The organism is Diplocloster hominis, from assembly GCF_032380655.1.
Classification (GTDB): Bacteria; Bacillota; Clostridia; order Lachnospirales; family Lachnospiraceae; genus Diplocloster; species Diplocloster hominis.
Window position 1 is genome coordinate 1 of record NZ_JAWDIY010000017.1, and the last position, 115,343, is coordinate 115,343.

At 47.7% G+C, this 115,343-nt stretch carries 111 protein-coding genes, 3 tRNA genes, 1 other RNA gene, 1 pseudogene, 1 riboswitch and 2 other annotated features (1 of these 119 running past the window's edge); of the genes and pseudogenes, 26 read left to right on the forward strand and 90 right to left on the reverse strand.

Annotation, left to right across the window (positions count from 1 at the left end; translation table 11 throughout):
• Positions 1–174: 174 nt before the first annotated feature.
• From pheT to recA, 10 genes are all read right to left on the reverse strand, one after another.
• Positions 175–2,595, reverse strand: a complete 2,421-nt coding sequence (pheT, locus tag ABC831_RS15655) for a phenylalanine--tRNA ligase subunit beta (RefSeq protein WP_343249043.1) — start codon at positions 2,593–2,595, stop codon at positions 175–177.
• Positions 2,596–2,608: 13 nt separating this feature from the next.
• Entirely contained in the window at positions 2,609–3,628 is a 1,020-nt protein-coding gene (pheS, locus tag ABC831_RS15660; protein ID WP_343249044.1) for a phenylalanine--tRNA ligase subunit alpha, read from the reverse strand.
• A 69-nt stretch (positions 3,629–3,697) separates the two neighbouring features.
• Positions 3,698–3,923, reverse strand: a binding site (T-box leader).
• Between the two features lie 346 nt (positions 3,924–4,269).
• A complete protein-coding gene (locus ABC831_RS15665; protein WP_343249045.1) occupies positions 4,270–5,124 on the reverse strand; it encodes a YihY/virulence factor BrkB family protein in 855 nt (284 codons plus the stop codon).
• A 146-nt stretch (positions 5,125–5,270) separates the two neighbouring features.
• Positions 5,271–7,199: a SpoIID/LytB domain-containing protein gene (locus ABC831_RS15670; protein WP_343249046.1), complete on the reverse strand. Its 1,929-nt coding sequence runs from the start codon at positions 7,197–7,199 to the stop codon at positions 5,271–5,273.
• Between the two features lie 246 nt (positions 7,200–7,445).
• Positions 7,446–7,628, reverse strand: a non-coding RNA gene (gene ssrS, locus ABC831_RS15675) — 6S RNA.
• A 101-nt stretch (positions 7,629–7,729) separates the two neighbouring features.
• On the reverse strand, positions 7,730–9,166 hold the full coding sequence (gene pyk, locus ABC831_RS15680) for a pyruvate kinase (protein WP_343249047.1): 1,437 nt from the start codon (positions 9,164–9,166) through the stop codon (positions 7,730–7,732).
• Between the two features lie 18 nt (positions 9,167–9,184).
• Positions 9,185–10,012, reverse strand: a complete 828-nt coding sequence (locus ABC831_RS15685; RefSeq protein ID WP_343249048.1) for a rhomboid family intramembrane serine protease — start codon at positions 10,010–10,012, stop codon at positions 9,185–9,187.
• Between the two features lie 68 nt (positions 10,013–10,080).
• Positions 10,081–11,022 (reverse strand): magnesium transporter CorA family protein, encoded by a 942-nt coding sequence (locus tag ABC831_RS15690; RefSeq protein ID WP_158353896.1) that lies wholly within the window; start codon positions 11,020–11,022, stop codon positions 10,081–10,083.
• A gap of 261 nt (positions 11,023–11,283) precedes the next feature.
• Positions 11,284–11,757: a regulatory protein RecX gene (locus ABC831_RS15695; RefSeq protein WP_343249049.1), complete on the reverse strand. Its 474-nt coding sequence runs from the start codon at positions 11,755–11,757 to the stop codon at positions 11,284–11,286.
• Entirely contained in the window at positions 11,757–12,806 is a 1,050-nt protein-coding gene (gene recA, locus ABC831_RS15700) for a recombinase RecA (RefSeq protein ID WP_343249050.1), read from the reverse strand. The genes ABC831_RS15695 and recA overlap by 1 nt, the downstream gene beginning before the upstream one ends.
• A 747-nt stretch (positions 12,807–13,553) precedes the next feature.
• Between recA and ABC831_RS15705 the strand changes: the two genes are divergently transcribed.
• A complete protein-coding gene (locus tag ABC831_RS15705) occupies positions 13,554–13,676 on the forward strand; it encodes a hypothetical protein (protein ID WP_343249051.1) in 123 nt (40 codons plus the stop codon).
• Positions 13,677–13,924: 248 nt separating this feature from the next.
• Here the strand turns inward: ABC831_RS15705 and ABC831_RS15710 are convergent, their stop codons facing one another.
• Positions 13,925–14,563 carry an epoxyqueuosine reductase QueH gene (locus ABC831_RS15710; protein WP_343249052.1) on the reverse strand — a complete coding sequence of 213 codons (639 nt, stop codon included), beginning with the start codon at positions 14,561–14,563 and terminating at the stop codon, positions 13,925–13,927.
• Between the two features lie 196 nt (positions 14,564–14,759).
• On the opposite strand from ABC831_RS15710, the gene ABC831_RS15715 reads away from it, so the two are divergent.
• A complete protein-coding gene (locus ABC831_RS15715) occupies positions 14,760–15,527 on the forward strand; it encodes an ABC transporter ATP-binding protein (protein ID WP_158353889.1) in 768 nt (255 codons plus the stop codon).
• Positions 15,520–16,317: an ABC transporter permease gene (locus ABC831_RS15720; protein ID WP_343249155.1), complete on the forward strand. Its 798-nt coding sequence runs from the start codon at positions 15,520–15,522 to the stop codon at positions 16,315–16,317. Before ABC831_RS15715 ends, ABC831_RS15720 begins: the two co-directional genes overlap by 8 nt.
• Positions 16,318–16,521: 204 nt before the next feature.
• Here ABC831_RS15720 and mce read toward each other — a convergent pair whose 3' ends face one another.
• The 9 genes from mce to ABC831_RS15765 all read right to left on the reverse strand — a co-directional run bounded on the left by mce (position 16,522) and on the right by ABC831_RS15765 (position 25,351).
• On the reverse strand, positions 16,522–16,932 hold the full coding sequence (mce, locus tag ABC831_RS15725; RefSeq protein ID WP_343249053.1) for a methylmalonyl-CoA epimerase: 411 nt from the start codon (positions 16,930–16,932) through the stop codon (positions 16,522–16,524).
• Positions 16,933–17,023: 91 nt separating this feature from the next.
• Entirely contained in the window at positions 17,024–18,406 is a 1,383-nt protein-coding gene (locus tag ABC831_RS15730; protein WP_343249054.1) for an MATE family efflux transporter, read from the reverse strand.
• A gap of 16 nt (positions 18,407–18,422) precedes the next feature.
• Positions 18,423–18,773 carry a MarR family winged helix-turn-helix transcriptional regulator gene (locus ABC831_RS15735; RefSeq protein ID WP_343249055.1) on the reverse strand — a complete coding sequence of 117 codons (351 nt, stop codon included), beginning with the start codon at positions 18,771–18,773 and terminating at the stop codon, positions 18,423–18,425.
• A gap of 440 nt (positions 18,774–19,213) precedes the next feature.
• Positions 19,214–19,834, reverse strand: coding sequence for a carbohydrate-binding family 9-like protein (locus ABC831_RS15740; RefSeq protein WP_343249056.1), 621 nt, complete (start codon positions 19,832–19,834; stop codon positions 19,214–19,216).
• Positions 19,835–19,861: 27 nt separating this feature from the next.
• Positions 19,862–20,887, reverse strand: a complete 1,026-nt coding sequence (locus ABC831_RS15745; protein WP_343249057.1) for an aldose 1-epimerase family protein — start codon at positions 20,885–20,887, stop codon at positions 19,862–19,864.
• A 36-nt stretch (positions 20,888–20,923) separates the two neighbouring features.
• Positions 20,924–21,103 carry a DUF6440 family protein gene (locus ABC831_RS15750; RefSeq protein WP_343249058.1) on the reverse strand — a complete coding sequence of 60 codons (180 nt, stop codon included), beginning with the start codon at positions 21,101–21,103 and terminating at the stop codon, positions 20,924–20,926.
• A 257-nt stretch (positions 21,104–21,360) separates the two neighbouring features.
• The gene (locus ABC831_RS15755) at positions 21,361–22,737 is read right to left on the reverse strand and encodes an amidohydrolase (protein WP_343249059.1); all 1,377 of its coding nucleotides are present in this window, start codon (positions 22,735–22,737) and stop codon (positions 21,361–21,363) included.
• Positions 22,738–22,766: 29 nt separating this feature from the next.
• Positions 22,767–24,530 carry an adenine deaminase gene (locus ABC831_RS15760; protein ID WP_343249060.1) on the reverse strand — a complete coding sequence of 588 codons (1,764 nt, stop codon included), beginning with the start codon at positions 24,528–24,530 and terminating at the stop codon, positions 22,767–22,769.
• Between the two features lie 230 nt (positions 24,531–24,760).
• Positions 24,761–25,351 carry a hypothetical protein gene (locus tag ABC831_RS15765; RefSeq protein ID WP_343249061.1) on the reverse strand — a complete coding sequence of 197 codons (591 nt, stop codon included), beginning with the start codon at positions 25,349–25,351 and terminating at the stop codon, positions 24,761–24,763.
• A gap of 270 nt (positions 25,352–25,621) precedes the next feature.
• Here ABC831_RS15765 and ABC831_RS15770 point away from each other — a divergent pair, with 270 nt between their 5' ends.
• The 3 genes from ABC831_RS15770 to ABC831_RS15780 are packed head-to-tail and all read left to right on the forward strand — an operon-like array spanning position 25,622 to position 26,670.
• Entirely contained in the window at positions 25,622–25,987 is a 366-nt protein-coding gene (locus ABC831_RS15770) for a DUF2089 domain-containing protein (RefSeq protein ID WP_343249156.1), read from the forward strand.
• Between the two features lie 16 nt (positions 25,988–26,003).
• Positions 26,004–26,393 (forward strand): SHOCT-like domain-containing protein, encoded by a 390-nt coding sequence (locus tag ABC831_RS15775; protein WP_343249062.1) that lies wholly within the window; start codon positions 26,004–26,006, stop codon positions 26,391–26,393.
• 13 nt (positions 26,394–26,406) lie between these two features.
• Entirely contained in the window at positions 26,407–26,670 is a 264-nt protein-coding gene (locus tag ABC831_RS15780) for a hypothetical protein (protein ID WP_343249063.1), read from the forward strand.
• A gap of 84 nt (positions 26,671–26,754) precedes the next feature.
• Here the strand turns inward: ABC831_RS15780 and ABC831_RS15785 are convergent, their stop codons facing one another.
• The 8 genes from ABC831_RS15785 to ABC831_RS15820 form a co-directional block, all read right to left on the reverse strand.
• Positions 26,755–28,107: a sensor histidine kinase gene (locus ABC831_RS15785; RefSeq protein ID WP_343249064.1), complete on the reverse strand. Its 1,353-nt coding sequence runs from the start codon at positions 28,105–28,107 to the stop codon at positions 26,755–26,757.
• On the reverse strand, positions 28,100–28,795 hold the full coding sequence (locus ABC831_RS15790) for a response regulator transcription factor (protein ID WP_343249065.1): 696 nt from the start codon (positions 28,793–28,795) through the stop codon (positions 28,100–28,102). Before ABC831_RS15790 ends, ABC831_RS15785 begins: the two co-directional genes overlap by 8 nt.
• A gap of 37 nt (positions 28,796–28,832) precedes the next feature.
• On the reverse strand, positions 28,833–30,044 hold the full coding sequence (locus ABC831_RS15795) for an ABC transporter permease (protein ID WP_425524598.1): 1,212 nt from the start codon (positions 30,042–30,044) through the stop codon (positions 28,833–28,835).
• A 1-nt stretch (position 30,045) separates the two neighbouring features.
• A complete protein-coding gene (locus tag ABC831_RS15800) occupies positions 30,046–30,774 on the reverse strand; it encodes an ABC transporter ATP-binding protein (RefSeq protein WP_343249067.1) in 729 nt (242 codons plus the stop codon).
• Between the two features lie 25 nt (positions 30,775–30,799).
• Entirely contained in the window at positions 30,800–32,353 is a 1,554-nt protein-coding gene (locus ABC831_RS15805; protein ID WP_343249068.1) for an efflux RND transporter periplasmic adaptor subunit, read from the reverse strand.
• A gap of 256 nt (positions 32,354–32,609) precedes the next feature.
• Positions 32,610–34,787 (reverse strand): DNA topoisomerase III, encoded by a 2,178-nt coding sequence (locus ABC831_RS15810; protein ID WP_343249069.1) that lies wholly within the window; start codon positions 34,785–34,787, stop codon positions 32,610–32,612.
• Positions 34,788–34,911: 124 nt separating this feature from the next.
• Positions 34,912–36,132 carry an MFS transporter gene (locus ABC831_RS15815; protein WP_343249070.1) on the reverse strand — a complete coding sequence of 407 codons (1,221 nt, stop codon included), beginning with the start codon at positions 36,130–36,132 and terminating at the stop codon, positions 34,912–34,914.
• Between the two features lie 436 nt (positions 36,133–36,568).
• The gene (locus tag ABC831_RS15820) at positions 36,569–37,390 is read right to left on the reverse strand and encodes a hypothetical protein (protein WP_343249071.1); all 822 of its coding nucleotides are present in this window, start codon (positions 37,388–37,390) and stop codon (positions 36,569–36,571) included.
• A gap of 244 nt (positions 37,391–37,634) precedes the next feature.
• Here ABC831_RS15820 and ABC831_RS15825 point away from each other — a divergent pair, with 244 nt between their 5' ends.
• From ABC831_RS15825 to ABC831_RS15835, 3 genes are all read left to right on the forward strand, one after another.
• A complete protein-coding gene (locus tag ABC831_RS15825) occupies positions 37,635–37,820 on the forward strand; it encodes a YlcI/YnfO family protein (RefSeq protein ID WP_343249072.1) in 186 nt (61 codons plus the stop codon).
• 349 nt (positions 37,821–38,169) lie between these two features.
• Positions 38,170–38,242, forward strand: a tRNA-Thr gene (locus tag ABC831_RS15830).
• Positions 38,243–39,132: 890 nt separating this feature from the next.
• Complete coding sequence (locus ABC831_RS15835) at positions 39,133–40,359, forward strand: hypothetical protein (RefSeq protein WP_343249073.1); 1,227 nt, start codon at positions 39,133–39,135, stop codon at positions 40,357–40,359.
• A 195-nt stretch (positions 40,360–40,554) separates the two neighbouring features.
• On the opposite strand, the gene ABC831_RS15840 is transcribed toward ABC831_RS15835, so the two are convergent.
• The 3 genes from ABC831_RS15840 to ABC831_RS15850 are packed head-to-tail and all read right to left on the reverse strand — an operon-like array spanning position 40,555 to position 42,045.
• Positions 40,555–41,505 carry a GH25 family lysozyme gene (locus ABC831_RS15840; protein ID WP_343249074.1) on the reverse strand — a complete coding sequence of 317 codons (951 nt, stop codon included), beginning with the start codon at positions 41,503–41,505 and terminating at the stop codon, positions 40,555–40,557.
• Between the two features lies 1 nt (position 41,506).
• Positions 41,507–41,722 (reverse strand): holin, encoded by a 216-nt coding sequence (locus ABC831_RS15845; protein ID WP_343249075.1) that lies wholly within the window; start codon positions 41,720–41,722, stop codon positions 41,507–41,509.
• Positions 41,723–41,736: 14 nt separating this feature from the next.
• Complete coding sequence (locus tag ABC831_RS15850) at positions 41,737–42,045, reverse strand: hypothetical protein (RefSeq protein WP_343249076.1); 309 nt, start codon at positions 42,043–42,045, stop codon at positions 41,737–41,739.
• Positions 42,046–42,226: 181 nt separating this feature from the next.
• On the opposite strand from ABC831_RS15850, the gene ABC831_RS15855 reads away from it, so the two are divergent.
• Positions 42,227–42,499, forward strand: a complete 273-nt coding sequence (locus ABC831_RS15855) for a hypothetical protein (protein ID WP_343249077.1) — start codon at positions 42,227–42,229, stop codon at positions 42,497–42,499.
• A 5-nt stretch (positions 42,500–42,504) separates the two neighbouring features.
• On the opposite strand, the gene ABC831_RS15860 is transcribed toward ABC831_RS15855, so the two are convergent.
• From ABC831_RS15860 to ABC831_RS15870, 3 genes are read right to left on the reverse strand one after another with little or no spacing between them, the layout of a single operon-like run.
• Positions 42,505–43,059 (reverse strand): hypothetical protein, encoded by a 555-nt coding sequence (locus ABC831_RS15860; RefSeq protein ID WP_343249078.1) that lies wholly within the window; start codon positions 43,057–43,059, stop codon positions 42,505–42,507.
• A 12-nt stretch (positions 43,060–43,071) separates the two neighbouring features.
• Positions 43,072–43,533 (reverse strand): hypothetical protein, encoded by a 462-nt coding sequence (locus tag ABC831_RS15865; protein WP_343249079.1) that lies wholly within the window; start codon positions 43,531–43,533, stop codon positions 43,072–43,074.
• 14 nt (positions 43,534–43,547) lie between these two features.
• The gene (locus ABC831_RS15870; RefSeq protein WP_343249157.1) at positions 43,548–44,210 is read right to left on the reverse strand and encodes a BppU family phage baseplate upper protein; all 663 of its coding nucleotides are present in this window, start codon (positions 44,208–44,210) and stop codon (positions 43,548–43,550) included.
• Positions 44,211–44,498: 288 nt separating this feature from the next.
• On the opposite strand from ABC831_RS15870, the gene ABC831_RS15875 reads away from it, so the two are divergent.
• Together ABC831_RS15875 and ABC831_RS15880 are read left to right on the forward strand one after the other, a co-directional pair.
• A complete protein-coding gene (locus ABC831_RS15875; RefSeq protein ID WP_343249080.1) occupies positions 44,499–45,308 on the forward strand; it encodes a hypothetical protein in 810 nt (269 codons plus the stop codon).
• A 294-nt stretch (positions 45,309–45,602) separates the two neighbouring features.
• On the forward strand, positions 45,603–45,959 hold the full coding sequence (locus ABC831_RS15880) for a molecular chaperone Hsp90 (RefSeq protein ID WP_343249081.1): 357 nt from the start codon (positions 45,603–45,605) through the stop codon (positions 45,957–45,959).
• 389 nt (positions 45,960–46,348) lie between these two features.
• Here the strand turns inward: ABC831_RS15880 and ABC831_RS15885 are convergent, their stop codons facing one another.
• Positions 46,349–47,680 carry a collagen-like domain-containing protein gene (locus ABC831_RS15885; RefSeq protein WP_343249082.1) on the reverse strand — a complete coding sequence of 444 codons (1,332 nt, stop codon included), beginning with the start codon at positions 47,678–47,680 and terminating at the stop codon, positions 46,349–46,351.
• 255 nt (positions 47,681–47,935) lie between these two features.
• Here ABC831_RS15885 and ABC831_RS15890 point away from each other — a divergent pair, with 255 nt between their 5' ends.
• The gene (locus tag ABC831_RS15890; RefSeq protein ID WP_343249083.1) at positions 47,936–48,919 is read left to right on the forward strand and encodes a DUF3658 domain-containing protein; all 984 of its coding nucleotides are present in this window, start codon (positions 47,936–47,938) and stop codon (positions 48,917–48,919) included.
• A gap of 128 nt (positions 48,920–49,047) precedes the next feature.
• On the opposite strand, the gene ABC831_RS15895 is transcribed toward ABC831_RS15890, so the two are convergent.
• The 14 genes and pseudogenes from ABC831_RS15895 to ABC831_RS15960 form a co-directional block, all read right to left on the reverse strand.
• Positions 49,048–49,698 carry an ECF transporter S component gene (locus ABC831_RS15895; protein WP_343249084.1) on the reverse strand — a complete coding sequence of 217 codons (651 nt, stop codon included), beginning with the start codon at positions 49,696–49,698 and terminating at the stop codon, positions 49,048–49,050.
• 269 nt (positions 49,699–49,967) lie between these two features.
• Positions 49,968–50,123, reverse strand: a riboswitch (FMN riboswitch).
• Positions 50,124–50,285: 162 nt separating this feature from the next.
• On the reverse strand, positions 50,286–52,073 hold the full coding sequence (locus ABC831_RS15900) for an ABC transporter ATP-binding protein (protein ID WP_343249085.1): 1,788 nt from the start codon (positions 52,071–52,073) through the stop codon (positions 50,286–50,288).
• Positions 52,066–53,835 carry an ABC transporter ATP-binding protein gene (locus tag ABC831_RS15905; protein WP_343249086.1) on the reverse strand — a complete coding sequence of 590 codons (1,770 nt, stop codon included), beginning with the start codon at positions 53,833–53,835 and terminating at the stop codon, positions 52,066–52,068. Before ABC831_RS15905 ends, ABC831_RS15900 begins: the two co-directional genes overlap by 8 nt.
• Positions 53,836–54,173: 338 nt before the next feature.
• Positions 54,174–55,331, reverse strand: a complete 1,158-nt coding sequence (locus tag ABC831_RS15910) for a cell wall hydrolase (protein WP_343249087.1) — start codon at positions 55,329–55,331, stop codon at positions 54,174–54,176.
• A 149-nt stretch (positions 55,332–55,480) separates the two neighbouring features.
• Positions 55,481–56,428: an RluA family pseudouridine synthase gene (locus tag ABC831_RS15915; RefSeq protein WP_343249088.1), complete on the reverse strand. Its 948-nt coding sequence runs from the start codon at positions 56,426–56,428 to the stop codon at positions 55,481–55,483.
• A gap of 15 nt (positions 56,429–56,443) precedes the next feature.
• Positions 56,444–57,001, reverse strand: a complete 558-nt coding sequence (locus ABC831_RS15920) for a hypothetical protein (protein WP_343249089.1) — start codon at positions 56,999–57,001, stop codon at positions 56,444–56,446.
• A gap of 53 nt (positions 57,002–57,054) precedes the next feature.
• Positions 57,055–57,816: an SDR family NAD(P)-dependent oxidoreductase gene (locus ABC831_RS15925; protein WP_343249090.1), complete on the reverse strand. Its 762-nt coding sequence runs from the start codon at positions 57,814–57,816 to the stop codon at positions 57,055–57,057.
• A 139-nt stretch (positions 57,817–57,955) separates the two neighbouring features.
• Positions 57,956–59,887, reverse strand: a complete 1,932-nt coding sequence (locus ABC831_RS15930; RefSeq protein WP_343249091.1) for a YgiQ family radical SAM protein — start codon at positions 59,885–59,887, stop codon at positions 57,956–57,958.
• Positions 59,877–60,554 (reverse strand): HAD family hydrolase, encoded by a 678-nt coding sequence (locus tag ABC831_RS15935; protein ID WP_343249092.1) that lies wholly within the window; start codon positions 60,552–60,554, stop codon positions 59,877–59,879. The genes ABC831_RS15930 and ABC831_RS15935 overlap by 11 nt, the downstream gene beginning before the upstream one ends.
• On the reverse strand, positions 60,539–61,264 hold the full coding sequence (locus ABC831_RS15940) for a pseudouridine synthase (RefSeq protein ID WP_343249158.1): 726 nt from the start codon (positions 61,262–61,264) through the stop codon (positions 60,539–60,541). The genes ABC831_RS15935 and ABC831_RS15940 overlap by 16 nt, the downstream gene beginning before the upstream one ends.
• Positions 61,261–62,643 (reverse strand): RsmF rRNA methyltransferase first C-terminal domain-containing protein, encoded by a 1,383-nt coding sequence (locus ABC831_RS15945; RefSeq protein WP_343249093.1) that lies wholly within the window; start codon positions 62,641–62,643, stop codon positions 61,261–61,263. The genes ABC831_RS15940 and ABC831_RS15945 overlap by 4 nt, the downstream gene beginning before the upstream one ends.
• A gap of 16 nt (positions 62,644–62,659) precedes the next feature.
• Positions 62,660–63,472 (reverse strand): GTP pyrophosphokinase, encoded by an 813-nt coding sequence (locus tag ABC831_RS15950; protein ID WP_343249094.1) that lies wholly within the window; start codon positions 63,470–63,472, stop codon positions 62,660–62,662.
• 81 nt (positions 63,473–63,553) lie between these two features.
• Positions 63,554–64,402 (reverse strand): M23 family metallopeptidase, encoded by an 849-nt coding sequence (locus ABC831_RS15955; RefSeq protein WP_343249095.1) that lies wholly within the window; start codon positions 64,400–64,402, stop codon positions 63,554–63,556.
• Positions 64,403–64,592: 190 nt separating this feature from the next.
• Positions 64,593–64,823, reverse strand: a pseudogene (locus ABC831_RS15960) (helix-turn-helix transcriptional regulator); the annotation flags it as partial.
• Positions 64,824–65,155: 332 nt separating this feature from the next.
• Here ABC831_RS15960 and ABC831_RS15965 point away from each other — a divergent pair.
• Positions 65,156–65,584 (forward strand): PPC domain-containing protein, encoded by a 429-nt coding sequence (locus ABC831_RS15965; protein WP_343249096.1) that lies wholly within the window; start codon positions 65,156–65,158, stop codon positions 65,582–65,584.
• A 131-nt stretch (positions 65,585–65,715) separates the two neighbouring features.
• Here ABC831_RS15965 and ABC831_RS15970 read toward each other — a convergent pair whose 3' ends face one another.
• Positions 65,716–67,164 (reverse strand): aminoacyl-histidine dipeptidase, encoded by a 1,449-nt coding sequence (locus ABC831_RS15970; protein WP_343249097.1) that lies wholly within the window; start codon positions 67,162–67,164, stop codon positions 65,716–65,718.
• Between the two features lie 128 nt (positions 67,165–67,292).
• On the opposite strand from ABC831_RS15970, the gene ABC831_RS15975 reads away from it, so the two are divergent.
• Positions 67,293–68,255, forward strand: coding sequence for a transporter (locus ABC831_RS15975; protein ID WP_343249098.1), 963 nt, complete (start codon positions 67,293–67,295; stop codon positions 68,253–68,255).
• On the opposite strand, the gene ABC831_RS15980 is transcribed toward ABC831_RS15975, so the two are convergent.
• The 8 genes from ABC831_RS15980 to abc-f form a co-directional block, all read right to left on the reverse strand.
• Entirely contained in the window at positions 68,188–68,760 is a 573-nt protein-coding gene (locus ABC831_RS15980; protein ID WP_158343099.1) for an ATP synthase subunit B family protein, read from the reverse strand. The genes ABC831_RS15975 and ABC831_RS15980 overlap by 68 nt on opposite strands.
• A complete protein-coding gene (gene coaD / locus ABC831_RS15985) occupies positions 68,757–69,257 on the reverse strand; it encodes a pantetheine-phosphate adenylyltransferase (RefSeq protein WP_343249099.1) in 501 nt (166 codons plus the stop codon). The genes ABC831_RS15980 and coaD overlap by 4 nt, the downstream gene beginning before the upstream one ends.
• 12 nt (positions 69,258–69,269) lie before the next feature.
• On the reverse strand, positions 69,270–69,821 hold the full coding sequence (gene rsmD, locus ABC831_RS15990; RefSeq protein WP_343249100.1) for a 16S rRNA (guanine(966)-N(2))-methyltransferase RsmD: 552 nt from the start codon (positions 69,819–69,821) through the stop codon (positions 69,270–69,272).
• A gap of 106 nt (positions 69,822–69,927) precedes the next feature.
• Positions 69,928–71,364: a tRNA (N6-isopentenyl adenosine(37)-C2)-methylthiotransferase MiaB gene (miaB, locus tag ABC831_RS15995; protein WP_343249159.1), complete on the reverse strand. Its 1,437-nt coding sequence runs from the start codon at positions 71,362–71,364 to the stop codon at positions 69,928–69,930.
• A gap of 66 nt (positions 71,365–71,430) precedes the next feature.
• The gene (locus ABC831_RS16000; RefSeq protein WP_343249101.1) at positions 71,431–72,270 is read right to left on the reverse strand and encodes an amidohydrolase family protein; all 840 of its coding nucleotides are present in this window, start codon (positions 72,268–72,270) and stop codon (positions 71,431–71,433) included.
• Positions 72,271–72,319: 49 nt separating this feature from the next.
• On the reverse strand, positions 72,320–74,020 hold the full coding sequence (locus tag ABC831_RS16005) for a GGDEF domain-containing protein (RefSeq protein WP_343249102.1): 1,701 nt from the start codon (positions 74,018–74,020) through the stop codon (positions 72,320–72,322).
• A 31-nt stretch (positions 74,021–74,051) separates the two neighbouring features.
• On the reverse strand, positions 74,052–74,981 hold the full coding sequence (locus tag ABC831_RS16010) for a magnesium transporter CorA family protein (RefSeq protein WP_343249103.1): 930 nt from the start codon (positions 74,979–74,981) through the stop codon (positions 74,052–74,054).
• Between the two features lie 77 nt (positions 74,982–75,058).
• Complete coding sequence (gene abc-f, locus ABC831_RS16015; RefSeq protein ID WP_343249104.1) at positions 75,059–76,585, reverse strand: ribosomal protection-like ABC-F family protein; 1,527 nt, start codon at positions 76,583–76,585, stop codon at positions 75,059–75,061.
• 1,058 nt (positions 76,586–77,643) lie between these two features.
• Here abc-f and ABC831_RS16020 point away from each other — a divergent pair.
• Positions 77,644–78,144: a YbaK/EbsC family protein gene (locus tag ABC831_RS16020; protein WP_343249105.1), complete on the forward strand. Its 501-nt coding sequence runs from the start codon at positions 77,644–77,646 to the stop codon at positions 78,142–78,144.
• On the opposite strand, the gene ABC831_RS16025 is transcribed toward ABC831_RS16020, so the two are convergent.
• The 6 genes from ABC831_RS16025 to ABC831_RS16050 all read right to left on the reverse strand — a co-directional run bounded on the left by ABC831_RS16025 (position 78,080) and on the right by ABC831_RS16050 (position 82,958).
• Positions 78,080–78,784 (reverse strand): Crp/Fnr family transcriptional regulator, encoded by a 705-nt coding sequence (locus tag ABC831_RS16025; protein WP_343249106.1) that lies wholly within the window; start codon positions 78,782–78,784, stop codon positions 78,080–78,082. The two genes, ABC831_RS16020 and ABC831_RS16025, sit on opposite strands and share 65 nt — an antisense overlap.
• Positions 78,785–78,883: 99 nt before the next feature.
• A complete protein-coding gene (trxA, locus tag ABC831_RS16030) occupies positions 78,884–79,195 on the reverse strand; it encodes a thioredoxin (RefSeq protein ID WP_343249107.1) in 312 nt (103 codons plus the stop codon).
• 79 nt (positions 79,196–79,274) lie between these two features.
• Complete coding sequence (locus ABC831_RS16035; RefSeq protein ID WP_343249108.1) at positions 79,275–80,543, reverse strand: hypothetical protein; 1,269 nt, start codon at positions 80,541–80,543, stop codon at positions 79,275–79,277.
• A 163-nt stretch (positions 80,544–80,706) separates the two neighbouring features.
• Positions 80,707–80,961: a hypothetical protein gene (locus ABC831_RS16040; protein WP_158353788.1), complete on the reverse strand. Its 255-nt coding sequence runs from the start codon at positions 80,959–80,961 to the stop codon at positions 80,707–80,709.
• Positions 80,958–82,223, reverse strand: coding sequence for a DNA polymerase Y family protein (locus ABC831_RS16045; protein ID WP_343249109.1), 1,266 nt, complete (start codon positions 82,221–82,223; stop codon positions 80,958–80,960). The genes ABC831_RS16040 and ABC831_RS16045 overlap by 4 nt, the downstream gene beginning before the upstream one ends.
• Before the next feature lie 141 nt (positions 82,224–82,364).
• Positions 82,365–82,958, reverse strand: coding sequence for an SOS response-associated peptidase (locus tag ABC831_RS16050; RefSeq protein WP_343249110.1), 594 nt, complete (start codon positions 82,956–82,958; stop codon positions 82,365–82,367).
• Between the two features lie 117 nt (positions 82,959–83,075).
• Here ABC831_RS16050 and ABC831_RS16055 point away from each other — a divergent pair, with 117 nt between their 5' ends.
• Positions 83,076–83,459 (forward strand): zinc ribbon domain-containing protein, encoded by a 384-nt coding sequence (locus ABC831_RS16055; protein ID WP_238726945.1) that lies wholly within the window; start codon positions 83,076–83,078, stop codon positions 83,457–83,459.
• 253 nt (positions 83,460–83,712) lie between these two features.
• On the opposite strand, the gene ABC831_RS16060 is transcribed toward ABC831_RS16055, so the two are convergent.
• Together ABC831_RS16060 and ABC831_RS16065 are read right to left on the reverse strand one after the other, a co-directional pair.
• A complete protein-coding gene (locus tag ABC831_RS16060) occupies positions 83,713–84,243 on the reverse strand; it encodes a GNAT family N-acetyltransferase (protein ID WP_343249111.1) in 531 nt (176 codons plus the stop codon).
• 191 nt (positions 84,244–84,434) lie between these two features.
• The gene (locus tag ABC831_RS16065; protein ID WP_343249112.1) at positions 84,435–85,193 is read right to left on the reverse strand and encodes a MerR family transcriptional regulator; all 759 of its coding nucleotides are present in this window, start codon (positions 85,191–85,193) and stop codon (positions 84,435–84,437) included.
• Between the two features lie 172 nt (positions 85,194–85,365).
• Between ABC831_RS16065 and ABC831_RS16070 the strand changes: the two genes are divergently transcribed.
• Positions 85,366–86,418 carry a GH25 family lysozyme gene (locus ABC831_RS16070; protein ID WP_343249113.1) on the forward strand — a complete coding sequence of 351 codons (1,053 nt, stop codon included), beginning with the start codon at positions 85,366–85,368 and terminating at the stop codon, positions 86,416–86,418.
• 232 nt (positions 86,419–86,650) lie between these two features.
• Here ABC831_RS16070 and ABC831_RS16075 read toward each other — a convergent pair whose 3' ends face one another.
• Entirely contained in the window at positions 86,651–86,878 is a 228-nt protein-coding gene (locus tag ABC831_RS16075) for a biotin-dependent carboxyltransferase family protein (protein ID WP_158353774.1), read from the reverse strand.
• A gap of 128 nt (positions 86,879–87,006) precedes the next feature.
• Complete coding sequence (locus ABC831_RS16080) at positions 87,007–88,122, reverse strand: GNAT family N-acetyltransferase (protein ID WP_343249114.1); 1,116 nt, start codon at positions 88,120–88,122, stop codon at positions 87,007–87,009.
• Positions 88,123–88,427: 305 nt separating this feature from the next.
• Between ABC831_RS16080 and ABC831_RS16085 the strand changes: the two genes are divergently transcribed.
• On the forward strand, positions 88,428–89,375 hold the full coding sequence (locus ABC831_RS16085; RefSeq protein ID WP_343249115.1) for an RluA family pseudouridine synthase: 948 nt from the start codon (positions 88,428–88,430) through the stop codon (positions 89,373–89,375).
• Between the two features lies 1 nt (position 89,376).
• On the opposite strand, the gene ABC831_RS16090 is transcribed toward ABC831_RS16085, so the two are convergent.
• From ABC831_RS16090 to ABC831_RS16140, 11 genes are all read right to left on the reverse strand, one after another.
• Positions 89,377–89,799 (reverse strand): hypothetical protein, encoded by a 423-nt coding sequence (locus ABC831_RS16090; RefSeq protein ID WP_343249116.1) that lies wholly within the window; start codon positions 89,797–89,799, stop codon positions 89,377–89,379.
• Between the two features lie 14 nt (positions 89,800–89,813).
• Positions 89,814–90,242, reverse strand: a complete 429-nt coding sequence (locus ABC831_RS16095; RefSeq protein ID WP_343249117.1) for a DUF3887 domain-containing protein — start codon at positions 90,240–90,242, stop codon at positions 89,814–89,816.
• Positions 90,243–90,314: 72 nt separating this feature from the next.
• Complete coding sequence (locus ABC831_RS16100) at positions 90,315–91,682, reverse strand: sensor histidine kinase (protein ID WP_343249118.1); 1,368 nt, start codon at positions 91,680–91,682, stop codon at positions 90,315–90,317.
• Between the two features lie 11 nt (positions 91,683–91,693).
• A complete protein-coding gene (locus tag ABC831_RS16105; RefSeq protein ID WP_343249119.1) occupies positions 91,694–92,395 on the reverse strand; it encodes a LytR/AlgR family response regulator transcription factor in 702 nt (233 codons plus the stop codon).
• 33 nt (positions 92,396–92,428) lie between these two features.
• Complete coding sequence (locus tag ABC831_RS16110) at positions 92,429–92,812, reverse strand: SdpI family protein (protein ID WP_343249120.1); 384 nt, start codon at positions 92,810–92,812, stop codon at positions 92,429–92,431.
• Between the two features lie 838 nt (positions 92,813–93,650).
• Positions 93,651–94,313 carry a hypothetical protein gene (locus ABC831_RS16115; protein ID WP_343249121.1) on the reverse strand — a complete coding sequence of 221 codons (663 nt, stop codon included), beginning with the start codon at positions 94,311–94,313 and terminating at the stop codon, positions 93,651–93,653.
• Between the two features lie 28 nt (positions 94,314–94,341).
• A complete protein-coding gene (locus ABC831_RS16120; protein ID WP_343249122.1) occupies positions 94,342–95,223 on the reverse strand; it encodes an RsiV family protein in 882 nt (293 codons plus the stop codon).
• On the reverse strand, positions 95,220–95,723 hold the full coding sequence (locus ABC831_RS16125; RefSeq protein ID WP_343249123.1) for an RNA polymerase sigma factor: 504 nt from the start codon (positions 95,721–95,723) through the stop codon (positions 95,220–95,222). The genes ABC831_RS16120 and ABC831_RS16125 overlap by 4 nt, the downstream gene beginning before the upstream one ends.
• A gap of 30 nt (positions 95,724–95,753) precedes the next feature.
• Positions 95,754–96,086, reverse strand: a complete 333-nt coding sequence (locus ABC831_RS16130; protein WP_343249124.1) for a hypothetical protein — start codon at positions 96,084–96,086, stop codon at positions 95,754–95,756.
• 115 nt (positions 96,087–96,201) lie between these two features.
• Positions 96,202–97,854, reverse strand: a complete 1,653-nt coding sequence (locus tag ABC831_RS16135; protein ID WP_343249125.1) for a 2-isopropylmalate synthase — start codon at positions 97,852–97,854, stop codon at positions 96,202–96,204.
• A 154-nt stretch (positions 97,855–98,008) separates the two neighbouring features.
• Positions 98,009–98,268, reverse strand: a binding site (T-box leader).
• Between the two features lie 87 nt (positions 98,269–98,355).
• On the reverse strand, positions 98,356–99,378 hold the full coding sequence (locus ABC831_RS16140) for a DUF2804 domain-containing protein (RefSeq protein WP_343249126.1): 1,023 nt from the start codon (positions 99,376–99,378) through the stop codon (positions 98,356–98,358).
• 315 nt (positions 99,379–99,693) lie between these two features.
• Here ABC831_RS16140 and ABC831_RS16145 point away from each other — a divergent pair.
• From ABC831_RS16145 to ABC831_RS16170, 6 genes are all read left to right on the forward strand, one after another.
• A tRNA-Val gene (locus ABC831_RS16145) sits at positions 99,694–99,766 on the forward strand.
• Between the two features lie 17 nt (positions 99,767–99,783).
• Positions 99,784–99,856 (forward strand) — tRNA-Ala (locus ABC831_RS16150).
• Positions 99,857–99,997: 141 nt separating this feature from the next.
• On the forward strand, positions 99,998–100,345 hold the full coding sequence (locus ABC831_RS16155; RefSeq protein ID WP_343249127.1) for a hypothetical protein: 348 nt from the start codon (positions 99,998–100,000) through the stop codon (positions 100,343–100,345).
• Complete coding sequence (locus ABC831_RS16160; RefSeq protein ID WP_343249128.1) at positions 100,342–101,883, forward strand: LTA synthase family protein; 1,542 nt, start codon at positions 100,342–100,344, stop codon at positions 101,881–101,883. The genes ABC831_RS16155 and ABC831_RS16160 overlap by 4 nt, the downstream gene beginning before the upstream one ends.
• A 318-nt stretch (positions 101,884–102,201) precedes the next feature.
• A complete protein-coding gene (locus ABC831_RS16165; RefSeq protein WP_343249129.1) occupies positions 102,202–102,768 on the forward strand; it encodes a hypothetical protein in 567 nt (188 codons plus the stop codon).
• Between the two features lie 90 nt (positions 102,769–102,858).
• Positions 102,859–103,599: a tyrosine-protein phosphatase gene (locus ABC831_RS16170; protein ID WP_343249130.1), complete on the forward strand. Its 741-nt coding sequence runs from the start codon at positions 102,859–102,861 to the stop codon at positions 103,597–103,599.
• A 38-nt stretch (positions 103,600–103,637) separates the two neighbouring features.
• Here the strand turns inward: ABC831_RS16170 and ABC831_RS16175 are convergent, their stop codons facing one another.
• The 3 genes from ABC831_RS16175 to leuC form a co-directional block, all read right to left on the reverse strand.
• A complete protein-coding gene (locus ABC831_RS16175) occupies positions 103,638–104,177 on the reverse strand; it encodes a DUF6323 family protein (RefSeq protein WP_343249131.1) in 540 nt (179 codons plus the stop codon).
• A 254-nt stretch (positions 104,178–104,431) separates the two neighbouring features.
• Positions 104,432–104,920, reverse strand: coding sequence for a 3-isopropylmalate dehydratase small subunit (leuD, locus tag ABC831_RS16180; RefSeq protein WP_343249132.1), 489 nt, complete (start codon positions 104,918–104,920; stop codon positions 104,432–104,434).
• Positions 104,921–104,934: 14 nt separating this feature from the next.
• The gene (leuC, locus tag ABC831_RS16185) at positions 104,935–106,197 is read right to left on the reverse strand and encodes a 3-isopropylmalate dehydratase large subunit (RefSeq protein ID WP_343249133.1); all 1,263 of its coding nucleotides are present in this window, start codon (positions 106,195–106,197) and stop codon (positions 104,935–104,937) included.
• 137 nt (positions 106,198–106,334) lie between these two features.
• Here leuC and ABC831_RS16190 point away from each other — a divergent pair, with 137 nt between their 5' ends.
• Positions 106,335–107,255, forward strand: a complete 921-nt coding sequence (locus ABC831_RS16190) for a LysR family transcriptional regulator (RefSeq protein ID WP_343249134.1) — start codon at positions 106,335–106,337, stop codon at positions 107,253–107,255.
• Here the strand turns inward: ABC831_RS16190 and ABC831_RS16195 are convergent.
• The 8 genes from ABC831_RS16195 to ABC831_RS16230 form a co-directional block, all read right to left on the reverse strand.
• Positions 107,203–108,564 carry an MATE family efflux transporter gene (locus tag ABC831_RS16195; RefSeq protein WP_343249135.1) on the reverse strand — a complete coding sequence of 454 codons (1,362 nt, stop codon included), beginning with the start codon at positions 108,562–108,564 and terminating at the stop codon, positions 107,203–107,205. The two genes, ABC831_RS16190 and ABC831_RS16195, sit on opposite strands and share 53 nt — an antisense overlap.
• The gene (locus tag ABC831_RS16200) at positions 108,551–109,003 is read right to left on the reverse strand and encodes a MarR family winged helix-turn-helix transcriptional regulator (RefSeq protein ID WP_343249136.1); all 453 of its coding nucleotides are present in this window, start codon (positions 109,001–109,003) and stop codon (positions 108,551–108,553) included. Before ABC831_RS16200 ends, ABC831_RS16195 begins: the two co-directional genes overlap by 14 nt.
• Before the next feature lie 1,162 nt (positions 109,004–110,165).
• Positions 110,166–111,110 carry an anti-sigma-V factor RsiV gene (rsiV, locus tag ABC831_RS16205; protein WP_343249137.1) on the reverse strand — a complete coding sequence of 315 codons (945 nt, stop codon included), beginning with the start codon at positions 111,108–111,110 and terminating at the stop codon, positions 110,166–110,168.
• A 16-nt stretch (positions 111,111–111,126) separates the two neighbouring features.
• Positions 111,127–111,600, reverse strand: a complete 474-nt coding sequence (locus ABC831_RS16210; protein ID WP_343249138.1) for a sigma-70 family RNA polymerase sigma factor — start codon at positions 111,598–111,600, stop codon at positions 111,127–111,129.
• A gap of 297 nt (positions 111,601–111,897) precedes the next feature.
• Entirely contained in the window at positions 111,898–112,551 is a 654-nt protein-coding gene (locus tag ABC831_RS16215) for a DUF3298 and DUF4163 domain-containing protein (RefSeq protein WP_343249139.1), read from the reverse strand.
• Positions 112,552–112,672: 121 nt separating this feature from the next.
• Positions 112,673–112,882: a zinc ribbon domain-containing protein gene (locus tag ABC831_RS16220; protein WP_343249140.1), complete on the reverse strand. Its 210-nt coding sequence runs from the start codon at positions 112,880–112,882 to the stop codon at positions 112,673–112,675.
• Positions 112,883–113,090: 208 nt separating this feature from the next.
• Positions 113,091–115,079, reverse strand: coding sequence for an FtsX-like permease family protein (locus ABC831_RS16225; RefSeq protein ID WP_343249141.1), 1,989 nt, complete (start codon positions 115,077–115,079; stop codon positions 113,091–113,093).
• On the reverse strand, positions 115,072–115,343 hold the end of the coding sequence (locus ABC831_RS16230) for an ABC transporter ATP-binding protein (RefSeq protein ID WP_343249142.1). It continues 496 nt past the right edge of the window; the window shows 272 of its 768 coding nt (coding positions 497–768); the start codon falls outside the window, past its right edge — the gene reads right to left on this strand; the stop codon is at positions 115,072–115,074. Before ABC831_RS16230 ends, ABC831_RS16225 begins: the two co-directional genes overlap by 8 nt.

Consider the following 115,343-nt stretch of genomic DNA (forward strand, 5'->3'; position numbering starts at 1 on the left):
CCGGCTTCCTTCAGATTCCATTTCGCAATGGACACCCTTGCCTTCGGCTATATCCTTCCCACTACCGGGCGGATTCCGGACTTGCACCGGTTAGAAACGTGCGCCGCCAGGCGCACCAAGGAAAGGGGACATGTCCATTTCGATTTTTTATCGAAATGGACATGTCCCCTTTTACTATTTCCTCAGCTCGATTCCCATAGCTTCCAGAGCTTTTAAAATCCGCTCCATAGCCGCCGTCACATCTGCCTCTTCCAGGGTCTTATCTTTGGCCCGGAACACGATGGAATAGGCCATAGATTTATAACCGGCACGGATCTGCGCGCCTTCATAGATATCGAACAGCTGATAGTTCTCCAGGTACTGTCCTCCATTTTTTTCAATGACTTCTTCCACCTGACCTGCCAGGATCTCCTTGGGCATCACCATACTGATATCGCGGGTAACAGCCGGATATTTCGCGATTCCCTCGTATTTCCGTTCGAACGTCGCCCGGCTTACGATCTCCGGCATATCCAGCACAGCCACATAGGTGCGCTCTCCGATGTCATAGTTTTCTGCTACGGTGGGATGAACTTCTCCTATATAGCCCACGACCGTATCCTGATAGATGATGTTTGCCTGCCTGCCGGGATGCAGGAAAGGTTTTTGGGCCTTGGGATCATATACCGTTTTCTGATGCATTCCCACTTTGTCGAGGAATTCCTCCACAACCCCTTTTAAGGTAAAGAAATCTCCTTCTCCGTACATACCCATGGTAAACTGCATCCGTTCTTCCGGAAGCTCCGTGAGAGGTACCTGCTTGGGCAGATAGATACTGGCCAGTTCATAGAGTCGTACGTTCTTATTCCTTCTATTATAATTGGTGGCCAGAGAGGTCAGCATTCCATTTAACGGCAGTGTCCGCATAATGCTGTAATCCTCCCCCAAAGGATTAGAAATCACAACGTTCTGACGCAGTTTGGAATCCTGCGGGATCAGAAGCTTATCGTATACCTTCGGGCTCTCAAAGGAATAGGTCATCCCCTCGGAGAAACCGCAGAATTCCGCGATATCTCTTGCCACTGACTCCACACGCAGTTTGAAGGATAATTTTCCGGTGGAGGCTTCTCCGCTGGGCAGAGTGGTGGCTATATTTTCATAACCATAGAATCTGGCCACCTCTTCCGCCAGATCCGCCATACATTCCAGATCCTGTCTCCAGGAAGGGACCGTTACCTCCTGTGCAGCCGGATCGTATTTTAATTCAAGCGCTTCAAAGTACTGAATCATGTCCTCCAGGGAAATATCCGTTCCCAGCAGCTTATTGATTTTATCAGTGTCAAACGGGATCGTGCGGCCTTCTTTTTTCTTATTATATACGTCTACGACTCCGCCCACCACTTCTCCGCACTTTAACTCTTCCACCAGCTGGCAGGCACGGTTTATAGCCTCTATAGCAGTGTTGGGGTCCAGGCCCTTTTCAAATTTTCCGGAGGCGTCCGTGCGAAGTCCGATCTTCTTGCTGGATAGACGGATATTGGTTCCGTCAAAGCAGGCGGCTTCAAATAACATGGTCTGCACATGATCGGTAATCATGGAGTTTTCACCGCCCATAATACCGGCGACGCCCACAGGCTTCTCCACGTCACAGATCATCAGGACAGATTCGTCCATGGTCCGCTCCTGTCCGTCCAGGGTGACGAACGTCTCATCCTTCGACGCCCGCCGGACGATGATTTCACGGCCCGCGATGGTGTCCAGATCATAGGCGTGCATCGGCTGGCCATATTCTTCCATCACATAGTTGGTGATATCCACGATATTATTAATCGGCCGGATCCCATGGGCAGCCAGACGCCGCTGCATCCATTTGGGGGAGGGACCGATCGTTATATTTTTTACCACCCTCGCACAGTAGCGGGGACAAAGGTCCTTGTCCTTTACGGTCACCTTGATATAATCATTGACATCTTCCTGATTTCCGGTTTCTTTCACAACCGGAGGTTTATAATCCTGACGGAAGGTAGCCGCTGCTTCCCTGGCCAGTCCCAGCACGGAGTAACAGTCCACCCGGTTAGAGGTTATCTCATATTCGAATACCACATCGTGAAGTCCCAGCGCTTCGACCGCATCCATCCCCACCTGTACCGGGTCCTGAAAAATATAGATTCCATCTTCCGGAGCTTCCGGATACATATCACGGCTGCTTCCCAGTTCTTCGATGGAACAGAGCATCCCATTGGATTCTATGCCGCGCAGCTTTCCTTTTTTGATTTTAATGCCGCCCGGCGTCTTCTTGCCGTCGTGTCCGCCGGCTACTCTTCCGCCATCCAACACTACGGGGATCTTGTCATTTACCTTGATATTCGACGCTCCTGTAACGATCTGAACCGGCTGTTCCTGACCGATATCCACCTGGCAGATAACCAGCTTATCCGCGTCCGGATGCCTTTCTATGGAAAGAATCTGACCGACTATGATTTTCTCCAGATCTGCGTCCATCGCCTCATATCCCTCCACTTTCGATCCGGAAAGGGTCATGGCATCCGTAAATTCCTGGGCCGATACATTAAGTCCCGGCACATATGCTTTCATCCATGCGTATGATGTATTCATCTTATTCTTCCTCCTAGAATTGTTTTAAGAAACGGTCGTCATTTTCATACAACAGCCGCATATCGTCAATCTCATATTTCAGCAGAGCGATGCGCTCCAGTCCGACTCCAAACGCGAAACCGGAGTATTCCTCGGGATCAATTCCGCTCATTTTAAGAACGTTGGGATGAACCATACCGCAGCCCAGGATCTCGATCCAGCCTGAACCTTTGCAGAACCGGCAGCCTTTTCCTCCGCATTTGAAACAGGTGACATCCACCTCCGCGCTGGGTTCAGTAAACGGGAAATGATGAGGTCGGAATTTTACTTTTGTCTCCGGCCCGAACAGCTGTCTCGCGAATTCCGCCAGCGTTCCTTTCAAGTCGGCAAATGTGATATTCTTATCAATGACCAGTCCCTCGATCTGATGGAAGGAAGGGGAATGTGTGGCATCCACTTCGTCCGAACGGAATACTCTCCCCGGGGCAAGCACACGGATCGGCAGTTTCCCTTTTTCCATCGTGCGGACCTGTACCGGGGAGGTCTGGGTACGCAGCACGATATCGCTGGTGATATAGAACGTATCCTGTTCATCCTTGGCGGGATGATTCGCCGGTATATTCAGTGCCTCGAAATTATAGTAATCGTATTCCACTTCCGGTCCTTCCACCACCTCGTAGCCCATACCCACGAAGATTCTCTCGACCTCTTCCAGGGCAATCGTGTTGGGATGCCGGTGTCCTACATTATTCTTTTTTGCCGGAAGGGTGACATCGATGACTTCTCTTTTCAACTGTTCTTCCCGTGCAATCTTTTCCATTTTATCCCTGGATTCTTCCAGAAATCCTTCAATCGCCGCGCGGGTCTCATTCACCAGCTGACCAACCAGAGGACGTTCCTCTGCCGGCACGTCCTTCATCCCTTTCAGAACAGCGGTTAATTTCCCTTTCTTGCCAAGGAAAGCCACGCGCACATCATTTAATTTGTCCAGTGCGTCTGAATCTGCGATCTGTTTCAACGCTTCCTGCCTGATTTGATCCAATTTTTCTTTCATTGTCTTTCTCCTTTACTTTTGTTAAGCTATAGGCTGTTTTCCCATTGCATAAAAAAAAGCCCCATCCTGCAAAGGGACGAAGCGATATCCGTGGTACCACCCTAATTCCCGGAATACGATCCGGGCACTTGTCATCTGTTTAACGCACAGGTTACGGCATTTCTTACTAAAACTTTCGGAAATGCAGCTCCAGTGGGAAATTCGTCGCTCATCTGAACCTGAGGAAGCTTACAGCCGGTGACTCCCTCTCTCTGCAGGAAAATGAGTTTCTACTAAACACCTTCACAGCCTTTTCTTATCTTCTATATTCTATACATGCAGCCTGGAAATGTCAAGTTTATTTTTTATAGCTATGAGCACTTAGCGGCTGCTTTTTAGCCGCTTACGGAGCGCGACTATTTTTTAGTGTACATCCGGGCGCTTAGAGAGGGGACTGGCATCTTTCGGCAGTAAAGTCAACCTGAACGGTAACTACGCGGAGAAAGGGGCCTGTCCCCGGAAGCCGGCCTGCTCTGGAAAAAAAGAGCCTTCTTCCCCGGATAGTGAACTACTCCAGCCAACATCCGGGGACAGGCCCCTTTCTCCACGTAGTTACCGTTCAGGTTGACTTTACTGCCGAAAGATGCCAGTCCCCTCCCTACTTATTGTGGATTTTTTCCCGATTTTTTGTGCCTTCTCGTCTGGAATAACCGGATTTCTGTGGCAAAATATGAGTTGACTTCCGCTCCAATCAGCAGAATATACATACTGATATACAGCCACAGCATGACCACTATAATCGTCGTCAGGTTTCCATAGATCTTGGAGAAATCACTGAAGTAATTAATATAAATAGAAAAGCAGTACGAAAATGCCATCCAGCCGATAGCGGTAAAAAGAGCACCGGGGAATTGGGCAAACATTCCCGCCTTACGGTTCGGCAGAAATTTGTACATCAGGGTAAAGAAGAACATCAGCACCAGCACCATAATCAGTGACCGAAACTGGATCAGAAAAGAAAAAGTCCCCTGAATCCCCGGAATATGCTCCTCTATAAATCCCAGAATCCAGTTGCCGAAAATCAGCAGGCCAAAAGTCAGCAGCAGGGTGATAATAAACAATACCGTATAAAAAGCCGCACGAATGCGGATAAAAAAATAATTTCTGGTTTCACTTACCCCATTGACGGAGTTCAGCCCTCCCGCAATGGACATGATCCCTCTCGCCGATGACCAGATCGCCACCACCGCGGACAGCGACACCACCGTAATGGTCTTGTCATACAATTCATCCACAATCATAATAACCGTAGATTTAAAAGAAAGCGGAGTCACACTTTTAATCACATTAAAGATATCCTGCTTACCGATGGGCAAATACTGAACCAGCGACAGCAACAGCATCATAAAAGGAAAGAAAGACAACATGATAAAAAAGGCCGCCTGCGCGGAATAAGCACTCACATGGTCTTTCGATAACCTTTTACTAAAATCCCGAATAATATAAATAAGGTACATACATTTTTCCTTCCTCTGAACTGCTGTTAAAAAATCATATCATGATTTCAATAAAACTGCAAGGAAGGACATGGGGTTAGTTTTTAATTATTTTTGAGGGACAGATGGATAGGCGGGGGCTGTATAAGGCCCCCGCCCCGGATTTCCTAATACAATTGCTTAAAACTAATCCCGCTATAGTAAAACTGCAGAATATCCTGATAAGATTTACCCTGGGAGGCCATGAACTTAGCCCCGTTCTGGCTCATTCCGGCTCCGTGGCCGTATCCTCCCCCGATGATATCATAGGCAGTTAACTGATCCTGCTCCATAACAGGGCTTAGGATAATATAAGCGCTTGGCAAAAGCGACGTGCCTTCCACTTCTGAACCGTCCATCCGGGTAACCGTGCAGCCTTTTGGAGAAAGTGCTCCGCGGATATCATACTCTGAAGTGACTACAGCGTTCCCCTCAGTCCCCTGTACGCTTAGTTCCGCGGCGACACCGCCGGCGCCTCGTTTGGTAATGGTCATACTTTTTACATTTCCAATAGTACCGAAGGCTTTCATGTTCTCAGTCAGGCTGGCTGCGGGAATCCGTACCTTCCACCGGTACCAGCTCTCCTGGCTGTCATAGGAGGCGTAGTCGGTATTTTGTATGAAGGCCTGGAAAGCATCTTCCTGTGTGAGATCCTGTTCCGGCTGTTCATCGCCGGAAAATTTCCCCTGCAGGTACGGTGTGGAGTCGTTGCCCTCCGGGTTCCATATACAGCCATCGGTAGTATGGCCGCAGGAGGTGGAAAAATAGTAGGCGGTAATGACCGTGTCGTCATAAGCGGCCACAACTCCCCGTGTTTCGTCAACAGCCTGCACGACCTCAGGGGTTTGAGGCAGGTTGTTGTATACCTGGAATTTGACACTGTCGTCGGCGTGGGCTCCGTACTGGGGATAGCCGCTGTTCAGGATCTGATTATATGCATAGCTTCTGGCACAGACTGCCTGGGCCTTCAGGGCCTCCAGTCCGTAGCTGGAAGGCATCTCACTTGGAAGCACTCCATAGAGGTATTCTTCCAATGGAATATCGTTGACAATAACAAGGCCGCCGTCCTCTTTGCGGATTTCCAGTGTTCCTGCGTAGCTGGGATTTCCCTGGTTTCTGGTTATGGATTCCAGGGTCAGCGTACCGCCCTCGGCAGGGGTTAACAGAATTCTGTTTTCTTCCCAGTAGGGACTATCCGCCGCGATGGTGACACTCTCCTGCGCCGCGTGCTCTTCTGTGTTTTGGCCGTATTGAATTGTAAACCCGTTGTTCCCGGACAATTGTACCTGACTGTGGAAGATATCCGCGTAATCGTTGGTTTTGATCAGGACACGGATGTGATCCATGGTCAACGGTTTGTTTACCAGGCCGGCACATAGCTTTCCTTCGGCCACCACGAATTCGGTTATATCGTATCCGACAACCAGATTGACCAGTTCTTTCTGGGCCAGTTGTCCATAGATCTGATACAGTCGGAACTGATCCGAAAAGGGTACCAGGCCGTAACCTTCGATCTCCACACCGTCCAGCTGGACGGACAGGATGCGCCCGGATATGGTGTCCTGTTTGATCCGCAGCTGGGTTACTTTTTCATAGGCGACAACCACATCACCGAGGACCCCGTTGACGTCCTGTGTGGGTTTATCTCCTTCAAAATTTATGTAATATCCGTCTACAAATATCCGGAATCCATTTTCCGTAGGTCCGGTAATCCATACGTTCACTAATGTGGTCTCTTTTTCAAGTGTCCCGCAGACAGCCTCGATGGTGCCGTCTTTTAACACAACCTGGATATTCTGCATCCGGTACTGTTCCAGATTCTCACCTGTCTGATTGAGAAAAAGTCCCTGATCGGTATAGACCTGGTTTTCTTCCAGGCCTTCTATAGACGCAGAGGTCCCTAAAATGAACAGCTCCGCGTTGGCCAGCGGCTTTTCGGGTTCTTCCGGCTTCGGTACCGCCTCTTTTTTGGGTATCAGCTGACTGATCAGGAGGAACAGTATAACCAGGATTCCAATTATGATCAGCATCAGTTTATATTTCACCTTGTTGTTCATAAGATACCTGTCCTTTTTTTGTTGTTATGAGCACTTAATGCCCGTACTTTGGGTGCTTATGTGCGATACATAAAAAATAGTCAGCGAGGTATTTTCGAGCGCTACTATTTTTGATGATATTTAAAATATATTATACAGTCCGGGGTTTTATGCAAACTATTGGACGGGCCCATCAAACTTCTGCCCGTTTATTTCTATGGAATACAAAAAAAGAGCAGCTGTCCGAAAACAGCTGCTTTCTTCTTTTGTTACCCCAAAATGCCGTTTCCTGCTATTTTGACTCCTAGCCACAGCTAGGTGGGCGACCGCAACCCGTCATCTGCCTTCCGCTGCGTAATGACGGCCTGACATCAGAACGGGCAATATAGGAATCCCATAAAAGAAAATGTAGGTTCAAAATTGCAGGATTGTCGAACATTTCAGGAATTACTCGAACTATTTTATTCTATCTATTTGCTCTAAAATTATTATACTCTAGTATGTGCGCATTTTCAAGAAAAAATCCAATTGGGACATGTCAGTATTTGGTATCAGTCGATAATTACCACTCGCATGGTGTTGCTCATGCTGCCTTTTCCCGCCTGCACATTGGTGGACGGGATGCCCGCTGTCAGGACCACGATGTCCCCTTTTTCGACAAATTGCTGGTCTTTTGCCAGCGCTACCGCCCGGTCCATGATCTCCTCTGTCGTATCTTCCTCTACGGAAAGGAGCGGATATACCCCCCAGTAAATCTGCATTTTACGAAGCGTGGCCTCATTGGGCGATACACCGATAATGTTCACCTTTGGACGGAACTTGGACATCATCCTGGCTGTCGCACCGGATACCGTCGGGGTAATGATGCATTTGGCTCCCAGATTGGCCGCAGTGGCAACAGATGAGTAGGCTACCGCACTGGAAATATTATTCTTGCGGTGCATTTTTTTGTGTTCCATCAGCTGTTCATAATCCACATTGGATTCGGTGAATTCCGCGATCTTGGACATCATCCGCAGCGCTTCCACGGGATATTTGCCCATAGCCGTTTCACCGGAGAGCATGACCGCATCGGTGCCGTCGTAGATCGCGTTGGCCACATCCGTGACTTCCGCTCTGGTAGGGCGCGGGTTGCGGATCATGGAGTCCAGCATCTGTGTGGCGGTTATAACCGGCTTATAGTTATCATTACACTTTTTGATAATCTGTTTTTGCAGGTAGGGAACCTCCTCCGCAGGAATCTCTACCCCCAGATCCCCCCGGGCTACCATGATTCCATCGCTGCAGTACATGATTTCATCGAAATTCTGAATTCCTTCTGCATTCTCTATCTTCGATATGACGGGAACATATCCGGCCCCGTGTTCTTTTAACAGCTCTTTGATTTCTTTCACACAATCCGCAGACCGCACAAAGGACGCCGCGATAAAATCAAACCCCTGTTCTATTCCGAATAAGATGTCATCTTTATCTTTTTGGGTAAGTGCAGGCAGTTTTACGCTGACATTGGGTACATTGATCCCTTTTTTCTGTCCCAGCTCGCCGCCGTTGATCACAGTACAGATAATATCCTTCTGCGTCAGTTCCTGAACCTGAAGCTCAATCAGGCCGTCGTCAATCAGAATCCGGTTGCCGACGCTTAGATCTTCCACAAGCCCCGGATAGGTCACGGAACAGCGGTGGCTGCCGCCTTCCACTTTATCTGTCGTCAGTGTGTAGGTGTCCCCTTCTTTCAGACGCACTTTCCGGTCGCCGGCCATAATGCCGGTGCGGATCTCCGGTCCTTTGGTGTCCAGCAGCATGGCGATGGGCCGGCCGATCTCTTCCCTGACACTCTTTAACAGATTGATCCGGTGTAATTGTTCTTCGTAATCCCCATGAGAAAAGTTAAACCTGGCAATGTCCATTCCATTCAGGGCCAATTTCTTCAACAGCTCCCTGTCATTGGTATTTGGTCCCATCGTACAGATAATTTTCGTTTTTTTCATAAACTCCTCCAAACTATATCAATGTTTTTTGATATGCTCATGAGTAAACAGGTGGTCCTGGCAGTACTCATAGCTTCCATCACATTTGGTACAGAAACGGAATTCCAGATTCTCTCCGTCCAGCTCCGTACGCCCGCAGACCGCGCATTTGTGCTTGGGGCCGCTGGTGGACGCATGGATTTCTCGTTTATATTTTTTCTTTCTCTGAATTTCCCTGGGGGAAACCCTCTGATAGTTTCTGGTCGCAAAATAGAACATCAGGAAATTCCCCAGTGATATAATCGCCGCGATACTGCTGGCCGGTGACCCTCCGATGAAACCGCCTACGATCGACACGGCAAAAAATACAGCGTCCAGTATCGCCAGCCACTTCACCTTGATGGGCAGGATAAAAAACAGCATAAATTCCATATTGGGGAACAGCGCTGCAAACGCAAAGAACAAAGACATATTAATATAGGAAGTTCCCAGCAGATAAACACGCCCGGTAAACAGGTAAAGCAATATTGCCACAATGACATGTAATATAACACCAGTGAAGAAATACAGATTAAACCGGAAAGCTCCCCAGGTATTTTCCAGAGAACTGCCGATCATATAATACAAATACAGGGCAAAAATCACAAACACCAGACTGGTACTGGGGGGCTGGATTAAAAACGTAACTATCCTCCAGACCTGACCCTGAAGGATCTTCGAAGCGTCCAGGCTTAAATACTGATAATAAAAGTCTCCGCCAAACCAAGCCAGTAAAAAACCAAAGCCGTATAGAATAATAATGTAATACATCAGGTTATGAATTGCGTATTTGCCAAATTTCCGTTCCAGTTTATTCATAAATCTCATAGGCACACCTCTTTATGTTTGTCAGAACATGCATTTGTCGGAACTATGGTTGTAAGAACATATGTTAATCAAAACAAATCCTTTTTAGCCAGAATAAATGCGGCGATCAGGGTAACAACAAGGGAAAAAATAATTACATAAGCAAAACCATAAGGGCTGGACGCGCCGGGCATACCGGCTGAATTGACATTCATTCCGTAAAAACTGGCGATCATCGTAGGAATGGACATGACGATGGTAATGGTTGCCAGGACCTTCATAACGATATTCAGGTTATTGGAAATAACCGAGGCAAACGCATCCATCATTCCGCTTAAGATACCGCTGTAAATATTCGCCATCTCGATCGCCTGCTTATTCTCGATAATAACATCCTCCAGCAGTTCCGTGTCCTCCGGATAATGCTTGATACTCTCCACTTTCAGCAGCTTCTCTAACACCACCTCATTGGAACGAAGGGACGTGGTAAAGTACACCAGGCTCTTCTCCAACTCCAGAAGCTCGATCAGTTCCCGATTCTTAGTGGAAACATGAAGTTTATGCTCGATGACCTCACTCTTCTTATCTATAATTCTCAGATAGTGCAGGAACATCGTGGCATTTTTGTACAGAATCTGCAAGATAAATCTGGTTTTCTTATAGGTGTAGAAATTTCTCACCCGGCCGTCCATGAAAGCGCCCAGAATCGGGGTGTCCTCCAGGCAGACAGTGAAGATCATTTCATCGGTAACGATAATACCCATAGGAATGGTCACATACCAGTCTTTTTCGTTGCGCTCCTCAATAACAGGAATATCCACTAAAATCAGGGTGTAGTTATCCTCCACTTCAATACGGGAACGCTCTTCTTCATCAAGAGGTGCCCGAAGGTCGTCGACCTCGATCTCATATTGCTCGGATATCTCCAGTAATTCTGTCGCCGTGGGATTCACCAATGCCACCCAGCATCCTTCCTGTGCCTCGTTTACCTGATGAATTCCTCCGTCGATGGTTCTGAAAATCTTTATCATGATCCGTAACTCCTTCCCATTGTCTTATTTTTTTCGTTCGCGGAAACAGACTAAAATAAGACAATGTAAGCAAAGGCCCATCTTATCTTAGCTATTTCACAGTATGGTTTAACTTATGCACGCTACAACTTCGATAGGGCCCACTTTCCATGGAATTACACATCCTTTCGGGATTCTCTTTATGAGGATTTTACATTCTTTACGTTTTCTTCATTCAATTCTTTACATTTTAAAAGCTTTCACTTTATGCGAAAGCTTTTATCATTCTTCATTATAGTGACTCCGTCTGTATTTGTCAATGACGCTTCGGATATCCCGGCTGGAAAATCCCCGCCGCATCAACGCCTGGTACAGTTTTGAAATTTCTTTTTCATCGGCTTCCTGCCAGTTTACCCGCTTTTTCCGAAGGAAGGCTTCAATCTGCGGTGTCTCGTCAATTTTCCCATGCGACTCAAAGGCCTCTGCTATGACCTGCCGGTCCACTCCTCTGGTCATCAGGGCCTGCTCAATCTGCCTCCGGCTCTTGTACTCCGCCTTCAATTCAATATAGTTGGCGGCATATCGGGCATCGTCTATATAATGATAACTTTCCACATAACGGACCGCCTCATCGATCTCCTGCTCACTAAAATCCTGTTCTTTTAACTTAACCCGGAGCTGATGTTCTGTTCTGTCCATATGTTCTAACAGGCGAAGGGCTTTCGCCTTCGCCTGTTTCAGCTTTAACTCGTCCATCAGGATTTCTCTTCCTCTGCGGCGGCAGCCTTAGGCGCCTCTGCCAGCGGAACATCCTGCAGATCGTAGTGTTCTCTTACCTTGCGCTCCACTTCCGCCATGATCTCGGGATGTTCACGCAGAAAGATCTTGGCATTTTCCCTACCCTGCCCGATCTTCTCATCATTATAAGCATACCAGGCACCGCTTTTATTAATAATCCCTACTTCCGCAGCCAGATCCAGGACATCTCCCTCTCTGGAAATCCCCTGTCCAAACATAATATCGAACTCAGCCTCTTTAAACGGAGGCGCTATCTTATTCTTCACCACTTTAATCCGGACACGGTTTCCGATCATCTCTCCGCCCTGCTTAAGAGTCTCAATCCTTCTCACGTCCAGACGGACGGAAGAATAGAACTTCAAAGCACGTCCACCCGTCGTGGTCTCCGGATTACCGAACATCACGCCGACCTTCTCACGGAGCTGATTAATAAAGATAACGATGCAGTTGGATTTACCGATCACCGCGGTCAGCTTCCGCAGCGCCTGGGACATCAGCCTCGCCTGAAGGCCCACGTGGGAATCCCCCATGTCGCCGTCAATCTCCGCTCTGGGCACCAGTGCGGCTACCGAGTCCACGATAATAATATCCACCGCCCCGGAACGGACCATAGTTTCCGTAATCTCCAGCGCCTGCTCCCCATTATCCGGCTGAGAAATATATAAATTATCAATATCGACCCCGATATTCTTCGCGTACACAGGATCTAACGCATGCTCCGCATCAATAAATCCTGCGATCCCGCCCCTCTTCTGCACTTCCGCTACCATATGTAAAGCAACCGTAGTCTTACCGCTGGACTCCGGCCCATAAACTTCGATCACCCGGCCTCTGGGCACACCGCCCAGCCCCAGCGCAATATCCAGACTCAAAGCTCCGGTGGGAACCGTCTCCACCTGCATATGCGCGGAGGTATCTCCCAGTTTCATCACAGAGCCTTTGCCGTATTGTTTCTCGATCTGCGTCAACGCCGCATCCAATGCTTTTAATTTATCTGCTTTTACCATCTGTGCTCTCCTTCTTCAAGATGCGAACTTATGTTCGTTTCACTAGTAACATATTATACTATACCATCCCAAATGTCAACCTCTTTTTTCCCTCAATAGGCATCCCTCCTACCCTATCCACACTACTTTTTCCAATCACGTTTTCCGGGAATTCGCCTCAAAAGGCCAGATAAAAAGATACTCCGCACCGAACGGTGCTCTAGAACTTACCTGCTTATTATAACCAATTCCGGTTCCTTAGGCAAGGGGTTTTGGGGAAGTTATGGTTATGGTTATGGTTTTTGTGTAAAGGGGCCGGGGAGAAGCCTGGGCGGGGGGATGGGATGGCCTGGGCGGCTGGGGTATGGGCCTTCTTCGGGACGGGAGCAAAATCCGCGGCGGGGAAACGCATCGGGAGAACCTAAGCAGATCTAGCTCCGAAGGGCGCAAAACCCCTTATTCGTGGGTCCGGGGCAAACTCGCCAAAAAAACGGCTCAGACAGTGCCCCGGACCCACAGGGTTTTGTGCCCTTCTCCGCAAGATCTGCTAAGGTCCTCCCTCAAGCGTTTCCCCGCCGCGGATTTTGCTCCCGTCCCGAAGAAGGCCCATACCCCAGCCGCCCAGGCCATCCCATCCCCCCGCCCAGGCTTCTCCCCTACATTGGTAAAAACATGAGTGATATGTTCGGATAGTCTATGAATTCTTTTTAGGTGAGAATGGGTACTCTTAAACCGCACTATTATTAAGCTATCGCCTAAGTCTGTTACTTGAAAGTAAAGCAGGGAAGCCGGATGGGCGGAGGCGACCGGGCGGACGGGCTGCGGACAGAGGACGGGGGACTGGAGAAGAAAACAGACCGGTGCTGCAATACGCTTGAGGACAGACCTTAGCGGATCTTGCGGAGAAGGGCACAAAACCCTGTGGGTCCGGGGCACTGTCTGAGCCGTTTTTTTGGCGAGTTTGCCCCGGACCTGCGAATAAAGGGTTCTGATTCCTTCGTAACTAGATCCGCTTAGGTCTGTCCGATGCGTATTGCAGCACCGGTCTGTTTCCTTCTCCAGTCCCCCGTCCACTGTCCGCAGCCCGTCCGCCCGGTCGCCTCCGCCCATCCGGCTTCCCGGACCCCCTCCTAACAAACCTAGCCTTCAGTAAACTCCGCATCCCTCCTGGAAAATACGCAGCCGCAGTAGTTTTGACGGTAGAGTCCGTATTCGGCGGAGAGTTCGATGGAACGTTTGTAGCCGTTTCTTTTTTTGAAGTCGGAAGGCAGGTAGGATATGCCATATTCGGAGCCGATTTTTTGGCCCAGTTCGTTTAGTTTGGCGGCATTTTTTAAGGGGCTGATCGTCAGTGTGGTGGTGAAATAATCGAAGTTGCTCTGTTTGGCTATGCGGGCGGCTTCCCGAAGGCGGAGTTCGTAGCAGAGGAAGCAGCGCTCTCCTCCCTCGGGAAGGTGCTCCAGGCCTTTGACAGCCTCGTAGAAAGTTTGGGGGATATAGGGGCCTTCTTGGAATTTGATGGGGTGACGCGCCGGCAGATTGGCGATGAAACGTTTCTGCTCCTGTACCCGTTTTTGGTATTCGGCTTCGGGACTGATGTTGGGATTATAATAGAACAGGGTTATGTGGAAATATTCGGACAGGTATTCCAGGACGTAGCTGCTGCAGGGAGCACAGCAGCTGTGCAGGAAAAGAGAGGGGACACGCTGTTCTTTTTGAAGGGCGGCCAGCAGTTTGTCCAGTTCTTTTTGATAATTTATGTTTGAGTTTGGCTTCATGTTTTCCTCCGTGGGTTGTTACCGGCATGTATTGGTATCCCTTTTGGATACTCTCAATGTATGCTTTTCTTTCACAGAAATCATACCGTAAAGCGGGGATTTGCGCAACCGGTATATCTTGCGAAAAACGAAAGATTTCACTCACAAAATGGTTTTGGGGTCATATGATAAATTATAACGCGATTGGAGGAATATTATGAATCCATTACTGGAATTAAACCATGTCAGCTACGCGTATCACAGTATGAGCGGTGAAACGCAGGCATTGTCCAATATATCTTTTCAAGTGGAAGACGGCGAGTTTATTTCGATCGTCGGTCCCAGCGGCTGCGGTAAATCCACACTTCTTTCCCTGATCTCCGGACTGATTGAGCCGGAAACCGGGAGCATTAAATTAAACGGTACCAACATTCACGATTCCAGCACGAATATCGGTTATATGCTGCAAAAAGACCATCTGTTTGAATGGCGTACTGTTTATAGTAACGTATTGCTTGGGCTTGAGATTCAGAAAAAGCTCACCTCCCGGAATAAGGACAACGTGGATCACATGTTGGAAACGTATGGTCTCCAGAAATTCCGGGATTCAAAACCATCGGAGCTATCCGGCGGTATGCGCCAGCGGGCGGCTCTGATCCGTACATTGGCCTTGGAACCGGATCTGTTATTGCTTGACGAGCCCTTTTCGGCACTGGATTATCAGACCCGCCTCTCCGTTGGGGATGATATCGGTTCGATTATCAAGCATGAAAAAAAGACGGCGATTCTGGTTACCCATGATCTCTCTGAGGCGATCAGCCTTGGCGACCGGGTGATCATTTTATCAAAGCGTCCCGGTTCCATACGCAAAATCGTGCCGATCCATATCGACATGGAGGACCGTACCGCTTTGAAAAGCAGGAATGCCCCGGAGTTTAAGGATTATTTTAACCTCATCTGGAAGGAGCTGAATGACGATGAATGATCTTTCCATTTCACAGGCCAAATACCTGGCGGAACATATCCGGCACAAGCGGATCGTATCATTGGCCAGAATTATGGTGTTTGTCATATTTATGCTGCTGTGGGAAGTCACGACCCGTTTGCAAATTATAGATTCATTCATCTTTAGCAGTCCGAGCAGGATTGCTACTACTTTTATTTCTATGACTAAGGATGGATCTATATTTACCCACATTGGAATTACGCTGGCTGAGACGCTGCTGAGCTTTATGCTGGTGAATGTGATCGGGGTGGCCGTGGCGGTCCTGCTGTGGCTGAGTAAAAAAACCTCAGAGATAATGGAGCCTTATCTGGTGGTGCTTAACAGCCTGCCGAAGTCGGCGCTGGCTCCGCTTCTGATCGTCTGGCTGGGCGCCAACACGAAAACTATTATCGTAGCCGGAATTTCAGTGGCTATTTTCGGGACTATCATCAGTATGTACGCGGGATTTGTGGAAGTGAATCCTGAGAAAATAAAATTAATTTATACACTGGGCGGCAGGAAACGGCATGCCCTGTTTAAAGTCGTCCTGCCCAGTAATATCCCGAATCTGATCAGTAATATGAAGGTCAATATCGGCCTTTCTTTGGTTGGCGTGATCATCGGGGAATTCCTGGCCGCCAGAAGGGGGCTTGGTTACCTGATTATCTATGGCAGCCAGGTATTTAAACTGGATTGGGTGATGATGTCCATCGTGATTCTGTGTATCATCGCGATGGTGCTCTATAAGCTTATTAACCTGCTGGAGAAATGTTATCTGAAACGCATATGACAAAAAACAGAACCGTAGAATTTTATTTCTAACGGTTCTGCACGACTACATATATCTTTCTAAATCACAACTTCTCAAATGATCTCTCTTTCTGGTGGATTCCTGCCCTTCTTTTATACCGCTTATCTTCATCCTTTTGTATAGCTATGATCTGTGCCAGTCCGATAAAGACTTCGGGTCATTTGGCACCTTTATGTATATAACCTAATTTTTCGGTTTCTCGCACAGTTCCAGAGAAATGCCTCCCGCATCTTCCGGACTGATGAAAGCGATCATGGAACCGCCCGCTCCCGGACGGGGAACCTGATCCACCATCTTCACTCCCTTAGCCTTCAGATATTCTACCGCCTCATTGATATCATCCACCTCAAGAGCGAAATGATCGATGCCAGGACCTTTGGCCTTAAAATACTGGGCAGTCGGGCTGTCCGGGCTGGTCGCCGCTAAAAGCTCCAACTCCACATCTCCGCAGGGAATGAATACGGTTTTTGCCTCCCCTCCAGGCAAAATTTCCTCCCCATGGCACTCAAGGCCCAGCAGCTCGGTATATACCGGAAGAACTTCCTCCAGCGCTGTAGTAATGATACCGATGTGGTCTAACTTTTTTACCTTCATGTAAAAACCTCCCTTTATTTAATTATTTATATCTATTGTAGTCTTTAAATTCGGACAAGTCAATAAAGACCTAAAGCTCTCTGTTATTCACTTAAACCTTCTTATAATCCGCCATTTGTTTTTTTAATTTGCTGAACATGCGAAGGAAGAGAATTCCTGTCGTCAACACGGCGATTCCATCCGCGATCGGTTCGGCCAGGAATACGCCCATCGCCTTATCGCCGACGAAATTCGGTACAATGTAGATCAGGGGGATCAGCAGGATGATTTTACGCAGGACTGCCAGGAACAAGGATGTCTTCGCGTTTCCCAGGGCGATGAACGACTGCTGGCAGGCGATCTGAATACCAAACAGCAGGGATACAGCCATGTAGATCCGAAGCGCCCATTCCCCATAGGCCATAAGCTCCGCCTCGTTTGTAAACATCCCCACCAGAAGCTGCGGAGTGAGCATGGACAGCAGCCAAAGCGTACAGGAGTATCCCACGCACACGATTACCAACAGGCGGAACGTTTTTGCCACACGTTCAAAATTACCGGCGCCGTAATTGAAGCTGATGATCGGCTGCGCTCCCTGTGTCATTCCCTGCAGGGGAAGCATGGAAAACTGCATCACACTGCTCAGGATAGCCATAGCGCCCACAGCGATATCCCCGCCGTATTTTAAAAGTGAGGTATTAAAGCAGACGGACAGGACACTTTCCGTAAACTGCATTACAAACGGGGATAAGCCCAGGGCCAGGCACGGCAGGATAATTTTGGTTTCCAGCCGGAAATTCTTTTTTCTTATTCTCAGATAACTCTTTTTGGTACACAGGAAACGGACGACCCAGACTGCGGAAACCGCCTGGGAAATGATTGTCGCAAGGGCGGCACCCTTGACTCCCATGCCAAATCCGAATATAAAAATAGGATCGAGAATAATATTGCAGACCGCGCCGATCGCTATGGTAATCATACCGGTTTTCGCGTACCCCTGGGTATTGATGAACGCATTCAGCCCCAGTGCCAGCTGTACGAAGATCGTGCCCATAGTATAGATCTGCATGTAATCCCACGCGTATCCAATCGTATTGTCACTGGCCCCGAAAACCATCAATACATCCTTGCCAAAAATCTGGAATACCACGGTCAGAAGAACCGCTACAAATACCAGGGAAACCGTACAGTTGCCGAGAATCTTTTCCGCGTCCTCCTTATTATCCCTCCCCAGCATGATGGCCGCGCGGGGAGCCCCTCCCATACTGACCAGGGCGGCAAAGGCGGATATCGCCATGATCACCGGCATCGTAACGCCGACTCCGGTCAGCGCCAGACTTCCCTGGCCCGGGATGTGGCCTATGTAGATTCGATCCACGATGTTGTAAAGTACATTGATAATCTGGGCAATGATCGTCGGCAGAGCCAGACGCAGCAGAAGCCTGCCTACACTGCCGCTGCCCAGGTCGACTTTGGTTTGTTGTTCCTGTTCCATAATAACCTCCATTGTTTTATTTATTCTGTATGCCTTCCTGATAGGCTGCATCCAAATTCGCTGATATTTTTTGCAGATATTTTCCAAACCTTTCTCTGTCTTCCTCAGAAAAACCCGCAAACATAACATGAAAGAAGCGCTGCTGCATGGCCAGCCCTTCTTGAATCACTTCATCCGCCCGGCTTAACAGCTCTAAATACACCGTGCGCCCATGCCCGCTCGGAATGCGTGCCAGGTATTTTTTCTTTGCCAGACTGGCAATGGAAATAGAGACATGAGACTTTGTCAGCATTCTCACCTTTACGATATCACTGGCATTGTTCCGGTCCGGATTGTTGTAAAGAAACATAAGGATATCCAGCTCCATCTTTGTCAGTGTGTATTTTTCACAGATTGATTCCTGAAACTTTTCGTAGACTTTTATACCATATTGGTTTGATAACAGGATATCTGACGGACTAGGGACCAAGATAGACTACCACCTCTCTTTGCGTACTGTATGCCTCATATGTTCTAAATAGAACTTATATTAATATACGTTGTTTTCTTGTATTTGTCAATCGTTCACAGGAATCTTATGTTCTTATGTTCACGGTAACCTTAAGTCCATAGTAAATTTATGTTCACAATAATCTTATTTTTGTACCACTCTTCCTTATTGCCGCGGAAGCGGTATCTTCCTTTCCGCCGTAGTGCGATCCCCGCGGAGCGTTTTTGATTTCATAGGAGCACATACCTGTGAAATCAAAAAATCCCTGATACGTCAGGAACATCCATTGCGGAGCCTGCATATCAGGGATAATTCACTTAGATCGTTTCCACCACTTCCGCGTTTCCAAAGAACTGCGGCAGATGAAAATCCGGGGTGGGATGATCGATGGGAAAACAGCTGGCAAAGTGCATATGATCCGTGTTTTCTCTGATTTTATAAAAATTACAGCGAAACCGGCTGCCTGCCGTAAGCCCCGCCATGCCCTGTACCGACCGCGTCAGGGAAAACGGAATCAATAAATCTATCTGCCAGGAATCCTCACGTATATCCACCTGGCAATCACACAATGCCAGAAGTTCTCCGCTTAAAAATTCCCGGTGCGCCCGGTCCGGTCCGTACTGGGCCAGTACCGCTCCGGCAGAATTAATTTCGAAATTAAAGTAATCCGGTTTGCAGGTATCCAGGCAAAAGAAAAATTCCATTGCACTGTCCTGATAAACCGGCCCGTTATTGGTATGGCATAGAGCCTGCGGGGGCCTTTCTTCACAGGTCATCCGGATCACCAGTCCCTTATCCCTGAGGACTCCCAGGCGCCCGTAAGCGCGGGGCCGGTAGTCTCCTCCCCAGTTATAATGCCGGATATGAAATTCCCGCGCTTTTCCGATGTCTGATAAGCTGTCTAAAATTAAGACCGGGTAAAATATGGTGTCACACATTGGTCCATCCTTCTGTTTCCGAACCTTCTATTGCTGCTGAAGCTTCTCAAATTCGTCCATGCCTTCCAGAATCTCAACCTCGATCCGGTAACGGACCGACTCCTGGGGTTCCAGATATTTCATAGATCCGTTTGCTATGGCGTCTTCTATCCCGTCAATCGTCGCATTGCAGGGTTCCAGACCCATCACATAGTCACCGGCCCCCATCATCTTCCACTGGACAAAATGATCCAGCGCTGAGTGTTTGTATGCAATGGAAACGCCGATTCCCAGTTCCGGATTGAAAATCGCCGCTTTCGGCATCGGGGATGTCATTTCGTGATAGTAACACATCTCTTCATAGTTCGGGTCCGGCTCCTGCACCACGTTCCAGCGGTCCAGCCCTTCAGCGGAATGCGGGGTTCTGGGTATGACTTTGTTTGAGGGTATGTAGACCAGGGACTCCGGCGCCAGCAGGGGATAACCGATATTCATATGATAGAGAATCATATGGCGCGCTCTTTTATAGCCTTCGTTCGTGACAGTATCGTTAATCGTAAATTTCTTTTCTTTGTAACAGCACTTGATCTGCCGGGTCAGGGACAGCTTATCTCCAAAGAGGACCGCTTCCTGAAGTTTTCCTCCGGCGACCAGACATGCGTTGCCGTCCTCCTCCTGGATTTCGTAATGGAAAGTATCCGCAGGCGTATTGGCCACATTTCCATGCAGTCCATATGCTTTTCCCTCGTATTCACAGGGCCCCCCGATATAAGACAGACCGCCGGTTGTCAGAAATCCGGCTGTAAAACTCTTTAAAAATCCCAGTTCTTTGTCATCAAAATACTCGGGCGCCACTACTCCGCAGGGAGATACGAAACTGATATTGCATCCTTTATAGCTCAGGTATGGAATATCCATGCCCCGGCTTGTATTAATGGAAAAATTCATTCCGGAACCATTCTGAACATCCAGCAGTTTAGCCCCTTCGGCACGGCCATCTAACATCTCTACCCGGTTGACTTTGAATAGCTGGTCAATGTGGCCGGCATATCTTTTATCTTCTTTAAATCCCATGGCATATCCTTCTCTCTTTTGTTATTTGATTTTATTTTAGTATTCCAGTGGAGATATCACAGGTTTTCCCTCTCTGTCCAACAGCGGTGTCAGTCCGCCCGAATATCCGTCTACATGGTACAGATAATTCACGCCGGTTTTCTTATCCACCCATATCTCCGTAACAGTGGCGATACCCTGTTTGTAAACTCTCTCAAATCTGTCTGATGATCCCATCGTATCCCTCCATTTTTATCTGATTTTTCAATCTGCCCTGGAATGAAGTGCTCCCCTGCAGATCGTGTTCGAATATCTATCAGTTTAAGTTGTAATCCAGCGCTTGTCAATCAAAAATGGGTTTTGCAGGCCGATTCCCGCATACTTTGCTGTATGCGGCAAAACCATGACCTGCAAAACCCATGGGAACACCCAAAGCCTTATGTTACTGCCTGCAAGAGCTCTGGGAATCAGCCCTTCACTGAATCCGGCCCTGCTCAGAATCCATTCTCTATTTTCGTCACCGGGAACCGGTCGGGCAGATGAATTCCAGCCCTGTCATATATGGCGGCTCCTCTGGCACTGGCCTCTTTCAGGATCGCTTCTTCATCCAGAGACAGGATCTTGCGGTCACGCATCAGCCATTTCCCATCACACATAGTACTTTCGATATTCGTAGAATGCATGGCGGTAACCAGAGCGGCTATCTTGTCATTCACCGGCATCATGGAAGGTCCGTGAGGGTTGATTACGATTAAGTCCGCTTTCTTCCCCGGTGTCAGGCTTCCGTAGAGCTGGTCATCCAGCAGAGCCCTGGCACCGTTGACCGTCGCCATCCGCAGTACGTCCTCGGAGGGGACTACCGTGGAATCCAGCCTCCAGCCTTTGTGAATCAGGGAAGTCAGCCACATCTCATCGACCATATCCATCCGGTTGCTGGAGGACGCGCCGTCCGTACCGATGGAGACACAGACGCCTTCCCGCAGCATTCTGGGTATCTTGGCAAAGCCCAATACCCGCATGGCGGAAGCCGGGTTATGGGACACTTTGACGTCATGCTCCCGGAACAAACGGATCTCCTCATTGGTCAGCCATACCGTATGAACAGCCAGCAGATTTTTATCCAGAACCCCCAGCCGGTTCAAGTGGGTGACGGTAGGCTCCCCGTAAACCTCCTGGGTATATTCCACTTCACTTTTGGCCTCCGCTACATGCATGTGTACCCCGACACCATACCGGTCGGCCAGCTCCTTGGTACGAACGATCAGATCATCCGTGTTGTTGAAAATCGTACGCAGGCCGAACCAGATCTGGACCCGTCCGTCCGCGCTGTTGTGATAACGCTTCAGATCTTCCTCCTGCTGTTCCAGTTCCTGATCCGTGGTCCGCTGCCAGATCTTTGGCAGGCCCTCCCCGCAGTCCATGACGGATTTGGCCAGTTTTGCGCGAAGCCCCGCCTCGGCAACTCCTTTGACCATGCCGCTTACGAACTGTCCTCCTGGTTCTGCGAAGGATGTAACACCGGAGCGGATCAGCTCCAGGCAGCACATCAGGGTAGAATAATAGGAATCCTCTTCTGTCATATTGCTCTCATAAGGCCACATACGCTTGTGCAGCCATGTGATGAAATCCACATCGTCTCCGACCCCGCGGCTGATCTGCTGGGAAGTATGGACATGGGTATTGACAAAACCGGGCAGCACATAGCGGCCGTTCAGCTCGATGACTTCCGCATCCGGTGCCACAAGCTTTGGATCGACCTTCCCCGCCGCCAGGATTTTATCATCCTGCACCAGGACGCTTCCACCGTCATAGACCTGTTCCGTCTCGTTCATCGTGACGATATATCCATTTTTTAATAAAGTCTGTCCCATGAATTCGGCTCCTTTCACATCCCGGCTTATTAAAGCACTTCCAACACCGGATCAATGATCTTCTGGGTCAGGACATCGATAAATCCATGATCCGTAATCGCATACATCGGCAGCGCCGCCAGACAGATAAAGGACAGGAACATAAACGGAATCGGGATGTTGGAACCCATCTCATGAATCTTCGCGATCAGCGTCTTTTTCTCTTCCGCCAGCTCTTCCGCCGACAGATCCGAAAGCAGGCCGCAAACCGGATAAGCCACTTCCGCAACCACCTGTCCGCCATCGACTGCCACCTGTCCGCCGGTCAGCTCAACGACCCGGTTTACAGCAACAGCCATGTCTTCAAGATTCGTTCCCAGCACGATGATATTGTGGTTATCATGCCCTACAGAGGATGCGATCGCTCCTCTCTTCAGGTTAAAGCCTCCCATGAAGGCCTTTCCGATATTACCGTTTATCCCGTACCGTTCCACCTGGGCGATATAGAGCACGTCCTGATCGATATCGCACTGAATCACACCATCCACAACCGGCAATTCCACTTCCCGCCCCTGGGTGATGGGAATCCAGGGCAGCGTGTCCATTACCTGAACCTTAACCCGCTTCGCACCTTCGGGCGCATAATACTTGAAGCTGTCCGCGGTGATGGGATTCTTAAGCTTCATGGTGTTCAGCAGACAAGGCTTATGATCCGCCGCCGGATAAGAAACCAAAAGCTTCTCCTCCTCCGTCACCAGCTTCCCGCCTGCGATCACGGTCTTGACCTTAAAATCTTCCGGCCCTGTCGTGATATTGATATCCGCTCTCTTACCGGGAGCCAGGCCGCCGATCTCCTGATCCAGTTCAAAAGCCCTGGCCGCATTCAAGGATACCATCTGGATCGCCTTGATAAAGTCCAGGCCTGCCTTTAACGCCACACGTACCGCATCGTCCAGGTGTCCCCTGTCCACAGCGTCTATAGTATGTAAATCGTCAGTCACGATACTGACTCTGGAAGTATCCAGCTTCTGTTCAATAATCGGTTTGATACAGTCCGCCAGTCCTCTGGCTGCGGAGCCCTCCCGGATCATCAGATTACAGCCCCCGCGCAGACGCTCCAGCGCGTCCTTGGCGGATAATGACTCGTGATCCGTACTGACCCCGGCCGCCAGACATTCATTCATGGCAGGTCCGCTCATATCGGGCAGATGGCCCTGCAGGGTCTTACCTGGCATGGCCGCCGCCACGTCCATGGACTGCAGCAGGTCAGGGAAACCGGCCAGCACATAGGGTCCGACGATCTCAGAGAGTCCCACGGCATCCGGACGCTGCAGAGCCTTTTCTATAATCTGCGTATTAAATTTCCCGCCGCTGGTCTCCAGGAATGGAGAAAACGGCACATGGGAGGGTACAACAAAATATAGCTTAAGATCAGTCATTGCCGCTTCATCCAGAACCGCCTCGATAGCTTCCAGTCCGCCTACCACACCCACTTCATGCAGGTCGGTCATGATCACGGTAGTCCCGTGCTTCAGCATGATCTCCGCGAAGGGACGGATCGAAAGGCTGGAGCTCTCCGGATGGATATGCCCATCGATAAACCCAGGCGTAATGTAGTTCCCTCCGGCGTCGATGATCCGGGTATCCGGGCCGACCGTGTATGCCACATCGCCGACCGCCGCGATCTGCCCGCCGGATACCGCCACACCGCCGTCATAAATCTCACCGGAATAGACATTCACGATCTTACCATTCCGGACTACAAGATCCGCCGGTTTCCGTCCGCCTGCCACTGCTAGTAAATCTTTGTTCATGATTTCCCAACTCCTTTTTTGTTTGTTGTTTGAATCTGCTGCATCAGCTTCATTCTGTGGAGCTACAGCTGGTTCCAAAACTGTACTGAAAAACAGACAGCATGGAAACCGGCTGCTTATTACCATGACATCAAAAATTTCTGACAATCCCATTATAGACGAATCCGCACCCAATCTCAATCCTTTTTAAAGCCCATTTTGTACCCTTACTGCCCCCGGATGTTTACTCTCTAGTCCGGCATGACCCACACTACTACCGTGTCGGCATAGAAGGTACCCTGATCTGAGGTTCCCCACAGATCTATCTTACTTCCTTTTTTTACATCCTCTTTGGTTCCCGGAGCCATGGTGGATGTCATACGGTCGCTGTTGATCTTCCGAACCTGATATTGGGTCTGGTCTGTGACCATAACTGTAATCGTGTTGTCACTGTTTTCAGGCTCTGAGACTGCGATGCTGCTTTCCCCGTCATCCGATACGTCGACGAATATTTCTGAAATTTCGAACCGGTCATCCTGTATATTCAGGACATCGCCTTCCAGGTCCGGATGATCGTATTCTGAAGGCTCATCCTGCTTATCACCGCTTTCTCCTTTCGCTTCTGTACCGGTATCGGCGGGCTCCTGCGAGGGCGGTAAGGCGTCCTGGCTGCCCTTGTCCGGGGCAGCGGCAGCAGGACTATCCTGCGCGTCAGCTGCCGGAGCAGACGGAGTATCCGGACTCTCCTCTTCTTTCTGTCCGGTGCAGCCTGCCGCGAATAATGCGGCGCTTAGAACCACTGCCATCAAAAACATGCTTTTCTTTGTAAATTCTTTTTTCATTATTATCTGTTCTCCTTTCCTATTCTTACCGGGCCAGTATAGCAGTTGAATTCTATAAAAATCTTTTAATTCCGGATTTTTTACTGTTAACATATCCTTTCATACGAAGGACTGATTGCAATAAGTTTAAATTTTTAATTTATTTTATTTAATTTGGTCTGTCATTTGTTAATATATTCAATATTAATATTAATTTATTTAATTTATATATTGACATTTTCAAATTCAAGGAATATAGTGATAGCAGAACGAAGGAAGGTGAACAAACAAATGTACAATGTCATCAGTCAATGTCCCGTATGCAATGGAAAGCTGAAGGTCGTCAAGTTACAATGCGAAAAATGTGATACTGTGATAGAAAATGATTTTTATCTCAATAAGTTTGACTATCTGTCATCAGACGACCTTAATTTTGTGGAAACCTTTCTAAAATGCAGGGGTAACATCAAAGAGGTGGAAAAAGAGCTGGGTATCTCCTATCCTACCGTCCGATCCAAGCTCGACGGCGTGATCGGGAAACTCGGATATAAAACATTGCCGGCTCCGTCCGCAGACCGGAAAAAAGAAATACTGGATGCTTTGGAAAAAGGGGAAATCACCCCGGAAGAAGCGCTGACCCAATTGAACGAAAAATAATGCAAGGAGAATAAAAATGGAAGAAAAATTGAGAATTTTAAAAATGCTGGAAGAAGGAAAAATTACGGCTGAGCAGGCCGCCGGTCTGATAGAAGCCATAGGGCCTGAAAAAGAAGAGGCTGCTTATGATATCGAACCAACGGCCAACTCCTATGATAAGAAAATGTTCCGGATACAGGTGGACAGCACCGATGGAGATAAAGTAAATATTCAGCTGCCGGTCATCGCTATCCGCAAATTGTTACATGCCACCGGCAAGCTTCCGATCCCTGATGAGTCCCTGCAGGGTGTGGATCTGAAGGAAATCACAAGCGCCGTAATGGATTGTCTGGAGACGCAGACAGACGGTAACATTGTGGATGTCAACGCGGCAGACGGCAGTATCGTCAAGATTTTCATCAGCTAGGAGGGGATGTCCTATGCGTATTATCGTCCGATCCAGGGATGTGAATCTCTGGCTTCCGGTTCCGCTTCGGATGGCCGGCGCCGCCGTCTCGCTGATCCCGGAGTCCGTTTTTCTGCAGATGCAGAAAAGTGTTCCGGCCCCCTACGGGGAATTCGTCACCAAACAGATCCTAAGGGACCTGGTCCGGGAATGCATATCTGTTCTGCTGGATTACCGGGGACTGGAGATTGTCCATATAGAAGCAAGCGACGGAACCTTCGTATCCATAAAATTATAAATGAATTTCATAGGATACTTTTCTTTGAAATTAAGAAAGGGGCTGTGGTGTGCAAATTTTATTTGCTGACAGCCCCTTTTACATTTATCGTGCTGTTGAGTTTTTAAAATGCCCTGATGAGATTTCCATTTTCAGCAGGAAGATATCCGCCTCCATAGTTATCTGCAGGGTGCCGCCGATGTGTTCCAGAAGGCGCTCTACACTCTTAAGCCCGATTCTGGTACTCTCCGGCTGTGTTTTTTTCCTGAGAACGTGATTGGTAAACGTGAGCGTGATGTGATCTTCGTGTATTTCATTCCAGATCTCCACCAGCTCTTTTGGGTCAGCATATTTTCGTATGTTGGAAAAAATGTTGTCAAAGATCCTGTATAACTCATCCGCATTGATTTCCAGCGGAAATTCATCCTCAAACTGGGTAAAGAGCACGTGATAACCGGCACTTCTCAAATCCAGCACTTGTTCCGAGATCATCTGGTTCAAGACCTCACGGCCATCCAGAAGTTCTAACGTTGTCTCTTCTTCCTCCATATCAAAGGCCAGGAAATATTGGAAGAGTTTATCCGACATGGTTTTGATCTGGTAAGCTTTCTCTCTGGCTTTCCCGATATATTCGAACAGCTGCTCTTCGCTTTGATATTTCTTATAATAAATAATATCCAGAAAGCCGATCTGCTTCGTGAGCGGTGTGCGCAGATCGTGGGACATAGCGGTAATCAGCGCGTTATTTGCCTGTTTGGCCCGGTCTTCATTATCGATCCGTTCGATGACGGAGACTCTCATATCTTCGATGCTCTGGGCCAAATCCGCCAGCTCATCATCTCCGAGGATCGTGACCGGCTGGTTCAGATCACCGCTTTCCAGCACCTGCATTTCCTGTTCCAGCCTGCCGATATACCAGATCCTGCCCTTGATCATCCATAAGAACAGGGCCAGGAAGAATAGAAATGCTACGAGAAAGCAGCCAATCAGAAGAGTCACATAATAGACTGTACCGCCGAAATAAAAGAGCAGGATCTCCACCGTTCCCTCCGGAAAATCAAGCTTCACATATCCGTCTGAAATATCGGATATATCCTGTACGGTCAATGGCTCCGAATCCTCGTAATCGAACGCGGCAGAACCTGCATTGAGTACCGGTGAACCATCCAGAAACAGATAGATCACCATGTCCTGGTACTGGCCGATCCATTTCAGCAAGGCCTCCCTGTCACGCACGGAAATATGGTTCTCCGCTAAATATTCCTGAAAATCTTCCCCCAGTTTATAGGCCTGCTTCTGTAAATGGGCCGGACTGTAGATAAAAGTAGTCATCATCTGGTAACCCGGAACCGCCAGTACCGCAAACAGAAGGATCGAGATAATCAGTGAGATGCTGACACGTCCCAGCAGCTTCGTGCCGAGCTTTGTGCGCCATGCCACGCGTTTTTCCTTATTCAATCCGATACCCCTTTCCCCAGATGGTTTTGATGTATTTCGGGTGCTGCGGGTCATCCTCGATCTTTTCCCGAATCTTCCGGATATGTACCGTAATCGTATTATTGGACGTGCTCAGGTATGGTTCATCCCAGACGCTTTCGTACAGATAGCGGGCGGAAAACAGCTTCCTCCGGTTCGCCGCCATCAACCGCAGAATCCGGTATTCCAGATCCGTCAGCAGGATTTCTTTTCCATTTTTTTGAACTTCATTGACCTCCCGGTTAATGGCTAATTCTCCGATCTGGATATAGCTGCTGCGTTCCAGCGTATCTTTTCCTTTATATACATAATAACGGCGTAACAGCCCTTTTACCCTTGCGACCAGTTCCGTGTAGGAAAAAGGCTTTGCCAGATAATCGTCCCCTCCGGAGGAGAATCCCATCGTCAGATCCGACTCCCTGGTTTTGGCAGTCAGAAATAAAATCGGCGCGATGGTCTTTTCACGCAGCAACTGGCAGGCCTTATAACCCGTGATTCCGGGCATCATCACATCCAGAATGATCAGGTCGGTCTGGGGACTCACCATCTGAAGCGCCTCCTCTCCGTCTCTGGCCTCACGGATCTCAAAGCCCTCACTCTCCAGCAATATCCGGATCACCTCCCGGATTTCATCTTCATCATCGACTACTAAAATCTGCCGCTTATCCATTTTTTCAGTCCCCCTTTGTAGATAGTATAAAGTGTTTCTATTCATAACGCAAGGCGTCGATAGGATCCATCTTCGCGGCCTTATTGGCAGGATAATAGCCGAAGAAAATCCCGATCGCCATGGAAAACAAGACGGCTGCCAGCATAGCGCCGACGGAAGGGGCAGCCGGATACCCCAGCGCCTTTGCACCCAGCGCGCCTCCGCCCAGTCCCAGCAGGATACCGATCCCGCCTCCGATCAGGCAGATGAAAATCGATTCGACGATAAATTGAAGCCGGATCGCCCAGTTTTGGGCTCCCAACGCTTTCCTGGTACCGATTTCCCGTGTTCGCTCCGTGATACTGACCAGCATGATATTCATCACCCCGATCCCGCCAACCAGGAGGGATATACCCGCGATGGCTGAGATCGCCAGGGTCATGGTTTTATTCATATTGTTCATTTCCTTGATAAAGGACTGCATGTTTTCTACTTGAACCTCAAAATTCTCATTTTTAGCATAGTAAGGCCGGAAAAAGCTTTTTGTCTTTTCCGTAAAGTCATTCTGATTCGTCCCTGCCCTGGTTACGATGGAAAAGCTCAGATATCCGCCTTGTTTCTGTTTGAGCTGCTGCGCCACGGACAAAGGGATAAAAAAGTCAGTGGAGGCGTCCTTTCCTGATACATAGGTATCTGCATAACCACCCATGGATGCGTCCTTTTTATAGACACCCGCGATGGTAAAAGCGATCACATCTTCGTTCACTTTAACAAAAACCTCTTCCCCAATCGGTGATTTTCCGCGGAACAGTTCCGCCGCCAGAGACTCGGACACAATCGCCAGGTGCTTTTTCCCTTCTATATCTCGGGGAGTGATAAATCTTCCGTACAAAAGCTCCTTATTCTCCGCTTTGGCGTAATCCGCGTTCACCCCTTTGATGTCCACATTCGCTGTTTTACTCCCCAGCTGCGCCTTTCCGCTGCCAACAGACTCCATGAGGGATACGCTTTCCAGCGTATCCGCGTAGCGGGCGGAAAACTGACGGATCATTTCATCCGTCACCAGATCCTCAGCATGTGGTTCCTGGAATATCCCGTTTCCTTCTTCATAATTCGAATTCTTTTCCTGGACCGACACCATGATCTTATTCGTGCCCATCTCCTTCATGGACTCGGCAAAGGCGATCGTCATGGAATTCCCTACCGTAACAATCGCTATGACGGAACCGATGCCGATGATGATTCCAAGCATCGTCAGGACGGCTCTCATCTTATTGGCCAGAAGCCCATTCACAGCCAGTGCGATATTCTCCCAAAGATCCAAGGCCATCCCTCCTTTCTTCCTGGATAATCTGACCGTCCTTGATCGTTACGGTCCGCTGCGTCTCTTCCGCCAGTTCCCGGCTGTGCGTGATAAATACAATGGTCTTTTTCTGTTCTTCATGCAGCGAGTGAAACAGGTCCATAACCATACGGCCGCTTTTGGAATCCAGCGCTCCGGTGGGCTCATCCGCCAGTAAGATATCCGGCTGATTTGCCATAGCCCTGGCGATCGCCACCCGCTGTTTCTGGCCGCCGGAAAGCTCATTGGGATGGTGATCCGCCCGGTCTTGCATTTTCACCATCCGAAGCAGCTCCATCGCCCGTTCCCTGCGTTCCTTTCTGCCGATCCCCTGGTACAGCATAGGCAGTTCCACATTTTTTAACGCCGTAGTCTTGGCGATCAGGTTAAAGGTCTGAAAGATAAATCCAATCTTTTGATTGCGTATTCTGCTCAGATCTTTATCGCTCAGAGAACGGATATCACATCCATCCAGTTGATATTCCCCTTCTGTGGGTCTGTCAAGCGCTCCGATTATATTCATCAACGTACTTTTTCCCGATCCGGAAGCCCCCACAACCGCCAGAAATTCCCCGCCTTTTATATTCAGGTCAATTCCTTTTAATATCTCCAGTTCATTTGGTTTTCCTATATAATAGAGTTTCCTGATATGTTTCATTGAGATTACATTATTTTCCATATGGTTATTCCTTTCCAGCGGCAGCGCCGTCGGCCTGTATGCCCATGTTCGAAGCCCCTGCCGTATCATCCGAAGCCGCGGACTCAGTCTGTCCCCCGGATCCCGCCCCCTGCGGGATTCCGGCCAACGTATCCACCGGCTGTATCTGCACTTTCATTCCCTCCGACACCGTCTCAGGAGAGTTGACGATCTGCATATCCTCCGTCAGCTGGTCGGAGTGAACTTCTACGTAGTAATCATTTTCCAGCCCCTTGGTCACAAGAATCTTCCGGACCTGGTACAGATCCCCCTCGGACGGCACCGCCGCATACAGATAGGAATTTCCATCCTCACCTTCCGTCACCGCGCTATAAGGCACCGTATACCCGCCTTGTCCTTCTTCCAGAATGATCTTTACTTTTGTGTTCATGCCGATCAGAACATTTGGATTCTTCTGGTCCAGGATGATCTCGATCTCGTATTCGGCGGCGCTGCCCTGACCGGAATTATTTGCCCCATCCCCGCTCTTGATCGGTGTCATATAGATTTTCCCCACCTTACCAGTCATCTCATCACTGCTTAAGGCATCCAGGATGACTTTTGCCTTCATACCCTCTTTTATCTTTAGTATGTCGAATTCCTTGATCCTGGCCGAAATATGTATGGCTTCGGTATCCTCGATTACCATCACCGTATTACCCGTAACCGGAGAACCGGCTTCTGCGCTGATCGATGTTACGGTCCCGTCAAAGGGCGCCAGGATTGTCGTGTTTTTCAAATTAGCCTCCAGCTTCTTTACCTCCGTCTCCTGGGTATCCGTGTTCTTCTCAAGCTTTGCGGTATTTATCGTATCCTGGGCTGCCTCTATCTGCTGCCTCGTGGAAGCTTTTGTGCTTTCCCTGCTGTCTTCCAGATCCCTGATCTGCTTTTTTGCCGCATTCGCCTCATTATTTGCCGATTCGATCTCCGTCTGCAGGGCTTGTATTTTTCCCTCCATCGCCGTGATCCTGGCATCGCTCTCCGCTTTCAACGATTCATCCGTTATACCAGCCTGCGCGGTTTTCTCCGCTTCCAGTGCTTTCCTCTGCTCTTCCATCTGATCCTTTAACTGATCCGACCGGACCCTGGCATTATTCTGCGCATCCTGGGCATCCCGTATATCCGAATCCGCCTTATTCATCTGACGTTCCTGTTCCTGTTTCGCGTTTTCCAAAGCCCTTCGGTGCACTGCGCTCTGATTCTCATTCAAAGCCTGAACGTTTTTTAGATTCTTACGCGCCGCTTCCAGATCGGTTTTGATCATAGAATCGTCAAAATTGCAAAGCGGATCTCCTTTTTTCACCTTATCCCCAGGCTTCACAAAGATCTCTTTTACATTGGACGTCAGTGCAGTCGTGATCTTAGCTGAGTGCTCGCTTCTGACCGTCCCGCTCGTATTAACAGCCGTCTCCACCTGTTTTTTACTCACCCCGGATGTCTCCACTGTGGGAACCTGTGTTCCCCCGCTCCCCGCCAGATAATATTTTTCGGCTGCCACAGACGCCGTCAACAGTACAACAGCAACGATTCCTGTAATCATCAAAATTTTTTTCCGCATGCATCGTTTCCTTTCTATGTATCTAACACTCCTATGTAGTTATCACTCAACCGTCAATCCCGGTTTCTGTAAAAAGTATAAAAAAAGAATCTTATCAGAAAGCAACAACATTTCTTAAAGATTCTTAAACAGGAAAGATATGAATCTCACTTATCGCCGAAGCAGAATCAGGGCAGGTGCAGGGAGCGGCGCCGCTCCTTACACCTGCCCAATACGGTCCCATAGACAAGTTAAATTTTTACAACTGATCCTTAATCTTAGCCAGCGCAGCCGCCAGGGAATTATTTAACGGTTCGCCGGCTTCCTTCTGTTGCTTCTTCATATAGTTCTGTACGTCACGTTTGGAGACACCTGCGCCCTCTTTTTCGCGCCGGGCTTTAAAGGCACTCATCTTTTCTTTATAGCCGCACGCACAGATAAAAGTCTCGTTTTCTCCTTTTCCTACCAGCTCCATCTTTTTATGGCATTTGGGGCAGCGGGCGTTGGAAGTCCGGGATATGGTTTCCCGGTGGCCGCATTCCCGATCCTGGCAGACCAGCATTTTGCTGTTTTTTCCATTGACGCAGAGCATCCGCTTTCCGCAGACCGGACATTTGGTGTTCGTCAGGTTATCATGACGGAAGGTTCCGTCCCCGGTTTTTATTTCCGATATCAGCGTCTGGGTGTAAGTATGGATCTCGTTTAGAAACTGCTCTTTTTTCAGCTTTCCCTTGGAGATATCAGATAGCTTCATTTCCCAGGCGGCGGTCAGTTCCGGCTTTCTCAAATCGTCCGGTACCAGCTCCAGGAGCTGCTTTGCCTTGGAGGTCAGGTAGATTTCTTTTCCTCTTTTTTCCATCAGGAACGAATGGAATAATTTCTCAATAATATCCGCCCGGGTGGCAACGGTTCCTAATCCTCCGGTTTCTCCGATGGTCTTAACCGCTTCCCGGTCTTTGGTTTCCATGTATTTTACAGGATTTTCCATGGCGGTCAACAGCGCTGCCTCATCGAATCTGGACGGTGGTGCCGTCTTCCCCGTCGTGATACGTACGTCCTCTACCGGGAACATGGCGCCTTTTAGCAGATCCGGCAAAGAGCCCACAGCGTCATCGTCTTCTTCCAGTTCCATGGTTTCATATACGGTTTTCCAGCCGGCTTTTTTTACTACTTTGCCTTTGGCCTGAAACAGGTTTCCCCGAATCTCAGCCTTCATTACGGTCTGTTCATATTCAAAAGGCGGGTATAGAACGGCCAGGAAACGCCGCACTACCAGATCGTAGATTTTCTTTTCTTCATTCGACATATGTTCCATCTGTACGAATTGCTCGGTCGGAATGATGGCATGGTGATCACTGACCTTGGTATTGTCCACAAAGGACTTGTTTCCTTTTACCGGCCTGGTCAGCAGCGGTCCGGCCAGTTTCTTGTAGGGGCCAAAAGAGCAGGCGCGGATTCGTTCCGGCAGGGTATCTACCACATCCGTACTGATATAGCGGGAATCTGTCCTGGGGTAGGTCAGAACCTTATGATTCTCATATAAACGCTGCATAATATTCAGGGTTTCTTTCGCCGAAAATCCAAAACGTTTGCTGGCGTCCCTCTGAAGCTCCGTCAAATCATAAAGTCCGGGCGCGTTGGTCTTCCTGGCTGTCTTTTCAACCGCAGTCACGGTCAGCTTCTGATTCTGAACCAGTTCAGCTGCTTTCTCGATCCGCTCTTTCTGAAAGGTCCGCATGGAACCGTTCGCTGCCTCCTGCCAGTGCCAGAGCACTTTCCCGGCCGTCACGGTCATTCCATAGTATTCCTGGGGTTTAAAGTTCCGGATCTCTTCCTCTCTTTTGGCAATCATAGCCAGTGTCGGAGTCTGAACCCTTCCGCAGGACAGCTGGGCGTTATATTTGCAGGTCAGCGCCCGGGTAGCGTTAATTCCCACCAGCCAGTCGGCTTCTGCCCGGGATTGGGCAGCAGCATATAAGTTCAGATATTCCTTTCCGTCGTGCAGATGCGCGAATCCCTCCCGGATCGCCTTATCGGTGACAGACGAAATCCAGAGACGTTTCACCGGTTTTTGATTTCTGGCTTTTTCCAGAATCCAGCGCGCTACCAGTTCCCCCTCTCTGCCGGCATCTGTGGCAATAATGATTTCCTGGATGTCCTTGCGGTTGATCTGGCTTTTAACCGTCTGATACTGTTTGGCAGTCTGCTTGATAACGACCAGCTCCATGCGCTTTGGAAGCATAGGCAGGTCTTCTAATTTCCATTCCTTATATTTGCCATCATAAGCTTCCGGATCGGCCAGGGTGACCAGATGTCCCAAAGCCCAGGTCACCACATAGCGGCTCCCCTCCAACACACCCTGATTCGGCCCGCATTTTAATACACGCGCGATATCCCTGGCAACAGATGGCTTTTCAGCGATTATTAATGATTTCATAATATACTCCTTTGTCTGCATTCTCACTGTGTTCCAGTATCGCATTCCCCATCATTAGAAGTCAATACTTTCCAGCTAATTTTCTCCGGCATTTTCCCAGACTATTGCGGATTCAGTGCTGCTTTTACCTATTTGTCTCCCGCAGAGCTTTTTGGGCGCGGTTTCGAAAAAGCATTCCTACAGCGATCAGCAGCAAACCGCAGATAATGATAATGTACTGAATCGGCACCCGGTCGCTGAGAGGGCCGAATCCCAGAATAGCCACGGGCATCACGCCCTGGGAAACGAATTGGAGCAACGAAAAGACACGTCCCATGTAGGCCGGGTCAGTATTGGTCTGGATCAGCACGGTCTGGGCGGTGATCATAAACGGCAGAAATATTCCGCACACACAGTCCAGCAGCAAGTACAGCCAGAAGGCACGGCTTAACCCCATCAGGCTGAAAATACCGCCGAATCCCAGCAGGGATACCGCGATGGCCGTAATTTTATTTTTAAAGTCTCCCTTCCAGGCAATGAGAACTCCGCCGATCAGCGATCCAACTGTCCAGAACATTTCGTTGGCTGTGAGTTTCCACACCTCATCTCCAAAGGTTCTGGCCACCATGAGCGGCGATAAATAAGAGGCAGGAGTAATCAAGATGAAAGTGAAAGCATAGCAGATCATTATAGTTTTCAAAAGCGGATGGTTCCAGGTATAGCGTACTCCGCTTTTCAGCTCCGCTCCGATACTGCTCTGTTCCTTCTTTTCAAATGCTTTCTTTTTTATCTTCATGCCGGACATAATCCCGATAGCGACGGTGGCCGTTATGACATCAATACAGAATGCCCATTTTATTCCCAGGGTCCCAAGGATTACGCCTCCTGCCGCGGGAGAGATCAGCAACAGGATATTATTTAATGTCTGGTTGATCCCGTTCATCCGCACCAGCTGATTCTCCGGAACAATAACCGGATACAGCGCATTGACGGCAGGACTCTGGAAACCCTGCCCCATGGAACGCAGAAAAGATATAATCATCAAAAGCGGCAGGCTTTCATGACCGGCCTGGAAAGCCAGAAATGCGGCGAATGTGGCCAGAGCCGTAAATGCGTCCGCCAGCATGATAATCATTTTCCGGTTGTATCGGTCCGCGATCACCCCTGCCCACAGAGAGACCAATACCTGAGGGATCAGGGAAGCTATCGTTGACAGTGTAATCCAAAAGCCTGAGGTGGTCTTTAAAGTCACATACCATATGATAGAGAATCCTACCACTGATGATCCAAAGATGGAAAGATTCTGACTGATCAGAAACATTAGAATCTGCTTCTTCCAATTGTGTTGTTCTTGTTTTTTTTGCATTGTTTCCTCCATGCGTGCATTTCCCAGCACATTATAGGTATACTTTTCCTCGTGTCTTAAGTTCACAGTCATAATAGGTACAAAAAATGCAGGCAACCCTGTAAAGGAATTGTCTGCATAAAATAGACGTGTCAAGAATACCGTACCTGAAAAAAGCCGTACCGCACATGATCCCTCATCCATCCGAAAATAAGCATAACAAAAAAATCCTTTATAGCAGAGCTGCTGCTGATTTTTTGTTGTTATCTTAAACGGATAGTAAACAACATGCCGGTTTATGCCTCCTTATTGTTTCAATAGACTTTAAATTCATACTTTTGTTTGCTTTTCTATTTCTCTATCATATCTGGCGATATTATATCATCTTTCTTTTTATTATGCAATTGGAAATAGCTCAGGTCTGATCCGTTCTCAAGCAGTCGTTCTCAAGCAGTTTTCAAGCATTGTCTATTAATTTACATTTTTTCAGGTATTGGAGCACCGAACAGTTATAAAAGTCCGTTTGGATGGAACTTCGTTCTTTACCATCCGGCTTCGCTTTTGGCGCTGTGTCCTTCCACTCATCCATAAGTTTTTGGTATGCACGGTCCAGTTCTTTCGGGTTATATTGGAACTTACTGCTCTGAAATTGGGCCAGGACTTCTCTCCATTTTGTCCCGTTATGTTTACGGAACCAAAGATAAAGCTGACATACGTTCTGGACATTCTGGTATTTTGATTCCATTGGTCCCAAAGCATAGATCTTTTTTAATAATATTTCACCTGACCGGATTCGCAGTTGTGTAATCCCATAGGTTTTCCAGACGTAACAGCATACACCCGACAGATAGAGAATCACCCAAAAGAGGGATGACATCAGCAACGGATATAATAAAAAAATACGTGTAAATCCCAGAAGAGAAAGATAGTTATTAAGGGAAATGGTTTCCTGATGAAACCATGCATAAAGTCTGATCGGCAGCCATTCCAGGCTGTATATTCCTTTTGTAATCGCAATTCCGGTATCCTCTCCCATAAAGGACGCTATGATTCCCATTGCAAAAACAAATAGGAGCAGGAACGCGCTGACCGTTCCCCATCCCGCTATGAACAGCAGGAAGCCAGGTTTATCAGGTTCTTTTTTCCAACATTTATCACTCTTCTGCTGATTTTTATCATGATGTATCCGGCTATAGGGGATCTCTTTTCGCAGTTCCCGAAGGACAAGCTCCATCGTGCATGCGTTCCGAAAAAATAATATATTTTCTTTTGTATCCAAATACTGCTTACCTCCTGGCACTAAGTTGAAACAGCCGGTATAGTCCCCGGTATTACAGGAGAACATAAAGTTAATTTCTATCCTATATCGTATATTCTGTTTGTTGTTGAAATATAAGCTACTAAAAGTATAAACTTTTTCGGAATTATATGCAATATTATTTTACTTGCATATTTGATTGTGATATTGCTTGTATTTATAAATGTTTATTTCCCTATAAAATTACCCTAATGGAGGTGATGATGTGTTTGAAATAAAAAAAATTAAATCATCGAACAAAACAATCCGAATGCCGAATGATCTGATAGAAAATCTGGAGAGACTTGCATTTGAAAATGATATCAGTTTTAACCAGCTGGTGGTTCAATGCTGCGAGTACGCGCTGGACAATATGGAACCGAATCACATGGATGACTCTTCAGGGATATAGGGGCTTATGGCAGGGGACTGGCATCTTTCGGCAGTTACGCCAAATCTACAAGCAACTGCGTGGAGAAAGAGGCCTGTCCCCGGATGTTGAATGGAATAGCCCTGCATCCGGGGGAAGCAGGCTCTTTATTTTTTCGAATAGACCTGCATCCGGGGACAGGCCCCTTTCTCCATGCAGTTGCTGAAAGATTTGGCGTAACTGCCGAAAGATGCCAGTCCCCTTTCAGCCGGCTGTGATAAGTAATGATCGGTGAGAAATTTAGGTATTTTTGTAAAAAAAGTCTTGCATATTTTTCTAAAATGAGTATAATAATGGATGTGGCTGTTTTCAGCCAGGAAAAATAGAATATGCTGGAATAGCTCAGTCGGTAGAGCGACGCACTCGTAATGCGTAGGTCGTCAGTTCAAATCTGATTTCCAGCTGCTTGGAAACCTCTGATTTTATCAGGGGTTTTTTTGATATTTAAGGCTAATATGTGATTTAAAAAATAGTTACTTTTTAAGGATTGGTCAACATTTGGTCAACACTCTTTCTTCATATAATAGGACTTAATAAATATGGATGACAATGTCTTCTGCCCGCTTAGCTTCGGTTCCGGATCAACGAATTTCGTCTGTCCGGGTTTCGCTATCCTATCTGGCGCCTTCGTATGTTTTTCGGACGAACGAATTTCGTACGCCTGAGCTGCAGGTGGGTAATGAAGCGATATGTACCCTGCCTAGAATCTAAGAAGAGGCATTCATTTAGGACAACTTCGATATTTTTCTATATTCAAGATCTTTAGCTCTCAGAATGTTTATAGGGATACGGTATGCGGCCATATCCCTAATTTTAATTTGTCGTGATATACCAAAGTTTATATACCTTTGTCTCCACAAAGTGGATGAATTTGAACTTATCATTATAAAAATAAAATTGTCCTATATGTCCCACATGTCCTACCGTGAAATGATATTATAGAGAAAAGATTTGATAGCAACAAAAACTAACTTTGATAATAGGCCCGGCAACTGTCGGTCTTTATTATAAAAATTCGCCTGGACGCGGGCAAAATGGGCGCAGGAACTCGGAGACGAAACCCGGATAAAAAAGAGAAGTGTTGTATAGAAAAACTGCGCAATCATATTTCATAAACACTAGTGAATAATAATGAGAAAGGATGATATAACATGGCTTAAAGAAAGAATATCAAGTAAAACATAAAGAGAACTACTATCGACTACAATTTGGACATGATGATACTTAATTATCAATTAAACACCTGTATTTAACCTTACACGATAAATACAATTAAATGAACGGAGGTTTATATATGGCTTTTACAGAACAAGATCTTATTGAAGCTTTTAAAAAATGTATGCGTGCAGTCCTTCCTAATTTAGGAGCACTTATACAAGGAGACCCCCTTCCTATGATATTCGATTACTATGATTATGCTGAATGGGCTGCAGAAAAATTTAAGGGGCAGAGTATTATTGGCGGCGATTTTCATTGGTCATGGAATGAGAATCCAGAAGAAGACTCTGAAAAATTCGGTGCGCCTATTGACAATGGTGATGGTACAATAACATTAAACAACGCTACTATCAGTATATTATATCAATACGTAAATGATAAAATTAAAGAGCAGTTAGGTTACTTTGTATATAACCCTTTGCCACTAACAAGCGTTGTCGATATGCAATATTGGGAACCGGATCGAGTAAAATCCTTTCAATATTTAATGGATAATGGACCGATGGCAATAAGAATGGAAGTAATGAGAATTTTCAAGAACAAAATCATAGCTCCGAACTTAATTTACAATGTAGCTTTTCCTGGAGAACTTATGTGCAAAGGTGGCACAGGAGTGTACGCATGTTATAATAATGATGGTAATTTAAATATTTATAACTATGATGGAACCTTAAATTCTCCACAATATATATTAACCTATTTGTCACCAGATTCATACAAAGATGATAATTTTTATCATATTGGAATCAAAACAGACGCTTATGGAAATCCCACTCTTATTTCTAATACCTTGAAGATAGAACCTCATGAAATACTAGGGCCACCAATTAAGATATTTAATAATCGCACATCGCTTAATGTTTATTTGTCTGAGACTGAGAAAAAAATATATACTGGAAGTAATTTTAACAGTTTCGATTTATCGAAAGATAATAAAATTACCCTAAATAAAGATTTGTATTATAATACTGACTGGTCGGCTATAAATGATACAGCAGTAAATAATATTAATAAAGGGATTACCGATTTAACAACCATCTTCGATAGAACTCCAAATGAAACAGAGTTTCAGGCTATCATAAACGATAATGTTAAATCCATAACTGATGCAATATTAAAGGGAGATGGAAAAATAACAGATTTAATAAATTCAACAACCGCCGAGCAACTCACATGGTTGAAAAATATCTATACTCACCAAGAGGATTTAAGCGATGATTTGGCTGTCGGTTTAGATAGTATAGGTGCTACCCTAGCAACGGTCATTAATAAATGTGATGAGATTATAAGTAAAATGCCCTAGTCCAAAATCTTTATAAGGAAGGCGGTGGTCGTCGTAGAATCGCATACCGATAATATTTTACAGGTAGGTCACGCATTCTGCAGGGACTTTACCTCCATACGGCCAGTAGTATAAGGTGTTACGGATCAGTTTATAAAATTTAGATCTTATGGTTTCCCCCGGTCAGTAACTAATCTGGCCGGGGGATTTATATGCTTATAAAAGGTTCGTGATTGTCTTCGGCCCACAAAGACCATCTGCTTTCAATCCTGCCGTCCTCTGGCGCTTCTTCACCTCATTTTCGGTGGCTGGGCCATATTCACCATCTTCTTCAAGTCCGGCGCCTGACAGCTCGTTTAAGCGCTTCTGCGCCCAATCCACCATAACGCCGGAACTGCCACGCCGCAGTACAACCTTTCTGAGCGCCGCCCTGGTCTTGGGTCCTACCTTTCCATCCTCTTCCAGCGGCTTCCCGTCGTCGTCCCGGTATCCATCAAGGTTCAAAGCATTCTGCAACGCCTTGACCTCTGGCCGGCCAGACTGCGTGGGTTCAGGATTTTCGACCATGAACTCAAAATCCACATAGAATTCATTAATATCAACTCTGCCGCTGATACCGGGAACCTTTCCGGAAGAAGATTTCTGCCAGATGGCGCAGGAACGTTTCTCCGAATCACTTAACCTAGAGGTGTACCGAGCATACCACAGATAGGCATCGATCCGCTCGAGGTCGAAATAGTTTTTCAGATAATCTTTATTGGAGTATAGAACGGGGATGTAGCCGGCGGATGCTACTTCTTCGCAGAATACCCGGGCCATTTCCGTTGCCTTCCCGCGATCGATCCGGACGCCTTTCTTCGCTGCATACTGTACGGAGTCATATTCCAGGTCATAGGCAATCGGGCAACAGGACCGGTATTTCCCGACAGCCTCTATGGCGCAGCGTGCCTCCTGGCGGGCCATTTCGATATCAAGTGGATATCCGAACCAGTACGCACCGAATTGAATACCGTGGTCGATACATGCCTGCGCGTATCGATCGAAAGCCTTGTCAATGTTGTTCTGACCGTATCCCGCCCGCAGGATGACATATTCGATTCCCGCCTCCTTTAACTGGGAGAAATCCACATATCTATTGTGATAGCTTAAATCAACTCCTAAGTACATATTATTTCCCCTCCTGCTCTTTAATTTCTGGCAGACCGGCCACAGATGTCAGCAGGGATAAGATCCCGGCCAGCGCCGCGGCACTTCCCACAAATGCCCAGTTAACATCTCCAATCACTGCAGATGTTCCGATCGTGGCTGCTGCGGTCTGCGCAACAGTCTTAATCGCTCGTATTCCTGCGGCTTTAATCCATTTTAACATTTCTTCTTTCTTCATAATCCATATCCTCCTTAAAATAGTGTGATTACTGCGGTTATAATCGCTCCTACAACTCCCCCGGCCAGCGCGGTAATAACCGAGTTGCGGATGAGCCGGCAAGTATTTGCTGGAGCACTCTCAAGGGTCAATAGACGTTCCCCTTGCTGGCGCTGCTCTGTGAGCATATGCTCCATATTAATGGCCAGCTCCCGGACAGACAAAACAAGCTCCTGTAAAGATTTGCTATCCGCCTCAAGCTCTTTGACCCGATGTTTGAGCGACCCAATCTCATGATCATGACCCTCAAATTTAACAGCGGTTTCTGCATCTATGGCGATCATCTCCTTTCTGTGCAATTTAAAACCGGCCCCCGCAGGGACCGGCTGAAACGGTATCTCATTTTTTGTCTATCACCCTCTTTGCGTTTTTCCAGACGTTTGTTCTCTAAATAATAATTTATCATCGCACAAAACTTCGGCAGATCACGATGGCCGGTATTACACCGAGGCGGAAGTTAATGCATTGATCAATAACGTTAATGCAAAAACACAATTTCCTCTACAGCCAGTATCAGGCAGTATTAAAACATTTGCTAAAAATGCGCCACAAGGAATCACACATATATTAACAGGTAAAAGTACAACAGATTTACCATATGAGTATTGTGCTGGTTTTGTGATCAGACGCGCGACGGATGAATCCACAGTCGTACTTTTTTCTGTTCATACGTTAAAAATATATGTGGGTGGTTATTCAGGTGATACGTGGATGGGGTGGGCGACAATCCCAAATTAAAATGATCATTTGACAAACGGAATAAATTTACATGATACTTCTGCCAAATTTGCAATACTAAACGTAAGCTTCTCTCCTTGATTCACAATGATCTCGCGTGAATCATAGCAATCTGGAGCGACATTACACATTATCCTCCAGTCACTTTTTTTGTCTGACTTTGCAAAAAAATAAGAGGCAGATATAAGATTTGATGACATGTTGCGGACAAAAACGCTAAATACTCCATTTGCGCCAAATGTATATGCCCCGCCGTTAACAGCGGTTATATTTACAACAGATCCATAATTTAAACGATATAAATTATTATTTATCTCATTAATCGCGGACACAGCGCTCGTTTTCGAGGTTGTGGTCAGTGTGGTAAGATCACCGATCTTGTCTACCAGTACAGATAGTCGCTTTTTGATCTTGCCAAACAGGGTGTTGATCGGATCGCCGCTGGCCATATCGGCATCTGTGGACGGCGTTGTAAATGGTATCGGTGTTGTCGGATCGACCGCGCCAGCCGGTCCCTGCGGTCCGATGACAGGACCTAAATCAACAGTTGTTGTTGCCATATTACATTCCTCCTATTCATATGTGGCTATCAGGTGCCCTGACGCATTGACTGAAAATGTCGGTGTTGGTCCAGCCGGTCCCTGCGGGCCAGTTGCTCCTGTTGAACCTTTTGCTCCAGTATCGCCTTTATCTCCTTTTGGCCCCTGTGCCCCTGCGGCCCCTGTGTCACCTTTTGCACCTTTTATATTTCCGGTATAAACCCACTTCGCCGTACTGGCATTACCAGACACCGTACATCGGTATGTATTGCCAGTAGATGTATTAAGATAATTGTCATTAATCAGGGCGTCCGTTATACCAGATCCACTAAACGCCGTAGCCGTAGTGGAAGTACCCGTAATAGAGGTCCCCTGGTTCCAACGACTACCGCGTGTACCTGTATCTCCTTTTGCTCCCGCTGCTCCGGTATCCCCTTTATCACCCTTTATTCCCTGCGGACCCATTACATTACCTAAATCCAATACTTGTGCCATACTTTTTTCCTCCTCTATTCTCTAACTGTATACACCAGGCGACCTTCCTGAATTTCCAGGGGCGGTACCGGCTCATTATCGTTATGCGTCACTATCAAATGGCCGTTGCTGTCTACGGCTACTGCAAATAGGCCTGGATTCAACTGCGTGATTACCGCAACACCGTCTGGACCTTGTGGGCCTACTGGCCCTTGTTCCCCTTGTATTCCAGGGGGTCCAATGAAATCACCATTATCAAGTTTATTTTGCACTTCATTTTTGATTTGAATGGTTTCTTGTGTGGCTGTTGTAGCATTTACAATACATTCTTCTCCGCGCTGTATTACATCATTTAAGGCGACAAATTCATTTGAACTCTCTACCGCCTGATCACTAATATTGCTAGGAAGAACATCAAACATAACTATGGGAGTTGAAATAACATCGTCTCCGTTGATTATCTCTATTTCCACCAATAATTTCCCCGTAGCTGCAGTCATTTGGCTCGTTATACAAAAAATAGCCTCGTTGTCTGAGACTACCTCCGCATTATTATATACTAATTTCCCATCTGCCTTTTTACAAAAAATTCGTAGTGTCGATCCCGATATATCAAATACTTTCCCGTTGTCTGTCATTCTGACTCCGATCCGGCGCCCCGTGTCAAACTGTTTGCATTTTATAACCGGTACGATCAGTTATAAGAAATGAATTAAAAATACAAAAGTTACGAAATGTGTATATCTCGTGAATCCGCTGTTTTCGGGTCTTCTCGGCATTTATACTTAATGCCGTTGAGGGTTTCGAGCTTCTCGTAATGCGTAGGTCGTCAGTTCAAATCTGATTTCCAGCTGCTTGGAAACCTCTGATTTTATCAGGGGTTTTTTGATATTTAACAAATGACAAGTTTATGTCCTTTGAATATTATTGTATAATATTAAATAATGATTTAATATGATTATATTGAGGGTAATGAGGTGAATATTTTGAAAAAGCTTATATATTTACTAATCTTCAGCTTTATTATCATATATAATAAGTTAGAAACCAAAGCAGATACATTAGTTAATTATGATACTCATTTGGAAGATCTTGAGACACCGCCGGATATTATAAGTAAACTAAATGATTATCAAAAACAATTAATATATAAAAAAATTAACAGCAATAAAATTTACGATTCATCACAATTTTTAAATATTAAGTTTGGAAAAAAAGGGAATGTTACAGTTGACGACATTGATCCGGATTTGAGACTCATTTATTTAACCTATAAGAATACAGATAATCATGAGACTACTATGGTTTTCTTTTACAATTGGTGCAAAAGCAATAGTCTTATTAATATCTTAAATGAAGATTTTCTTGTATGTAATTATAATGCTGGAAATACGAATTATTTTGAAATAATTGAATTTTACGGCGCTATTTATTCCAAAACAGATGATCATGTAAAAGAATTGCTTGAGACCTCAGCTCCTACGCAGGTAGATTTTGGCAGCATTAGCCTTAGCTCACCCTCAAAATACGGATTGATGCCTAACTCATTGATTTTTGGGAGTTTTCTTACAACTTATAATGTAATGGATGATTCTGTAGCTGATGGAACATTCCTTTATTATCATAACTATAACCCTGCTGCAGAATACAAAGATTTGAGTGTAAATAATATTACTGTTAAAAATAATATAAATATTACTCAAAATCTCAGATATACGATTCCATACATAGCATTTATTGCATTAATAGGTCTTTTTATTTATTTATCTTTAACCGCTAAGGCACATAAAAAATGAGTCGGCAATGAGCCGGCAAAATGATTATCTTATACATAGTCATTTTTAGGATGAAAATGATCTGCCATTCCAGACAAATTATACTATAAGATTTTAGAAAACATTAAACCAATAGACGAATATTTCATTACGATTTATGCAGGGGTACGCACGAGTATGTACATATTAAGTACATATTTATAATAAGCTGATATCCGTATAATCGGCCGCCATCATATATCATAACCGGTTGCTAAAATTTATATAAATATGATAAAATAAAGTAAATTCCACAAAGAAAGAGAGGTATCTATAATGAAACAGGATATCCTAAATTTTACCATTGAAAAGACACATGAATTAATCAATGCCTTTTCATGCAGTGCTGAAACTAAGGCAGCAGCTCAGGCGTGGTTAAATTCAATCGGAACTGCAAATGAAGCCTCCGAAACCAAAAACTACCTAGATGAGCTGGAAGCTGATATTATGCCAATTGATACTTTAATCAGCTTTGCCGAATCTGATGCTGGGACCCAAGTCTTTGGCGAGAATGCCTCCAAGGTTGCTTCCCATGCGAAAGAAATAAAAGCTGCTGGAGCCAAGTACTGTGACTGTCCGGCTTGCGCAGCTGTGGAAGCGATTTTAGAAAATAAAGAGGAATTACTCAAATAATATTATTCTTGAAGGGGCTGTCGGGAAATATAATTTGCACACCAGATGTTGATGCGAAACTTGCAATCATGTTTCATATTTGGTATGACGGATTTATTTCCCGACAGCCCCTTTTTTGTATTCTGTAATTAGTAATAAGTTTAACAAAGGAGGTATACTATGATTTATCTTACAATTGCATTTCGAGTTTTAGAAATTATTCTGATATTCTTAGGTATACTGGCGTTGATCAAATATTTAAGAAAAAATTAATTGCTAATTTTTAGCAGAATCACGAATGTTTACTGGAAGTTTTAAAAAAAGCGGATGCGATTTAAAAAAATAACCTTTACATCCGCTTTCCCTATTCATTTAATAGGTAAAAGAATAATATCCTGTTTAACTATCAGTTATTTTTCCTGCCAGGATTGCCAATTCCCAGCCCATTTCACACGAATATATAAGGTCGGAACAGGTGAAGAACCGAATCCACGCATGATATATAACTGGGCTATAAAATCAGGGTAATTTAGAAGTTGTATGTTAATAAGGAATCCTCCGACCGTATTAGCATCTCTGGGAGATTTGGTTACAGTACCCGCCATCGCATCAGACACATAAATATAAGGATGGTTTATCATACTATTAAAGCTCCCATATTCCTCAGATGTAGCCTCATAGGCTGAAAAATTATCTTTCAGTGTATTTAAAGACTGTTCCACTGTAGCTTTACCATCTGACATGAATATTAAGTTAGCAGCATTGGGGCCTTGCGGACCAATGGGTCCCTGATCTCCTTTATCCCCTTTGGGACCTTGCGGTCCTATCGGACCAACTGGCCCCTGATTTCCTTTATCCCCTTTAGCGCCTTCTGGTCCTTGTGGACCAATACGGCCTGGATCTCCTTTATCACCTTTGGCACCTTCTGGCCCTTGTGGACCAACTGGCCCCTGATCCCCTTTATCCCCTTTGGAGCCTTCTGGTCCCTTTGGACCAATTGGGCCTGGATCTCCTTTATCACCTTTGGCACCCTGCGGACCTACTGGTCCCTGGTCCCCTTTAGGCCCAACATCTCCCTTAGGGCCGGTTGCGCCGGTAGGACCCTGTGGTCCTTCTGGACCAGTCAATCCTCTCGGACCGGTTGCGCCCTGTGGTCCTTCTGGACCAGTCAATCCTCTCGGACCATTCTCACCCTGTGGGCCTTCCGGACCAGTCAGACCTCGTAGCCCTTGTGCTCCGGCCTCTCCCTGTGGTCCTTGCGCACCTGTATCGCCTTTAGAACCTTGGATTCCCTGTGGACCAGCTGGTCCTGCTTCTCCTGTATCACCCTTTAATCCCTGCGGTCCTCTTGGTCCTATCGGCCCCTGCTCACCAGGATCTCCTTTATCACCTTTCAATCCCTGCTCTCCAGTGTCACCCTTCGGTCCTGCAGGGCCATCAGCACCTGCCTCACCGGCCGGTCCCTGCTCGCCGGGATCTCCTTTTTCCCCTTTCAGGTTGTTCAACCAATCAATCATGGTACCCTGGAACCCATAATCCACCGCAATCTCATAGGCCGATTTACCCTTCGCATATACGGTTGTATTTTCATCACCGATATACCAAAAGCCGTCCTCTCCAATATGAGGTGTAACACCGTTCTCTCCTTGTGATGGTTTGCCGGTATCAATACCGTTGATGTACCAGTTTCCATTTACCCCGATTTCGGGAAGAAACAGTGTATAAGTACTTTGATCAGACATATGTGTGTCCTCCTTAAAATTAATATCAGAACATTTGTTCTTCTATTATTATAGAACATTTGTTCGATTTCAAACAGTCCCAGAATTTGTATATCCAACAAGCAGACACATATAGTGTCATTATTTTGTATTTGCATACTGTCCCTCCGCACTTCTAACTTGACGAAACCAGTATAAAATAATAGACTTATCTTAAGTGATCCTTATAGCCAATCCAACATGATTACAAAAACAGAATTTCCAACATTCGTTTACATGAAAGGCAGGTCAACACATATGCTTCAGGTCTGTTACAGCAATTCCATAAAAGGTTCCCTGCGCTATGCACAGAGCATTCATTCCAATTTAATAAGAAACGATTCCAGCATCCGTTCCGCTGTATCGGCCTCAAATACCACAGAAAATACAACGTCAGTTCTCCCCGCAGCCACTTCCTCCCAGAAGCCGGCTGTTAAAAGTACCCTAACCCCTTTAGAGGGAAAATCCACAGATCTGGCCGCCTTATCCTTTGTCCTGTCTATCGGAGACATAATAACTCCCATTCTGTCTGATCATTGTCCCCGTAAAGCACTGATCCAACACATGTATTCAGACTACGATTATAGTACCGATCCTGAATCTGTTCAGGAAGCAACCATCCAAACAGAAACATATTGGCAAAACTGTATAAATGACCTCGAAATTCTCAAAACCCGCGCGTCTAATGGCGAACCAGTAAGGATCTGGTATGACAATACCCCTGACAGCATGTGTGGGCTTCTGTATACTTCAGATCTTCTCTGTTCCTTAGACTGTCATGTGACAGCCGTACCGCTCTCTCCCTGGTGTCCGAATGGAACCAGCTCCATAATCATCAATTCAGGCTGGGGCGAGGTCCCTCCAGAAGAATATGCAGGCTGCCTGTCCCGCGAAATCGAACTGCCCAAAGCTCTTCTGCTTTCATACTCCATGGAATGGCAGCGCCTGCAAAAAGAAAACAGCCCGTTGCGGGCTGTCGTTAGCGGACATGTAGTCAGTGTAGCGGAAACTTTTTATGATCCATTTATCCTCCGTGAAATTCCGGACGGGGAATTCAGCATCGCACAGCTAATCGCTAACGTGCTGACGAATGAAAATCTCGGGATCGGAGACTGGCAGATCGCACAGCGGATCATCTGCCTGATTGAAAGCGGCAGACTTCATACTGTGAAATCAGACAGCAGCCGCTATTATAACACCATTCTCCAATCCTCTAAATAAGCAGATTCTATTTCTTATTTAGCAGATCCTATCTCTGATTAAGCAGATCCTATTTCCGATTTAGCACCTCTTATTTTCGATTTACCATCTCCTATTTCCAATAAAGCATGCCCCGATATAAACAGAAACTATAAAATACCTTTCATCACCAGAACAAGCAGTATGCAGCTGACCAATACCAGTCCCGAGACAAGCACGATTCCGATTTTCCCTGACCGCTTACTGGAATGCCCGGTGGATTCCGGAATCAGCCTTGCTTTTCTCAGCGCTGTAACTAACGGTTTATAGATCAGCATCGTGATAGCAGCATTTAAACCACCTTTCAGCAGATTAAACGGTAAAAAAGCCGGAAGCAGTAATTCTGCCACCGCTTCCCTGGGATATCCCATATAAATCGGCGTGACAAAATAATTCCATAGAAGCATAATTCCCGTCATCAAAATAAGTCCTACGGCCAGGCCTCCTACCGCTCCGCCCACCGTATGCTTTTTCTTATAGATCACGGCTGCCGTACACGCAAAGGAACAGGATGACAGGATATTCATAATACATCCGATCACTCCCGTGTCACTAACCGTGAACATCTCTACCAGAGATACGATCACCGAGATTGCCAGTGAGGCGATTGGTCCGAACATAAACCCACCCATGGTTATAATAACATCCTTGGGATCATATTTCAGGAACAGTACGACCGGAATTCTCCCGATCACCATCACCAGATAGGCGATCGCGCACAGCATCGCCACCGTTGTCAGTTTCTTTGTTCTCGCATTCATACTTTTGCCCTCCTCTTAAAAAGTTTAAATTACAGGAGCTTATCCTGTTAAATAATAAAGAATCTCGCTTGTGAAACTCTCCGCCTGCAACGGGACGCCGAAAACGTCATCTTCCTTTTAGCCTCCGCTCGATCCCCGCGAAGCGTTTTATATCTATAGGAGATTCCTATGAAATATAAAAACACCTGAAAGATATGTCCTCCAGGTGTTAAAATTCCAGCTTGCGAAAACTCCGGCTCTTATACCAGCCGGTTTTTCTTAATATTTCAACACGCCTTCTTTCATCCAGACTATACTGTCGGTTTTGGAATTTCACCAAATCCTGTGCCCGAAAGCACCTGCGCTTACACGCTCGCGGACTATACCGCCGATCGGGAATTCTAAAAGTGCGAAGCACTTTCAGTCACCCTGCCCTGAAGACATCCAATATTCAAATGTTTGTTATAATTATAAGTCTCAACATACCTCCTGTCAATCCCTCAATGTCCATTCCGTTCCCCCAGCACCAATCCATTCCGTTTCCCCAGGTCCGCCACATTCCATCCAGGGCCATCCTTCATCCCACAATGCCGGCCCACGCACGGCCCCTACTCCTGCGCCGCCGCGAACTGTGAATTATACAGCTGCTCGTAATATCCCCGCTTTTTCATCAGCGTTTCGTGTGTCCCCACTTCTTCGATATTTCCGTCATGCAGCACCATAATCATATCCGCATTTTTGATCGTAGACAGACGATGGGCGATGACAAAGCTGGTGCGCCCTTCCAGCACCTTATGCATCGCATTCTGAAGCATTTTCTCCAGCCGGGTATCCACAGAAGAGGTGGCCTCGTCCAGGATCAGGATTTTCGGATCCTTCAGAATCGCCCTGGCGATGGTCAGCAGCTGTTTTTCACCCTGAGAAATATTATTCCCTTCCTCGTTGATCATCATATCATACCCTCTTGGCAGGGTTCGGATAAAATGATGGACATTCGCAAGCTTGGCGGCATTGATCACCTGATCCTTCCGGGCATCCAGCCGGCCGTAGCGGATATTGTCATAGATCGTTCCAGAGAACAGCCAGGTATCCTGCAGCACCATGCCAAAGAGCGCTCTTAAATCCTCCCGTCTCATATCCCGGATATCCACTCCGTCGATCTGTATACTTCCACTTTCCACATCATAAAACCGAAGCAGCAGGTTGATCAGCGTCGTTTTTCCGGCTCCGGTCGGGCCGACGATGGCAACCATCTGCCCTGCTTTTATCTGCGCATTCAGATTCTGCACCACCGGCGTGTCCCCATAGCCAAAGGTCACATGATCGAAGGTTACATTTCCTTTCACCTGGCTTAGCTGAACCGGCGGATCCGCTTCCGCCACTTCCTCTTCCTCCTCCAGTACCTCATAGATCCGGTTCAGGGCAGCAAACGCCGCCTGGAGCTGTGTCGATAACTGGGACACCTGGGACAGCGGATCGTTGATCTGCCAGATATAACGGATAAACGCCTGGAGATTGCCAACGGTAATATTTCCGGATATCACCTGAAAGCATCCCAGTACCGCGATACTTCCGATACACAGATAAGTGGTCAGGGAAATCAGCGGATTCATCAAAGAAGACACAAACTGGGCTTTAAACGCGTGCTTCTGCAGTTCATCATTGACCTCTTCAAACTGCCGGATCGAATCTTCCTGTCTTCCGAAAAGCAGGATTTCGTTATAGCCTCCATAAAGCTCCGTAATGGTTCCGTTTAACGCTCCCATGGAATCCTGCTGTGCTTTAAACTGTTTCTGGCTGCGTCTGACCACACCCCGGGTTATGATCAGGCTGATCGGGATAATCAGAATCGAGATACAGGCCATCAGCGGCTGAATGGTAAACATCATGGTAATGGCCAGGGCCAGTGTCAGAATTCCTGTAACAATCTGTATAAAGCTCTGCTGAAGTGCGTTCGATACCGTTTCCACATCGTTTGTGACGCGGCTTAGGATATCTCCGAATTTATGGTTGTCAAAATAGCGTACCGGAAGCCGGCGTACCTTATTCTGAACCTCATTTCTTAGATCATGCATGGCATTCTGTATCGAATTAGTCAACCAGAAAGTGCCGACGATCTGGGCCAGTGTCTTGATCAGATAGATCACCAGCAATACTGCCAGGATTCTAAGAATCACATCAAACTGTACCCCTGCACCCGGTTCCCCTTTTAATATATGCGAGGTATCCTTCGCCAGCTGAGTCGTAATCATACCTTCCACCGTAGGTGCCAGTGTCATAGCGCCCACGCCGAATACCGCCATGAACATAGCCCCCAGGAAGCTCCATTTATACGGCGCTATAAAGGGTTTGAGCTTCAGGACAGTCTCAGCCATATGTCTGAATTTTTTAAGCATTGGCTAATTCCTCCTCACTTAACTGAGATAATGCAATTTCCCGATAAATCTGACAATTCTTCAAAAGTTCCTGATGCGTTCCGATTCCCACCACACTGCCCTCATTTAACACCACAATCCTGTCAGCATCCACGATACTGGAAATACGCTGGGCCACGATCATAACGATCGCTTCTTTCGTTTCCTTCCTAAGCTCCCTGCGAAGCTTAGCGTCTGTCTTAAAATCCAGTGCGGAAAATGAGTCGTCGAATATGTAGACATCCGGACGCCTTACAAGCGCCCGGGCGATGGACAATCTCTGCCTCTGTCCCCCGGACACATTCGTGGCATTCTCCGTAATCAATTCCTCAAATCCACCTTTTTCCATGATAAAATCATAGGCCTGGGCAACTTTCGCCGCATGGGCCACTTCTTCCATGGACGCGTCTTTTTTTCCGTAACGGATATTCTCCGCTATGGTGCCGCCGAACAGCATGGCCTTCTGGGGAATAAAACCGATCGATTGCCGCAGTTCCTGGCTGGGCAGCTTACGGATATCCTCCCCGTTAATCAATACGCTGCCTTCCGTGACATCATATGCCCGCGGTACCAGATTGATCAATGTACTCTTTCCCGATCCGGTGCTCCCTATAAAAGCAATCGTTTCTCCCCTTTTCACAGCGAAAGACACATCCTTGAGCACCGCTTCTTCCCCATCCGGATAGACGAATGTAACATGGTCAAACCGAACCTCTCTTATGTCTATTTTGTCCAGATCAGCGGAAACGGCATCCCCGCTTTTTGTCCCATCTCTCTGACCTGGAATCCGTGTGGGGATGGACGGCGTGGTCTTAAGAACCTTCGTGATCCGCCGGGCACTGACCTGAGCCTTTGGATACATCATAAACACCAGGCAGAACAGCATAATCGAAAACATCACATGGAACAGATAATCCATAAAAGCGACCAGCTGACCGACCTGAAGTGAATTCTGGTTAATCAGGATACTGGAAATCCAGTAGATCAGCATACCGGCCAGATTCATCAGCAGGAAAAAGATCGGCTGCGTAACCGACATCAGTTTGAAAAGCCGTTTCGAAAATTTCATATAAGACAAATTCGCTTCATCAAACCTCTTTTTTTCATAATTATCATTTGTAAAAGCACGGATCACCCGGATTCCGCTCAGATTCTCCCTTGAAATACGGTTGATCCACTCCAGGGAATTCTGCTGGTTTTCACTGATCGATTCTGATATTTTAGCCACTATGATTACCCCCAGTATAATAAGAGGTATCGTAGCCAGAATTACCATAGACAGACGCAGGGAAGCTTTCAATACCAGAACGATACTGCTCGCGATCATCACAGGCGTCATCAAAGCAGTCCGCAGCAGGATATTCATAAACATCTGAATCTGGAACGCATCATTATTGGTCCTGGTGATCAGCGACGAGGTTCCGAACCGGTTAAACTCACTGTGCGAAAATGTCTGGGTCTTTCGGAAAATATCATTTCGCAGGTCTCTTACCACCGAGGTAGACAAATAGGCACAACAATATCCCAACAGGATCGTCCCTGCCACACCAACCAGAGATATCACCAAAATCAATCCGCCCATCTTCCAGATATAAGCGGTGTCCTGGTTCGATATCCCCCGGTCGATCATCTGAGCCACTATGGTCGGAATTCCCAGTTCCACCAAAGCAAATCCAAATACTGAAATCACATTTAATACAAATATTTTCTTATAATTCTTCAAGTAATTCAAAATCAGCTTCATGTCATCGTACTCCCGTATCTATTGCAAATTTTACATGTATCTTATAGCATACACTATCGGGTTGGGCGATAGTCAAGTTGTTTTTTCTTAACCGTTATCATTCACGGCCGCTTAGGAGGGGACTGGCATCTTTCGGCTGTAAAGCCAAACCGAACAGCAACTGGGTGGAGAAAGGGGCCTGTCCCCGGATGCCGAATGAACTCCAGTCAACATCCTGGGACAGGCCCCTTTCTCTGCGCAGTTACTATAAAGGTTTGGCTTTACAGCCGAAAGAAGCCAGTCCCCTCCCAAGCGGCCGAGAATGGTAACTCCTTTCGTGGCTAACAACATAAAATGTATCAGTAGAAAATATGATTTCCAATAATCTGCCCATCGATACCGGGGATGACTGTTCTAAAGTAGAGGGCATCCCCTACGGTGTTAGTCCCATTCAGTGCATCCTGGGCTGCCTGTACACAGCTTCCAGAAGCTCCCCGCTCCAGTACCATGTAGAAACGGCCGCTGGAAACCGGAGTGAACTGACGGGGCTGGGTGATCACCGCCATGACGGTGTTAGGGTAAGAACCACTGCGGACACGGTTTAAAACAACGTTGGCGACTCCGATTTTTCCCTCGTAGCTCTCTCCTCCGGCTTCGCATTCAATGATGGCAGCCAGGGCAGCCAGGTCGCTTCCCGGATCGATCACGTAGTCGTTGTTCGGATTGTTTTTGTCCTGCTCCCTGGCCCGACGGGCCATTTCCAGCTCCTGCTCGTATTTTTGGCGAAGTTCGTCCAGGGTTCCTTCTTGCTGCTGGATCTGCTGCTCATACTCTTCGGCTTTTTGCTCCGCGTCTGATATCATGCCCTTATATTGGGAGATCTTATTTGAGGTGCTGTCCACCAGTGTCTGGATTTTTTTCTGCTGCTGATCGGCTTCTTCTTTCAGACTTTCCAGATCTGCCTGTTCCTGCGTCAGATCGACTTCTTTTTGGGCGATGTCCGCCTTGGTCTGCTGGAATTTTTCCAGCATAGCCCGGTCGTAGGCAGCCATCTGCGTGTAATAATCCGCACGGTTCAGAAGATCAGCCACGCCGTCCGCCTCTACGAGAATCTCCAGCATACTGGTATTCCGATGCTCGTACATATACTGGATTCTCTTTTTCATGGCCTCGTACTGCTCTTCTTCCGTCTGCCTGGCAGCTTCCAGCTCTTCCTGGGTAATACGGATTTCCTCTTCCTTGGCCGTTATCTGCGCGCTTAACTCTTCGATCTTATCGTTTACCTTGGACAGTTCGCTGTTTAGATTATTCAGGTCCGTTTCCAGTCCGCCCTTCTGGTTTTTCAGATCGTCGATCTGGTCCTTTGTATCCTGCAGATCCGATTCCGTATCTTTCTTTTCCTGTTCTTTTTGTTTTATCATATCGGATGTACTGCTGGTCGCATATACCGTCAGGGAGCTTATGATAAATAAAACGAATACGAGCAGCAAAGTCACTGCTCTTTTCCATTTTTTCATACTTTACCTCCATTGGAGCATTTACCGCGGTGTGGGCGGTATGTTTTGTTCCATCCCTATACTACTATAAAACAAGCGTTCTGACAAGTTTTCTGCTGAATTCTGCTTTTTTACGTACAATCCTGTAATAATACTGCTGCAAATTTTTTTCAGGAAAAATATTGGAATTCTTTCGGCTCCGGCGCTTCAAACACTTTACCGGAAAGATAGGACAGTTCTCCTGTGAATTGCGGGAATTCCATCCGAATGGAATGTAATAGCTGATGCACAATCTTGTATTTCTTTTTATAAATTAGATTGATTCTGTCATCCCCGTATTTGCTGTCCCCTATGATCGGATGCCCGATAGAGGCCAGATGGGCACGGATCTGATGGGAACGTCCGGTGATCAGCTTTACTTCCAGCCTGGTCCAGTCCTTTGTATGAAGCAGGGGCCTGTACTCCGTCTGTATATAGGCGGCCTGCGGCGTCTCCTGCCGCGTGATTATGACCTGATTCGTCTGATTGTCTTTTCGCAGGTATCCTTCCAGCCTGCTGGATTCCGACAGTTCACCAACAGTGATGCAGTGATAGTATTTGTGCAGGCTTCGGTCTTTTAATGCTGCGGACATGGCCTGCAGTCCCGGAATAGTTTTTCCAGCCACAATAAGGCCGCTGGTATTTCGGTCCAAACGGTTACAGACGGAAGGGCGGACATGGCGCAGGCTTTCTTTTGTGCACTGTCCGGTATCCATCAGATAAGATAAGATATGCTCATTCAAAGATATATCCTGTGGTTCTGCCTTCTGTGACAGCATTCCGGCCGGTTTATTCAGTATCAGGATATGCTCATCCTCATAAATGATGGAAAGCTTCGGTTTGACATATATCAGATCTGACTTTGAAAACTTTTCCAGCGTTTCTTCGGAAAGGAAAAGTTTTATTTGGTCCCCTTCGGCCAGCCGTTCGCTGCCGTCGGCTTTTTTCCCGTTCAGGGTAATATTTTTCTTGCGGAGCATTTTGTAGAAAAAGCTTTTCGGTGCCTGGTTCATATATTTAGCCAGCCATTTGTCCAACCGTTGTCCGGCCTCGTTGGATTTTATTTTCACTTCTCTCATAGTTTCTTATATTCCTTATAAGGAGACAGCCTTCATGGTGTTCAAAACCGTATTCTGAAGCTCAGAAGGCTCACCCTTGTCTTCCAACTGCGCCAGCCGGTCCAGAAAAGCGTCCAGATCCTTGAATATTTTAATCGTCACTTTATATTTATTGCCGTTGCAGATATCCCGGATATGTTTTTCCAGGAGGGAGACGTCTGCTTTCTCACTGCCGGCATAACCGATCATGGTATTTCCCAGGATCGCCAGGCAGTCCAAAGGCATGGTTTTCTCATAAGATGTCATTACCATTTCATATGCAACGGAGGACTTTTCCACCGCAGGACTTATCTTCTCATATAGTCCGGGCTCAAGGCTTTTCCTGGGCAGGATCATGATCAGGGATACCAGCTCCTTGCTGGCCGGCAGACAGCCCAGCACAGCGACCAGTGTAAACAGGTTGAGCCTTGACTTGGTTGTAACATAGCCGGCGGTAAAAATGATTATGACCAGGGCGAACATGATAGATGTCTTTAGTATCTCTATCTTCTTTTGATGTTTCAAATAACCGTAATCACCTTTTTGAATTTTCAATTGGAACTCCTCTTTCGTCTCTGAATTTCTGTTATTATTCTGTGTGGAGGCGGTTAAAATAGAATGCCCATCAGGGATAAAAGTACCCTGTGCGGCAGGATTTTCGCCGCCAGATGCGTGCCTTTCATCAAGGCTCCGTAGACGGACACCTCTTTTCCACAGGCGGCGTCTTTTAATGCTTTGGCAACCACCTGGGGTGCCTTTGCCATCGCCAGTTTTTTTACATAAGCCGTCTGCCCTTTCTGCTCCGCCACATCAAAAAATTCTGTATCCACCGGCCCTGGGCATACCGCAGTGACTGTAATCTTTTTGTCTCTTAGTTCTCTCCCCAGTGCCCTGGAAAAGCTGAGCACATAGGATTTGCTGGCTGCGTAGACCGCAAAATTCGGCTGGGGCAAAAACGCCGCGGAGGAAGCCAGCTGGATGATCCTGCCGTTAGGGAGCATGTAAGGCAGGCAGGCGTAGGTGACAGCCGTGAGCCCCCGGCAGTTTAACTCGATCATCCCCGCATTGTCCTGATAGGTGAGCTCCTGAAAATGCCCGATTTTTCCATAACCGGCCGCATTGACCAGCAGTTTGATCTTCGGCTTTTTTTCATATAAAGTTCTCTCCAAATCCCAAATCGAACGCTCTTTCGTTAAATCATAGTCCAAAATACGCAGCCGGACCGGTATTTGAGATCTTAACTCTTCCAGACGCTCTTTTCTTCTGGCAATAACCCATATTTCCTGAAGCTTCGGATATTTTTCAGCGATCTGCCGTACGAATTCCCGTCCCATACCGGAAGACGCACCCGTAATTACCGCTATCACCATGTTAACACCTCCTGCATACAATATTAATCTTATATACAAATTATCTTATATACAAATTATCCTACATATAAATCTGCGTCTTGAAAACTTGAAAGCCAACAGGTTGTCATAATAATTTTATGTCAATCTATTTGCGCATTCAGGATTTCTTTTTATGAACATTGCGTATCGTTTTCCTTTTCTGATTTTTCACTCCCTGCGTCCTGACGCTTTGATAACCATCCTTCTGTGCTATGCTTCCCGCAGGTTTTCTCCCCTGCTGCGCGTTCCTGCGGGGCCGGATCAGGCATCTGCTCTCATATCCGATTAAATCGTTTCTGCCGGCGATTGTCAAGGCCTCTTCCACAAGATCATAATTTTTCGGGTTCCGGTATTGGATCAAAGCTCTCTGCAGTGCCTTTTCATGGGGATTAACCGGCACATACACCGGTTCCCCCGTCCTTGGATCGATCCCTGTATAGTACATGCAGGTGGACAAAGTGGACGGAGTCGGATAGAAATCCTGGACCTGTTCCGGCATATAGCCCAGATCCCGCAGGAATTCCGCCAGTTTTACCGCTTCCCTCATCGTACAGCCCGGATGGGAAGACATCAGATAGGGAACCAGATACTGCTTTTTCCCAAGCTTCTCATTGATCCGGCGGTACCGGTCGGCAAAACGGACATAGACTTCATGGGACGGTTTTCCCATTTTCGCCAGCACTGCGTCTGATACGTGCTCAGGAGCCACCTTCAGCTGGCCGCTGACATGATATTCACACAGCTCCTTTAAAAAGCCCTCATCCCGGTCCGCCAGCACATAGTCAAAACGGATTCCCGAGCGGATGAACACCTTTTTCACACCTGGTATCTCACGAAGCCTGCGCAGGAGCGTCCGGTAATCCGAATGATCCGCTTTCAGATTCGGGCAGGGCTTCGGGAACAGGCACTGCCTCTCCTTACAGACCCCTTTGGTCAGCTGTTTTTCACAGGAGGGCTGTCTGAAATCAGCGGTGGGGCCGCCCACATCATGGATATAACCTTTAAAATCCGGTTCCTGCACAAGCTTCTGCGCTTCCTTAAGAATAGATTCGTGGCTTCTGGTCTGCACGATCCGCCCCTGGTGAAAGGTCAGCGCGCAGAAATTACAGCCCCCGAAACAGCCTCTGTTGCTGATCAGGCTGAACTTTACTTCCGCGATCGCCGGCACACCGCCGTCTTGTTCGTAGGAAGGATGATAAGATCTCATGTAAGGCAGCGCGTAGATATCGTCCATCTCTGTCTGGGACAGGGGTTTGGAAGGCGGATTCTGTACCACGTACAGATGCCCGGAATATGGTTCCGCCAGTCTCTTTCCGGTAAAAGGATCTGTATTGCAATATTGTGTATAAAAGCTCTCTGCATATTTCCTCTTATCCGCGGCCAGCTCCTCAAAGGAAGGCAGGACCTGGCAGTCATATACAGAATCCAGATCTTTGGCCCTGTAGACCGTCCCGTCGATATAAGTGATATCCTTCACCGGGATCCCCGCGTTCAGGGCATCTGCGATTTCTACGATCGAACGCTCGCCCATACCATAGGAGATGAGATCTGCGCCGGAGTCCAGCAGTATAGAGCGCTTTATCCTATTGGACCAGTAATCATAATGTGCCAGTCTTCGAAGGCTGGCTTCGATCCCGCCGATGATCACCGGCGTTTTCTTATAGACCTGGCGGATCAGATTACAGTAGACCACCGCGGCATAGTCCGGCCTTTTGCCCATGATGCCGCCCGGCGTGTAGGAGTCCGTGCTCCGCCGTTTCTTAGACACCGTGTAATGGTTTACCATGGAATCCATATTGCCGCCCGACACCAGAAAGGCCAGCCTTGGCTCCCCGTAAACAGTGATGCTCTCCTTTTCTTTCCAGTCGGGCTGGGAAATGATACCCACACGGTAGCCATGGGCTTCCAGTATCCGGCTGATAATCGCCGAACCGAAGGAGGGATGATCGATATAGGCATCCCCGATGATATAGACAAAATCGAACTGCCGGATTCCTCTAGCCTCCATCTCGGCTCTGGAAACCGGCAGGTAGTTATTTTCATTTATCATGCGCCAGTACCTCATAGGTTTGATCAAAGATATCGTCATAGGTCCGGATATAGTAGTCGGCCAGCTGCTTTTTCTGCGTTCTCAAATGCGCGCTGAAGTCATCTTCCACCGCACATACCCGCATACCCGCATTTTTCCCGGCCAGAATCCCTTTGGGTACATCCTCGAATACCAGGCAGTTCTTTGCCTCTACCTGAAGCTCATCCGCCACTTTCAGGTAGATATCGGGAGCCGGTTTCCCGCGGGCCACGCTGCATCCGGTCAGAATCACGTCGAAGAAATCCCCCATCCGGTTCCCTTTCATCGCCGCATCTACCAGATCCATGGAATTACTGGTGGCGATGCCTGTCCTGATCCTGTGCTCCTTCAGATACTTCAGGAAGCGGACAGCACCGTCCTTGGGCGGCACCTGGCTTTCATACTTATCCATGGCCATCCTGATCCAGTCCGACTTGATCTCATCAAGAGGCAGCGGAATCCCGATTACCTCCTTAAAGTATCCGGCGGTTTCCGTAAAACTCATACCTTCAATATCGTCCTGAAGCCCTTGGGGCAGCGGGATGCCGAAACGTTCCAGGTATTCTATATCAATTTCCTTCCACATCCACATGGAATCGATCAGGGTTCCGTCCAGATCGAAAATAACCGCATTTATTTCTTGTAACAAAGTAATCTGTTCCTTTCCTCTTCCGTTAAATTCCGGTACTCGCCCGGCTTCAGGTCCTGATCCAGCAGCAGGCTCCCCATCGAAAGTCTCTTTAAATATACCACAGTTCTTCCCACTGCTTCAAACATTCTTTTCACCTGGTGGAATTTACCTTCACAGATCGAAAGTTCCACCAAAGCGCCCTGCTCATCCGACTTAAGAATCCGAAGCTCCGCCGGAAGCGTCGGGCGTTCTTCTCCAATATCAACGCCCTCCTGAAACAGCCGGATATGATCCTGCGTCACCGGTCCATCGATCCTGGCCAGATAAGTTTTCGGAACATTGTGTTTTGGTGACAGCAGGCGGTGGGCCAGTTCTCCGTCATTGGTGATCAGCAGCAGTCCTTCCGTATCCTTGTCCAGCCTGCCCACGGGAAAGAGATCCCGGCGGCTGGAACCGGTAATCAGCCCGACAACCGTGGGATCTTTCGGATCTTCTGTGGCCGAAACACAACCGGTTGGTTTATTCAGCATATAATATTCGAATTCTTCATAGGCCATTGGTATGCCATCCAAAGCCACCTCATCGGTTCCCGGCATCACTTTCCGGTCCGCGCCTTTTTCCACGGTCCCGTTCACCGTCACACGCCCCTGACGTATGGAGTTCTTTACCTGTGAGCGGGTCCCGCAGCCTAAGTCGGCCAGATATTTGTCTAACCGGAGCGCCTTCATGACTGCCATCTCCATCCGGGATGATATTTGTTCTTCAGGTTTGCGTTCGCCAGTTTTCCCCATCCCAGCGGATAGCCATCCACACAGACCAGCTGCCAGGAACCGGAGGGATCATACGGCAGGCCGGACACATCGATGGTCTCCCCCTTCAGATACTTCCGGACCCGGATGTCGTCCGCAGGAAACGATATCGTGGCAGGGCAGGCTTCCTTCTCAAGCGCCATGGCTAACGCCTGGCTGGGTTCAAAGCGTTTCTTTTTTAATTCCCCCAGATAAAGTCCCGTTCTCAGATAGTGAAGCCCTTTTAAATCTCCCATTTCTGCAGGGAGGGCGGATACCTTATCCTGGCGCACCTCCAAACGGGACAGGTTAAGGCCGGTCTGTATTGGTCTTAAGAAGTCCGACAGATCCGGAAATTCGGAAATCCTGTGAACGGCCGAATTTCCCTTAGAGGCCTTTTGCATACCTGACTCGTCCTTTTGCAGCAGCGCCACAAAATGGCCTTCCCCGTTCATCCGGTGAGGCCAGATCCGCACACAGCCCCGGATCTCTTCCCTTCCGCCGACCAGCTCCGGTTTCGCGGGCGAGAATCCTTCGTACCGGCCGGTGACGGGTATCACGTGAAAGGAAGGATCTTCGGACAACAGATACTCGATGGTCCCCTCGTCTTCCTCCGCCGAAAAAGTACAGGTGGAGTACAGCATCTGTCCGCCTGGCTTTAACATGGAAGCCGCCTGCAGGATAATTTCCCGCTGGATCTTGGCGTAGAATTCCGGACCGTTTTTCTCCCAGCTTTTGACCATGGATGGGTCCTTCCGGAACATTCCTTCCCCGGAACAGGGCGCGTCGATCAATATTTTGTCAAAATAAGCGCCGAAATAACGCATCAGATTCACCGGCGGCTCGCTGGTGATCAATGCGTTCGGTATTCCGAATAATTCTATATTTTTAAGCAGGGCTTTTGCTCTGGATGCGCTGATATCATTGGCCACCAGGAGCCCCCGGCCTTCCAGCTTCACTCCCAGCTCCGTTGACTTCCCGCCGGGCGCGGCGCACAGATCCAGAACCCGTTCCCCGGGATTCACCGGCAGAATATTGGCCGGTGTCATGGCGCTGGGCTCCTGAAGATAATACAGGCCCGCAGAATAATAAGGATGTTTCCCCGGCTGGTCCCCCTCCTCATAATAAAACCCGTTTTCGATCCAGGGAACCCTGGTCAGATGAAACGGAGCAATTTTCAAAAACTGCTCCGTGCTGATCTTTCGGTTATTCACTCTTAAACCATACAGACGCTTCTGTTCGTAACTTTTCATAAATTCATCGAATTCCGCCCCCAGGATCTTCTCCATGCGCCCGGTAAACGTACTTGGTAACTGCATTCGTTTCGCTCCTATCTTATCGTAATCCCGATAATGCCTGTGCCCGGTAGCCTTCCGCCACCTGGTCCAGCTGTTTGTCAAAACGCTCCAGCTGGTTTATGTCATTCATCGTGTAAATCTGGTAAAATTCATCCTGTATCTTTTTGATTTCCCGTTTATTCAATACCTTATATAAGTTTTCAATGTTATTCAGGATATCCGCCACAATATTCGCCTGTATCTGAAAGGAATTCTGGGCGTCCATAATCTCACTTCGCACACTGGACATCTCGTTGTCCAGCATATCCACCGCATCCGCTGCCGCGCTTAAACGCCTGCGGATGTGTTCCGGTATGTTTTTCTCATATTTATACTGAAGGGAATGCTCAATAATGGCCCAGAAATTCATGGCCAGGGTCCGGATCTGGATCTCTACCTGCAGTTTCTTCGGCCCGTTTATGGTCTCCACCTGATAGTACACGATGACATGATAACTTCTGTAACCACTCTCTTTGCTGTGAGCCAGATAATTTTTTTCACTTTTTATTTCCATATCGCCGCGGCCCCGGATCAGCTCCACCACCCGGTCGATGTCTTCCACGAACTGGCAGATAATCCGGATTCCCGCGATATCTTCGATCTTCTCTTCGATATCCTCCAGCGGAATTCCCTTTTTTAATGATTTTTCCAGAATACTGGATATGGTTTTCACCCGGCCCTCCACCTGTTCGATGGGGGAATACCGGTTATTGTCTCTGTGTTCCTTAATCAGGTGCTGAAACTTAATCACCAGCTCTTTTACCGCCAGTTCATAAGGATCTAATATTTCTCTCCATAATTGTATTTCCATACTACCCTCTCCTTCAGCCTATAGTATAACATGGTTGCTTCACTCCCGCCACTATTGACGAAAATTTTGCATAAATAAGCATTAAAATGCATAGGAAAGCTTATGACTTTCCAGGTACTTCAAAATCCAATAGGGATTCACACTCATCTCTGGTGAGTCTTTCGTTCGTATGTAAATTCCCACGTGCAGATGGACATCAAAATTACCGGTGGTACCTTCGATTTCGCTGTATCCGGTGTCTCCCATGTAGCCGATCAGCTCACCGGCCCGCACCTGAGTCCCTTTGGGGAAATCCCTGGCGAATTCCGCCAGATGGGCGTAATAATAGTAAGCGCCGTGAGGCCCCCTGATTCCGATCCGATAACCGCCCTGCGTCAGCCAGCCAATATTTTCGATCACGCCGTCTGTCATGCTGATCACCGGATAATAGCCCCTCTGATTCACACCGGCCATCACATCCGTTCCCTCATGTCCCCGCTTCCCGCCGAAAGTCCGTTCAAACATCCAGGAATTATCAAATGCTACCGTCGCCTCATCGTTCACCGTCGATTCCGGTACCGGAAAATATACCAGGTCATCCCAGATCGCCTCATAGCTTTCCCGTAGTGCCTGCAAAGCCTCCGGTTTTCGGCCCCATTGATTGTGCAGGCTGTCGGAATACTGTTCTATTCCATAGTTTTTAAGCTCCACGCCTGTCAGGTCAAACCGGTGATCAAGCATGAGAATTGTCAGCAGATCCCCTCTGGATATCCCCGATTCCCCGCAAAACGTGTCCAATTCCCCGCTTACTTCCTCGCTCAGCCATTGTTTGCGGAACCCTTCGCTTTCATTTACCGCATCATTCAGGAGGGAAAGGGCCGCATAATCATGGAGGGAATTCGTGCCCAGCACGATCAAAATGCCCAAAAATAAGATTCCAATTATGTACAATAGGAAAGAACGCTTCATACATTTCCCTGATTTCGAAGTACGTCCTTATTATTATATGATCGGGCCTGTCCTGGTAGAACTATAGCGGAGGGATTATTTTGCCGCTATACAGAAAAAAAAGAGCGGGCCAGGAGCGCAGACGCTGCGGTTTTCCTGCTCATAATCGAACGGTCCATGCTCAAAAACGAAAACTTTTTTCCCGATCCCGCACCTCTTTTAGGGCGAAGGCTAACTTTCTATGCCGCAGATAATCCCTGAACTGCATTCCCGATATTTCTTTGAATTTTCTCGTTGTATAATATTCGGAATAACCCAGGCTGCGGGAAAGTTCGCTCAGTGTCAGGGCTTCGTCATTATAGTTCTTAATACATCTGTCAATTTCATCAACGATTATTTGAATTTGCTTCTGCCATTCATACATTCGTTTGTTTCCCTCGTTTCGACCACTCTGTAATTTATTATAAAGAAACAGAGAGCGTATTTCTTGATTTTACTTGCTGTATTATATCTTGGTTCTTATTCAAAAATTTACACATTATGTCAACAATCCAATATTTATGGTATATCATTAAAGAATATTTATACACGTTTATGGTGACTTATCATAGGGCTATCAGCGGATTGTCAGAGAATCCTTTGACACTGCGGATGGATCATACTACAATTGATATTATAACATATGTATACATACAAATTGATTATCCATAACCGGTATTCCTCTTAATTGGAATTATGTAAACAGGAGGTATTTTTATGTTAATGAAAAAGTTGTTGTTGATTATTGTATTTACAGGTTGTTTCTTGTGTACCGCATGCGGCAGCAGCGCGGGTAAAAGTGCGGATACGGCTGACGGCATAGGTAAAACCGCGGATGAAAAAACACCTTATACGGAAGGTAAAGGCAGCTCCTGTCATTTGAAATTGGAGCAGGAAGGGGAAGAAACTATCTTTTTTAAAATGCAGGAAGGGGATGTGTTTGTGATCGATCTGTCCGATGTACAGGGAATCGTGGATATCAATCTATATGGCGGGGACGAGGAATCCTTATATGCTTCCGAAAACAGGAGCGCAGGTGCAGCGGAAGAAAATACGATCAAGATTCCCGTCGAAAAGGGCGGCACCTATACCGTGGAACTGGCAGTCAGCAGAACCGGAGGGACCATATCTTTAGCGATCGAATAACCTTGTAGAAATAACCTGATTTATTCGTACAATAAAAAAGGAACAAGAATCTTTCCATCATCCCCGCCAACCACCAAATGAACAGTTGAGACAGGTTGTCCGGAACAGATCCTTTGTTCCTTTTCGTCAGATTATCGGCAGTTTTTCAGTACGGCAACCAGGAAATCCCACATTCTCTTAGTGGAAGAAATGCTCAGTTTTTCCTGCGGGCTGTGTACATGGAGCATATCCGGTCCCAGGGAAACGCAGTCCATGTCCGGTATTTTCCCGATAAACACTCCGCATTCCAGACCGGCATGCACCGCCTCAACCGCCGGTTTCTTTCCGAAGAGATCTTCATAGGTCTGTACCATCATATCCCGAAGAGGGGATTCTTTGCGGAACTCCCATCCCGGATAATCTCCGGATTCCTCGTAGATTCCACCCAGGAACTCCGTCAGATACCGGAGCTTTTGTGCCAGAAATATTTTTTCCGTCTCTACGGAACTGCGGACCGCGAAACTTAAGCTGCAGCACTCATCGGTCAGTTCCATGATCCCCAGGTTCAGGGATGTCTGTACCAGCCCCTCGATGTCCATGCTCCAGCGGATCACGCCGTCCGGCGCGTGCATCAGGAAGAATACGATACATTCCTGGCTCTTTACATTCAGGACTTTTTTCGTTTCGCTTCCGATACGTCCGATCTCTATTTTGATATCAGGATCACTGGATTTATATTCGTGCTGTACGATTTTCTCCAATCTGGTGACGACACTTTCCAGATGTTCTGCTTCCCCTTCTTCTATTACGAGGGTTGCACAGGCTTGGGAAGGAATCGCGTTGTCTTTTACCCCACCGTTTAAGGCTGCCAGCGAAAATTCCATCTCATCCCCGATGGTATAAAGGAGCCGTCCCATCAGCTTGTTCGCATTCAACCGTTCCTTGTGGATTTCGATTCCGGAATGGCCGCCCAGAAGCCCTTTGATCTTCAACTCATAGACCAGACCCGTCTGCTGTGTATATTGGGCTGGAAGGCTGCAGGTCGCAGTCAGGCCTCCCGCGCAGCTGGTCAGGAAAATACCCTCTTCCTCCGAATCCAGGTTTATTAATTTTCTGCCCTGCAAAACTCTGGCATCCAGATCTGCCGCGCCCAGAAGCCCGATCTCTTCATCTGTGGTAAACACCGCCTCGATGGGCGGATGCGCCAGCGTGCCGTCGGCCAATACCGCCAGGCAGTAAGCTACGGCGATACCGTCATCTCCGCCTAAGGTCGTCCCTTTTGCGCAGACATAATCACCGTCGATCTGAAGATCCAGCCCTTCCTTTTCCATATCAATCATGGCGTCGGCATCCTTTACGCATACCATATCCAGATGCCCCTGCAGAACCACCGGCTCCGCTTTTTCATATCCTGGTGACGCCTCTTTGAAAATAATCACATTGTTACTTTCATCCTGTATATAGCGCAGGTTGTGTTCCTTTGCGAATTCCACACAGTAATCGCTGATGGCTTTGGTGTTTCTCGAACCATGCGGAATCCCCGCGATTTTTTCGAAATAGTAAAAAACGGATTGTGGTTCTAACTGACTTAGCTTACTCATATGTTTCCCTCCAATTTCATTTATTTATTCCACTTCTGCTTATAAAACCATATCAAGAACAAAGGCATAATACCTGGATGCCGTCCATAAAATGATAGTAATCAACACCGCAAAATCATGGGGTTTTTATGAAAAAAGCTTGCTATACCATACTCGTACTGTTACTGGTCCTATTCTTGTTCTTCCGCCCCATACAGGCTGTGGAGGCTTCCACCACCGGCCTGCTGCTCTGGTTTCATACCATTATTCCCACGCTGCTGCCCTTTATCATCCTGTCTAACATCATTATCCGGCTGGATGCCATGTCCTATCTGACCTGGTTTCTCTCACCCATCCTGACCAGGCTACTGGGCATCAGCAAAAATGGATGTTATGCCGTAATCACCGGATTTCTCTGCGGTTATCCCATGGGCAGTAAGGTCACAGCGGACCTGGTCATGGAGCGGCAGATCTCTCCTGTGGAAGGACAATATCTTTTGAGCTTCTGCAACAATGTAAGCCCTATGTTTATCATCAGCTTCATCGTTACGGTCACGCTGAAAGATCCCAGCCTTATTATCCCGTTTCTGGTCATATTATATGCGGCGCCGCTTTTTACCGCCTTTGTCCTGAACCCTTTTTACCGCCGCAAAATGCGGGCCGCCGGACAGCCGGATCAAAAGAAAAAGGCATCAAGACTTCAAATCAATTTCAAAATCATTGACACCTCTATTATGAATGGTTTCGAAACGGTCACCAAGCTGGGCGGCTATATTATATTATTTGCGATCATCGCCGGCATGGTATCCTCCCTGCCGCTCTCATCCGCCTGGATGAAATCCCTTTTTACGGGGATATTTGAAATAACCAACGGGATTCAGGCCATCGCGCTTACAGAGCTTTCTTTTCCGCTGCGCTGCCTGATGATCCTGTGTGTGACCTCATTCGGCGGACTGTCCAGTATCGCCCAGACCGAAAGCATGATCAAAGACTCCGGGCTCTCCATCCTGCGCTATATCGGCGCGAAGCTTATGTCCACGGGGATTACTCTTCTTCTGGCTGTTCTGTTTCTTCTTCCTCAGATGGGTGCAGTTCTACCCGGTTGGCATTGATAATATCGTAATTGTCCTTCAGCGAATTGATAAAATTCTCGTATTTTGCTCCTGAGGTGTCCAGGGTATGGGCGATAATCTTCTGAAGGTTCGCTAACATCTCATCCGTATACTGGATCGCTCCCAGACGGATGTTGTTGGCGTCCACCGTCGCATTATCCAACAGCGCCTGTGCCTGATTGGTGGCATTCGCGATAATCTCATTCGCCTGGGTATAGGCCTGCTGCATAATCTCATGTTCATTGATCAGCTCGTTGGTATGTACGGTGGCCTCCGCGATGATCGCATTGGCTTTCTCCTGGGCATCTGCGATAATCGCATCCCGGTTGCTGATAATTTTCTGGTACTTTTTGATCTCATCCGGCGTCTTCATCCGCAGCTCCCGAAGCAACTCTTCGATCTCGTCTTTGTTCACGATGATCTTGCTGTTGGACAACGCCTGGTATTTACAGCTGTCGATGTATTCTTCTATTTCTTCTATAATCTGTTCGATTCTGCTGCTCATATCGCATTCTCCTTTTCCAATTTCCGCATTTTCGTCTTTACTTTCTCTACTACGACCGACGGCACAAAGCGGGTGATATCACCGCCGTAGGCGGCCACTTCGCGCACCGTGGTAGAGCTTAAATAGGCATATTCCAGACTGGTCGTTAAAAACATGGTATCCACCTGCGGGCACATGATTTTATTTGTCTGCGCCAGCTGCAGTTCATAATCAAAATCGGTCACGGCCCGAAGGCCCCGAACCATCACATTGGCTTTGCAGTCCCTGGCGAAATCCACGGATAATCCCTGAAATGCGGTAATTTCTACATTAGGTATCGCGGATGTTACTTCTCTTAACATCTCCACCCGCTCATCGATGGTAAAGCTTGGGGATTTTGCCCGGTTGTTCAGGACTCCGACGATCAGCTCATCGACCAGTTTGGCCGATCTCTGAATAATATCCATATGCCCGAAGGTAACCGGATCAAAGCTTCCGGGATAAATCGCTCGAATCATATACTGTTCTCCTTATACCTGCTCCGCAAAAATATGCTTATTGGTTTTGTATTTTTTTTCTTTTATCATTTGAAATCCCAATGATTCCATGTAAGAAAAATCGGTCCCGATCGAGGCTTCGATCACAATCAGTGTATCCGCATCCACCAGGGAAGAACCTTTCAGCGCCTGCAGCACCTGCTTTTCATATTCCATACCATAGGGCGGATCCATAAAGATCACGGTAAACGCCGGCTGTCCATACAGCGAACGGATTCCGGAGAGCACATCCATAGGCAGTACCCGGGCATGCTCAGAAAGCCCCGTAAACGCCAGATTTTCCTGAATACAGGCAAGGGCCTGTCTGTTATTTTCCACAAACACGGCTTCCCCGGCCCCGCGGCTTAAGGCTTCGATCCCGATGGCCCCGCTTCCGCTAAACAGATCCAAAAAGCGGCTGTCGGCCAGAGACGGCGCCATAATATTAAATAGAGTCTCTTTGATTCTATCGGTGGTGGGCCTGGTATCCGTGCCCGGTACCGTCTTTAACGGCAGCCTTTTGGCTGTTCCTGCTATCACTCGCATCGTTCTGGTTCCATTTCTGAAAAAATACTAATTCCATTATATGGTTGCCTATGGTCGCTGTCAAGTTTTTACAACGGTTCCCTGTTATTACACCGGTTCTCTCTATTTACACCGGTTCGCCCAGATAATAAAATCCTCTGCATTCGGTCAGTTTTACCTCCGTGATCCTGCCGATCATGGAAGCATCCCCCGGCAGATGTACCACGGTGTTATGGGAAAGCCGGCCGGTTACCAGGGAAGCGTCCTGATGGTTGATTTCTTCAACCAGGACTTTTTGCACCGTCCCCTCGTGTCTTGCCGTAACCTCACGGGAGATTTTCTGGACTTCTTTTAACAGGCGGTCAAACCGTTCCTTCGCCACATGCTCCGGCACCTGGTCAGACATAGCTGCTGCCGGCGTTCCGGTCCTCTTGGAATACAGGAAGGTGAAGGCGCTGTCATAGCGCACCTTCTGAACCACATCCATGGTCTCCAGGAAATCCTCCTCCGTCTCACCGGGAAATCCCACGATGATATCCGTGGTCAGCGAGATATCCGGTACGCCGGCCCGGATGCGTTCCACCAGATCCAGGTACTGCTCCTTTGTATAGCGCCGGTTCATCTCCTTTAACACTCTGGTGCTGCCGGATTGAAGCGGCAGATGCAGATGTTTACAGATTTTATCGGAACTCCCCATCACTTCGATCAGCTCATCCGACAGATCTTTTGGATGGGATGTCATAAATCGGATTCGTTTCAATTCTTCGATCTTCTCGATCTCCCGCAAAAGCGCGGCAAATGTCATCGGAGAATCCAAAGTCTTCCCATAGGAATTCACATTCTGTCCCAGCAGCATGATCTCGGTCACACCGTCTTTTGCCATCCGCTTGATTTCATTTAAGATATCCCCCGGCTCCCGGCTCCGCTCCCGCCCGCGGACATAGGGTACGATACAGTAACTGCAAAAGTTATTGCAGCCAAACATAATATTGATTCCCGATTTAAAGGGATATTTTCTCCGGTTGGGCAGATCCTCCACGACCAGGTCTGTATCCTTCCAGATATCGACTACCATGTCCGCCGCTTCGATTCTGGTGACCATCAGCTCAGCCAGCTTGAATATATTATGGGTCCCAAACAAGATATCTACAAAACGGTAACTCTTCCTGATCTTCTCCACCACCTCAGGCTCCTGCATCATACAGCCGCACAGAGCAATCATCATATGGGGATGGTCTTTTTTCCAGTGGTTCAGGGTGCCTAATCTTCCGTATACCTTCTGATTCGCATTCTCTCTCACCGTACAGGTGTTATACAATACGAAATCCGCTTCCTCCGAATCAATCTGTTCATATCCCGCTTCCCTTAGAATTCCGGCCAGTTTTTCCGAATCCCGGGCATTCATCTGGCAGCCGAAAGTCTGGATCGACGCGGTAAGGGGCCGTCCCAGTTCCCGGCTCTTCTCCTCCACATACGTCCTAAGTCTCGCCATATAATAATATTGGCGCTGCGGCTCACTCTGGGGCGGCTGTCCCGTGTCATTCCGTTCTCTGCCGTTATCCATATTTCCGTCTTTATTTATACAACCGCTATCGTACCTATTATTGATATCCATCGTTTTCCTCCAAGCTTACAATTTCCTGTCCACATCGTCTATGGTAAGATCCAGAAGCCGCAGTGCATTTTCAGAGAAGATCATCTGCTTCTCCTCCCCGGTTAAGGACAGGCTGTTTATAAAATCAACCGTATCCTTCTGGCCGTTCCATGGGCTGTCCGATGCCATCAGAATCCGTTGGGCCCCATGGGCCCGGATCAGCATCTCCACCTGATCCGCCGGCATATGTCCGGCGATAAACCCGGTATCCAGCCAGACATTTTCACCGGCCAGATATTCCATCGTCTCCTCCCATTCTCGGAATCCGCCCAGATGGGCCAGCACCAATTTCTCAGGCTGTACCTCATGAAGCATCCGGCGCGCCATTCTGGGAAGGCAGTGCAGCTTCTGCTCCCGGTCACTCTCCGAACCGCTGTGGATTACAATGACAAGCCCCAGTTCCACCGCATAGGAAATCAGCCGCAGCATAGGAATATCATCGATATAGAGCTGCTGGTATTCCGGATGCAGCTTAATCCCCTTAAGCCCCAGCTCCTTTACCATCTGAAGTTCTTCCTTATAATGTTCGCTGAGCGGATGCACCGCCCCGAAGGACAGGATCTGCCCCACGGAATGATCAAAAGTCTGAGGTGTAATCTCCCGGGCAAACCGGTTAATCGACTGAACCTGTCCCACTCTGGTTATCACAGGGAGCACCACCGATATCTGTATGCCCGCCTCCTCCATCGACGCCCGAAGCCCGGAAGCCGTGGCATTCGTATACGGCTTCAGATCATAATTCCCCGCCAGCTTCTCCAAGGTACTCCCGGCTATCGGATCGGGATAAATATGTGTATGAAAATCTATCATCATCATCCTTTACCACCTTTACAACTTCCTATTTTACACAGGAATGTCTCACATTTCAATCAAAATGCCGCGCGTCCAGTCCCTTAATTTTCAATTTCTCCTGGTACATGTTCGCATCAGCCTTGCTGAACAGCTGGTTGAATTTTATTTCTTTTCCGTCTTCCAGAGTTTCGAAGGCATACCCGCAGGCATATTTCAGCTCGAACCTCGGGTCCGGTTCCTGTTTTTCCACTTTTTCGTAAAGAAGCCTGATACAGTCCTGTATGGCCTCTTCCGGCTGATTAACAAACCATACCGCAAATTCGTCTCCGCCGATGCGGTAGGTCTTTCCCATACCCTCAAAAGCTTCTTTCAGACACTGAGCGAACCCTATGATCATTTTATCGCCAACCCGATGTCCATAAGTGTCATTGGTGATTTTCAGGTCATTCAGATCACATACGACGATCGCTACCGATTTTACATTCTTCGGTTCCTGCAGATCTTTTTCCGTCTGTGTATCGAAAGCCGTCCGATTTCCCAGCATTGTCATAGAATCCAGAAACGCCAGTTTCCGGTATGCGGCCGCTTCCGCCCTCGTGTTCACGAGAAGCAGACTTTTTTTCAAAGTTGAGAAGCCCAGCACTACGATAAAGACTAACAATCCCATCCTAAAATACAGGGAATTATTATTGTGGGAGGAAAAATAAAATTTTACTATGCTGAAAATAGCAGCCGCGCATAAAATAAACAGTCCGGCCAGCAGCCCCCGGATCTCATTATTATGATAGACCTTTCTCTCCCGATAGCACAGAACCCCGATACAGCCGATACTGAACAGCAGCAGCAGATGGGTCAGAAGATTGGTCTCAAACAACTCTACGATTCCCAGAATATACAGGGTTGTCATCAGGAAAAAATTCAGAACCAGCAGCAGGCTCAACACATTTAACAAACGCTTTCCGCCCACAAAAATCTGACGGATATACTGAAGGAACGGAATGGCCATCAGCATAAAAGCAAAGAAAGATCCGATGTAAATCACCGGCGCGCTTCCGAACCATAACTGCATGATATTCGAATCCGTCAAGATCCAGACCGCAGCCAGCAGGGCAAAAACCCCCAGGTAAAAGAAGCTGCTTCCGTTAGACAGATACTTCTTGGAATTCAGGTAAACGCCGGTAACTATGAAGGCAATCCCCATCAGAGTAATGATAAAGCAAAAGCACAGAGAATTAAAATTCTGCTGGAATACATGAAAAACTGCCGCACTTTTAGTTCCCAGGTATACCGGGTAAAAATGATAATTATAATTATGGAACCCTCCGGGGCCGACGACACGGATACTGAGCTGTTTTCCCTGTGCTCCTTCCGGAACCGGAATCAGATTCGTCACCGATCCGAAGACATGACCGAATGGCGTATGATCCTGAATCCCATATTCGTATATTAACCTATCCTCCAGATATACCTGTATATACTGGTGATCCGCGATATACATGATGACCCCTTCCTGCGGCAGCTCTTCTGGCAGGACACAGGACAGTGTGATATCTTCCCCTTCGAATTTTAATGTAAAAGGGAACTCTGTGACTGTATGGGACTCCCCGTCCGCTGTATAGGTCCAGCCTTCGGAAAGCGGCTCCAGGGAGTCCTGTATCAATTGTACACTCTGAGTCTGAAAATTACATGCCACCCATAACAGTACTGCCATTGCCGCGATACAGGCGGTTCCCATCAAGAAGGGTATGATCCGCTCTTTTTTATTTTTTATCATAGTCCTCATCCCTTCCCTAATCCTCATTCCTTCAGAAGAACTTCTTCTTCCTGAATATCCAGATACAAAGCAGCAGAATCAAAACGCTGACCAGTATAACCAGCGGATATCCAAACCTCCAGGTAAGCTCCGGCATACCATTAAAATTCATTCCATACCAGCCGGTAATCAGCGTCAGCGGCAGAAAAATTGTCGTGACACCTGTCAGGAATTTCATGATCGTGTTCTGTTTTACGTCCACCTGTGCCTGATAAAACTCCCGGACCTGCATGGAATATTCACGCAGCATCTGGCATTCGCCGTACAGCCGGCTCATTTTGTCCGACAGATAACGAAAATACCTGTTTTCCGCAAAGATATCGTTCTCACTATCCTGAAAACAATCTGCCAGATCCTGAAATTGGGCATAATAATTATGCAGATATAACAGTTCCTTGCGGATATGTACCATCTGGTGGTTAAAATTCGCCACTTCCCCATCCATCGCACGCTCTTCTAACCGTGTGATCCGGTCTTCCAGCTCTCCCAGATATTCCAGATCGTTTTGTACGAAGCTCTCCAGAAGTTCGGCCAGCAGACGTTCCAGGGTCAGCACCCGCCCGCCGTATCTGGGCGTAAAGGAAGAAAGCAGATCAGATGCCGCCTCGTTTTGCACCACGATAACCAGAAGCTTCTGTCTGATCAGCATGGTCAGTTCGGCATATTCTTTTCGGATGTTTTTCTGCAGGGGAATATGGAATGTGCAGAATAAATAATCTTCATAATCCGTGTACTTTATAAAGCGGATCGCTTTACCGGCTTCCAACAGCTTTTGCTGTTCTTTCGTCATTACTTTTAATCGCCCCGCTTCCGGCTCATCCACCACGGCGATACTGACCGCCGCCTCTGCACTGGGGAAGTGCTCTGTCTCATATATTTTATCTTTTATGCAGTAATAATGGTTCGGCCGGAATACACTCATACGATCCGCTCCTTTTCTGTCCTTCCATCTTTTCAGTAAACAATACTATTTCAGTTTATCTCCTGGGCCTTTAAATGTCAATTCCGCCTTACCGGCTCAGTGTTCCGCCTTACCGGCTCAGACCGGTCCAGGCTTATGAAACCGGTGGCGGTATGATCCAGAAAAGTCTTATCATGTTCCACCAGAATCATGGTTGGTTTAAATTTTAAAATCAGTTCCTCCAGCTGAATCCTTGACAGTACGTCAATATAATTAAGGGGTTCGTCCCAAATATACAGATGCGCCGGCGTACACAGACTTCTGGCAAGCAGTATTTTCTTCTTCTGGCCCGCACTGAATTCTTCGATCCGCTTTTCGAACTGCTCCCTTGAAAAATCCAGCTTGCGCAGAACCGCTTTAAACAGGGTTTCATCCAGATCACTTTGCTCTACAAAATCCGCCAGTTCTCCTTTCAAAAAGGAAGTATCCTGCTCCACATAGGAGAGGATAAGTCCGCTTGCCTCTGTCAGCCGTCCCCGATGCGGAATATCAAAACCGGCCAGAAGTTTTAATACGCTGGACTTCCCGGCCCCGTTGCGTCCGGTCAGCGCGATCCTGTCGCCGGCATTCACGTGAAACTCCAAAGGCCCGCACACAAGCTTCTCCGAATACGCGATCTCAATCCCGGAGGCCTCAATCAGCCGCCTGTTATGATGCTGCAGCGGGCAGAGCCTCAGGTCAGGGGCCTTCTCCACATTTTTCAGCAGACCCGCCTTATCCTCCACCGCTTTCTCCCTGCGGGCCTCGGCGGCCTTCGCCCGCTTCATCATCTTTTCCGCCTTGTGCCCGATAAATCCCCGGTCCGGCCGGAGTCCGGAATTCCGGGTCCCGTATTTCGTCTTTTCCACTGCGTCGGACCAGCCTGCGGTCCGCCTGGACGCCTCGGTCATATGCCGGATTTCTTTTTTTAACTTCTCATTTTCCGACATCTCAAAGCTGGTCTGATATTCCATATTCTGCCACCAGCTGGAGAAATTCCCCTGCTGGATCTCAATATCCGTCTTGTTAATAGAGAGAATGTGATCAATACAACGGTCCAGGAATGCCCTGTCATGGGAAACCAGAATAAATCCCTTCTTTTTATCCAGATAAGCGCTAACCACCTCCCGGGCATGCAGATCCAGATGATTCGTAGGTTCATCGATCAGCAGAAAATGGTTTTCTCTCAGAAACAAAACCGCCAGCATAACCTTCGTCTGCTCCCCGTTACTCAGGGTGCCAAAAGGCCGGTACAACACATCCTCCTCCAGTTCCAGCAGCGAAAGTTCCCGGCTCAGTTTCCAGTACTCATAATCCGGAAGGATATGCCCGACCAGTTCCAGCGTATCGATTCCGTAATCCGGCACTTCAAATGGAAAATAATCGAACGCCACCGAAGCGGAAATCGTCCCCTGATATTCATACTGCCCCATAAGCAGCTTCAGGAACGTAGTTTTTCCCCGGCCATTCCTGCCGGTAAATCCAAGCTTCCAATCCGTATCTATCTGAAACGACACATCCTCAAAAATGGGGTCATAACTCCCCTCATATTCAAACGTTAATTTTGACACACCAATCAATGACATCATATACCTCCGTTTCCTGCACCTGTGCGCATATCTTTCATTTTTACGCAAAAAAATGATGCAAGAAAGCCGCTTCCTGCATCCATACCAGCGCAGTCCGAACCCGCCTGAAAAGAATCCCTGCGGACCGAATATACCCATATGATATCGACGAATAAAAAAACGAAAAGGATACAGCCTTCTTGCCCGAAACAGCCAAAAACACCGGCTCCCACCGGTTCCCGACATATTCCGCTTATTCAACTACCCATTAGCAAGAAGTAATCCGCATCTTTCCACTCCGTTCTATTTTAAATTCTATTACGATTATAAACTCCCCTCTCCCCCTTGTCAATAGATGGTTTCCTGTTTGGCACAGGGGGGATTTTTGTTATGAGGTCCGGAGCGGCCTGGGGCAAGGGGAGCAAACCCCAGGCCGCTCCTGCATTTCAAAAGTCCTCGTTCCATGGTCTACCGTTTATTTACTTATTACGGTCTTATTTACTTATTACTTCTTATTTACATATTACAGTCTATTTACTTATTAATGAACATGGCACTCCGCTTTCACCAAGATAGGGGGACTGCCGGGGACCTGGATACAGCCCGTCTGGTGTCTGACCGGTTCGGGTCTGTGCTCAGGGGAAGTCCGGCAGGGTGAGGGGGCGATGTCCCTCCTCCTCACATAAGGCGCCCGTGTGAAATCTTAATGAAATCGGGCCGGCAGGTTTGCGGCGAAAGACTGCGTTCCCTGCAGTCTTTCGGTGGCTGCTGAGCCGCGAATGCATCGGCATTCGGGGCGAATCAGCCACGGACCGCAAACCTGCCGGACCGATTTCATTTAGATTTCACCGGGTAACAGCCTTAAGTGAGGAGGAGGGACATCGCCCCCTCACCCTGCCGGACTTCCTCTGAGCGCAGACCCGAACCGTTCAGGCACCAGACGGGCTGTATCCAGGTCCCCGGCAGTCCCCCGGCCCCTTAGCGCCCCCTTAGCGCCCCTTAGCACCCCCATCTTGCCAGAAGTCAAAAAATATGGTTTAATGGTATAAATTCATTACGGAAAAGAGGTTTCTTTCATGTCTATTGAAATTGCCAGGGAATATTTGAAGAGATGGAATCTGGATGGCCGGATTCAGGAGTTTGAGGTTAGCAGCGCTACCGTTGAGCTGGCCGCCGAGGCCGTTCACTGCATTCCGGCTAAAATCGCGAAAACCCTCTCCTTTCAAAAAGAAGACGGCTGTATCCTGGTGGTCACCGCCGGTGACGCCAAGATTGACAACCGTAAGTTTAAGGATACTTTTGGCCGGAAAGCCACGATGCTGAAACCGGAAGAAGTCGTACTCTACACCAACCATTCGATCGGCGGAGTATGCCCCTTTGGCGTTGGTCCCAAAGCGGAAATTTATACTGATATTTCTCTGAAGCGTTTTGACACGGTCTATCCCGCGGCCGGAAGCGCCAACAGCGCAGTTGGACTCTCCTGCGATGAGCTCTTTAAGTGCGCCGGCAGTATTAGCTGGGTCGATGTCTGTAAGAATTGGGATCCGTCCTCCGATACAGTTCCTCCTCATCAATGACCTCGATTCCTCCGCGGAACAGCCGGACGACGCCCTCCTGCTGGAAATATTTCAGCATCCTGGTCACCACCTCACGGGCGGACCCCAGATGGGACGCGATTCTTTCCTGCGTGATGTGTAAGGTCGGCGAATCCTCGATCGCGATCTGTTCCATGAGAAAATTAGCCAGCCGTTTGTCAAAGCTGGTAAATAAAACCTGTTCCATCACCCACATGACATCGGAAAACCTGGAGGCCATCAGTTCATTCAGGAAGCTTTTCACTGGAAGAAGCGTATCCGACATTTTGGATACGACAGTCATGGGAATCAGATACGCCTGTGTGTCTTTTTCCACTTCGATGTGCACTTCAAATGTGATATTTTTCATCATGCAGGAAGCGGTCATGATACAGACGTCCCTCTCGAAGAGACGATACAGCGTGATTTCCCGTCCGGTCTCCGAGATAAAATAGGTCCGGATCTGGCCGCTCTTTAACAGGAACAAGCCGGAGCAATCCTGATCTCCCCTGTGGAGCCAGGTCCCGGCTTTGAATTCCTGCAGTTTCATAGCGTCAGCCAATTCTTTCTGATTCTGCCCGCTTAATTCTTCCCAAAAGGGAAGTGTTTCCTTTATATATACGATCTCCGCTTCTGACAGCATTTTTTCATCACACCTTTAATAGATTCCAGCAATCAATCTGTTACTTATTATATAACATATTCAGATACATTGCCAGATAAACACGGTCAGAAGAAATTTTTAGTCAATCATATTTAAGATTGCCTTTTTGGAACGCACTCCCACGGATTTATCCACGTTTTTCCCATTTTTAAATACCATAAGGGTAGGTATACTCATAATTCCCAGCGCCTCGGCCAGCTCCGGCTGTTCATCGATATTGACTTTTGCCACGGTGGCTTTATCTTCCACTTCCTGCGCCACCTGATCCACGATGGGTGAAAGCATTCTGCAGGGACCGCACCAGGTAGCCCAGAAATCCACCAGAACCGTTCCTTCCTTCTCCAGTACCTCTTCTTTAAAATTCTGTTTCGTAATATGTTTGATTGCCATAATCGTTCTCTCCTTTATGAATAAATTTATTTTACACTGTTATAATAGCGCAAAAGGAGAAAAAGGTTCTGTAACTAAGTCACATTTCGCAATCCGCCCAAACATCCAGCATTTCCATCGGGTCCGCAGACTCCCGGGCCCATTCTTCCGCCATCTCATTTCCCTCATTTTCCATCTGTTTTAAGAACCCGGCCGGCAGCACCGCTAACTGTTCTATCCTCCGCACGAACTCATCGGTATAATACTGGGGCTTCTGCAGTACCGCGGTGCATATCAGCTGCACACTATTATCAAGCATGAATTCCCGGACATCCGATATCCCACGCCAGGCCTGCGCAAACAGGCGGGCCACAAAGCCCAGAAGCCGTCCGACCGCCTTCTCCAGTTCTTTGCCCTCCGCCATCTTCGTCATATAAGTCTGATGACCGTTATCCAGGTCCTCCTGCACATCCTGCAGATCATCCGCCAGCTGCAAAAAGAATCCAAATCCGGTCAAAAAATAAATATCCCGCCGGTCCATGTGCCCATTCACAAGGCACTGGTCTACATAGATAGAAGCTCCGCCTTTATAGACAGACACCCGGAGCAGTTCTTCCTCCCCAAGCCTCATTGCTCCGTGCTGTCCAAGACTGCCCAGCTGCGCGTCATAAATAATCATCAAAAAATCATACAGCTCTTCAAAATCTTTTCTGGGATATATCTCCTCAATCACATCGATCAGCCCGCACACCTTTTCTTCCAGCCTATCCTGCGTTTCCACGTATTCCCCCAGCAGCTTTCCTACCAGCATCTCATTAAATCTTTTTTTCTGCTCACTGCTGTAATCTCCATCCAGGAAATTATCCGTATAGGGATACAAAAGGCTGTAACTCCAGATGGCCCGCTGAAACCATTCCCCTTCTCCTGCCGCCAGTGCCAGCATAAAATAGACAAAATAATTCTTAAGCCCCTGCACCAGTTCCTCCAGCCTGAGTTCCCGGTCATACCGCCTGGTCTGCCGGAAATATTCCTTCGTCGCCTCCAGGAACTGCCGCCTCACCTTCGCCGGAAGCTTCCCCATCTGAAAGATCACGTCATGCTCCATCGATTCAAGCACCGTGCGCTCCCCCTGTTCCCGCCACTTCTTCTGCGCGGACACTGCCTGGGGAAAATCCTTCATGTGCCTGCGCATCCTGCGCAAAGCCGCCTCTCCCCGCTTCGCATTTTCCTCCCTCTGCTTCTTAGAAACAGGGCGGATTCCTTCCGCCGGCACTTCCGTGGGAATTCCTCTCCACAGCTCCAACACGCGCTCCAGGGCCCCGTTTACTCCGAATCCTTCCTCGTCCAACGCTCTCTTCCAGCTCTCCATACCGCTGCGTCCTCCTTATACCTTTACATCCCCTCACCTGCGTTCAAACCTCTCTATGTTCTCCATCATACCAGATTTGTCTGCTGACATCCAACTCTTTTATTTTATACACCCTGATTTTCGGACAGTCTCCCGGGCCTTTCTCAGCCTTTCTCATTCTTCGTCAGCCTCCGTCGATCATCCATTTATGCTGTTCCCGGTAGTAAAAAAGGGTGATCTGTTTTTTCAGTCCTCCGGTTATGATATCACAAAGGAATACCATCACCGGTATTCCCGCCCATTTTTCCTCCTTTGTATATTCCACCTGTTCCACCCGGAAAGTCCGCAATTGATGTTCTTCGTCTTCCAGGCGGATGTAATTCGGTTTTATCTTCCCCAGTGTATTGAATGTGGCAATCACATCAATGGGGATTCTCACTCAACACTCACCTCCTGATAATTTACGCTCTTTTTTTCCCTGCTGATGCCGCCTGCCATGTGACAGATCGGACTGTTCAGATATACGGCCCGCTTAAGGGAGTCCTCCCCGAACCGGTTTCGTATCTCATCGGCTGTGCGGTCCATATCCTGAAGCTTTTTCAGACGGTTCCATCCAAACAGCAGAATCTGCTGTTCCTCCGGTTTCGGAACGATCCCAGAGGTGTGTACGCCCAGATGCCGGACCGGCATACCATTCCAGCTCTCCCGAAATAATCTGGCGGCTGCCTTTACAAGTATGCCGGTCACGTCAGTCGGTTCATCCAGATGCATTTGATGGGAAATCCTCTCAAAATCCGCATAAACGATGTCCACCGCCACTACACCGCAGATCACCACGTCTTTTCTGAGCCTGCTTCCTATCGTTTCACACAGCGCCTGCAGCACATGGTCTGCCATCTCATGACTTTTTGCGTCAAAGGGCATCGTCATACTGTTCCCATATCCTTTGTTGGCCGGGATCTCCTCCAGCACCTTTGCGGCGTCGATTCCATTGGCGAACTGATGGATCAGAAGGCCGTGTTTTTTTAAATGTGCTTTCAGCAGGGAGGGGTCCGCCTCCGCCAGTTCACCGATCGTCCGGATTCCCAGCGAAAACAGCTTTCTCGTAGTGGCCCGGCCCACAAAAAAGAGCTCGGAGACAGGCAGCGGCCACATCTTTTGGCGGATCTCGTGAGGGAACAGGGTGTGGACCATATCCGGTTTTTTCAGATCCGAGGCCATCTTCGCCAGCAATTTGTTGGAGGATACCCCTACATTTACAGTAAAACCCAGTTCCTCCCGGATCGTGCGCCGTATCAGCTGGGCGGCCGCTACCGGAGAGCCGTACATACCGCAGGTTCCGCTCATATCACAATAAGCCTCATCGATGGAATATTGTTCCACCACCGGTGAAAAGCGCTTTAAAATCTCCATAAAGGCTGCCGAGCAGGTGTCGTAGAGATCATAGTGGGGCGGAACCAGCTCCAGTCCGGGACATTTCTTCAGGGCTTCTCCGATCAGCTCTCCTGTCTGAATTCCGTATCTCTTGGCCGGAGTTGATTTGGCCAGAATAATTCCATGGCGTTTTTTCACGTCCCCTGCCACCGCGCAGGGGATGGCGCGCAGGTCTTTTGTACCTCCCAGTACCCGCAGACGGTAAACAGCCTCCCAGGAAAGGAAGGCTGCATTGACATCGATATGGAAAATAATCTTTTCGCACATATGTTCACTTCCTAACGCTATGGGCACTGAATGCCCATTTCTATTTTTTTCGCCATGGGCATTTAGTACCTGTTTTTTATAGTATAGCAAACATATGTTCTTTTGTGAAGTGGAAGATTCTGTTTATAAAAGAAGATTCGTTTATAAAAACGGAAGCCTGGCCTGTTCGAACTCACAGGATTTCTCCAGCTGGCAGGGTTCCTGCGACAGCATTTCTCTCGCCCTGCGCTCATCCAGAATCCAATCCTCCAATTCCTCTTTTTGGAGCAGCAGCGGCATCCGGTTATGCACATCCAGCATGGAAGCGTTCGCCTGGGTTGTCACGATAACGAAACGTACCTCCTGGTCATTCTGCTGATAAAGCCCCGCCATATAGAGGACCTCTGCGTCCGGATTCCTGAAATAAATTTTGTTTTTTCCGGTATCCCACTCATAAAAACCGCTGGCCGGGATCACACAGCGGCGCTGTTCCATACAGGAGCGGAAAGTTTTCTTCTCCAGTACGGTTTCCGCCCGGGCATTGATCAGAACGCCTTTGCCGCTGAATCCGGGGAACCCCCAGACGGCGGCCCCGGGTTCCATCTGTCCGCTCACAGGCATCCAGACCGGAACCAGATTCGTGGGATAGATCTCCCCTCTTTTCAGGCTGACTCCCGCTGTTTTCTGCTCTATTTTTTCTATCATACTGCGGATTTCCACTGAAACCTCATCATCGATCTGATATCTGCCGCACATTTTATACCGCCTCCTGCATACAGTCATTTTTTTGCCCAGTTTTTACCTGATTTGTGTTTCCAAACTCCTATTGACAAACCTTTTTTTTCTGTTAAGATGGTCATTGAGGTGTTAAGTATGTTTTTGATAATGGGTATATCAAACGGGGAGAAAAAGCTGGATTTTTCTCAGACTATCATTTGTGAAACCTGCGGACAATACGGACATCTGGAAGTATTTATGACTTTCACCTATTTCAGCCTCTTTTTTATTCCGATCCTGAAATGGAAGAAGCGCTTCTATGTAAAATCCCTGTGCTGTAACCGGATTTATTCGATTCCGGAAGAGCTGGGAAAACAAATTTTACATGGACAGCAGGTAACTCTCCGGCCGGAAGATCTTCATGCGGAAGGCTACGCCTCTTCCTTCCACAACCACTGCCAGGCAGTGCAGTGCTCCAATTGTGGTTATGAAGCCGATACTTCATTTGTATATTGCCCAAAATGCGGAAATAAATTATAAAAAATAGTAACGCTCGTAAAAAACCTCGCTGACTATTTTTCATGCATCGCACGTAAGCACCCAAAGTACGGGTGCTAAGTGCTCATAGCGATAAAAAATAGTAACGCTCGTAAAAAACCTCGCTGACTATTTTTCATGCATCGCACGTAAGCACCCAAAGTACAGGCACTAAGTGCTCATAGCGATAAATTATTCCGCATTTTTTTATTTCACAGGAAAAGTGCTCCTTAAAATAAAAAATGTCCCGCCAGGATCACACAGCATCTGAAAGGAAGCTATTGGATTTTATAAGTGCATACATACAGGAATCATGGATCACACCATGTTTGCATACACTACTTCTCATAACGCCTTCCAACGTAAATCCCGCCTTTTCCAGTACTCTTTTGGACCCCTGGTTATAGGCAAATGGTTCCGCAAAGATCCGTACAATGTCATAACGCTGAAAAGCTTCTTCGCAAAGCTGCAAAACCGCTCTGCTCATAATCCCCTTCCCCCAGAAAGGTTCCGCCAGCCAGTATCCCAGCTCCGCACTCTTGTGATAGACATCATCCCGTAAAAATATACCGATACTGCCCACTGCTTCCCCGGCTGCCTCAATCGCCCGGCACAGCTGTGTCTGATCCCCGGCCCTTATACAGCTTTCTACATATTGCCTTGCATCTTCCTGGGTATAGGGATTCGGAAAGGCGTCTCTTAAATGATCAGCAATCCTTGGATTATCCGCGTATTTCGCCACCGCCGTGACATCCTGAATCTTCCATTCTCTCAATACAAAATCCATGCTCTTATTCTCCCTTGCTCGAACCTAATATTCTAATTGTTTCAATCCACGCTCGGTAATTTCACAGAATACGACTTAAAGTGTTTCAATTATACTCTCTGTCCTTTTATCATGCAATACTGTCGTTCTGTTTTTCCCTTTTCCTTTTCACCTTTATTCTTTTTCCCTCTTTTTCTTTTTCAAAGATCCGTTTATTCAAGGTTCAAATAAACAGCATCCCGCAGGAATTTTGCGCATCCCGGAAGATTTCTGTCATAGTATTTCGTAAATCTGGGGTCCGCCAGATACATATCCACCACTCCCCGATGGGCCTCCCGTGTATAGGAGGTCCAGGAAAAGGACAGCCACTTCCTGTGCAGAAGGGCAATCTGAAGACCTGCTTCACTCTTCGGGTCTACGTTATTCCTGACGGCTTCTTCAAGTGAGCTCAGAATCTGTTCCGCCAGCAGATTCATCTCCTTATATTCCTCCTCGGTAAGATTCATCATTTTGCGGTTACTTTCCTCCACACATTCCTCTCCGTAAGATTTCCGGATCTCTTCACCGTATTTTTCTTCATTTTCCTCGAGAAGGCGTTTTTTCAGCCCTTCGAATTTTTCCTGATCAGTCATAGTTCTCTTTCCCTCTTCCCTTTCAATTGTTTTTTCTACATTAGCGATTACAAGCTGCAGCTGTTTCTGCTGCGCCTTCAGCTCTTTCAAATGTGCCTTTAATGTCCCGGCCCGGTTATGGCCTGGAGCTGCCATAAGTTCCCGGATCGTGGCCAGCGGAAGATCCATCTCCCGGTAAAACAAAATCTCCTGGAGCTTATTTACCTCTTCCTCCTGATAAATGCGGTAACCGGACGTACTTATTCTGGTGGGCACCAGTAGACCGATTTCATCATAATAGCGCAGCGTCCTGGTTGTGACCCCGGCCAAACGGGCCAGTTTTTGAATTGTATAGTCCATTTTATTTTCCTCCTGCTGTTATCATAGGCCTTTCCGCGGCGTTAAGGTCAAGAACTTTTTTATAATCTTTTTTGTACTACAGGTGGAGACTGGCCGAAAACCAATCATTGCATTTTTCATATCTGAACATATGATATATTGCAGTACAATATTCAGAAAGTTTGGTAACTATATGAGATATAAAATCCGCCTTTTGGCATTTACCGTGGCGCTGGTCCTCAGCCTGACTTTTGGATTCTCCGATACGCTGCTGGCACTTCCGGCCGATTCCACGGTCGTTTATCACGGAATCGACGTCAGCCGGTGGCAGGGAGAAATTGATTTTGAGCAGGTGGCGCAAAGCGGTGTTTCCATTGTCTATATCCGCTCCTCTTATGGAAATACAGAAGATCAAAATTTCAGGGCCTACACTCAAAGTGCCGGAGCGAATGGACTGATGACCGGTTATTATCACTATCTGACAGCCAGAAGTGTCTCTCAGGCCCGCTATCAGGCCGCTTTTTTCGTGCGGACCATTGGCGGCTATACCCCGGACTGTCTGCTGGCGATGGATTTTGAAGACCTGAGCGGGCTTTCCGCTCAGGAGATCAATGCCATCAGCCTTGCCTTCCTGCAGACCGTGGAAGAATTAAGCGGGCTTGAGGTGTGTATCTACAGCGACGCCTATCAGGCCTCCCGGGTTTTGGAAGCGCCTCTTACGTCCTATCCGCTGTGGGTTGCTGAGTATCAGGCAGACACTCCCTCAGATGAAATCGCATGGGCTTCCTGGAGCGGCTGGCAGTATACGGATACCGGACGGGTTCCCGGAATCACAGGTCCTGTGGACCTGGATTATTTTACCGACGAAATCTTACAAAACTCCGCAAAATCAGTGCCCGACGGCATTTCACTGCCGAACCCCGGTATTACAAAACTCAGCTATCGGGTACAGCCAGGAGATACGCTATGGGAAATAGCGATGCGTTATCATACCACTGTCTTTACCCTGGCCGATGAAAACGGAATCCGGCAGCCCAATCTGATCTATGCCGGTCAAATACTCACGATCAGCATAAGAGACCGGACCGGAAATTCTCCCATTTATTACACCTATATGGTAAAACGCGGGAACACACTGTCCGGAATCGCTGAAAAATACCATACAACACTTGGCAGAATCCTGGCCCTGAATCCGATCCGTGATCCAAACCTGATCTATCCCGGCCAGCTGCTCTATCTGCCTTAATATGCTCCGGACTCCTTCGCAGTATAAGGTAAGCCCACCGGCCTCATAGTATCCGTATTATATATAAAAACAAATACACCATCCGGAGAATTAAGTCTCAGGCCTTACAGCACTGACTTTTCAAAACTTCGGATGGTGTAACCGTTATACACCGGATTTCACCGGTTCAAGGTGCAGGATGAAGCTCTCCGCCCAGGACCTAGCCCGGGATGTCCCCCGCAGAAAGACCCGCTCACTCGTCAAAGTCCACATATACATAAAACCCTCTGTCATTTTCCTGGACTTCATTCACAATGCCATATTCGGATTTGATCCGTTCCCGTTCCTGATAGAATCCGGACATCGCAACCGCCGGCTCAATAATATAGGCATATGCCCCGGTTTTTAATTCGTTAATTTTCACCTTATCGCCGGCTTTCACTAATCCCGGACGCTCCATTTTAAATTTTTCTGTTCTCATGAATCCATCCCTCTTTCCATCACTTTTTCCAGTTTCCTGATACCCGGCTGCAGTTTCCTGATACCCGGCTACAGTCTCCTGCCCGGTATGCCGCTTTTCAAACTTCCGCCTGTGTTATCCGATTCCATTTACTGCAACCGATTTACCACCAGAACCGCTGCCGACAGCACCGACATGAGAAGATAAATCCACCGTTTCCAGCGATAGACTCTTCCGCCTCCAAAAGATTCAAAGGGATAAAAGGCCAGGATATGGTAAATCAGAAGAATAGAACTTATTTGCCCTATATATCTGACAAAAATATGCCGGGTGAAGAAAGGAATCAAAGATAAAACCAACATAAATATCCATCCGGCCAGCGCATGGATTCCCATTTCTTTTCGAAAATCCTCTGTATTCTCATAACGGTCAGGATACCAGTTCCCAACCATGGGATAGACAGAGACAAAATTTATCAGAGCACAAATCAATCCACCGCCGTTATTAAGTCTGAAATGCCACTCCCGTTTCGAGAACATGGCGGCAAAACAGCCCACCAGAATTCCGCCTGCCAGGACGGCACTGTAAGCTGCCAGTGCGATCCCGATATTCTGAACCCGTAGCAGTACTATGCAGAATAAGAACAGATTAGCCAGCCAGTATGCGGCCATTTGTTTTATATTCCCGCCCTTTCCGGAAGGGCATTTCTGATCTCTCTGGGCGATATAATATTCCATACCGATCCCAATACAAAAAGGTGTTCCAAAATACTGACGCAGCATTTCAGTGAAACCGAATTGACGTATGATCTCAGGAATACTGACACGGGTGAACCCATTTTTGAGGAGCAGCCCCCAGGAACCTGCATTGTCATCTTTGACCACTGCCGTTAACGCATCGCATCCCTGATCCCACAGATAATCCGCGCTCGCTTTGTAAAGTACGCCCCCGACTCCCTGTCCGTGATAATCCGGGTCTACAAAGGCATAATCGAAATACCCGGCTTTCCCTTTGCTGCTCTCAAGGAACTTATATAGAACCGCTCCAATGATTTTATCCTCTTTCACCGCCACAACAGCCTGTTTGGGTTTGCCGACCCACAGACTCTCCAGGCCTTTAAAAGCCCTTCTTCCTATTCTGCGCACTTCTGCTGCTTCACCGGCTTCCATCCGGCGTATGATTATCCCCTTATCTTCGTATAGGCTTTGATTACCGCGCTGCTTGAAGTCCGCACTTCGGGCAGCGTCTGAAGCGGCGTTGTCCATATTTTTCTCCTCTTAGTTTCTGTTTTGTATTATTATACATAAGCTGACCGGGAATAGCAAGAAGGACCGGGATTCTAATGACCTGAGGACGGGCTGCAGATAACCGGAGGGCTGGAATATTTATTAGTTTAAGGCCGGGTAATACTTGTATCTGCTCCGTTAACCTTCTATAATAGATTGGACTGCAGCGGAAAGATTTGTTGTTGATCCGGATTATTAGGAAAACTCCAACAGTTTAACAGTGACAATAGAGAAAGGGGCTGCGGCATGTCCGTGCAGGTATACCGCGGAATCTGGGAATGTATATGAGAAAGAGTATTACTTTACTGATTACGGATCAGCTGGCCGGGCGCACGATCAAAGAAATTCTACGGCAGCACCTTGGGCTGACCAGCAGGCAGGTAAGCCGCGCGAAATTCCGCCCTGATGGTATCTGTGTAAACGGGAAGCAGGAATTCGTCACCTTCCGGCCCAAAACCAAAGATCTGCTGGAAATCCGGTTGGATGACCTGGCTGACGAGACGGCGGGTTCCGCGAACCTGGCCCCCAGTTACCAGCCTTTGTGTATTCTCCGGGAGGATGATGATCTGCTGGTTCTGGATAAACCGGCCGGGCTGTCCGTACATCCCTGCGGCAGCCAGCAGAAGGATTCTCTGGCGAACCGGGTCGTTGGTTATTATCAGAAAAAGGGAGATTTTGTACGCGCCAGGGTGATCGGCAGGCTGGATCAGGATACCTCCGGAATCGTCCTGTTTGCCAAAAATCAGGTGGCCGCCTACAGGCTTACAGAACAGCGCAGGCAAAACCACCTGAATAAACAGTACCTGGCCATCGTTAGAGGCACGCTTGAGAAAAAGCAGGGGACAATAAGCGCTCCACTTCTGGAAGCGCCCGGTCTGCCGCCCCGAATGATGGTGGATAAGGAAGGAAAATATGCGGAAACACACTATGAGGTCCTGAAGGAGTATCCCGGTTACAGCCTGGTCCGCTGCCGGCTGGTCACGGGAAGAATGCATCAGATCCGCGTGCATATGGCATTTGCCGGTCATCCGCTCCTGGGCGATCCCCTCTATCACGATGTTTTCCGTGCAGATATTCTACGTGCAGATATTTTCCATGCGTTGGATAAGAATCCTCTGATCGCAAGGGCTGCCCTGCACTGTGACCAGTTGACCTTTTCGCATCCGTTCAGCGGTCAGACCATATCCTGTACCGCGCCGGTTCCGGAGGATTTTAAGCGGCTGCTGCTCTGATCTAGCTTAAGATACAGGAGAGTATTACAGCGCCAATAAATAAGCCCACATCCAGGCCCATAGAAGTGCCCAGAATACTGCCGAACAACAGATAAAGAAGATAAATGCCATAACAAAGCCCAAAGCCTTTCCACATTTTAAGACCAATTTTATTCCGCTCTTCCCGGCTCATGTTACAGGCATCCTGATAGCTGTACGTGGTAATCCAGTAGATCCGGTCTTTTTTATAGATATACCATGCCGTAAACATGAGGACTACCGCGTAGGTGCCGAATATCCCTCTGACTGCCCCGTTATCGGACAGCAATCCTTGGTTGTTAAGCCAGATACACAGGGGAATGACTGCAAACAGGCAGGCCAGAATCAGAAATATCAGCTTATAACTCTTTTTCGGGGCCCCCATCATTCGGTTATCTTCCATCATGCCCGCACCTCCTGCTATTTAATAAACAGACCTGCCAGTTTCATATCCTTGTCAAAACTGATGGTGTAACGTACTTTGCCTTCCGAATACTTGGCATCGATCAGGGCTACCGCCAGATCTTCCTTCGTATTCTGTTCTTTAGAGCCCACCACTTCGCAGTTGGTGATCTCCTCAAACTCCCCTAATTTGTCCAGGATCGGCTGGAGGGTATCCTTGAGGTTCTGTCCCTGCATCGCGATTGCCATAGTCGCGTTGTAAGAATCCTCAATGGCCGCATAATCACCGGAATTCAGCTGATCCACCACTTCTTTGGCCGCCGTTTCCACCGTATCCTTGTCAAAGTCATCCGACAATTCAGCGGACGCGCAGCCTGATACACCTGCCAGAATCAGCACTGCGATCAACATACCTGCAATTTTTCTGCTCATAGCTTGTTTTTTCATTTCAAATCTCCTCTTTTCTATTATCTTTTTTTATGATCTATTTTTCCCGCCAGATCAAAAAATACCGCTTATTCATTTTTTTATTACCATTTTTTCTGTCTTCTCTATTTGTCCTAATTCCACAGTTTCCTCCACCGGTATGACCAGGTCGGTCTGAAATTCGCACGGATCTGTCCCGGTTTCCTGGCGGAACCGGCAGGTACCTCCATATTTTTCAACCGTGCGCCTGACATTGGACAGGCCGATCCCTGTATGTCCTGCCTTGGTACTGCGGAATCTGCCGTTGTGTTCTTCGGAATGTCCCTCCATGGAATTACGCATTTTCACGATCAGGAAATCTCCGTGCCGGTCGATCTTTAACGATAGGAACCGCTCCCCCGCGATCTCCTTACACGCTTCCAGCGCATTATCCAGCAGGTTTGAAAAGACCGCCGTCACATCCACATCGGTCATCCCTGCCGGTACGGCATGAATCTGGATCTCCGTTTTTATCCCCAGTGTTTCAGCCTCTTTTAACTTCTCGTTGAGTATCACATTTAACAGCTGATGCCCGGTGTAACAGGTCTGTCCCAGGGAATCCATCATTTGCAGAAGCTCCTGCTGATAGCGGACCCCGTTCTCATTTTCATTGGTATACAGGTCATTTAACGCCAGCAGATGATTTTTCATATCATGGATCAGCTTCCGGGAATCCTGGTATTTCTGTTCCAGCGATTCATAGTATTCATATTGCAGCTGCGACTGCTGCTGGTACAGCGTCAGCTCATGACGAAGCTGCTGTTTTAACCAGACAGCGTCAAACACATAAGTGACATACAGGTTCATTCCCAGAATCAGCAGATAACTCAGCACGACCCAGTAAAAATCGCCGTACAGATAAATATGGATATCCGCCAGGTACAAAATCACCACAATCAGTACCGTGCTCAACACCGGCAGTATGATAAAATTCATAATACTAAAGGCAGGAAGTTTTCCTATCTGATGTCTGCAAAAGAAAAAGATCAGCACTCTGGAAAATGCCAGGCAGGCAAATTGTTTGATCAGCAGCATCATGGAGGTAAACAGCCAGGCGGACTGAAAGGTCACCTGCCACTGGACGCAGATCGTCAGCACCGCCCAAGTCACAATGGACTGGCAGCAGATAATACAGATTTGATAAATCACATCCTGCAGAAGCCTCATTTTCTGTCTGGAAAATAGTGTCCACTGGATCAGCAGCATCCCCAGCACTCCAACCACCACATTCCACGGCCCAAAGAATACGGAAGCCGCCAGCACCGCAGCCGCGTAAATCACAAATGCCATGGCGTAATACCTTTTTTTCGCAAAAATCGTGCGTTTCATTCGGTTCATGAAATCAAAGCTTAAAAAGGCATAAACGACACCATCCATAAAAAATACACATAGATAGATAATCTTAAGCATCGGACTTTCCATGTTGCGCCTCCTTATATCCGCTTCAGCAAAAATACGTTCATCCGTTCCCGGAAAGCGGCCGCTTTTTTCTGCGAAAGAGGCAGTACACATCCGTTCATCAGCGTCACTTCCGCCCCCTTGATAGACTTTACATGATAAAGATTCACCACAAAGCTCTTATGGGGCATACAAAAATCAAAAGGTCCCATTTTTTCCGCCACGTCCGTTATTCTGCCGGACATCCCGTAGCTGCCCTGCACCGTGTGGATATATACCTTCCGCTCCATATACTCAAAATACAGGATATCTTCCGCCGCCAGGCGGACCCTGCCCTCCGTCGTCTGAAAATCCAAAACGGTTTTCGGCTCTTCCAGGTGCATATATTCGATGGCTTCATCCAGCTGTCTCCATATGTCCTCCGCCCGCACCGGCTTCACCAGATAGGCGAAAGCATGTACTAAAAAAGCCGACGGCGCATAATCCTGATAAGCACTCAGGTACAGGATTTTAACCTTTTTATCCCTCTCTCTTAATTTCCCGGCTGTCTGGATTCCGTCCAATCCCGGCATATCCACATCGAGGAACACGATATCAAAAGGCTCCGTATCCTCAAGCAGCTGCCAGCCGCTCTCATACAGGCGCACCCTGCATGGATAACCCGGATACCGGTTCAATATCTCTTCCATTTCCATCCGTATTCCAGGCTCGTCATCACATACCGCTATATTCAACATGTTCTTCTCCGCTATCTTGTACCCTGCGCTGTCCTATTCGGAGCTCTCACGAGGTTTTCCGTTATCATCAAATCTGATTTTCAGCTGCCGTTCGGTCAGCGGAATGCTGACAAACAGCAGAACCATCTGCAGACTGACCGTCACCAGGCTTAAATTCCCCATCTGCCCGGGAGCCATGAGATACCAGGCGGCCAGAACAGTCAGTGTAGCTCCTTCGGACACCAATCCCGCGTAAAACACCAGATTTCCCCAGTACCGGTTCGCGAAGTCCCAGCTCTCCTGTGACTTCATGGAACGGGAAGTCCGGTACCCATAAGCCATATTTATATTTTTCGGTGGATGTGTTCTGAAAACAGCCCCAAGTCCCACCAGCAGAGTCGGCAGCAGCAGGCCCGTTATCATATAAAACACCAGCATAGGCCATATCTTCCTTTCTGAATCTTTTTCTCATTATATAAACTGACGGAAAGATATGCAAGCCCCCGCACATAAGAGACAGAATATGTATCCTGAAAGACAGAGGGGTCCAGGGGGCCGGGGGGCCGGAGAGGGAAGAGGCAAGGGCGGCCTGGGGGCGGAACCGTAAGGGGAGCCGGATCGCTTCGGCCGGGACTAAGAATGGGTAACTCCGAAGAGGACGAAACCTCTGATTAGCAGGACCCGGGGCAAACTCGCCAAAATACGGCTCAAACAGTGCCCCGGGTCCTGCGAGGTTTCGTCCTCTTCTTCGTAACCCATTCTAAGTCCCGGCCTCAAGCGATCTGGCTCCCCTTACGGTTCCGCCCCCAGGCCGCCCTTGCCTCTTCCCTCTCCTGCTTTGGTGATGCCCGGGATGGTTTGGCGATATCCGGATGCTTGGTGATACTTGAGATGCCTCGAGATTATTGAAAACTTGTAGGTTAGACCCACGCAAAGAGGTTAGATCCACGCAAAGACCATGGTACTCAGCTTTATATAGTGTAGGGGAGAGAGGGAAACGGCGGGGGCCGGGTGGATTGGGCCGCATTTCTCGTGGGACCAAATCGCTTGAGGCCGGACCTTAGAACGGGTTACGCAGATGACAGGAGAACCTCGCAGGGCCTGGAACACTGTCCGAGCCGTCTTTTGGCGAGTTTGTTCCAGGCCCTGCCAATAAGAGGTTCTCCTGCCATCGGAGTTATCCGTTCTTAGGTCCGGCCGGAGCGATTTGGTCCCACGAGAAATGCGGCCCAATCCACCCGGCCCCCGCCGTTTCCCTCTCTCCCCGGCCCCCCCATCAATTAAATCTAAAAGAACATTTCACCAAATAGCGGACCTCTCCGCCTGTACAGTCCTCCGTGTTAGCCAGGTCGGATACGACGACCCGGGTTCCTTCGGTGTGATAGTCCACTCTGGCCAGGATCATTTTTTCCTGGTCTGTTAACGGGAACCGGGCCTTTTCCATATGCTGGTCCCGAAAATCGGTCCGCATACCGGAAAATTCCCGGTCTCCGGGAATACCGGTTTTCCATTCGGTATGCTTAAGCTGGCTGTGCTCCGTCATTCCTAATTTCCAGTTAACCGCACGGACCTGATTTAACCTGGAGGAATCATTTCCGAAAGATACCGTTATTTCACCTTCCGAATTTTCTCCGGCCACGATGGGAATTTGTTTTTCTTCCGTGCGGATCAGCCGCCCCTCTTCCCAGGTCTCCAGATAGATGTGTACCGCCTTGCATTTTTCATCTACACTATAATGATAAGCTGCCGTCGCCCCCAGCTGTCCCGGGGCACAGCAATTTTCCAGCTCGCCGGGTGTCAGCTCCGCGCGGACGATCGTGTTTTTCTGAAGATTCCTGGTATATTCCGGCATTTTTCCGGACACTTCCTGGGTCATCAGCGTGCAGACAAAGAGACTGCAGATGAAAGCGATCAGGATTGTGTTTTTGTTATTTTTCATAAATGTACCCTCACACCCGGTTCTTACCTTAAGGTTTCTCGATCTCAAACTCCTGGGTGCCCATGAATCCCGGAGCGACCTCATATTTTGCAAATACTACAACCGGGTTGCCTTTTTCGTTGATGTAGAAGCTGGTGTCCGGTCCGATGGTCTCGAATCCGCCTTCTTCTGCCGTAAAATACGTAACGTCAGGATTCTGTCCGGTGCGTTCCTTCATCTGACGGAGAATACTTTCGTTGGCAGTCTGCACGTAATTATCTCCCAGCACCTCTTCCAAAGTAATATCCTTACCCGTATTCAGATCCATATTGAAATAGTAGTCCTGGTTATAGGCGCTGACCCAGTTTTCACTGGTCATAATCACAAAGGACAGGATATTATCCTTTTGAAGCTTTACATCGTATGTCACAGAGGACTTGATATCATGTTCTTCGAATTCCTCTTCCGTTCCGCCTGTGGCGATGAAGGCTTCCTTATATTCCTGTACCCGCTGTTTGGACTCTTCCACAAACTGATCCACCTTTTCCTGGATCATCTGGTTCACCTTCAGGGTATAGTCCTTTACCTGTCCGCTGTCCGCACTCTCCTGCGCAACTACCTCCGGGATCTCCACCTTCAGCTCCTGGTCCGCGGTCTTTTCTTCATAAGACCGGAAGGTAAGAACCCTGGCCACGGAACCTACCACCGGGATTCTGGATGCGGCCATGGCGAAGCTCTGGTTTGTATTTAACAGAATGGTAAATACGGCCAGACAGGCGGCCATGGCTCCTGCTATTTTCATTATACTGTACCCGGACCGGGCCTTACGTCTACGTTTTGACTTTGCGATCTCCAGATTGATGCGGTCATTTAATTCCGGCGGCGGTGTCTGTGATTCGTAGATTGGCATGGTATTTTCGATATTTCTCATAAGAAATCCCCCTCTATTTGAATTTTAAGTATTTTGAGTGCCTGATATAACCTTGTTTTCACCGTACTAAGATTTGTTTCCGTAATATCTGCGATCTCCTTTAACGTCATGTCTTCGTAAAATCGAAGCAGAATCACAGTCTTGAGCTTTTCCGGAAGCAGCATCACTTCCTGATACAGCTGATAGTCCTCCTCGGAAAAGATACCTTCCGTGGTCGGTATGTCCCATGTGTCTTCTTCGTCTGTGAGCACTTCTTTTTTTCTGTCCCTTAACATCATCTGGCATTCATTTACCAGAATCCGGTAGAACCAGGTCTTCAGAAATTCAGGCTGGCGGATCGTCCTGTATTTCTCCAAAGCCTTGCAGACCGCATTTTGTACGGCATCCATGGCGTCTTCCGGATTTTTCAGATAACTGACCGCGATCCGGTAGAAATCTGTCTGATGTTCCTGGATATATGAGATCAGCTGCTCATAGACCTCTGTTTTCTTGCCCCTCATGTCGATGGCTTCCTCCTTTGCAGCGGACGTTCAGATTCGTATCAGCCGGTATTCCTTGTTAAAGAAGGCGCTTTCTGTCACTGGAAATTCCCAGTCCGTATCGGACTCCTTCTTATTATTTCCGTTATTTTTATTGATCCGTTCACATTCTTCTTTTAGGATTCCCATAAACCAGCTTTCTATCTGATCTTGATTTTTTAATTTTTTAAATTTATCAAAGCTTCTGGAAACCGCCTGGTTCACGGCCTCCTCCACATTCTTCGGATCAAGTAGAAAGTCCGCAGCAGCCTTAAGAAAATCACTTCTATGGATCTGAACGTAGTTTACCAGCGCTTCATACATATGCATTTTTCTTCGTCTCATGTCGGTCTGCCTCCTTATTTTACTTTCTACTAATTAGATGCCAAAAAGAGAGAAAAAGTTTCAACAAAATAAACTTTTTCTCTCTTTTTTTAGAGATGCATATTTATGAATGAATTTAATGATTATTAATAGCCGTTACCAGAGCATTGATTGATGCCTTGATAATATCCGGGTCCACGCCGGCGCCCCAGGAAATATTTCCGTTGGGCCACTGAACGCCCACATAGGCGATTGCCTTGGAACTGGAACTCTTCTCAAGCGCATGCTCCTGATAGGTTACAAGCTCGTAATTTAATCCATACTGTTTCTTTAACGCATTGCTGACCGCGTCCAGACGGCCGTTACCGGATGCCTGAGACTCATGCTCGATCCAGTTGTAGGTAGAGGTAACAAACGCCGTAATTCCGTTTTTCTGGATAAAGTGGCTTTCTTCCACATTGTAGGGCTGTGTGATATCCTCGTATTTCTCTTTGAACAGATCGAAGATCTCCTTGGGCTGCAGTTCTTTGTGGGTATGATCGGAAACGCTTTTGACCATGTAGCTGACTGCCTCTCTCATCTTCGGCGGCAGGTTCAGGCCGTAATTGTTCTCCAGGATGTATCCGACACCGCCCTTGCCGGACTGGCTGTTGATACGGATCACATCGCCGTCGTAGCTGCGCCCCACGTCCTTGGGGTCGATCGGCAGATAAGGAACGGTCCAGTATTCGCGCTCCTTCTCCTCCCGGAACTTCATACCCTTGGCAATCGCGTCCTGATGGGAACCGGAGAATGCCGCAAATACCAGAGCACCGCTGTAAGGATTACGCACATCTACGTGCATATCCGTCAGCTTCTCATAAGCTTCGCAGATCTCAGGCATATTGGAAAAGTCCAGTCCGGGGTCCACGCCCTGGGAAAACATATTTAACGCCAGCGTCACGATATCCACGTTACCGGTGCGCTCGCCGTTTCCGAATAAGGTTCCCTCGATCCGGTCGGCCCCAGCCAGGATTCCCATCTCGGAATCCGCCACGCCGCAGCCTCTGTCGTTATGGGGATGCAGGGAAACGACTACATTTTCCCGGTACTTCATATTCTTACACATATATTCAATCTGGCTGGCGTACACATGAGGCATCGCATGCTCCACCGTCACAGGGAGATTAATGATCGCTTTGTTATCCGCCGTAGGTTTCCACACATCCAATACTGCGTTACAGATATCCAGCGCAAATTCCATCTCCGTTCCCGAAAAACTCTCCGGGCTATATTCAAAAGCGAAGTTTCCGTCCGTCTCATTGGCCAGATCCTGAAGCAGCTTCGCACCGTCAACCGCGATTTTGATGATCTCCTCTTTTGATTTCTTAAATACCTGTTCCCTCTGTGCAACCGATGTGGAATTATATACATGGACCACCGCTCTGGGGCAACCCTCCAGGGCTTCGAAGGTCTTGCGGATAATATGCTCCCGGGCCTGGGTCAGCACCTGAACCGTCACATCCTCCGGGATCAGGTCGCGCTCGATCAGGGTGCGAAGGAACTGGTATTCCGTCTCAGAAGCAGCAGGAAATCCCACTTCGATCTCCTTAAACCCGATTTTCACCAGCAGCTGAAAGAATTCCACCTTCTGCTCCAGACTCATAGGCACGATCAGCGCCTGGTTTCCGTCCCGCAAGTCCACGCTGCACCAGATCGGAGCCTTGTCAATATGATCTTTTTTTGCCCAATCCATACACTCTACCGGCGGCATAAAATACTGCCTCGTATACTTTTCAAAATTCTTCATGCTTTACTCTCCTTTTCTTATATTCCGTTTTCGTTACGCTCACTGATCTTGCGCGCCTGTCACACACAAATGATAAAATCAACTCAGGCTATACTTTCCTGTTTATAATGGAGTGAATAAAAAAAGCCTTCCGTTCCCAACAGGCCAGCTGCCTGTCAGAGACGAAAGACTATGTCTTACGCGGTACCACTCTGTTTGTGAAGAAACTCTTCACCGCTCCATAGAATACGGGTGTTTTCCACCTTATATTCCTCCCTGTATAACGGTCGGGATTCCGTCTGCGTCTACTTTCCCTCTCAGGATTTCGGGCAGCCGCTCCGGGGACAGTTCCCATCATTCCCTCTGTTGTTTCGCACCGGCCAACAACTCTCTGGACTCAGAAATGAAAGTAATACTCCTCATCAACGCATTTCAGTTATGTAACTTGCATTAAGGTTACCACTCTTAAGATGAATTGTCAACTAATTTTTCCTGATTTGGTCATTCGGTCATTTGCCAGGATCAATACCGATTATGTACCACCTCGCAGGCGCAGAGGATATCTTTGATCTCCAGAGCCGTGCCGTCGTCCAGGACTGCTCTTCCAGAGAGATGGCCGAATACCTGGTGCTGGTCCGTTTCGATGACAAGGGCGGATACTTTCGCGGCCCGGTCCAGAATGGGTTTGAACTCCATCTCGAACCGGCTGTCGCTGGAGGTAATCGTCCAGGGCTTTAAGTAACTGCCGTCGGGGATGTGGAATTCTATGTCATCCAGTTTGTGAGCGGTTCCATTATAATAAAAGATATTTTCACTGGCAGCGCTGGTGTCCCCGAATCCGTAACCGATGTTGAAGCCGAAGGGAAGGTTATTAACCAATCCATTTCCTGTTCCCCAGTACCAGAAATTATCATAGGTCCACACGCCTCTGCCCCAGTCCAGAGTGGCAAAATCAGTTTTTGGATTGAAGAGATATTCCTGACCGTCATAGATAGCCTTTCCGGAGGCCGGCATACAGTTTATCTTTTGGTTGTAGTAGAAGGCGGTCTTTTTTTCTTTCCAGGGGGTTGCGATTACCATGGTATCCATGTCCGGCTGCTCCAGCGCAATATCGCAGGCAAAGGGCTTTCCATCCAGAAAGTTCTGAAATTCACACTGAATTCTTCTGCGCCCGGGCTTCACGGTATATTTTAAGTGCAGGCGCTTGTCATGGTACTGAGTCGTGCCCTCTTCTGAGGTGGCGGGAAGCTTGAGCCGCCCCATGGGACAGACGTTGAGAATCGTCTGCGTATGCTCCCAGGGTTTCGTAAAATCCAGAAGGGATACGGATTGGAGCCCGATGTAGCCGTCATCAGAGATGGTGAAGGCAACGGCGTAATCTTTGGCTGTGATCAAATAATAATCCCATTCTTTGATCCTGAATTTGGGCGCTTTGATCCGGGCCCGGTCGTAAATCTGAAGCAATTGACGGGACCAACCGGGTTCCCGCAGGGATCCGTCTTCTTTTAATAGCGGCTGTCTTGTTGTAACCTCGTGATTTCTCATGGACTTCCCTCCTGACTGATCGATCATGTTTGTAGTAGGTTTGCTGTTAATACTATTATAAGTTTTCTTCTGAGGATATGCAATGCGTTGAACAAATTCCGTATTCCAGCCTTCTATATGCGGTTCAGAAAAGAAGGCCAGCGTGTTCTCACAAGCGCGGCTATTTTTTTATCAATTTTTTTTAAAGAGGGGATGCGGAAAACCCTTTATTTTATGGGGGTTGAAAGGCCTTTCCAGATATTGGCCCGGATTTTTGTTATTTTTCAGTTAAATTCTTGTTGCAATTTTGTAAAAAAATGTTACAATATTAGGCATGGAGGCATAGCTCAGCTGGGAGAGCGTTCGCTTGACGTGCGAGAGGTCATGGGTTCGAGCCCCGTTGTCTCCATACTTTTGAGAGGATCTGGGGGCGTGGCTCAGTTGGGAGAGCGACGCGTTCGCAACGCGTAGGTCGAGGGTTCGAATCCCTTCGTCTCCACTCAACAGGCAAACCTGCATAGATGTGTATCAAAGTAGGTTTGCTTTTTTAATTTCATAAGGAAAGCGTTCCTGTGAAATTAAAAAAGCTCCCGCGGGATTGCGGTATAAAATAATACATAATTAAGGTAGGTGTTTCAATATGTTTACATTTTTTTGTCTTTTCTTCCCTTCCGTCCTTTCCCTGGCTGTCTATGACGCGCTGGAGGATTCGGAAGCCGCCAGAAAGTACAGTCTGTACAATATCATCATAAAATACGGGGTTTTCTGTACGATCAATAATATTGTATCTATTATTATCTTTGAACTTCTGTTTCCGGTAGAAGCTACTGCTACTTACGGTCAGTTAAACGATGCATTCCTGTCACAGCGCTATCTGCTGTTGGTTTCCGGGGTTTCTATCTTGACAGCTCTGATCGCTAAGTTTATCCGGAAGTATTTGCAGTTTAAAATTAAAATCTCTGTAGAGGAGCAGGAAAAAAAGAAATGAAAAAATTTCTGAGGTATTTTTTTGTAACCATATTAATCTTCCTTTCCAGGCTAGTCTCCCTGGCCGCCGGCTGGGCCTTGGACACGTTCGGAAATATTTCCGTCGAAGAAATCATTTTCCATTTGAAAATGCCGCTGGAAGGAACAAATCCGGATTATTTTGTAGATTTTGCCCGGACCTGTGTGCTGCCGGCCCTGACCTTTACCTTGCCGATCCTGTTCTTCATCATTGTTTTCTTAACGATCAATGAGAAGGTCTCCTCATTAGACTGCCGGCTCTGCCTTAAGTTCTCCGTCAGGGAAAAGACGAAACGGTTAAAACTCTTTCCCCTGCGCTTTTTAAAACCGGTGGTTATGCTGGGAACTCTGGTATTTTTGGTTTACTCCGTAACAACCAGTGCCAATGCCATCGACCTTACCTCCTATATCAAGGCCCAGGCAACCAGTTCCAAATTTATTGAAGAAAATTATGTCAGGCCGTCCAATGAGCTTTTAACCTATCCGGAACAAAAACGGAATTTGATCTACATATTCCTTGAATCCATGGAGACCACCTTTATGTCCGAAGAGGACGGCGGCGCTTTTGATTACAACTGTATCCCCGAGCTGACACAGCTGGCCCGGGATAACATCAGTTTTTCCGGAAACGATCAGTTCCAGGGCGGTATTCCCACAACCGGAACCACCTGGACCATGGGTGCTATGTTTGCCCAGACCACAGCGCTTCCGCTGAATATACCGATCGGAATGAACAGCATGTCCGAGTATCAGGAATTCTTCCCGGGCGTCACAGGATTGGGTGATCTTCTGGATGAAGCGGGTTACAAAAATTATCTGTGTATTGGTTCCGATGTGGTATTCGGAGGCCGAAAAAATTATTTCCAGCAGCACGGTAATTATGAAATCTGGGATTATTATTCCGCTATCGAAAACAAAAAAATCCCCGAGGACTACTATATGTGGTGGGGATATGAGGATTCCAAACTGTTTGATTATGCGAAACAACAGCTGCTGGAAATCTCTGAAAAGGACGAACCCTTTAATTATACAATGCTGACCGCAGATACTCATTTTGAGGATGGGTATTACTGCCCTCTTTGCGAGGATGAATTTGACAGCCAGTATGCGGACGTTTACGCCTGCTCCAGCAGACAGTTGAATGAGTTCATTCAGTGGATTCAGCAGCAGGATTTTTATGAAAATACCACCGTCATTTTAAGCGGCGATCACTTGACCATGGATATGGATTTTTGTGAGGACGTGCCGGAGTCTTATCCCAGAGGTGTCTACAACGCGATTTTGAATTCTGCGGTGGAACCGGTATCGGAAAAGAACCGGGAATTCACAACGATGGATATGTTCCCCACTACCTTAGCCAGTATGGGAATACAGATCGAGGGAGACCGGCTTGGGCTGGGTGTGAACCTCTTCTCCGATCAGCCCACACTGCTCCAGGAATATGGTCTTGATAAATTAAATGAAGAGTTAAGTTCTAAATCAACCTTTTACAACAGTGAGCTCTTATACAGCAAAGAATAAGAAACTATTATCCATAAAACGGCTAACTGGGAGGGGACTGGCATCTTTCGGAAGTAACGCCAAAACCTTCAAGCAGCTGCGTAGAGAAAGGGGCCTGTCCCCGGATGTCGACTGGAATAGTCCACACCTCCGGGGAAACAGGCTCTTTATTTTTTCGGACAGACCGGCATCCGGGGACAGGTCCCCTCCCAGCTGCCTCTGTTTATGGATTTTTTATCTGATTTTCAAACTTTTTCACCGGCCGGTGCATCTATCTATTAGGCAACATGAAAGGTAACTATCAATTACATCGTATCCCATGCGCTTTCGGAGGTTGAAATGAAAAAACTTAATTTTACCATTCTCTTAACCCTTATCACATTGACACTGGCTGCCTGCGGCAGTCCATCCCCCTCTTCGTCATCAAAAGCCGCTCCAACCGGCACCCCTCCTGTAAAGGAGCAGATCCCGGAATCGAACTCTCCCGCCCCTGACGCGGAGGCATCCGACGCCGGGCCTGCAGACACCGCTTTCGCTGTCACTCCCTCCCCAGATGGTGAATTTTCCAATCCATCGCTGACCGACAGCCAGAGGGAATTTTGTGAAAAAATTATCGCTGCCGTAAAATCCAAAGATCTGCAGGCTCTTTCCGATCTGTGCAACTACCCGCTTTATGTGGATCTTGGAGACGGGGGGCAGGTCATTGAGACCAAAGAGGCCTTTCTGGCCCTGGATGCAGAAAAACTCTTTACCGACGCTATGGTCGCCTCTGTTACCGGATGTGATCTGGATACCGTTACCGTACCCCTGGCCGGAATTACCCTGTGCACAGACTATGATCAGCCCTCGATCACCAGCAGTTACAATGAAGCCGGAGACCTGGGCATCTCCGGGATCAATTTTTAATTCAAGTTATGGTATAAAATTTCCTGTTGTGTTAGAATAGGATGATTATAGTGAAAATAAATTATTCTGAATAACAGGAGGTATTTACATATGTCCGTTTATCCTATCCGCAGACTTCGTCTGCAGCATGCCTTTAATGTAAGAGATCTCGGAGGATACGAAGCCTCGGGCGGTTCCTATACCCGCTGGAATGTCTTGTACCGTGCGGACAGCCTGTCCGGGCTGGATGACAGGGAATGGGATATCTTAAAAACAGCCGGTATCCGCACAGTTATAGACCTTCGAAGCAAGTCCGAGGCGCAGGAACAGCCGGAACAGGTACCGGAACCAATTCAATATTATCACCGCCCGCTTCAGGAAGAACAGATTTCTATGGGTGATATCGAAGCTTCTGCCCTTGCCGCCTTCACACAGAGTCTGGAAGAAGGTTATCGCCTGATGGTGAAAAATAACGGTTCTTTGATCGTTGCTGCGCTGCGTACCCTGATCGAAGGGCTTTCCCAGGGCGCCGTGTTATTCCATTGTACCGCCGGGAAAGACCGTACTGGTACTTTGGCCGCTCTCTTACTGACATGCCTGGGTGTTTCGGAAGAAGACATCACTGCGGACTACCAAATCTCTTATACACTGAACCGCCGTGGAATCAACCGCATGATGGAAAATATGCCCGGTATGGAGCACATGTTTCCCATGCTGAAATCAGATCCTGACACTATGACCGGCTTACTGGAATATATCCGGGAACTGGATCTGAACGATTATCTTCTGCGCAGCGGGCTCACCGCGGATGAACTGGAACAGTTAAAAAAGTACTGCCTGGCAGAGCGTTAGACAGATAGCGGGAATCCTGCATTTGCATAATTCTTGTATTACCAGAATAAATCCTTTATCACATCCATATACAAATCCTTGTCCCAGCGGGTCTCTTCATCAAACTGGCTGTACTCCTTCTCACCGCCGCTGCCGCGATATCCGCGGTAGCCGGCCCGCACGGCCTGGGCGAACCGTTCCAGACAGGTTTCCGCCAGATATTCCGTATCCCCCATACACACATGCTCAAACTGTTCTTTCATAAAGTTCAGCAGCTCATCGTCGGTCAGCTCGTCTTGTGTCTCATTTTTGTACAGGTAGAAGATTTCCTGCAGACGGGTCAGCATGGGCAGATAATTGTCCTGATTCAGATACTGGGAATCGCAGAACACTTCGATGAGTTTTCCCAGGATACTTTCACCCAATTCGATTCTCTGATATTTTCTCAGCGTGTTATTTTTACTCTCTACCAGTTCACCCGCTTCCTCCTTAGTCAGGGAGAGTCCGAACCGGTCTGTTGTCTCATTTTTTTTGACCAGGCTGAGAGCTTCTTTTTTAATCACAGCCGGCGTAGCTGATTCATAAAGATTCCATTCCATATGTATCACCCCTTTTTATCTGCATTTTTTTACACTTTACCACTCATCTGTTCTCAGAGTGACAGTATACCCCTTTCTCATCGGGATTACCATTCTTGATTTTTTAGTGAAATTATGGTATAGTAAATACATAAAAATTCCCGGAAATGTAAAATACGCATTCCGGGAATTTTTTATTCTCAATTATTCTAAATTATTTTCAATGATTCTAAAATATTTTCAATTATTTTAAAATATTTTTTTGACTCCGCTTTTCAACCTCTGTTGTTAATATAGTTGATGAGCCCTTCCGCCTTAATAATCTTCTGCATAAACTCAGGAAAAGCCTGTCCCTGGAACTTAGTGCCCTTGGTCTTATCGTAAATCATACCGGAATCAAAATCCACCTCGACCTCGTCTCCGGCGTCAATCCCCTGCGCAGCCTCCGGGCATTCGATAATCGGCAGGCCGATATTAATGGCATTGCGGTAAAAGATTCTCGCAAAGGTCTCTGCAATCACACAGCTCACTCCGGCCGCCTTGATCGCGATCGGGGCATGTTCTCTGGAGGAACCACAGCCAAAATTCTTGTTGGCCACGATCATATCCCCTTTTTGCACTTTCTTTACAAAATCCTGATCGATATCTTCCATGCAATGGGTCGCCAGTTCGGCCGGATCTGAAGAATTCAGATATCTGGCCGGGATAATTACATCGGTGTCTACATTGTCACCATATTTAAACACGGTACCATTTGCTTTCATTTATCTGTTCCTCCTTACTCTAACTCACTGGGGCCTGAGATTTTGCCGGTTACAGCGCTGGCCGCGGCGATGGCCGGGCTGGCCAGATATACTTCCGAATCCACATGTCCCATACGTCCTACGAAGTTCCGATTCGTCGTGGATATACAGCGCTCACCCGCAGCCAGGATACCCATATAGCCTCCCAGACAGGGGCCGCAGGTAGGCGTGCTGACGACCGCTCCCGCTTTGATAAAGGTCTGTACAAGACCCTCCTCAATGGCCTGCAGATAAATCTTCTGGGTGGCGGGAATGATAATACAGCGTACATTCTTCGCCACCTTCCGGCCCTCCAGGAGCTTTGCGGCAATGCGCAGATCATCCATTCTGCCGTTGGTGCAGGAACCGATCACTGCCTGGTCGATCTTCACTTCGCCCACTTCGTCGATCGTCTTGGTATTCTCCGGAAGATGCGGGAACGCTACCGTAGGTTTTAATGCCGCCAGGTCAATGGTGTAGACCGTCTCATATTCCGCGTCCTCATCCGCTTCATAAATCTGATACGGGCGTTTGGAATGTTCCTTCATATAGGCCTCAGCCGCCTCATCCACCGGGAAAATTCCATTCTTGCCGCCGGCTTCGATCGCCATATTGGCAATGGTAAACCGGTCATCCATGGACAGATAACGGATTCCCTCGCCGGTAAACTCCATAGATTTATAAAGCGCTCCGTCCACGCCGATCATACCGATGATATGTAAAATCACATCTTTTCCGCTGACCCATTCGGAAGGTTTTCCGGTCAGTTCAAATTTGATGGCGGAAGGCACTTTGAACCAGCATTTGCCCGTAGCCATACCTGCGGCCATATCTGTGCTTCCGACACCAGTGGAGAACGCTCCCAGTGCACCGTAAGTACAGGTATGGGAATCCGCTCCGATCACCACGTCACCGGCCACAGTCAGCCCTTTTTCCGGCAGCAGCGCATGCTCGATCCCCATATCACCCACATCGAAATAGTTGGTGATCTCGTGCTTACAGGCAAATTCCCTCACGCACTTGCAGTGCTCCGCCGATTTGATATCCTTGTTCGGAATAAAATGATCCATGACCAGCGCGATTTTATCCTTATCAAATACTCCATCCACAGTCATTTTATCCATTTCATGAATGGCTACCGGAGAAGTGATATCATTTCCCAGCACCAGGTCCAGATCTGCTTCTATCAGCTGTCCCGCCTTCACTTCGGGAAGTCCCGCATGAGCGGCCAGTATTTTCTGTGTCATTGTCATACCCATGGTATCTGCCTCCATTCGCTTTTTTTAAAGCTTTGTTAATGCTTTTCTGATTGTTATTCTAGCATAGAATCTGTTATAATAGAAATACATATTATGCATATTTATTATAACTTTAAGTTATATAGAAAGGAATTCTCATGGATCAGTCTCTCTCCAGCTATAAAACCTTCTATACGGTGGCCTCCACCGGTAATATCTCCAAAGCGGCCAAGGAACTCTATATCAGCCAGCCGGCCATCAGCAAGTCCATCCGCAGGCTGGAAGATTCCCTGGGCGTTGCCCTGTTCAACCGAAGCTCCAGGGGAGTCACGCTCACGGAGGAAGGCCAGCTGCTGTACCAGCATGTCCGTACCGCCTTCGACACCCTTTCCGATGCGGAGGACCAGTTAAAACTGGCCGGCACTCTGGGAATCGGCCAGCTGCGCATCGGTGTCAGCACCACTTTGTGCAAATACGTGCTGCTCCCCTATTTGCAGCAGTTTATCCTGCTGTATCCCCATATTAAGATCTCGATCACCTGCCAGTCCACCAACCAAACACTTCGGCTGCTGGAGGAAAACCGCATCGACGTCGGTCTCATCGGCAAACCGGATAATATCAAACCGCTGCACTTCTATCCCATCGGAGAAATCGAAGATATCTTCGTGGCGACGTCCTCTTATATGGACAATCTGAAGCTGCGAAGCGGCAGTTCCGGTCCGAACATACTGGAAACCGCCACCTTCATGCTGCTGGATAAGGAAAATATGACCCGGCAGTACATCGACGATTACCTGCTGGAAAACAAAATCCAGGTCCATAACCTGCTGGAGGTTACTACCCTGGATCTGCTTATCGAATTCGCAAAAATCGGTCTGGGTATCGCCTGTGTCATCAAAGAATTCGTCCATCCGGAGCTGGAAGCGGAAAAGCTCATCCAGATCCCCCTGGGAATTCCCATACACAAACGTGAAATTGGATTCGCTTATCTGAAAAACCGTCATCGCTCCCAGTCAATGGAACATTTCATCCATTATTACCAGAGTCCGGACTCCTCCTGCTTTTCCATTTCCGAATAGGGAACCGCTCTCCCGCACCTCCCGGATGTTTGCCGCGATACAGGAAAAACAGACTGGCCAGCATAATAAGGATCTGAGAAACAGGCACCGATACCCAGGTGCCGCCAATCCCCATCCACTCCGGCAGAATCAGCAGCAGAAGCAAAAGGAAAACCGGCTCGCCATAGATCAGCAGGTATGCCATTTTGTCTTTTCCAGTGGCATAGAACGCGGATACCGTTATTCTGGAAAAGCTGACAAAGAGATAACCCAATAAAAAAACCGGCAGGATGGCCCCGACACTTGACACAGTTTGTGGGGATGCTCCGAACAGAACAGCCGCGTGGTTTCTGACCAGATAAAGCAACACCATGCAGCACAGGGCTGTAACCGCCGCGAACTGATAGGCGATCCTCCTTACCCTGTCTGTCTTACCCTCATCCCCTTCCCCATAATACAGGCTCATCAAGGGCTGGCATCCATCGCTGATTCCCTGCAAAAGCAGCAAAACCACGCAGGAAATATAGCTGACCGCCGCATAACTGGTGACTGCGGACTCTCCTCCGTATAACACGGCGCTTTTATTGACCAGAATCAGTGTAATATTCGGAACAAACGTCAGGCCAAACGGAGACGGCGCGATCAGCAATACCTTCTTAGCCAGGCTCCCAAAGCTTCTTCCCAGTCTGCTGCGCAGGCTGTTCCTTCTCACCAGCAGAAAGCCCAGGCACACCGCGAAGGTTACCGCCTGGCCTATTACCGTGGCTGCCGCCGCGCCGGCCATTCCGTAAGGATAACGCCATACCAGCAGGTAATCCAGCAGAATATTCGTAAGAAAGCCCGATATCATAGCCACCATAGCCAGGACCGATCCTCCCATATTTCTCAGAAATGGTACCAGTCCCGTGCTGAGCACCTGGAAAAATGTGCCATATATAATAAAGCGGATATACTCAAGGGCCAGCGGATAAATCTCCCCTCCCGCTCCGAACGCATGCAGAACCGCCGGAGCCGATATGGCCAGCCCTCCCATAAGCACCAGGCTGACCCCCACAAGCAGCATCCATGTCACTTTAAAATACCGGTTCTTCTCCTCTGTTTTTTTCGCTCCCTCGCAGATCGAATACAAAATAGCGCCGCCCATACCGATCCCGCTTCCGATCGCCTGGATCAGGGCTGTCAGCGGATAAGCCATATTAATCGCAGCCAATCCAAAGTCCCCTATCTTATTTCCAACAAAGAAGCCATCTACAATCGCGTAGACCCCCGACAGCGCAAACGCCAGCATGGAAGGGATCACACATCGAAAAAAGTTCTTACGTATTTCCATCGTTTTCCCCTTCCTCCCGGAACAACTGGTTAAACAGGGCTGTATTTTGCAGAAGGGCCTCACTTCGTGCCATGCCCATCCGCCGCATCACTTCCTTTTCCTGCCGCTGCAGCCTGCAAATGATATCATCTGCAAACTTCTTCCCTGAATCTGTCAGCAATACCGCTTTATTTCTTCTATCCTTTTCCATAACTTCAAACCCGACCATACCCTGCTTCAACATATTCTGCAAAATCGAATTTACCGTCTGTTTTGGCAGTATCCACTGATCGCAGATCTCTTTTTGCGTACACCCCTCCTCGTTCTCTCCCAAAGAAAACAAAATCAAAAGCTCATAATAAGAGATCCCCTGTCTCTTCGCCCACTCTTCATAAATCGCATTCGTCTCTCTCCAAAGCGTATAAAATCTCTTCAACTGCTCCGTCAATTCCTTATCCATCTTCTCCTCCCACTCCTTCCCCAAATTTCCATTAGTCCGTTTTCGGACTATCCTAATATACCAAAGAATCATCAGGCTGTCAATCTCTTCTTTACCTTATTAGCTGGGTTTTGCTGCAAATGGGCCGGGGCGTACCGGTGGGGCAGTTTCGGGGGCGGGACCAAAGGGGACGGGGCTCTAATCGCTTCGGCCAGACCTAAGAACGGGTAACTCCGAAGAGGACGAAACCTCTTATTAGCAGGAGCCGGGGCAAACTCGCCAAAAAGCGGCTCAAACAGTGCCCCGGCTCCTGCGAGGTTTCGTCCTCTTCTGCGTAACCCGTTCTAAGGTCTGGCCTCAAGCGATTTGAGCCCCGTCCCCTTTGGTCCCGCCCCCGAAACTGCCCCACCGGTACGCCCCTGCTTTAATACAACTTGAGTTACAGCAGCAGAGCGGAAAATATCGTAATTTATATCTGAATAAGTAATAAGCAATCAGTATTTCTCCCCATCTTCTGCGTTTTGATTTCGCAGTGTGATCCCCGCGGAGCGTTTCAATTTTATAGGAACACTTTCGTGTGAAAGAAAGCAGATCGTACTTATGTTTTAAATCTACCCCCTTCACACAGGCCGGCCATATCAGGTTATACTTCGATACATCCGAAAACAGAACCTTACTCCCTCCAGTCAGGATTAGATTCTGTCTCACAGGTTATTCAAAAGCCCCGTTAGCTATTAATATTTTTATAAGATAACCCCTAATTAGAATTACTCCCATGTAATCACGATCAGCATAGGAGTCAACCAATACTAACTAAGCCAGAACTAAAGCAGGGCCGGGCTGGGGCAAGGGCGGTATCCTGGGGGGTTCCCGGCTCCGGGGTCCCTTTGGCTTCTCCTTGGGAGCGCATAGGGCGGCTGAGTATCCGCTTAGTGAAATCGAAAAGCCAGGTTCAGGATGCACGGCGGACTTCACGTCCGACGGGCAAGAGCCTCTGAACCGGGAACACATCATGTGTTCCTGGTGAATAGGCTCGATTCCTGAACCTGGCTTTTCGATTTCACTTAGCGGATACCAGCGCAAGCCCTAAGCGCTCCCAAGGAGAAGCCAAAGGGGCCCCGGATCCGGGAACCCCTCAGGATACCGCCCTTGCCCCAGCCCGGCCCGCCCCTTTAGCACCAACCTACTTAACAATCCCCTCCTCAAGCATCGGCTGCAGCACTTCCGTCGGTATCTCGAAGTAGCACATTCCCATGTAGCCAGGAGCAACTTCATACTCGTCAAATACGATCACAAGCTTATTCTGGTCATTGATATAGAAGTTCTGGTCCGCTTTGATCTCTGTAAACTGGTCATCTGCCGGCGCTTCCGGGTCATCCAGGAAATACACCTTGCCGTCGTCAGGGTTCTTCATCTGCTCACGCATCTGCTCTTTAATATTTTCACTGATAACCTTCACATAATCCGAACCATCCTTGAACAGCCCCGGAAGGGTCACCTGTTCACCGGTTGTTTTATCCAGCGTGTAATAGCGCTCAGTCTGCGCTCCGCTGGCCATGGTTTCCACTGCCCAGAGTTTAATAATATACAGTTTGTCATCGTCCCGGATTACCTCGGAGTCGATATCCAATCCTTTGTGGATCTCGCCATCGGACTCGATATCCGCTTTGTACTCTTCGATCAGTTTGTTCGTATAGGCATCGATGTCCAGATTGATCTTCTTCGCACTCTCCTCCAGTTTCTCTTTTGCCGGGCTCTGTGTCTCCTCCGGATTCACTACAACATTGGGCACCTTTACATTTGCCTCGTGATTCTCGCTTTGTTCCTGATAGGTACGGAAGGTGACTGCCCTGACGATACTTCCCAGCACCGGAACCTCCGACATGGCCATGGCCACATTCTGATTGGTATTTACCAGGATGGTCAATACCAGCATAGCGGCTACCGCAGTCATCCCTGCGCCTTTTACAAAACGAATTACTTTTGAACGTCCTTTTTCTTTCTCTGCCCTGTTGATGGACTCTTCTATTCTATTTTTCAATTCTAATGGCACCTCACATTTCTCATAGTCATTTTTCATCTCATTTAACCGTTCCTGTCCCTCTAAATTGATATCTTCGAATTTCATGTTTATCCCTCCTTTTCTATCCTGCAAGCTCAATCTTTAATTTTTTCAATGCCCGGTATAGCCTCGTTTTCACCGTGTTTACATTTTCATTGATTATCTGGGCGATGTCTTCCAGCTTCCGGTCCTCAAAATACCTCAGGATAATAATGGTTCTGTCTTTCTGATCCAGTTTTTCCAGACTGTCCCAGACATCAAAATCCATATAGCGGTCCTCGTGTGCGGAATCCACATCCTCGATCCCTACGGTTTCCTTCCGGTTCTTGCGGATAAAATCCAGCGCCGTATTGACTACCACCCGATATACCCAGGTTGACGCATATTCTGCTTGCTTGACGGAGGAACTGTTCTTCATTGCCCGGTAGGCGCTCTCCTGGACTATGTCCATGGCATCCTCCTGGTTTCTTACATAACTGTAGGCTAAGCGATAGTAACTCTCATAGTTATTCAACAGAAGAGTCTTGATCTCTTCATCGATCGATTTCTTTCGCAACCTTCACACCTCTTTCCTGTGTCTCTATTTTTTAATTTTAATCTCTTACTTTTGTTTACATCTTTTAGACGTACCGGATTTATAAAAAGTTTCAGGATTTTCATTTTTTTATTTTATTTATACTTTACAGCTTCCGGTCAAATATCAAGTTCTACCTTCATCATACTCTCTGCTGCCTAATGTGAAAAGGCCATAAACAAAACAACGGAAAAACCGGGAGCAGCGATCCATATCGCCGGTCCCGGTTCTGATTATTTTCAACTTATTTTATTCTGCTTATTCTTTCCGCTCTGGATTTTATGTCCGCCTTTTTTCAAAGGGCAGGAAAAACTGCGGCATCCCTGTGGAGTAGGGAGCCACCTCGTATTGTTGGAAAAATACCACAAGCCCATCCGGTGTCACATAAAAATCCCTGGCATTCCAGTTTTCATCCGTCAACTTTTGATAGTCGTCAAAATACGTACCCGGCATTTTTTTCAGCCGTTCCCCGATCTGAGCATTAACCACCTTTAATATACTTTCCCGAAAATCACTGTCCGGCGGATAAAACGCGGAAACCCCGATGCGGCTTCCATTCTGAAAATCCCATGTATCGCCCTTACGGATCGTCGTCCCGTGGGCCCCGCCCGTAAACATATACTGGTCCGTAAACAGGCTGGTAATACACCTTTCATTAAAGGTTACCGTATACTCCACAATCACCTCATAGGCAATCGCCGGGAAATTATTCTTCTCGTCAAACTCCAGTTCACTGACCGCGTCCTGAAACAGCTTATTCCTGCAGTACGCCTCCAGCGTCCGGGCCTGCTGCTCATAATACCGGTTAATCTTCTGTGCCGCCTGCTGGTTACAGTCCGTCGTAAACTCAGGATAATGTATCGTATAACTCAAAATCGGCGTGTTATCCTGCTTCATGGTATCCGTTAATACATGATCGAAAATTCTCTGCATAATTACCTTCAATATTTCTAACATTACTCCATCATATGCCGCCGCCCGCTCATGTATTCATACAGGCCCCAGCATATCGGAAGCAGAATTTCCGAAATAAAGCAGTGCCGGTCTGATTGCCTTATCCCATCAGGAAATCCAGAATATCCCAGCCATCCGAGTTCCTGGATTTATACAGTTCCGTATATCCGCAGTTGGTACAACTGATCGTGACAAACTTTTTATTCTGAACATCAAAGATCTTAGCAAAATTCCCCCCCGTGGCCTGGAACTGGTCACTCTCATAATGCTGGCACCCGCACTTGGGGCATACATATTGCCTTTTCTCCATATCTCTATCCTCCTGTCTAAACTGTCTACAGTTACAAACCATTTACCATAACACATTCATCTTACCAAATAATCCTAAAAAAAGAAACCCCAAATCCACACAGCGTCCCTGTCCGCTCTTAAGTCCGTCCGGCGCGAACCGCGTCATAGCCCGGAAAAAGCCAGGACCCCGGCTGTCTGGCAGGCCAGGCAGCCGGGGTCCTGATTCTCTATCTGACTAACCGATAGTAAACCTTGGCAGTTCTCATATACACCAGCGAGTACACCAGCGAGAACACCACAACCGTAACACAGGTACAGATAAATTCCAGCCGGATATCCGTCAGATTAAACATGACCAGAAGTCTGCTGATCATCGGGAATGCGAACATGACATGGATGACAGCCATGACAAGGGGCAGGAAAAACACCATGGATACCTGCTTGCGGATACTGGATCTCACTTCATCGTGGCTCATGCCCACCTTCTGCATAATCAGGAAGCGTTCATGATCCTCGTACCCCTCGGAGACCTGCTTATAGTAGATGATCAAAACCGCAGCCATGATAAAGAGGATACCCAGGAAGATACCGATAAACAGAATCCCTCCATAAGACATATACCAGCCGCTCAGGGAAGTATACATAGAATCCACATAGCTGGAAGATATCTCATTGTGAACCCGATCAATAAAAGCATAAGAAAAATCAACACAATCATCCTTCTTTCCATCGATATCACAGTTCCACTGGAAGTTCCAACCGTAAGCATCCGGCTCCATACCGGATGCCCTGAAAATCCGGTCCCCGACTTCCTCATTCTGCACGATCAGGAAGTTCTCATTAAACATCGCATAAGGATCTTTTTTACCCAGAATGGAAGTTTCCAGTTTCTCCTGTATCCGGTATTCCTCGCCGCCGATCTGTAATACATTTCCCTTGATGGAATCCTTGACACTGAATACCAGTACCTCATCCTCTTTCAGAGATACCTGTTTTTGTTCAATCCGGTTGTAATCTTCCACCGGTATCATGGTAAATGAGGTCATCCGGTCCGTGTCCTCACTGACGTAGTTTCCATATTTGCCCGCATCGGCTTTCACATATTTTCCACCATCATTGTATACATAAAAATCCAGATAGGCAAAATAAAATTCATCTGTTGCTTTGACCTCGGAACCGGCAGTCATTTCCTCCAGAATACGGTCGATTCCCGCGATCTGTTCTTCACTCTCCAGTTTGTTAACCTGAAGGTCATGGGGAAACCGGTATCGGATGGTTTTCTCCTGGCTGATGTACAGGGATACAGACCCGGCGATCATAACCAGAACCATTGTACTTAAGATACAGATATTAGCCAGTCCCACGGCATTTTGTTTCATCCGGTACACCATACCGGACACAGCGATAAAGTTTTTCGGTTTATAGAAAAATTTCTTATTATTTTTTAAGATGCGCAACAATGCGATACTGCCTGCTGTAAACAAAGCATAGGTTCCAACAATAACCAGGATTACGGCCAGGAAAAACTTCATAAAAGCATCCATCGGATTCTGGGTGACAATGGCAATATAGTAACCGGTTCCCAGACAGACCACACCCACCAGAGCCAGCCACCAGGACACCTTCGGAATCTTTTCTCCCTTATTTCCTCCCCGCAGCAGTTCGATGGGATTCACCATGCGGACATGGAAAATATTCGTCACCAGGTTCAGCGCGAAGATACACAGGAATAGAATCATGGAAGACAGCAGTGCCTTTGGCGCCAATCCAAAGGATAAAGAAACCTTGATATTAACCAGCTTTATCAAGACCAGGAACACCAGTTTTCCCAGAACGAAACCGCTTATAATTCCAAGGACCATGCAGGAAAGATACGTCATAATGCTTTCCCAGGCCAGGATACGGGCCACATGTTTCTTCTCAAGTCCCAGGATACAGTAGAGCCCCAGCTCCTTCTTCCGCTGCTTGATCAGAAAACTGTTGGTATAATACAGGAAAATGACGGCAAAAATCGCGATGATGTAAGAACCTGTTCCCAGAATTGTGGCCATGTCCTTGCCTCCGCCCATATTGTTCAGCCCGTCATTATGTGCCAGCACCTGAAAGATAAAGAACATGCAGATCGTCAGGATGCAGGTCAGCAGGTAGGGAAAATATGTCTGCCGGTTTTTTTTCAGGTTGGTCAGGGCCATCCGGATATAAAAAAACCTACTCATCAGAAGCACCTCCCGTAGCCAGCACAGTCAACGTACTGGATATCTTGGAGTACAGCTCGTCATTACTCATGGAGCCGCGGTAGATCTGGTTAAAGACGATACCGTCCTTGATGAACATGACACGGCTGGCGTGACTGGCGGCCTGTGTGCTGTGGGTTACCATCAGAATCGTCTGGCCTGCCTGATTCAGCTCTGAGAATATATTTAAAAGACGCATGGAGGCTTTGGAATCCAGCGCTCCGGTCGGTTCGTCGGCCAGGATTA

What these genes read in the sequence shown, in the direction of transcription:
- ABC831_RS16120 (WP_343249122.1), bottom strand. Translation starts at nt 95,223, where the DNA reads ATGAGAAATATCGAAAATACCATGCCAATCTACGAATCACAGACACCG.
- ABC831_RS16140 (WP_343249126.1), bottom strand. Translation starts at nt 99,378, where the DNA reads ATGAGAAATCACGAGGTTACAACAAGACAGCCGCTATTAAAAGAAGAC.
- ABC831_RS15945 (WP_343249093.1), bottom strand. Translation starts at nt 62,643, where the DNA reads ATGCAGTTACCAAGTACGTTTACCGGGCGCATGGAGAAGATCCTGGGG.
- ABC831_RS15835 (WP_343249073.1), top strand. Translation starts at nt 39,133, where the DNA reads ATGGCTTTTACAGAACAAGATCTTATTGAAGCTTTTAAAAAATGTATG.
- ABC831_RS16005 (WP_343249102.1), bottom strand. Translation starts at nt 74,020, where the DNA reads ATGATAAAAAATAAAAAAGAGCGGATCATACCCTTCTTGATGGGAACC.
- ABC831_RS15795 (WP_425524598.1), bottom strand. Translation starts at nt 30,044, where the DNA reads ATGAGAGCCGTCCTGACGATGCTTGGAATCATCATCGGCATCGGTTCC.
- ABC831_RS16200 (WP_343249136.1), bottom strand. Translation starts at nt 109,003, where the DNA reads ATGGATAAGGAATTGACGGAGCAGTTGAAGAGATTTTATACGCTTTGG.
- ABC831_RS15815 (WP_343249070.1), bottom strand. Translation starts at nt 36,132, where the DNA reads ATGCAAAAAAAACAAGAACAACACAATTGGAAGAAGCAGATTCTAATG.
- ABC831_RS16075 (WP_158353774.1), bottom strand. Translation starts at nt 86,878, where the DNA reads ATGAGAACAGAAAAATTTAAAATGGAGCGTCCGGGATTAGTGAAAGCC.
- ABC831_RS15980 (WP_158343099.1), bottom strand. Translation starts at nt 68,760, where the DNA reads ATGAGCAGCAGAATCGAACAGATTATAGAAGAAATAGAAGAATACATC.
- ABC831_RS15865 (WP_343249079.1), bottom strand. Translation starts at nt 43,533, where the DNA reads ATGGCACAAGTATTGGATTTAGGTAATGTAATGGGTCCGCAGGGAATA.
- ABC831_RS16020 (WP_343249105.1), top strand. Translation starts at nt 77,644, where the DNA reads ATGTCTATTGAAATTGCCAGGGAATATTTGAAGAGATGGAATCTGGAT.
- ABC831_RS16055 (WP_238726945.1), top strand. Translation starts at nt 83,076, where the DNA reads ATGTTTTTGATAATGGGTATATCAAACGGGGAGAAAAAGCTGGATTTT.
- ABC831_RS15760 (WP_343249060.1), bottom strand. Translation starts at nt 24,530, where the DNA reads ATGAACAAAGATTTACTAGCAGTGGCAGGCGGACGGAAACCGGCGGAT.
- ABC831_RS15775 (WP_343249062.1), top strand. Translation starts at nt 26,004, where the DNA reads ATGGAAGAAAAATTGAGAATTTTAAAAATGCTGGAAGAAGGAAAAATT.
- ABC831_RS15720 (WP_343249155.1), top strand. Translation starts at nt 15,520, where the DNA reads ATGAATGATCTTTCCATTTCACAGGCCAAATACCTGGCGGAACATATC.
- ABC831_RS15690 (WP_158353896.1), bottom strand. Translation starts at nt 11,022, where the DNA reads ATGATAAAGATTTTCAGAACCATCGACGGAGGAATTCATCAGGTAAAC.
- leuC (WP_343249133.1), bottom strand. Translation starts at nt 106,197, where the DNA reads ATGGGTATGACAATGACACAGAAAATACTGGCCGCTCATGCGGGACTT.
- ABC831_RS16225 (WP_343249141.1), bottom strand. Translation starts at nt 115,079, where the DNA reads ATGAGTAGGTTTTTTTATATCCGGATGGCCCTGACCAACCTGAAAAAA.
- ABC831_RS16065 (WP_343249112.1), bottom strand. Translation starts at nt 85,193, where the DNA reads ATGGACTATACAATTCAAAAACTGGCCCGTTTGGCCGGGGTCACAACC.
- ABC831_RS15900 (WP_343249085.1), bottom strand. Translation starts at nt 52,073, where the DNA reads ATGCTTAAAAAATTCAGACATATGGCTGAGACTGTCCTGAAGCTCAAA.
- ABC831_RS16190 (WP_343249134.1), top strand. Translation starts at nt 106,335, where the DNA reads ATGGATCAGTCTCTCTCCAGCTATAAAACCTTCTATACGGTGGCCTCC.
- ABC831_RS16010 (WP_343249103.1), bottom strand. Translation starts at nt 74,981, where the DNA reads ATGAGTGTATTCCGGCCGAACCATTATTACTGCATAAAAGATAAAATA.
- ABC831_RS15910 (WP_343249087.1), bottom strand. Translation starts at nt 55,331, where the DNA reads ATGAAAAAATGGAAAAGAGCAGTGACTTTGCTGCTCGTATTCGTTTTA.
- ABC831_RS15965 (WP_343249096.1), top strand. Translation starts at nt 65,156, where the DNA reads ATGTTAATGAAAAAGTTGTTGTTGATTATTGTATTTACAGGTTGTTTC.
- pyk (WP_343249047.1), bottom strand. Translation starts at nt 9,166, where the DNA reads ATGAAAAAAACGAAAATTATCTGTACGATGGGACCAAATACCAATGAC.
- ABC831_RS15950 (WP_343249094.1), bottom strand. Translation starts at nt 63,472, where the DNA reads ATGGAAATACAATTATGGAGAGAAATATTAGATCCTTATGAACTGGCG.
- ABC831_RS16105 (WP_343249119.1), bottom strand. Translation starts at nt 92,395, where the DNA reads ATGTTGAATATAGCGGTATGTGATGACGAGCCTGGAATACGGATGGAA.
- ABC831_RS16110 (WP_343249120.1), bottom strand. Translation starts at nt 92,812, where the DNA reads ATGCTGGTGTTTTATATGATAACGGGCCTGCTGCTGCCGACTCTGCTG.
- ABC831_RS16170 (WP_343249130.1), top strand. Translation starts at nt 102,859, where the DNA reads ATGTCCGTTTATCCTATCCGCAGACTTCGTCTGCAGCATGCCTTTAAT.
- miaB (WP_343249159.1), bottom strand. Translation starts at nt 71,364, where the DNA reads ATGGATAACGGCAGAGAACGGAATGACACGGGACAGCCGCCCCAGAGT.
- ABC831_RS15750 (WP_343249058.1), bottom strand. Translation starts at nt 21,103, where the DNA reads ATGGGATCATCAGACAGATTTGAGAGAGTTTACAAACAGGGTATCGCC.
- ABC831_RS15805 (WP_343249068.1), bottom strand. Translation starts at nt 32,353, where the DNA reads ATGATTACAGGAATCGTTGCTGTTGTACTGTTGACGGCGTCTGTGGCA.
- ABC831_RS16175 (WP_343249131.1), bottom strand. Translation starts at nt 104,177, where the DNA reads ATGGAATGGAATCTTTATGAATCAGCTACGCCGGCTGTGATTAAAAAA.
- ABC831_RS16165 (WP_343249129.1), top strand. Translation starts at nt 102,202, where the DNA reads ATGAAAAAACTTAATTTTACCATTCTCTTAACCCTTATCACATTGACA.
- ABC831_RS15770 (WP_343249156.1), top strand. Translation starts at nt 25,622, where the DNA reads ATGTACAATGTCATCAGTCAATGTCCCGTATGCAATGGAAAGCTGAAG.
- ABC831_RS15975 (WP_343249098.1), top strand. Translation starts at nt 67,293, where the DNA reads ATGAAAAAAGCTTGCTATACCATACTCGTACTGTTACTGGTCCTATTC.
- ABC831_RS16215 (WP_343249139.1), bottom strand. Translation starts at nt 112,551, where the DNA reads ATGCAGAGAATTTTCGATCATGTATTAACGGATACCATGAAGCAGGAT.
- ABC831_RS15880 (WP_343249081.1), top strand. Translation starts at nt 45,603, where the DNA reads ATGAAACAGGATATCCTAAATTTTACCATTGAAAAGACACATGAATTA.
- rsiV (WP_343249137.1), bottom strand. Translation starts at nt 111,110, where the DNA reads ATGAAATTCGAAGATATCAATTTAGAGGGACAGGAACGGTTAAATGAG.
- ABC831_RS15715 (WP_158353889.1), top strand. Translation starts at nt 14,760, where the DNA reads ATGAATCCATTACTGGAATTAAACCATGTCAGCTACGCGTATCACAGT.
- ABC831_RS15735 (WP_343249055.1), bottom strand. Translation starts at nt 18,773, where the DNA reads ATGGAGCTGGATATCCTTATGTTTCTTTACAACAATCCGGACCGGAAC.
- ABC831_RS15930 (WP_343249091.1), bottom strand. Translation starts at nt 59,887, where the DNA reads ATGATAAATGAAAATAACTACCTGCCGGTTTCCAGAGCCGAGATGGAG.
- ABC831_RS15810 (WP_343249069.1), bottom strand. Translation starts at nt 34,787, where the DNA reads ATGAAATCATTAATAATCGCTGAAAAGCCATCTGTTGCCAGGGATATC.
- ABC831_RS15695 (WP_343249049.1), bottom strand. Translation starts at nt 11,757, where the DNA reads ATGGACGAGTTAAAGCTGAAACAGGCGAAGGCGAAAGCCCTTCGCCTG.
- rsmD (WP_343249100.1), bottom strand. Translation starts at nt 69,821, where the DNA reads ATGCGAGTGATAGCAGGAACAGCCAAAAGGCTGCCGTTAAAGACGGTA.
- ABC831_RS15730 (WP_343249054.1), bottom strand. Translation starts at nt 18,406, where the DNA reads ATGGAACAGGAACAACAAACCAAAGTCGACCTGGGCAGCGGCAGTGTA.
- abc-f (WP_343249104.1), bottom strand. Translation starts at nt 76,585, where the DNA reads ATGTCATTGATTGGTGTGTCAAAATTAACGTTTGAATATGAGGGGAGT.
- ABC831_RS15840 (WP_343249074.1), bottom strand. Translation starts at nt 41,505, where the DNA reads ATGTACTTAGGAGTTGATTTAAGCTATCACAATAGATATGTGGATTTC.
- ABC831_RS16045 (WP_343249109.1), bottom strand. Translation starts at nt 82,223, where the DNA reads ATGTGCGAAAAGATTATTTTCCATATCGATGTCAATGCAGCCTTCCTT.
- ABC831_RS15925 (WP_343249090.1), bottom strand. Translation starts at nt 57,816, where the DNA reads ATGGTGATAGCGGTAATTACGGGTGCGTCTTCCGGTATGGGACGGGAA.
- ABC831_RS16035 (WP_343249108.1), bottom strand. Translation starts at nt 80,543, where the DNA reads ATGGAGAGCTGGAAGAGAGCGTTGGACGAGGAAGGATTCGGAGTAAAC.
- ABC831_RS16070 (WP_343249113.1), top strand. Translation starts at nt 85,366, where the DNA reads ATGAGATATAAAATCCGCCTTTTGGCATTTACCGTGGCGCTGGTCCTC.
- trxA (WP_343249107.1), bottom strand. Translation starts at nt 79,195, where the DNA reads ATGGCAATCAAACATATTACGAAACAGAATTTTAAAGAAGAGGTACTG.
- ABC831_RS15890 (WP_343249083.1), top strand. Translation starts at nt 47,936, where the DNA reads ATGAAAGGCAGGTCAACACATATGCTTCAGGTCTGTTACAGCAATTCC.
- ABC831_RS16090 (WP_343249116.1), bottom strand. Translation starts at nt 89,799, where the DNA reads ATGATGGAAGATAACCGAATGATGGGGGCCCCGAAAAAGAGTTATAAG.
- pheT (WP_343249043.1), bottom strand. Translation starts at nt 2,595, where the DNA reads ATGAATACATCATACGCATGGATGAAAGCATATGTGCCGGGACTTAAT.
- ABC831_RS16115 (WP_343249121.1), bottom strand. Translation starts at nt 94,313, where the DNA reads ATGAAAAATAACAAAAACACAATCCTGATCGCTTTCATCTGCAGTCTC.
- ABC831_RS16100 (WP_343249118.1), bottom strand. Translation starts at nt 91,682, where the DNA reads ATGGAAAGTCCGATGCTTAAGATTATCTATCTATGTGTATTTTTTATG.
- ABC831_RS15710 (WP_343249052.1), bottom strand. Translation starts at nt 14,563, where the DNA reads ATGAAGCCAAACTCAAACATAAATTATCAAAAAGAACTGGACAAACTG.
- ABC831_RS15850 (WP_343249076.1), bottom strand. Translation starts at nt 42,045, where the DNA reads ATGATCGCCATAGATGCAGAAACCGCTGTTAAATTTGAGGGTCATGAT.
- ABC831_RS15780 (WP_343249063.1), top strand. Translation starts at nt 26,407, where the DNA reads ATGCGTATTATCGTCCGATCCAGGGATGTGAATCTCTGGCTTCCGGTT.
- coaD (WP_343249099.1), bottom strand. Translation starts at nt 69,257, where the DNA reads ATGATTCGAGCGATTTATCCCGGAAGCTTTGATCCGGTTACCTTCGGG.
- pheS (WP_343249044.1), bottom strand. Translation starts at nt 3,628, where the DNA reads ATGAAAGAAAAATTGGATCAAATCAGGCAGGAAGCGTTGAAACAGATC.
- ABC831_RS15895 (WP_343249084.1), bottom strand. Translation starts at nt 49,698, where the DNA reads ATGAATGCGAGAACAAAGAAACTGACAACGGTGGCGATGCTGTGCGCG.
- ABC831_RS15885 (WP_343249082.1), bottom strand. Translation starts at nt 47,680, where the DNA reads ATGTCTGATCAAAGTACTTATACACTGTTTCTTCCCGAAATCGGGGTA.
- ABC831_RS15765 (WP_343249061.1), bottom strand. Translation starts at nt 25,351, where the DNA reads ATGAAAAAAGAATTTACAAAGAAAAGCATGTTTTTGATGGCAGTGGTT.
- ABC831_RS15665 (WP_343249045.1), bottom strand. Translation starts at nt 5,124, where the DNA reads ATGTACCTTATTTATATTATTCGGGATTTTAGTAAAAGGTTATCGAAA.
- ABC831_RS16080 (WP_343249114.1), bottom strand. Translation starts at nt 88,122, where the DNA reads ATGGACAACGCCGCTTCAGACGCTGCCCGAAGTGCGGACTTCAAGCAG.
- ABC831_RS15940 (WP_343249158.1), bottom strand. Translation starts at nt 61,264, where the DNA reads ATGAAGGCGCTCCGGTTAGACAAATATCTGGCCGACTTAGGCTGCGGG.
- ABC831_RS15915 (WP_343249088.1), bottom strand. Translation starts at nt 56,428, where the DNA reads ATGAGAGAAGTGAAAATAAAATCCAACGAGGCCGGACAACGGTTGGAC.
- ABC831_RS16000 (WP_343249101.1), bottom strand. Translation starts at nt 72,270, where the DNA reads ATGATGATGATAGATTTTCATACACATATTTATCCCGATCCGATAGCC.
- ABC831_RS15685 (WP_343249048.1), bottom strand. Translation starts at nt 10,012, where the DNA reads ATGAGATTTATGAATAAACTGGAACGGAAATTTGGCAAATACGCAATT.
- ABC831_RS16085 (WP_343249115.1), top strand. Translation starts at nt 88,428, where the DNA reads ATGAGAAAGAGTATTACTTTACTGATTACGGATCAGCTGGCCGGGCGC.
- recA (WP_343249050.1), bottom strand. Translation starts at nt 12,806, where the DNA reads ATGGTAAAAGCAGATAAATTAAAAGCATTGGATGCGGCGTTGACGCAG.
- ABC831_RS15670 (WP_343249046.1), bottom strand. Translation starts at nt 7,199, where the DNA reads ATGAACAACAAGGTGAAATATAAACTGATGCTGATCATAATTGGAATC.
- ABC831_RS16135 (WP_343249125.1), bottom strand. Translation starts at nt 97,854, where the DNA reads ATGAAGAATTTTGAAAAGTATACGAGGCAGTATTTTATGCCGCCGGTA.
- ABC831_RS16125 (WP_343249123.1), bottom strand. Translation starts at nt 95,723, where the DNA reads ATGAGGGGCAAGAAAACAGAGGTCTATGAGCAGCTGATCTCATATATC.
- ABC831_RS16025 (WP_343249106.1), bottom strand. Translation starts at nt 78,784, where the DNA reads ATGCTGTCAGAAGCGGAGATCGTATATATAAAGGAAACACTTCCCTTT.
- ABC831_RS15755 (WP_343249059.1), bottom strand. Translation starts at nt 22,737, where the DNA reads ATGGGACAGACTTTATTAAAAAATGGATATATCGTCACGATGAACGAG.
- ABC831_RS16195 (WP_343249135.1), bottom strand. Translation starts at nt 108,564, where the DNA reads ATGGAAATACGTAAGAACTTTTTTCGATGTGTGATCCCTTCCATGCTG.
- ABC831_RS15790 (WP_343249065.1), bottom strand. Translation starts at nt 28,795, where the DNA reads ATGGATAAGCGGCAGATTTTAGTAGTCGATGATGAAGATGAAATCCGG.
- ABC831_RS16155 (WP_343249127.1), top strand. Translation starts at nt 99,998, where the DNA reads ATGTTTACATTTTTTTGTCTTTTCTTCCCTTCCGTCCTTTCCCTGGCT.
- ABC831_RS15745 (WP_343249057.1), bottom strand. Translation starts at nt 20,887, where the DNA reads ATGGGATTTAAAGAAGATAAAAGATATGCCGGCCACATTGACCAGCTA.
- ABC831_RS15800 (WP_343249067.1), bottom strand. Translation starts at nt 30,774, where the DNA reads ATGAAACATATCAGGAAACTCTATTATATAGGAAAACCAAATGAACTG.
- mce (WP_343249053.1), bottom strand. Translation starts at nt 16,932, where the DNA reads ATGAAGGTAAAAAAGTTAGACCACATCGGTATCATTACTACAGCGCTG.
- ABC831_RS16050 (WP_343249110.1), bottom strand. Translation starts at nt 82,958, where the DNA reads ATGTGCGGCAGATATCAGATCGATGATGAGGTTTCAGTGGAAATCCGC.
- ABC831_RS15740 (WP_343249056.1), bottom strand. Translation starts at nt 19,834, where the DNA reads ATGTGTGACACCATATTTTACCCGGTCTTAATTTTAGACAGCTTATCA.
- ABC831_RS15845 (WP_343249075.1), bottom strand. Translation starts at nt 41,722, where the DNA reads ATGAAGAAAGAAGAAATGTTAAAATGGATTAAAGCCGCAGGAATACGA.
- ABC831_RS16095 (WP_343249117.1), bottom strand. Translation starts at nt 90,242, where the DNA reads ATGAAAAAACAAGCTATGAGCAGAAAAATTGCAGGTATGTTGATCGCA.
- ABC831_RS16130 (WP_343249124.1), bottom strand. Translation starts at nt 96,086, where the DNA reads ATGAGACGAAGAAAAATGCATATGTATGAAGCGCTGGTAAACTACGTT.
- ABC831_RS16160 (WP_343249128.1), top strand. Translation starts at nt 100,342, where the DNA reads ATGAAAAAATTTCTGAGGTATTTTTTTGTAACCATATTAATCTTCCTT.
- ABC831_RS16060 (WP_343249111.1), bottom strand. Translation starts at nt 84,243, where the DNA reads ATGGATTTTGTATTGAGAGAATGGAAGATTCAGGATGTCACGGCGGTG.
- ABC831_RS15860 (WP_343249078.1), bottom strand. Translation starts at nt 43,059, where the DNA reads ATGGCAACAACAACTGTTGATTTAGGTCCTGTCATCGGACCGCAGGGA.
- ABC831_RS16220 (WP_343249140.1), bottom strand. Translation starts at nt 112,882, where the DNA reads ATGGAGAAAAGGCAATATGTATGCCCCAAGTGCGGGTGCCAGCATTAT.
- ABC831_RS15970 (WP_343249097.1), bottom strand. Translation starts at nt 67,164, where the DNA reads ATGAGTAAGCTAAGTCAGTTAGAACCACAATCCGTTTTTTACTATTTC.
- ABC831_RS15905 (WP_343249086.1), bottom strand. Translation starts at nt 53,835, where the DNA reads ATGAAGCTGATTTTGAATTACTTGAAGAATTATAAGAAAATATTTGTA.
- leuD (WP_343249132.1), bottom strand. Translation starts at nt 104,920, where the DNA reads ATGAAAGCAAATGGTACCGTGTTTAAATATGGTGACAATGTAGACACC.